General features: G+C 56.8%; 97 protein-coding genes and 1 riboswitch (2 of these 98 running past the window's edge). Of the genes, 63 read left to right on the top strand and 34 right to left on the bottom strand.

The annotated features are described in order from the left end of the window. Window positions 1–222: the beginning of a heparinase II/III domain-containing protein gene (locus tag RMR16_RS21985; protein ID WP_320197738.1), read on the bottom strand. The gene continues 1,566 nt to the left of window position 1, outside the view; the window shows 222 of its 1,788 coding nt (coding positions 1–222); it begins with the start codon at window positions 220–222; its stop codon lies off the left edge, out of view. Window positions 223–510: 288 nt separating this feature from the next. Here RMR16_RS21985 and RMR16_RS21980 point away from each other — a divergent pair, with 288 nt between their 5' ends. The 14 genes from RMR16_RS21980 (at window position 511) to RMR16_RS21915 (ending at window position 16,724) form a co-directional block, all read left to right on the top strand. After that, the gene (locus RMR16_RS21980; RefSeq protein ID WP_413785945.1) at window positions 511–1,395 is read left to right on the top strand and encodes a carbohydrate ABC transporter permease; all 885 of its coding nucleotides are present in this window, start codon (window positions 511–513) and stop codon (window positions 1,393–1,395) included. Window positions 1,396–1,398: 3 nt separating this feature from the next. Beyond that, window positions 1,399–2,235 carry a carbohydrate ABC transporter permease gene (locus tag RMR16_RS21975; protein WP_320197736.1) on the top strand — a complete coding sequence of 279 codons (837 nt, stop codon included), beginning with the start codon at window positions 1,399–1,401 and terminating at the stop codon, window positions 2,233–2,235. A gap of 4 nt (window positions 2,236–2,239) precedes the next feature. Then, window positions 2,240–3,412, top strand: coding sequence for a glycoside hydrolase family 88 protein (locus tag RMR16_RS21970; RefSeq protein ID WP_320197735.1), 1,173 nt, complete (start codon window positions 2,240–2,242; stop codon window positions 3,410–3,412). A 15-nt stretch (window positions 3,413–3,427) separates the two neighbouring features. Further along, window positions 3,428–4,537 carry an ABC transporter ATP-binding protein gene (locus tag RMR16_RS21965; protein WP_320197734.1) on the top strand — a complete coding sequence of 370 codons (1,110 nt, stop codon included), beginning with the start codon at window positions 3,428–3,430 and terminating at the stop codon, window positions 4,535–4,537. Window positions 4,538–4,554: 17 nt separating this feature from the next. Continuing rightward, window positions 4,555–5,262, top strand: a complete 708-nt coding sequence (locus tag RMR16_RS21960; RefSeq protein WP_413785944.1) for a DUF624 domain-containing protein — start codon at window positions 4,555–4,557, stop codon at window positions 5,260–5,262. A gap of 33 nt (window positions 5,263–5,295) precedes the next feature. Further along, window positions 5,296–6,576 (top strand): ABC transporter substrate-binding protein, encoded by a 1,281-nt coding sequence (locus RMR16_RS21955; RefSeq protein WP_320197732.1) that lies wholly within the window; start codon window positions 5,296–5,298, stop codon window positions 6,574–6,576. A gap of 67 nt (window positions 6,577–6,643) precedes the next feature. Further along, window positions 6,644–8,515 carry a DUF2264 domain-containing protein gene (locus RMR16_RS21950; RefSeq protein ID WP_320197731.1) on the top strand — a complete coding sequence of 624 codons (1,872 nt, stop codon included), beginning with the start codon at window positions 6,644–6,646 and terminating at the stop codon, window positions 8,513–8,515. Window positions 8,516–8,662: 147 nt separating this feature from the next. After that, window positions 8,663–9,436 carry an amino acid ABC transporter substrate-binding protein gene (locus tag RMR16_RS21945; protein ID WP_320197730.1) on the top strand — a complete coding sequence of 258 codons (774 nt, stop codon included), beginning with the start codon at window positions 8,663–8,665 and terminating at the stop codon, window positions 9,434–9,436. A 105-nt stretch (window positions 9,437–9,541) separates the two neighbouring features. Further along, entirely contained in the window at window positions 9,542–10,222 is a 681-nt protein-coding gene (locus RMR16_RS21940) for an amino acid ABC transporter permease (RefSeq protein WP_320198002.1), read from the top strand. After that, the gene (locus RMR16_RS21935; protein WP_320197729.1) at window positions 10,219–10,974 is read left to right on the top strand and encodes an amino acid ABC transporter ATP-binding protein; all 756 of its coding nucleotides are present in this window, start codon (window positions 10,219–10,221) and stop codon (window positions 10,972–10,974) included. Before RMR16_RS21940 ends, RMR16_RS21935 begins: the two co-directional genes overlap by 4 nt. A gap of 100 nt (window positions 10,975–11,074) precedes the next feature. Continuing rightward, a complete protein-coding gene (locus RMR16_RS21930; RefSeq protein WP_320197728.1) occupies window positions 11,075–12,607 on the top strand; it encodes an acyl-CoA carboxylase subunit beta in 1,533 nt (510 codons plus the stop codon). A 10-nt stretch (window positions 12,608–12,617) separates the two neighbouring features. Beyond that, window positions 12,618–14,618 carry an acetyl/propionyl/methylcrotonyl-CoA carboxylase subunit alpha gene (locus RMR16_RS21925; RefSeq protein WP_320197727.1) on the top strand — a complete coding sequence of 667 codons (2,001 nt, stop codon included), beginning with the start codon at window positions 12,618–12,620 and terminating at the stop codon, window positions 14,616–14,618. Window positions 14,619–14,780: 162 nt separating this feature from the next. Beyond that, the gene (locus RMR16_RS21920) at window positions 14,781–15,839 is read left to right on the top strand and encodes a P1 family peptidase (RefSeq protein ID WP_320197726.1); all 1,059 of its coding nucleotides are present in this window, start codon (window positions 14,781–14,783) and stop codon (window positions 15,837–15,839) included. 18 nt (window positions 15,840–15,857) lie between these two features. Continuing rightward, entirely contained in the window at window positions 15,858–16,724 is an 867-nt protein-coding gene (locus RMR16_RS21915) for a D-amino-acid transaminase (protein WP_320197725.1), read from the top strand. Between the two features lie 21 nt (window positions 16,725–16,745). Here RMR16_RS21915 and RMR16_RS21910 read toward each other — a convergent pair whose 3' ends face one another. Beyond that, window positions 16,746–18,257, bottom strand: coding sequence for a serine hydrolase domain-containing protein (locus RMR16_RS21910; protein WP_320197724.1), 1,512 nt, complete (start codon window positions 18,255–18,257; stop codon window positions 16,746–16,748). Between the two features lie 119 nt (window positions 18,258–18,376). Here RMR16_RS21910 and RMR16_RS21905 point away from each other — a divergent pair, with 119 nt between their 5' ends. From RMR16_RS21905 to thiD, 10 genes are all read left to right on the top strand, one after another. Then, window positions 18,377–19,414, top strand: coding sequence for a dipeptidase (locus tag RMR16_RS21905; RefSeq protein WP_320197723.1), 1,038 nt, complete (start codon window positions 18,377–18,379; stop codon window positions 19,412–19,414). Between the two features lie 225 nt (window positions 19,415–19,639). Further along, window positions 19,640–22,240: a bifunctional lysylphosphatidylglycerol flippase/synthetase MprF gene (mprF, locus tag RMR16_RS21900; protein ID WP_320197722.1), complete on the top strand. Its 2,601-nt coding sequence runs from the start codon at window positions 19,640–19,642 to the stop codon at window positions 22,238–22,240. Continuing rightward, entirely contained in the window at window positions 22,237–23,604 is a 1,368-nt protein-coding gene (locus tag RMR16_RS21895; RefSeq protein ID WP_320197721.1) for an AcvB/VirJ family lysyl-phosphatidylglycerol hydrolase, read from the top strand. Before mprF ends, RMR16_RS21895 begins: the two co-directional genes overlap by 4 nt. An 88-nt stretch (window positions 23,605–23,692) precedes the next feature. Further along, entirely contained in the window at window positions 23,693–24,835 is a 1,143-nt protein-coding gene (locus tag RMR16_RS21890) for a M24 family metallopeptidase (RefSeq protein ID WP_320197720.1), read from the top strand. Between the two features lie 82 nt (window positions 24,836–24,917). After that, window positions 24,918–26,255 carry a telomere resolvase gene (locus tag RMR16_RS21885; RefSeq protein ID WP_320197719.1) on the top strand — a complete coding sequence of 446 codons (1,338 nt, stop codon included), beginning with the start codon at window positions 24,918–24,920 and terminating at the stop codon, window positions 26,253–26,255. 369 nt (window positions 26,256–26,624) lie between these two features. Continuing rightward, entirely contained in the window at window positions 26,625–27,563 is a 939-nt protein-coding gene (locus RMR16_RS21880; protein ID WP_320197718.1) for a LysR family transcriptional regulator, read from the top strand. Between the two features lie 151 nt (window positions 27,564–27,714). Further along, on the top strand, window positions 27,715–28,707 hold the full coding sequence (iolG, locus tag RMR16_RS21875) for an inositol 2-dehydrogenase (RefSeq protein ID WP_320197717.1): 993 nt from the start codon (window positions 27,715–27,717) through the stop codon (window positions 28,705–28,707). An 81-nt stretch (window positions 28,708–28,788) separates the two neighbouring features. Beyond that, a riboswitch (TPP riboswitch) is annotated at window positions 28,789–28,891 on the top strand. 63 nt (window positions 28,892–28,954) lie between these two features. Beyond that, entirely contained in the window at window positions 28,955–29,692 is a 738-nt protein-coding gene (locus RMR16_RS21870) for a hydroxyethylthiazole kinase (RefSeq protein WP_320197716.1), read from the top strand. Next, window positions 29,682–30,338 carry a thiamine phosphate synthase gene (gene thiE, locus RMR16_RS21865; protein ID WP_320197715.1) on the top strand — a complete coding sequence of 219 codons (657 nt, stop codon included), beginning with the start codon at window positions 29,682–29,684 and terminating at the stop codon, window positions 30,336–30,338. The genes RMR16_RS21870 and thiE overlap by 11 nt, the downstream gene beginning before the upstream one ends. After that, the gene (gene thiD, locus RMR16_RS21860; RefSeq protein ID WP_320197714.1) at window positions 30,335–31,135 is read left to right on the top strand and encodes a bifunctional hydroxymethylpyrimidine kinase/phosphomethylpyrimidine kinase; all 801 of its coding nucleotides are present in this window, start codon (window positions 30,335–30,337) and stop codon (window positions 31,133–31,135) included. The genes thiE and thiD overlap by 4 nt, the downstream gene beginning before the upstream one ends. Window positions 31,136–31,138: 3 nt before the next feature. Here the strand turns inward: thiD and RMR16_RS21855 are convergent, their stop codons facing one another. Continuing rightward, the gene (locus RMR16_RS21855; protein ID WP_320197713.1) at window positions 31,139–31,600 is read right to left on the bottom strand and encodes an Lrp/AsnC family transcriptional regulator; all 462 of its coding nucleotides are present in this window, start codon (window positions 31,598–31,600) and stop codon (window positions 31,139–31,141) included. A 126-nt stretch (window positions 31,601–31,726) separates the two neighbouring features. On the opposite strand from RMR16_RS21855, the gene alr reads away from it, so the two are divergent. Continuing rightward, window positions 31,727–32,893, top strand: a complete 1,167-nt coding sequence (alr, locus tag RMR16_RS21850; RefSeq protein ID WP_320198001.1) for an alanine racemase — start codon at window positions 31,727–31,729, stop codon at window positions 32,891–32,893. Window positions 32,894–32,900: 7 nt separating this feature from the next. After that, window positions 32,901–34,157: a D-amino acid dehydrogenase gene (locus RMR16_RS21845; protein WP_320197712.1), complete on the top strand. Its 1,257-nt coding sequence runs from the start codon at window positions 32,901–32,903 to the stop codon at window positions 34,155–34,157. Window positions 34,158–34,214: 57 nt separating this feature from the next. Here RMR16_RS21845 and RMR16_RS21840 read toward each other — a convergent pair whose 3' ends face one another. Continuing rightward, entirely contained in the window at window positions 34,215–34,925 is a 711-nt protein-coding gene (locus RMR16_RS21840) for a GntR family transcriptional regulator (protein WP_320197711.1), read from the bottom strand. 262 nt (window positions 34,926–35,187) lie between these two features. Between RMR16_RS21840 and RMR16_RS21835 the strand changes: the two genes are divergently transcribed. The 6 genes from RMR16_RS21835 (at window position 35,188) to RMR16_RS21810 (ending at window position 40,768) form a co-directional block, all read left to right on the top strand. Next, window positions 35,188–36,273 carry an ABC transporter ATP-binding protein gene (locus tag RMR16_RS21835; protein ID WP_320197710.1) on the top strand — a complete coding sequence of 362 codons (1,086 nt, stop codon included), beginning with the start codon at window positions 35,188–35,190 and terminating at the stop codon, window positions 36,271–36,273. A 26-nt stretch (window positions 36,274–36,299) separates the two neighbouring features. Then, window positions 36,300–37,589 carry an ABC transporter substrate-binding protein gene (locus tag RMR16_RS21830; RefSeq protein WP_320197709.1) on the top strand — a complete coding sequence of 430 codons (1,290 nt, stop codon included), beginning with the start codon at window positions 36,300–36,302 and terminating at the stop codon, window positions 37,587–37,589. 79 nt (window positions 37,590–37,668) lie between these two features. Beyond that, on the top strand, window positions 37,669–38,580 hold the full coding sequence (locus RMR16_RS21825; protein WP_320197708.1) for an ABC transporter permease: 912 nt from the start codon (window positions 37,669–37,671) through the stop codon (window positions 38,578–38,580). A gap of 1 nt (window position 38,581) precedes the next feature. Beyond that, window positions 38,582–39,400, top strand: coding sequence for an ABC transporter permease (locus RMR16_RS21820; protein WP_320197707.1), 819 nt, complete (start codon window positions 38,582–38,584; stop codon window positions 39,398–39,400). A 10-nt stretch (window positions 39,401–39,410) separates the two neighbouring features. Continuing rightward, window positions 39,411–40,157: an aspartate/glutamate racemase family protein gene (locus RMR16_RS21815; protein ID WP_320197706.1), complete on the top strand. Its 747-nt coding sequence runs from the start codon at window positions 39,411–39,413 to the stop codon at window positions 40,155–40,157. A 134-nt stretch (window positions 40,158–40,291) separates the two neighbouring features. Then, window positions 40,292–40,768, top strand: coding sequence for a BA14K family protein (locus RMR16_RS21810; RefSeq protein ID WP_320197705.1), 477 nt, complete (start codon window positions 40,292–40,294; stop codon window positions 40,766–40,768). A gap of 67 nt (window positions 40,769–40,835) precedes the next feature. Here the strand turns inward: RMR16_RS21810 and RMR16_RS21805 are convergent, their stop codons facing one another. Continuing rightward, a complete protein-coding gene (locus tag RMR16_RS21805; protein ID WP_320197704.1) occupies window positions 40,836–42,197 on the bottom strand; it encodes a sigma-54-dependent transcriptional regulator in 1,362 nt (453 codons plus the stop codon). A gap of 1 nt (window position 42,198) precedes the next feature. After that, on the bottom strand, window positions 42,199–43,968 hold the full coding sequence (locus tag RMR16_RS21800; protein ID WP_413785943.1) for a sensor histidine kinase: 1,770 nt from the start codon (window positions 43,966–43,968) through the stop codon (window positions 42,199–42,201). A 309-nt stretch (window positions 43,969–44,277) separates the two neighbouring features. Here RMR16_RS21800 and RMR16_RS21795 point away from each other — a divergent pair, with 309 nt between their 5' ends. From RMR16_RS21795 to RMR16_RS21775, 5 genes are all read left to right on the top strand, one after another. After that, window positions 44,278–45,618: a dicarboxylate/amino acid:cation symporter gene (locus tag RMR16_RS21795; protein WP_320197702.1), complete on the top strand. Its 1,341-nt coding sequence runs from the start codon at window positions 44,278–44,280 to the stop codon at window positions 45,616–45,618. Between the two features lie 159 nt (window positions 45,619–45,777). Then, window positions 45,778–46,215, top strand: coding sequence for an EamA family transporter (locus tag RMR16_RS21790; RefSeq protein WP_320197701.1), 438 nt, complete (start codon window positions 45,778–45,780; stop codon window positions 46,213–46,215). Window positions 46,216–46,339: 124 nt separating this feature from the next. Beyond that, on the top strand, window positions 46,340–47,986 hold the full coding sequence (locus RMR16_RS21785; RefSeq protein WP_320197700.1) for a GNAT family N-acetyltransferase: 1,647 nt from the start codon (window positions 46,340–46,342) through the stop codon (window positions 47,984–47,986). 57 nt (window positions 47,987–48,043) lie between these two features. Then, on the top strand, window positions 48,044–49,210 hold the full coding sequence (locus tag RMR16_RS21780; RefSeq protein WP_320197699.1) for an amidohydrolase: 1,167 nt from the start codon (window positions 48,044–48,046) through the stop codon (window positions 49,208–49,210). A gap of 123 nt (window positions 49,211–49,333) precedes the next feature. After that, window positions 49,334–49,864 (top strand): flavin reductase family protein, encoded by a 531-nt coding sequence (locus RMR16_RS21775; RefSeq protein WP_320197698.1) that lies wholly within the window; start codon window positions 49,334–49,336, stop codon window positions 49,862–49,864. Window positions 49,865–49,895: 31 nt separating this feature from the next. Here RMR16_RS21775 and RMR16_RS21770 read toward each other — a convergent pair whose 3' ends face one another. The 6 genes from RMR16_RS21770 to bcsN form a co-directional block, all read right to left on the bottom strand. Then, on the bottom strand, window positions 49,896–50,339 hold the full coding sequence (locus RMR16_RS21770) for an RrF2 family transcriptional regulator (protein ID WP_320197697.1): 444 nt from the start codon (window positions 50,337–50,339) through the stop codon (window positions 49,896–49,898). Between the two features lie 189 nt (window positions 50,340–50,528). Further along, entirely contained in the window at window positions 50,529–52,796 is a 2,268-nt protein-coding gene (locus RMR16_RS21765) for a tetratricopeptide repeat protein (RefSeq protein ID WP_320197696.1), read from the bottom strand. Next, complete coding sequence (locus tag RMR16_RS21760; protein ID WP_413785926.1) at window positions 52,793–53,842, bottom strand: glycosyl hydrolase family 8; 1,050 nt, start codon at window positions 53,840–53,842, stop codon at window positions 52,793–52,795. The genes RMR16_RS21765 and RMR16_RS21760 overlap by 4 nt, the downstream gene beginning before the upstream one ends. Further along, window positions 53,839–56,265: a cellulose biosynthesis cyclic di-GMP-binding regulatory protein BcsB gene (locus RMR16_RS21755; protein ID WP_320197695.1), complete on the bottom strand. Its 2,427-nt coding sequence runs from the start codon at window positions 56,263–56,265 to the stop codon at window positions 53,839–53,841. Before RMR16_RS21755 ends, RMR16_RS21760 begins: the two co-directional genes overlap by 4 nt. Beyond that, on the bottom strand, window positions 56,262–58,457 hold the full coding sequence (bcsA, locus tag RMR16_RS21750; protein ID WP_320197694.1) for a UDP-forming cellulose synthase catalytic subunit: 2,196 nt from the start codon (window positions 58,455–58,457) through the stop codon (window positions 56,262–56,264). The genes RMR16_RS21755 and bcsA overlap by 4 nt, the downstream gene beginning before the upstream one ends. Before the next feature lie 114 nt (window positions 58,458–58,571). After that, a complete protein-coding gene (bcsN, locus tag RMR16_RS21745) occupies window positions 58,572–59,627 on the bottom strand; it encodes a cellulose biosynthesis protein BcsN (RefSeq protein WP_413785925.1) in 1,056 nt (351 codons plus the stop codon). Window positions 59,628–59,820: 193 nt separating this feature from the next. Here bcsN and RMR16_RS21740 point away from each other — a divergent pair, with 193 nt between their 5' ends. Continuing rightward, window positions 59,821–61,008, top strand: coding sequence for an AGE family epimerase/isomerase (locus RMR16_RS21740; RefSeq protein WP_320197693.1), 1,188 nt, complete (start codon window positions 59,821–59,823; stop codon window positions 61,006–61,008). Window positions 61,009–61,070: 62 nt separating this feature from the next. Here RMR16_RS21740 and RMR16_RS21735 read toward each other — a convergent pair whose 3' ends face one another. The 5 genes from RMR16_RS21735 to RMR16_RS21715 all read right to left on the bottom strand — a co-directional run bounded on the left by RMR16_RS21735 (window position 61,071) and on the right by RMR16_RS21715 (window position 67,256). After that, window positions 61,071–63,074, bottom strand: a complete 2,004-nt coding sequence (locus RMR16_RS21735) for an aldo/keto reductase (RefSeq protein WP_320197692.1) — start codon at window positions 63,072–63,074, stop codon at window positions 61,071–61,073. Window positions 63,075–63,108: 34 nt separating this feature from the next. Then, the gene (locus RMR16_RS21730; RefSeq protein WP_320197691.1) at window positions 63,109–64,194 is read right to left on the bottom strand and encodes an ABC transporter ATP-binding protein; all 1,086 of its coding nucleotides are present in this window, start codon (window positions 64,192–64,194) and stop codon (window positions 63,109–63,111) included. Between the two features lie 15 nt (window positions 64,195–64,209). After that, window positions 64,210–65,046: a carbohydrate ABC transporter permease gene (locus RMR16_RS21725; RefSeq protein WP_320197690.1), complete on the bottom strand. Its 837-nt coding sequence runs from the start codon at window positions 65,044–65,046 to the stop codon at window positions 64,210–64,212. Further along, window positions 65,043–65,903, bottom strand: coding sequence for a carbohydrate ABC transporter permease (locus RMR16_RS21720; RefSeq protein WP_320197689.1), 861 nt, complete (start codon window positions 65,901–65,903; stop codon window positions 65,043–65,045). The genes RMR16_RS21725 and RMR16_RS21720 overlap by 4 nt, the downstream gene beginning before the upstream one ends. Window positions 65,904–65,981: 78 nt before the next feature. Further along, window positions 65,982–67,256 carry an extracellular solute-binding protein gene (locus RMR16_RS21715; RefSeq protein WP_320197688.1) on the bottom strand — a complete coding sequence of 425 codons (1,275 nt, stop codon included), beginning with the start codon at window positions 67,254–67,256 and terminating at the stop codon, window positions 65,982–65,984. Window positions 67,257–67,346: 90 nt separating this feature from the next. On the opposite strand from RMR16_RS21715, the gene RMR16_RS21710 reads away from it, so the two are divergent. The 6 genes from RMR16_RS21710 to recX all read left to right on the top strand — a co-directional run bounded on the left by RMR16_RS21710 (window position 67,347) and on the right by recX (window position 73,757). After that, a complete protein-coding gene (locus tag RMR16_RS21710; protein WP_320197687.1) occupies window positions 67,347–68,237 on the top strand; it encodes a helix-turn-helix domain-containing protein in 891 nt (296 codons plus the stop codon). A gap of 165 nt (window positions 68,238–68,402) precedes the next feature. Continuing rightward, window positions 68,403–69,683 carry a 4-aminobutyrate--2-oxoglutarate transaminase gene (locus tag RMR16_RS21705; RefSeq protein ID WP_320197686.1) on the top strand — a complete coding sequence of 427 codons (1,281 nt, stop codon included), beginning with the start codon at window positions 68,403–68,405 and terminating at the stop codon, window positions 69,681–69,683. Between the two features lie 3 nt (window positions 69,684–69,686). Beyond that, window positions 69,687–71,165 carry an NAD-dependent succinate-semialdehyde dehydrogenase gene (locus RMR16_RS21700; protein ID WP_320197685.1) on the top strand — a complete coding sequence of 493 codons (1,479 nt, stop codon included), beginning with the start codon at window positions 69,687–69,689 and terminating at the stop codon, window positions 71,163–71,165. Window positions 71,166–71,449: 284 nt separating this feature from the next. Next, the gene (locus RMR16_RS21695) at window positions 71,450–71,680 is read left to right on the top strand and encodes a helix-turn-helix domain-containing protein (protein WP_320197684.1); all 231 of its coding nucleotides are present in this window, start codon (window positions 71,450–71,452) and stop codon (window positions 71,678–71,680) included. 192 nt (window positions 71,681–71,872) lie between these two features. Further along, on the top strand, window positions 71,873–73,099 hold the full coding sequence (locus tag RMR16_RS21690; RefSeq protein WP_320197683.1) for an adenylate/guanylate cyclase domain-containing protein: 1,227 nt from the start codon (window positions 71,873–71,875) through the stop codon (window positions 73,097–73,099). Window positions 73,100–73,202: 103 nt separating this feature from the next. Continuing rightward, a complete protein-coding gene (recX, locus tag RMR16_RS21685; protein WP_320197998.1) occupies window positions 73,203–73,757 on the top strand; it encodes a recombination regulator RecX in 555 nt (184 codons plus the stop codon). Between the two features lie 6 nt (window positions 73,758–73,763). Here recX and RMR16_RS21680 read toward each other — a convergent pair whose 3' ends face one another. Then, on the bottom strand, window positions 73,764–74,075 hold the full coding sequence (locus RMR16_RS21680; RefSeq protein WP_413785924.1) for a c-type cytochrome: 312 nt from the start codon (window positions 74,073–74,075) through the stop codon (window positions 73,764–73,766). Between the two features lie 185 nt (window positions 74,076–74,260). Further along, a complete protein-coding gene (locus RMR16_RS21675) occupies window positions 74,261–74,791 on the bottom strand; it encodes a DUF992 domain-containing protein (protein WP_320197681.1) in 531 nt (176 codons plus the stop codon). Window positions 74,792–75,189: 398 nt separating this feature from the next. Between RMR16_RS21675 and tauA the strand changes: the two genes are divergently transcribed. From tauA to RMR16_RS21660, 3 genes are read left to right on the top strand one after another with little or no spacing between them, the layout of a single operon-like run. Further along, window positions 75,190–76,200 (top strand): taurine ABC transporter substrate-binding protein, encoded by a 1,011-nt coding sequence (gene tauA / locus RMR16_RS21670; protein ID WP_320197680.1) that lies wholly within the window; start codon window positions 75,190–75,192, stop codon window positions 76,198–76,200. Between the two features lie 58 nt (window positions 76,201–76,258). Further along, window positions 76,259–77,071, top strand: a complete 813-nt coding sequence (locus tag RMR16_RS21665) for a taurine ABC transporter ATP-binding protein (protein ID WP_320197679.1) — start codon at window positions 76,259–76,261, stop codon at window positions 77,069–77,071. Further along, window positions 77,068–77,910: an ABC transporter permease subunit gene (locus tag RMR16_RS21660; protein WP_320197678.1), complete on the top strand. Its 843-nt coding sequence runs from the start codon at window positions 77,068–77,070 to the stop codon at window positions 77,908–77,910. The genes RMR16_RS21665 and RMR16_RS21660 overlap by 4 nt, the downstream gene beginning before the upstream one ends. Window positions 77,911–78,036: 126 nt before the next feature. Here the strand turns inward: RMR16_RS21660 and RMR16_RS21655 are convergent, their stop codons facing one another. Beyond that, window positions 78,037–79,200, bottom strand: a complete 1,164-nt coding sequence (locus RMR16_RS21655; RefSeq protein ID WP_320197677.1) for a M20 aminoacylase family protein — start codon at window positions 79,198–79,200, stop codon at window positions 78,037–78,039. Window positions 79,201–79,444: 244 nt separating this feature from the next. Between RMR16_RS21655 and RMR16_RS21650 the strand changes: the two genes are divergently transcribed. Beyond that, complete coding sequence (locus RMR16_RS21650) at window positions 79,445–80,473, top strand: D-alanyl-D-alanine carboxypeptidase family protein (protein WP_413785942.1); 1,029 nt, start codon at window positions 79,445–79,447, stop codon at window positions 80,471–80,473. Between the two features lie 127 nt (window positions 80,474–80,600). After that, window positions 80,601–81,746 carry a CobW family GTP-binding protein gene (locus tag RMR16_RS21645; RefSeq protein ID WP_320197676.1) on the top strand — a complete coding sequence of 382 codons (1,146 nt, stop codon included), beginning with the start codon at window positions 80,601–80,603 and terminating at the stop codon, window positions 81,744–81,746. A 95-nt stretch (window positions 81,747–81,841) separates the two neighbouring features. Here the strand turns inward: RMR16_RS21645 and RMR16_RS21640 are convergent, their stop codons facing one another. The 7 genes from RMR16_RS21640 to RMR16_RS21610 all read right to left on the bottom strand — a co-directional run bounded on the left by RMR16_RS21640 (window position 81,842) and on the right by RMR16_RS21610 (window position 92,198). Beyond that, window positions 81,842–82,822, bottom strand: a complete 981-nt coding sequence (locus RMR16_RS21640) for a mannonate dehydratase (protein ID WP_320197675.1) — start codon at window positions 82,820–82,822, stop codon at window positions 81,842–81,844. A 400-nt stretch (window positions 82,823–83,222) separates the two neighbouring features. Continuing rightward, entirely contained in the window at window positions 83,223–84,596 is a 1,374-nt protein-coding gene (locus tag RMR16_RS21635) for an alpha-glucosidase/alpha-galactosidase (protein ID WP_320197674.1), read from the bottom strand. A gap of 19 nt (window positions 84,597–84,615) precedes the next feature. Further along, the gene (locus tag RMR16_RS21630) at window positions 84,616–86,283 is read right to left on the bottom strand and encodes an ABC transporter ATP-binding protein (protein WP_320197673.1); all 1,668 of its coding nucleotides are present in this window, start codon (window positions 86,281–86,283) and stop codon (window positions 84,616–84,618) included. Between the two features lie 12 nt (window positions 86,284–86,295). Beyond that, the gene (locus tag RMR16_RS21625; RefSeq protein ID WP_320197672.1) at window positions 86,296–87,426 is read right to left on the bottom strand and encodes an ABC transporter permease; all 1,131 of its coding nucleotides are present in this window, start codon (window positions 87,424–87,426) and stop codon (window positions 86,296–86,298) included. 1 nt (window position 87,427) lies between these two features. After that, complete coding sequence (locus RMR16_RS21620; RefSeq protein WP_320197671.1) at window positions 87,428–88,435, bottom strand: ABC transporter permease; 1,008 nt, start codon at window positions 88,433–88,435, stop codon at window positions 87,428–87,430. Window positions 88,436–88,542: 107 nt separating this feature from the next. Then, window positions 88,543–90,630: an ABC transporter substrate-binding protein gene (locus RMR16_RS21615; RefSeq protein ID WP_320197670.1), complete on the bottom strand. Its 2,088-nt coding sequence runs from the start codon at window positions 90,628–90,630 to the stop codon at window positions 88,543–88,545. A 101-nt stretch (window positions 90,631–90,731) separates the two neighbouring features. After that, window positions 90,732–92,198 carry an alpha-glucosidase/alpha-galactosidase gene (locus tag RMR16_RS21610; RefSeq protein WP_320197669.1) on the bottom strand — a complete coding sequence of 489 codons (1,467 nt, stop codon included), beginning with the start codon at window positions 92,196–92,198 and terminating at the stop codon, window positions 90,732–90,734. A 187-nt stretch (window positions 92,199–92,385) separates the two neighbouring features. On the opposite strand from RMR16_RS21610, the gene RMR16_RS21605 reads away from it, so the two are divergent. Further along, complete coding sequence (locus RMR16_RS21605) at window positions 92,386–93,267, top strand: AraC family transcriptional regulator (protein WP_320197668.1); 882 nt, start codon at window positions 92,386–92,388, stop codon at window positions 93,265–93,267. Window positions 93,268–93,325: 58 nt separating this feature from the next. Here the strand turns inward: RMR16_RS21605 and RMR16_RS21600 are convergent, their stop codons facing one another. The 6 genes from RMR16_RS21600 to RMR16_RS21575 form a co-directional block, all read right to left on the bottom strand. After that, window positions 93,326–94,249, bottom strand: coding sequence for an ROK family protein (locus RMR16_RS21600; RefSeq protein WP_320197667.1), 924 nt, complete (start codon window positions 94,247–94,249; stop codon window positions 93,326–93,328). A gap of 107 nt (window positions 94,250–94,356) precedes the next feature. After that, entirely contained in the window at window positions 94,357–95,538 is a 1,182-nt protein-coding gene (locus RMR16_RS21595) for a M20 aminoacylase family protein (protein ID WP_320197666.1), read from the bottom strand. Between the two features lie 83 nt (window positions 95,539–95,621). Next, window positions 95,622–96,404 (bottom strand): amino acid ABC transporter ATP-binding protein, encoded by a 783-nt coding sequence (locus tag RMR16_RS21590; protein ID WP_320197665.1) that lies wholly within the window; start codon window positions 96,402–96,404, stop codon window positions 95,622–95,624. After that, window positions 96,401–97,324, bottom strand: coding sequence for an amino acid ABC transporter permease (locus tag RMR16_RS21585; protein WP_320197664.1), 924 nt, complete (start codon window positions 97,322–97,324; stop codon window positions 96,401–96,403). The genes RMR16_RS21590 and RMR16_RS21585 overlap by 4 nt, the downstream gene beginning before the upstream one ends. Then, window positions 97,321–98,211 carry an ABC transporter substrate-binding protein gene (locus tag RMR16_RS21580; protein WP_320197663.1) on the bottom strand — a complete coding sequence of 297 codons (891 nt, stop codon included), beginning with the start codon at window positions 98,209–98,211 and terminating at the stop codon, window positions 97,321–97,323. Before RMR16_RS21580 ends, RMR16_RS21585 begins: the two co-directional genes overlap by 4 nt. A gap of 49 nt (window positions 98,212–98,260) precedes the next feature. Next, window positions 98,261–99,223 carry a nitrate ABC transporter substrate-binding protein gene (locus RMR16_RS21575; protein WP_320197662.1) on the bottom strand — a complete coding sequence of 321 codons (963 nt, stop codon included), beginning with the start codon at window positions 99,221–99,223 and terminating at the stop codon, window positions 98,261–98,263. A 100-nt stretch (window positions 99,224–99,323) separates the two neighbouring features. Here RMR16_RS21575 and RMR16_RS21570 point away from each other — a divergent pair, with 100 nt between their 5' ends. Beyond that, complete coding sequence (locus RMR16_RS21570) at window positions 99,324–100,652, top strand: PLP-dependent aminotransferase family protein (RefSeq protein ID WP_320197661.1); 1,329 nt, start codon at window positions 99,324–99,326, stop codon at window positions 100,650–100,652. Window positions 100,653–100,740: 88 nt separating this feature from the next. Here RMR16_RS21570 and RMR16_RS21565 read toward each other — a convergent pair whose 3' ends face one another. Next, window positions 100,741–100,998, bottom strand: a complete 258-nt coding sequence (locus tag RMR16_RS21565) for a hypothetical protein (protein ID WP_320197660.1) — start codon at window positions 100,996–100,998, stop codon at window positions 100,741–100,743. Here RMR16_RS21565 and kdpA point away from each other — a divergent pair. The 12 genes from kdpA to RMR16_RS21505 all read left to right on the top strand — a co-directional run. After that, a complete protein-coding gene (kdpA, locus tag RMR16_RS21560) occupies window positions 100,975–102,684 on the top strand; it encodes a potassium-transporting ATPase subunit KdpA (protein ID WP_320197659.1) in 1,710 nt (569 codons plus the stop codon). The genes RMR16_RS21565 and kdpA overlap by 24 nt on opposite strands. 11 nt (window positions 102,685–102,695) lie before the next feature. After that, the gene (gene kdpB, locus RMR16_RS21555) at window positions 102,696–104,732 is read left to right on the top strand and encodes a potassium-transporting ATPase subunit KdpB (RefSeq protein ID WP_320197658.1); all 2,037 of its coding nucleotides are present in this window, start codon (window positions 102,696–102,698) and stop codon (window positions 104,730–104,732) included. A 2-nt stretch (window positions 104,733–104,734) separates the two neighbouring features. Next, a complete protein-coding gene (kdpC, locus tag RMR16_RS21550) occupies window positions 104,735–105,298 on the top strand; it encodes a potassium-transporting ATPase subunit KdpC (protein ID WP_320197657.1) in 564 nt (187 codons plus the stop codon). A 73-nt stretch (window positions 105,299–105,371) separates the two neighbouring features. After that, window positions 105,372–108,065: a sensor histidine kinase KdpD gene (locus RMR16_RS21545; RefSeq protein WP_320197656.1), complete on the top strand. Its 2,694-nt coding sequence runs from the start codon at window positions 105,372–105,374 to the stop codon at window positions 108,063–108,065. Further along, on the top strand, window positions 108,062–108,763 hold the full coding sequence (locus tag RMR16_RS21540) for a response regulator (RefSeq protein ID WP_320197655.1): 702 nt from the start codon (window positions 108,062–108,064) through the stop codon (window positions 108,761–108,763). The genes RMR16_RS21545 and RMR16_RS21540 overlap by 4 nt, the downstream gene beginning before the upstream one ends. 206 nt (window positions 108,764–108,969) lie before the next feature. After that, window positions 108,970–110,580 (top strand): ABC transporter substrate-binding protein, encoded by a 1,611-nt coding sequence (locus tag RMR16_RS21535; RefSeq protein WP_320197654.1) that lies wholly within the window; start codon window positions 108,970–108,972, stop codon window positions 110,578–110,580. Window positions 110,581–110,582: 2 nt separating this feature from the next. Continuing rightward, window positions 110,583–111,572 carry an ABC transporter permease gene (locus tag RMR16_RS21530; RefSeq protein WP_320197653.1) on the top strand — a complete coding sequence of 330 codons (990 nt, stop codon included), beginning with the start codon at window positions 110,583–110,585 and terminating at the stop codon, window positions 111,570–111,572. Then, window positions 111,569–112,399, top strand: a complete 831-nt coding sequence (locus RMR16_RS21525; protein WP_320197652.1) for an ABC transporter permease — start codon at window positions 111,569–111,571, stop codon at window positions 112,397–112,399. The genes RMR16_RS21530 and RMR16_RS21525 overlap by 4 nt, the downstream gene beginning before the upstream one ends. Then, on the top strand, window positions 112,396–113,178 hold the full coding sequence (locus RMR16_RS21520) for an ABC transporter ATP-binding protein (RefSeq protein WP_320197651.1): 783 nt from the start codon (window positions 112,396–112,398) through the stop codon (window positions 113,176–113,178). Before RMR16_RS21525 ends, RMR16_RS21520 begins: the two co-directional genes overlap by 4 nt. Then, window positions 113,178–113,975 carry an ABC transporter ATP-binding protein gene (locus RMR16_RS21515; RefSeq protein ID WP_413785923.1) on the top strand — a complete coding sequence of 266 codons (798 nt, stop codon included), beginning with the start codon at window positions 113,178–113,180 and terminating at the stop codon, window positions 113,973–113,975. The genes RMR16_RS21520 and RMR16_RS21515 overlap by 1 nt, the downstream gene beginning before the upstream one ends. Next, a complete protein-coding gene (locus RMR16_RS21510; protein ID WP_320197650.1) occupies window positions 113,962–115,071 on the top strand; it encodes a pyridoxal-phosphate-dependent aminotransferase family protein in 1,110 nt (369 codons plus the stop codon). The genes RMR16_RS21515 and RMR16_RS21510 overlap by 14 nt, the downstream gene beginning before the upstream one ends. A 174-nt stretch (window positions 115,072–115,245) precedes the next feature. After that, window positions 115,246–115,343, top strand: partial view of a hypothetical protein gene (locus RMR16_RS21505; protein WP_320197649.1) — the 5' portion only. 88 nt of this gene lie beyond the right edge of the window; the window shows 98 of its 186 coding nt (coding positions 1–98); it begins with the start codon at window positions 115,246–115,248; its stop codon lies off the right edge, out of view.

Genomic DNA, 115,343 nt, shown 5'->3' with positions numbered 1-115,343 from the left:
GAAATAAAGCTCTTCAAAACGGACACGGTTTCCGTTCACCGTATATTCACGGTAGTCGCTGGCCAGAATGACAGACCAAGGCTCACCTAAAACACGCTCCGCAGCCTCTACGAGTTCCGCTCTGGCATCATCCGATACAGATGACCGTATTTTTTGGGTGGTGATATCAGCGCCGAAATCGGCAAGCCGATCCGGCAAAAGCCGCATCATCTCTACAAACACGCCTTAGCCTCCCTGCGCGTTTCGAAATTCGATATAGCGGCTCCTATCATACGTATTTTAAAAACACTAGAAAATTTGTCTGACTTTATGCAAAGTTGTTTGACCAATATCGATATTGTGTTATCGAAAAGGCGGGAGGCGGCAGAACGAGTGTCTGGCCGCGATGGAAACAAAGCCGTTCAATGCCGGTAAAAGGTTGTGAACGGTCATGGGAGGTATGCTGTGGCAATCGCGACTGCGACTGCGTCTGACAAGCAGGCGGCTCCATATCGCAAAAAGAAAGTCCGCATCGTTTCCAAAGGACGGCGCAGGATAGAGAATGCGTTGATTGCCTATTCCTTTATCGCGCCGAACTTTCTCGGCTTCGCGATTTTCACGCTTGGCCCCATCCTCTTTGCCTTCGCGCTCGCCTTTATGCATTGGGACGGCTCGAATGCCATGCGCTTTGCGGGCCTCGATAATTTCTGGCGCCTGTTTGAAGACAAGGCGTTCATCTCGGCCTTCTGGAACACGATTGTCTATACCGTGGTCTCCGTGCCCGCCACGCTGGCCTGCGCGCTGGGGCTTGCGGTTCTGCTGAACCAAAAAATCCTCGGGCGTGATTTCTTCCGCACAGCGATGTTCTTTCCCTATGTCGCGTCGCTGGTGGCCGTCGCTGTCGTCTGGAACATGATTTTCAACCCGGAAATGGGGCCGGTCAACATGTTGCTCTATACGCTCGGTCTCGATCCGGCAGACATGCCGGGCTGGGCGGCTGACCGGCACTGGGCCATGGTTACGGTCATTCTCTTCGGCATCTGGAAGAGCATGGGTTACTACATGGTGATCTATCTGGCCGGACTTCAGGGCATCAATTCCGAACTCTATGAAGCCGCAGGTCTGGATGGCGCGAATGCCTGGCAGAAGTTCATTCACGTCACCCTGCCGCAATTAGCACCGACGACGTTTTTCGTCACCGTGATGCTGACGATCCAGTCCTTCAAGGTGTTCGATCAGGTTTACATGATCACGCAGGGTGGACCCGGCACCTCGACGCTTGTTCTGGTTTACCACATCTACAACGAAGCCTTCATTTCCTGGGATCTCGGTTATTCCAGCATGATTGCACTCGTACTGTTCTTCCTCGTCCTTGCCGTCACGATCATTCAGTTCAAGCGACAGCGGGAGGATTGATCAATGCGGATTATGGGCCGGAAAATCTCGATCGGAACGGTTGCCGTCTACGCGACCATCATTGCAATCACCATCATCATGCTGCTGCCGTTTGCGTGGATGCTGTCGGCATCCCTCAAACTCAGCCGGGACGTCTTCGTCTTTCCGATCGAATGGATTCCCTCGCAACCGCGATGGGAAAATTACACCGAAATCTGGACGAAAATTCCGCTGGCGCTGTTCATCTACAACACGTCCAAGCTGACGATCATCGTCACGGTCATGCAGCTTCTGACGTCCAGCTTCGCAGCCTATGCCTTTGCAAAGCTGAACTTTCCATACAAGAACACACTTTTTTTGGGATATATCGCCACCATCGCCATGCCCTGGCAGGTGTACATGGTGCCGCAATTCCTGCTGATGCGCGAGTTCGGCCTCAACAACACCCATCTGGCGCTGATTTTCCTTCAAGCCTTCACCGCTTTTGGCGTTTTCCTGATGCGTCAGTTTTATATGTCGATACCGAACGAACTGTGCGAAGCGGCCCGGATCGACGGCATGAACGAGTATCAGATCTGGGCGAAGATCATGCTGCCGCTGTCCAAGCCGGCCCTTTCAACGCTGACGATCTTTACCTTCGTCACAACGTGGAACGACTTCCTCGGACCGATGATCTATCTGACGAAAACCGAACTAAAGACCATCCAGATCGGTCTTCGCATGTTCATTTCGCAATATTCGGCGGAATACGGGTTGATCATGGCGGCATCCGTGGTTGCGCTGATCCCGGTTCTCATTGTGTTCCTCGCGCTGCAACGCTTCTTCGTCGAAGGCGTCGCATCTTCCGGCATAAAGGGCTGATTCCATGCTTGATCTCATCAACAAACAACCAAGCCCGATCAGCGATGCCGAAGTCGAAACGGCAATGGCTGTTGCCGTTGCTCAGGTGCGGCGCAACCTGCCGGAGTTTACCTACAAGGCGCAAAACCATTCGAGCGTCGGCAATGTCTACCCTGCTGTCGCCAACGATCAGTGGACCGCCGGTTTCTGGCCCGGCCAGATATGGCTTGCCTTCGAGCATACCGGCGACAAGATTTTTCAGTATGCGGCACAGATACAGGTGCAGAGCTTTTTGCATCGCATCGAAAACCGCATAGAGACCGACCACCACGATATGGGTTTTCTCTATTCACCTTCCTGTATCGCCGCTTGGAAACTGGTGGGTGATGAGGATGGCAAAAGTGCTGCCTTGATGGCAGCCGATCAATTGATGGAGCGGTTCCAGCCGGTTGGGCAGTTCATTCAGGCATGGGGCCGAAAAGGCAATCCAGACGAATATCGCTACATCATCGACTGCCTTCTCAACCTGCCACTGCTCTATTGGGCAGCGGAGGAAACGGGGCGGGAGGATTATCGCGATGTTGCCTTGGCCCATGCCCGCACAACGCTGGCCCATTCTGTTCGGCCCGACGATTCCACCTATCACACTTTTTACATGGACCCGGTCACCGGCGCGCCAGTGCGTGGCGTGACCAAGCAGGGATATAGCGACGAGAGCTATTGGGCGCGCGGGCAGGCATGGGGTATTGCCGGCATGGCGCTCTCTTATCGCTATGAGCGACTGCCCGCCTATCGCGATGCTTTCGAACGGCTTTTGGCATTCTATCTCAAGCGGTTGCCGGACGATCTCGTTCCCTATTGGGATCTGGTTTTCTCGCAGAAGGATAACGAGCCACGCGACAGTTCGGCAGCGGCCATCGTTGCCTGCGGCCTGCTGGAAATGGCCGACCTGGAAGAGCCGGAACAGGCTGAACACTACCGCGATCTTGCAAAACGCATGGTGAAGAGCCTTGTCGACACCTACGCCGTCAAAGACCCGGCGATCTCCAACGGGCAGCTTCTCCACGGCACTTACTCGAAGAAAACGCCGCACAACACCTGCCGCGGCGAAGGTGTCGATGAATGTGTGTCCTGGGGCGATTATTATTATCTGGAAGCACTGACGCGGCTTTCTCGAAACTGGTCTTCCTATTGGTGAGCGCGTGAGGAACACATGGCAAGCATTTCGCTGAAAAAACTCAACAAGACCTTTGGTGCGCTCAAGGTCGTCCACGATATCGATCTGGAAATTGAAGATAAGGAATTCATCATTCTCGTCGGCCCATCCGGCTGCGGCAAATCCACCACCTTGCGCATGATTGCGGGGCTGGAGGAGATTTCCGGCGGCGAGCTTCGGATCGGCAGCGATGTCATGAATGACGTGCCTTCCAAGGACCGCGACATTGCCATGGTTTTCCAGAATTATGCGCTTTATCCGCATATGACGGTTTACAAAAACATGGCCTTTGGCCTCGAGCTGAGAAAGGCGCCACGCGACGTCATCGACACCAAGGTCAAGGAAGCTGCGAATATTCTCGACATCACCCATCTGTTGAACCGAAAGCCGAAAGCGCTTTCCGGTGGCCAGCGACAACGTGTTGCGCTGGGTCGCGCGATGGTGCGCAACCCGGAAGTCTTTTTGCTCGATGAGCCGCTGTCCAACCTCGATGCCAAATTGCGCGGCACCATGCGCGCGGAAATCAGTAAGCTGCACAAGCGGCTGGATGCCACCTTCATTTACGTGACCCACGATCAGGTCGAAGCCATGACCATGGCAGACCGCATCGTGGTGATGAAGGATGGTCACATTCAGCAGGTGGACACGCCGCAAAACCTTTACGACCGACCGATCAACATGTTCGTCGCCGGTTTCATCGGCGCACCGCAAATGAACATGCTGCCGGTGACTTTGAAGCGCGATGGTGATCGTTTGGTGGCCGTGTTCAATGGCAATACCATGCCTTTGCCGAGCAGCATCGCCGCTGACCGTTTGCGCCCTTATGAAAACAAGGAACTCATTCTCGGCATTCGTCCGGAGAACTTTCACGAGTTTGTTCCTGCTGACATCGATGCGGCCAATACGGTGCCCTTCGATGCGACGCTGGAACTGGCAGAACCGATGGGATCGGAAGTGCATCTCAACCTTATCTCGGGTGGCAAGCCCATGATCGCAAGGGTTTCGCCGCGCTTCAAAGGAAAGATCGGCGACAACATTCCGCTTGTCGCAGACCTGACCAATGCCCAGTTTTTCGACCCTGAAACAGAACGCTCCATTCTTTACTAAGTGGTGGGAGACGCATGATGCAATGGCTTGAGGGACTATGGACAAGGGAGGGAGCGGGCATCGACAAGGATGCCCCGCGTCCCACCGGCCTTGCCCTGTTCTTTGATGTCTTGCGACGTGAATGGTGGGAGATGGTGAAACTCAACATTCTCTTCCTGCTGTTCAGCCTGCCGGTGGTGACGATGCCCGCCGCAACGCTCGCGATGGCGCGCGTTGCGCGCTCTTTCGCTGCGGATGAAAACACCTATCTGCTACGCGATTTTCTGGAGGCGTTTCACCGCTATGCATGGCGTGGCACGGTGTTGATTGTTCTTTGCGCCGTCATGACCGGCGCAAGTGGCTATGCAGCTGTCAGTTACGCACAAGCAGCACATCTTGACATCATCTACAGTTTCCCTCTGGCAATCAGTGTCATGGTCACGGCGTTTCTGTGCCTGATGTCCGCCTATGCCATTGTTATGGCTGTATCTTATGACCCGCCAATCTCGAAAATATTTCGGCAGGCCGCACTTTTGGCTTTGCTAAAGCCGCTCCCGATGTTGGCCGCGCTGGCTTTCGTGGGGGCGCTCTGGCTTGCCCATATCCTGTTTTACCCGATGTCCGTATTCATGCCCGCGACCATCAATTTTTCGCTCGGCATGTTCGCCATCTGCTTTGCAGCCAGAAACATCGAGGCGTTTGCACACCAACATGGTCAGCGCAATTCCGGAGATCAACCCGAATAAACCGAACGAAACTAGTCAGGGAGGAGACCTACTATGGAATTCAGAACAACAAGACGTGCATTCGCATTGGCCACAGCCGGCATCAGCATCGCCATGAGCATGGGTGGATCAGCATTTGCGCAAAGCGATGCGCCCGTAACGCTAAAATGGGCGCTGTGGGATCTGGACAAGGGTGCCTATTTCAAGCCGCTGATGGAAGCCTACCAGAGCAAACATCCCAACGTGAAATTCGAGGCCGTCGATCTCGGCTCGCAAGACTACACGCAGATGATTTCGACGCAGCTGACCGGCGGCTCTAAAGATATCGACATCGTCACCATCAAAGACGTTCCGGGTTATGCAAACCTCGTGCGGGCCGGCAACATTACCGATCTCACCAGCTTCATCAAAGACCAGAAGATCGATCCCGCATCCTATGGTGGGCTGATCGAGGAGTTGACGGTGGATGGCAAGGTTTATGCCCTGCCCTTCCGGTCGGACTTCTGGATTGTCTATTACAACAAGGACATTTTCGACAAGGCTGGCGTACCATATCCCACCAACGATACGACGTGGGCACAGTTTGACGAGATTGCGGGCAAGCTGAAAGGTGGCATGGGCGTGAACCGCACCTATGGGGCACTTCTCCATACATGGCGCTCAACCGTTCAATTGCCGGGTATCCAGGACGGCAAACAAACGCTGGTGGATGGCAAATACGAGTTTTTAAAGCCGTGGTACGAGCGGGCGCTTGCCTTGCAAAAAAGCGGAGCGATACCGTCCTACGCCTCGCTTAAAACCTCCAACACCCATTATTCCGCGCTGTTCTTCAATGGCACCATTGGCATGCTGCCGATGGGAACGTGGTTCATGGGAACGCAGATCGCAAAGGTAAAATCCGGCGAATCCAAAAGCGCCAACTGGGGCATCGTCAAGTTTCCGCATCCTGAAGGCGTCGTGGCTGGTACGACAGCGGCGCAAATTTCCGGGCTTTCAGTCAATAAAAACTCCGGTCACAAGGAAGCGGCGCTGGACTTCATCAAATTCGTGACTGGCCCTGAAGGCGCTGCGATCATCGCATCGACAGGCACATTCCCCGCTCTGCGGTCGGATGGCGTTGCACAGACCATCGCAGCACTTCCCGGCTTTCCGCAGGATCAGAACAGCAAGGATGCGCTCAAGGCGGGCAAAGCCTATCTCGAAATGGCCGTCAATCCGAATGCCGCCAAAATCGAGGTTGTTCTGAACCGTGTTCATGATGCGCTGATGACCGACAACATCTCCATCGATGATGGCATCAAGGACATGGATGAGGGCGTAAAAGCCATCAAGTAAATTATCAGACGGTCGCGGGCATTCTCGCGACCGTCATTCTCATGACCATCTTCCGGAAGATCACGCCGTGCATCACGATAACGCCAAGGCCAACCCACTGTTTGACAATCCCCTGTTGACGAGGGACGATCTCGCAAAAGCAGTGATGGATTTATTCAATCCGCTGCTGCCGTATTTCTCAGCCGGTGGCGCGCGCGTTCGTCTCAGTGCAACGGGTGCCATTTTCGATTATCCGGCAGCGGAACTGGAAGGTTTTGCGCGACCGCTGTGGGGCATCGTGCCGCTTGCGGCTGGTGGATATGACTTCCCGCATTGGGAGCTTTACCGGCGCGGACTGGCCAACGGCACCAACCCCGGCCACGCCGAATATTGGGGCGATGTCTCGGACCGAAACCAGAGGCTTGTGGAACTGGCGGCCATCGGGTTTGCGCTGGCGATGGTGCCGCAACACATCTGGGAACCGCTCAGTGAGACAGACAAAAAAAACGTCTCCGGCTATCTCCTTGACGCGCGCGAACGCGACTTCGTCGACAACAACTGGAAGTTCTTCCGTGTTCTGATCGATCTGGGTCTGGAGCGGGTCGGCATGACCTTCGACAAAACCAAGACGGAAACCTACCTTGACGAGCTGGAGGCTTTCGATATCGGCAACGGCTGGTATCGCGATGGGCCGGTGCGTCGGGTCGACCACTACATTCCGTTTGCCATGCATTTTTACGGGCTGATCTATACGGTGCTCGCAACGGGCAAAGAGGCACGAACGGCGCGTTTCCTTGAGCGGTCTAGAAAATTTGCCAGCGATATACGCCATTGGTTCGGACCAGATGGCGCATCACTCGCTTTTGGGCGCAGCCAGACCTATCGTTTTGCTGCTGGTGGTTTCTGGGGTGCACTCGCCTTTTCCGATCTGGAAGCGCTGCCGTGGTCGCAGGTCAAAGGCTACTATATGCGGCACATTCGCTGGTGGTCGAAGCTGCCGATTTGCGACCGCGATGGCGTTTTGTCCATCGGTTATGGGTACCCAAACCTGCTGATGAGCGAGAGCTACAATTCCCCCTGCTCGCCCTATTGGGCGTTGAAATTCTTCCTTCCGCTGGCTCTACCCAAAGAACATCCGTTCTGGATTGCGCAGGAGGCGCAGCCTGAAACGTTTCCCGAGCCGGTGCCTTTGCCAAAGCCAGGCATGGTCGCCTTTCACACTCCCGGCAATGTTGTCGCGCTGTCTTCCGGCCAGCAGCATGATAAAATGCGGGGCGCGCAGGAGAAATACTCGAAATTCGTCTATTCGACCCGGTACGCCTTTAATATCGAGGCCGACGACCGACATTTTGCCGCCGCGAGTTTTGACGGCATGTTGGGCCTGTCAGACGACGGCATTCATTTCCGCACACGCGAAACACTGGAGGAAGCATTGATCGCGAATGACTGCCTCTATTCGCGATGGAAACCATGGGCAGATGTTGTGGTGGAAACCTGGCTTGTTCCGCTCAATCCGTGGCATGTCAGGCTTCACCGCATCACGACACCCCGTGATTTGCAGACGTCCGAGGGTGGGTTTCCGATCGAGCGCGCGGACTTCAACGCCGATATTGCCGAGGCAGAAATGGGGCGTGCGGTTTGTCACGGCCAGCAGGACGTCAGTGCCATCGTTGATCTGTCGCCAGCCATACAACGCAGTGGCGTCGCGCATCAGGCTATTGCCAACACCAATCTCATCCATGGCCGCACGCTGGTTCCACAGCTACGCGGCACCGTCACTGCCGGTGAAACGATCTTCATCACAACGGCCATCGCACTGCCTGCTGGCGAACATGCGCAGTCGGCACTGTTCAAAATACCTCATGCTCCTGACCTCAAATCACTTGAAGACATGTTCAGGCAAAAAGGCCAACGGGTCGCGGCGTTTGCACTTGACGATGCTCCGACAGCGAACGGTTAACCCCACAGGCAGGGGTCAGAGGAGGTTTTGTTTATCAATGAGAAAAATATTCTCATCTGCCGCATTTTTTTGCATCTTTCCGCCATTTAAAAGTGCACGCTTTATGGGATGAGAGATCAACCATAAAACTCCTGAAAGGAATATTCGATGAGCTGGCTCAAGACACTCGCAACAGCAGCAGCGCTGAACGCTGTCATCATCGCTCCTACCTTCGCTGGCGAAAATCTTGACCAGATCAAGTCTGCGGGCGTCATCAAGATCGGCACGGAAGGCACTTATGCGCCGTTCACGTTCCACGATGCCAGCAACAAGCTCGTCGGCTTCGACGTGGAAATTGGCGAAGCGGTTGCGACCAAGCTCGGCGTCAAGGCCGAATTTGTTGAAGGCAAGTGGGATGGCCTGATCGCCGGTCTCGATTCCAAGCGTTATGACGCTGTCATCAATCAGGTTGGCATCACCGAAGCGCGCAAGCAAAAATATGCTTTCTCCGAGCCTTACATCGCTTCCAAGGCTGTTTTGATCGTCAGCGAGAAGAATGCCGACATTAAAGGCTTTGCAGACCTGAAGGGCAAGAAGTCGGCACAGTCGCTTACCAGCAACTTCGGCAAGCTGGCCACGGAAGCGGGCGCAGAGCTAGTTGGCACGGATGGTTTCGACCAGTCGATCCAGCTTGTTCTGACTGGCCGCGCGGATGCCACCATCAACGACAGCCTTTCCTTCCTTGATTTCAAGAAAAAGCAGCCACAGGCTCCTGTGAAAATCGTCGCGGAAAAGCCTGATGCGGATTACTCCGGCATCATCGTTCGCAAGGGCGACGCCGATCTGGTGGCGTCCATCAACAAGGCCCTGACCGACATCAAGGCTGATGGCACCTACAAGAAAATTTCCGACAAATATTTCGGTCAGGACGTTTCAAAGTAAGCCTGTACCCAGGTCTATTATCCTTCTTGAAAATAGGCCATTGTTGCGATGACATTTAAGGGTCCGGCGTTCGCGCCGGACTTCGTTTTTATTGAGAGGTCCACCGTGCCGCACTGGCTTCAATTGATGATGGATTCCCTGCCCACGCTGCTTTGGGCGGGCGTGAAATTCACCATTCCGCTGACATTGCTTTCCTTCCTGTTCGGCATTGTTCTGGGCCTCGCCACCGCCGTTGCGCGGCTTTTCGGACCAAAGCCGCTGACGCTGCTTGCCCGGTTTTACGTCTGGGTCATTCGCGGAACGCCCTTGCTGGTGCAGCTTTTTGTGATCTTTTACGGCCTGCCAAGCATCGGCATCCTGCTGGATGCGTTCCCCGCCGCTTTGATCGGCTTCACTCTCAATGTCGGCGCTTACACATCGGAAATCATCCGTGCTGCAATTTCATCCGTCCCCAAAGGCCAATGGGAAGCAGCATTTTCCACCGGCATGAGCTGGCGTCAGGCCATGCAGCGCACCATTCTGCCACAAGCCAGCCGCGTGGCGGTGCCGCCGCTGTCCAACACCTTCATTTCGCTGGTGAAGGATACATCGCTGGCCGCCGCCATCACCGTGCCGGAGCTTTTCCAGTCGGCGCAGCGCATTGTCGCCACGACCTATGAACCGCTGATCCTTTATATCGAGGCAGCGCTGATCTACCTCGCTTTGAGTTCCATATTGTCCAACTTGCAGGCGCGGCTGGAAGTGCGCTTTGCCCGTTATGGCGGCATGATGGAGAACAGCCGATGATCGAGCTTTCCAATATCGAAAAACGCTTCGGCGAAGCCGTAATTCTCAAGGACATTTCCCTGCGCTTCCCGGAAGGCAGCGTAACAGCGCTCGTTGGCCCATCGGGTGGTGGCAAAAGCACCCTGCTCCGCTGCATCAACCTATTGGAGCTGCCAACGGAAGGCGAAGTCCGGATTGGCAATGATTCCGTTGCTTTTACGTCCGGTCGGAAAACACCGTGGAAGTCCATTCAGAAAATCCGTAGCCAGACGGGCATGGTGTTTCAGAACTTCCAGCTTTTCCCGCACCGCACGGCCATCGAAAATGTGATGGAGGGCCTGCTGATCGTTCAGAAATGGTCGCGTGAAAAAGCCCATGCCCGCGCCATGGAACTGCTGACCAAAGTTGGTATGGCACACAAGGCAGATGCCTGGCCTGCCAATCTTTCCGGCGGGCAACAGCAGCGCGTCGCCATTGCCCGTGCGCTGGCGCCCTCTCCACAAGTGCTGCTGTGCGACGAACCGACTTCGGCGCTGGACCCGGAACTGTCCGCCGAGGTGGTGGAAGTTCTCGGCCAACTGGCCCGTGAGGGAACAACCATGGTGATGGCAACGCACGACCTGCGCCTTGCGTCTCGCATCGCCAATCTCGTGGTGTTTCTTGAAGCGGGCAAGGTGGTTGAAACCGGCACGTCCGAGGCCATTTTCCGTTCGCCTGAACAGGAACGCACGCGACGTTTCGTGTCCTCTATCAATGCGGCGCAATCACTTTAACCACCACCAAAATCCGCTGTCTCCTCCCTCATAAGCTGTTTCCAATCCGTCATTTCATGTCTAAGTCTATTGGATACTGGATTCGCATGATGGAGGAGCCATGCCCACCGTTCTCGAAGAGCTGGAAACACGCCGTGCGGAGGCACGGCTGGGTGGCGGGCAAAAACGCATCGATGCGCAGCACGCCAAAGGCAAGCTGACGGCGCGAGAGCGCATCGAAGTGCTTCTCGATGAAGGTTCCTTCGAAGAATACGACATGTACGTGACCCACCGCGCGGTGGATTTCGGCATGGCGGAGCAAAAGGTGGCGGGTGATGGCGTCGTCACCGGCTGGGGAACGATCAACGGCAGACAGGTTTACGTTTTCAGTCAGGATTTTACCGTTCTGGGCGGTTCATTGTCTGAAACCCATGCGCAGAAAATCTGCAAGGTCATGGATATGGCCGTGCGGGTCGGCGCACCTCTCATCGGCCTCAACGACAGCGGCGGTGCCCGTATTCAAGAAGGCGTGGCATCGCTTGCCGGTTACGCCGAAGTGTTTCGCCGCAACGCCGAAGTGTCCGGCGTTATTCCGCAAATATCCGTCATCATGGGACCATGCGCAGGCGGCGCGGTTTATTCGCCAGCCATGACAGACTTCATATTCATGGTGCGCGATACGTCCTACATGTTCGTCACGGGTCCAGATGTGGTGAAAACCGTCACCAATGAAATCGTCACGGCCGAAGAGCTTGGCGGCGCCTCCACCCACACGAAAAAATCCTCAGTGGCGGATGGCGCTTATGAAAACGACATCGAAGCGCTGGAAGCGGTGCGTGCACTGTTCGATTTCCTGCCCGCCAACAATCGCCAGAAACCACCGACACGCCCCTTTCACGATGACCCATTCCGGCTGGAATCCAGACTGGACACACTGATCCCGGACAGTTCCAACAAGCCTTATGACATGAAGGAACTCATCCGCGCGCTGGCCGATGAGGGTGATTTCTTCGAAATTCAGGAAGCCTTCGCCAAAAACATCATCACCGGCTTTATCCGTATCGAGGGTGAAACCGTGGGCGTGGTTGCCAACCAGCCGATGGTGCTGGCCGGTTGCCTTGATATCGACAGTTCACGCAAGGCCGCCCGTTTCGTGCGCTTCTGCGATGCGTTCAACATCCCTCTTCTGACGCTGGTGGATGTTCCCGGTTTCCTGCCCGGCGTGGCGCAGGAATATGGTGGCGTTATCAAGCACGGCGCAAAGCTGCTGTTTGCCTATGCCGAGGCGACCGTGCCGATGGTGACGCTGATTACCCGCAAGGCCTACGGCGGCGCGTATGATGTGATGGCCTCCAAACATATCGGCGCCGACGTCAACTATGCTTGGCCGACAGCGGAAATCGCCGTGATGGGTGCAAAGGGTGCGGCGGAAATCCTTTACCGCTCCGAGCTATCCGACCCGGCCAAGATTGCCGCACGGCAGAGCGAATATGAAGAGCGCTTCGCCAATCCTTTCGTGGCGGCAGAGCGTGGTTTTATTGATGAAGTCATCATGCCGCATTCATCTCGCCGCCGCATCGCCCGCGCTTTTGCATCGCTTCGCAACAAGCAGGTGACGACGCACTGGAAAAAACACGACACGATTCCGCTTTGAGGTAACAAGAATGATCTCCAAAATCCTCATCGCCAATCGTGGTGAAATTGCCTGTCGCGTCATTCGCACGGCAAAGAAAATGGGCATCAAAACCGTCGCCGTCTATTCGGATGCCGATGCCAATGCGCTGCATGTGCGCGAAGCGGACGAGGCGGTGAACATCGGCCCGGCACCCTCCAGCCAGTCCTATATCGTCATCGAGAAAATCCTGGACGCCATCAGAAAAACGGGGGCGGATGCGGTGCATCCCGGTTACGGTTTTCTGTCGGAAAACGCCGCCTTTGCGCAAGCGCTGGAAACTGCAGGCGTTACCTTCGTTGGCCCACCTGTCGGTGCCATCAAGGCGATGGGCGACAAGATCACCTCGAAAAAACTGGCGGCAGAAGCTGGCGTTTCCACCGTGCCCGGCCATATGGGCCTTATCGAAAATGCCGATGAGGCGGCCAAGATCGCGGCATCCGTCGGCTATCCGGTCATGATCAAGGCATCCGCCGGTGGTGGCGGCAAGGGTATGCGGATTGCGTGGAACGATGCGGAGGCACGCGAAGGTTTTCAGTCGTCCAAAAACGAGGCGAAATCCTCGTTTGGTGATGACCGTATTTTCATCGAAAAATTCGTAACCCAGCCGCGTCACATCGAAATTCAGGTGCTGGGAGACAAGCACGGCACCGTGCTTTATCTGGGTGAGCGCGAATGCTCCATCCAGCGCCGAAACCAGAAGGTCATAGAAGAAGCGCCCTCGCCTTTTCTGGATGAGGCAACGCGCAAGGCCATGGGTGAACAGGCCGTGACATTGGCCAAGGCGGTTGGATATTTTTCGGCTGGCACGGTGGAGTTCATCGTGGACGGTGAGCGCAATTTCTATTTTCTGGAAATGAACACGCGCCTTCAGGTCGAACACCCCGTCACCGAACTTGTGACTGGCATTGATCTCGTCGAGCAGATGATCCGCGTCGCCTCCGGCGAAAAACTCTCCTTGGCGCAGGATGATGTGAAGCTGAATGGCTGGGCCATTGAAAGCCGCCTTTATGCCGAAGACCCCTATCGCAACTTCCTGCCCTCCATCGGACGGCTGACGCGCTATCGCCCGCCAGTGGAAGGGCCGCAGAAAAACGGCACGATCATCCGCAACGATACCGGCGTCTTCGAGGGTGGCGAGATATCGATGTATTACGACCCGATGATTGCCAAGCTTTGCACATGGGCACCGGAGCGCATTGCGGCCATTGATGCGATGAGCGAGGCGCTGGACCGTTTCGAAGTCGAAGGTATCGGTCATAACCTTCCATTCCTGTCTGCGGTGATGCAGAACCAGCGTTTTCGCGAGGGGAATCTGACGACAGGTTTCATTGCGGAGGAATTTCCAGAAGGGTTCTCGGGCGTTGAGCCGGATACCGAGGATGCGCGAAAAATATCCGCCATCGCTGCCCTCATTCAACACCGCTTACAGACACGTGCCTCCCAGATCTCAGGCACGATAGGCAATCACCGTCGTGTGGTTGGCAAGGATTGGGTCGTGTCGTTTGCAGAAGGAGATCATAAACTCAATCTCCAGATTGTCGACGAGACTACGGCAATGTTCGAGGACGGAACCGCAATTCCGATCAAAACGGACTGGCTTCCCGGCCAGACATCGGCCCTCTTCACCGCGGGGGATGCTGTCATGGCGATCAAGGTTGATCTTTCTCCGTCCACCATCCGGCTTCGCTGGCGCGGCATGGATGTCATGGCCCGCGTGCGCAGTCCGCGCGTGGCGGAACTGGCGCGGTTGATGCCAAAAAAACTGCCGCCAGATACATCGAAAATGCTGCTATGCCCCATGCCAGGCGTCCTCACAACGATTGCCGTCAATGAAGGCGATAGGGTGGAAGCCGGTCAGGCTCTTGCGACCGTGGAGGCAATGAAGATGGAAAATATTCTGCGCGCGGAGCGCAGCGGACGGATCAGCAAAATTGCGGTAAAAACGGGAGACAGCCTTGCTGTTGACGAGGTGATTCTGGAATTCGAATAACGTCACCCTCGTTTTGCACAGCGTCGCGAACAGACACAATTTTTACGCTGCCGTTCTGCCACAAATCACGCTAACTTGTGCGCCAAGCAAGCCGATGAGTCTGGAGCACCAGACCTTGCAGCCCTTTCGCCTCTGGCTAAAAGCCAAAAGAGTACATGCCCGATGCCTGACGACACCCGAATGAGACTGCGCGATATCGGTTTTAATCCAGGTGTGTTTGAAACAGGCAGTCTAAACGCCATCACGGATGTCGCTGGCGTGCAAATTGGCCATTCGACCATTATCGAAGGCGATACCATCCGCACCGGGGCAACAGCGATTTTGCCCCATGGCGGCAATCTGTTTCAGGAGAAGGTTCCGGCAGCACTTGCGGTCTATAATGGTTTTGGAAAATTCGTCGGTGCAACGCAGATTGAAGAATTGGGTGAAATAGAAACACCCATCATTCTCACCAACACCCTAGCCACCGGCCGCGCTATCGAAGCGATCAATCGCTACACACTTGCGCAACCCGGCAACGAAAATGTTGTCTCGCTGAATGCCGTTGTCGGTGAAACCAACGATTCCCGACTGAACGATATTCGTGCCGGTCGCCCGACCGTGGACGAAATCGCCGCAGCTCTCGGCAATGCTGGTGAAGGTATCGTCGAAGAAGGTGCTGTGGGCGCAGGCGCAGGAACCGTCGCCTTCGGCATGAAGGGCGGCATCGGCACCAGTTCGCGCATCGTTTCCATTGCGGGCGAACGTTACACGCTGGGCGTCATCGTTCAGTCCAACTACGGCGGAAACCTGCTTGCGTGCGGAAAACCCTATGAAAGCCCGCAGAACTTGGATAAGGACGGCTCAATCGTCATCATCCTTGCCACCGACGCTCCGCTCTCGTCGCGCAATCTCAAACGGCTGGCGGCACGATCTTTCGGGGGACTGGCGCGCACGGGTGCTGCTTTGAGCAACGGCTCCGGCGACTATGCGCTGGCCTTTTCCACGGCAGACAGCGCTCGGCGCACGCCGGAGCGGCGCAAAGCGCTTCACGCTTACCCAGAGCTTTCCAACGATGTGATATCGCCCCTGTTCGAAGCTGCCATCGAAGCGACGGAGGAAGCCATTCTCAATTCTCTTTGCATGGCAACACCCACACAGGGGTTCAACGCCAGCACCGGCAAAGCCACCACAGTTTCCGCCATTTCCATCGAGTCGCTGAAAAAGCTGCTCCTCTCCTGACACTGTAAAGGAACCAACATGCCAACCCAAAACGACCGCATCGTTTATCTCAACGGTGCATTTCTGCCCGAATCCGAAGCCAAGCTATCTATCTTCGACCGTGGTTTTCTGTTTGGAGACGGTATTTATGAAGTGACCTCCGTTCTGGATGGCAAGCTGATCGACAGCGACCTTCACATGGCGCGGCTTCAGCGCAGTGTCGGCGAAATCGGCATTACCTTGCCGGTTACGACGCAGCAGATTGTTGAGGCGGAGCGCCGGCTGGTTGTGGACAACAATCTCACCGAAGGCATGATCTATCTGCAAATAACGCGTGGCGCGGAAGATCGGAACTTCCTGTTTTCCGCTGATTTGCAGCCAACGCTCGTCATGTTCACTCAGGCTAAAAAGCTTGTTGGCGGAGCCGTTGAAGCAGCCGGTCTGGCGGTGAAATCCGTTCCTGACCAGCGCTGGGAGCGTCGCGATATCAAGTCCGTCTGCCTGCTGCCGCAGGTGCTGGCAAAGCGTATCGCCAAAGAAGCGGGCTGCGACGAAGCATGGATGATCGAGGACGGTTTCGTGACCGAAGGCGCGTCTTCGACGGCCTACATTATCACGGCAGACAAAAAACTGGTGACACGCGGCAACAGCAACAAGACGTTGCCGGGTTGCACACGGCAAGCCGCTTTGCAGTTGGTCGCGGAAGCGGGTCTGACACTGGAGGAGCGGCCTTTCACGCTTGCGGAAGCCCTTGAGGCCCAGGAAGCAGCGCTTTCCAGCGCATCCAACTTCGTGATGTCCATCACCACAATCGACGGCAAGCCAGTGGGCACCGGCAAACCCGGCCCGCTGGTAACGCGCCTGCGGGAGCTTTATCTCGAAAACGCCCGCCGCACGGCGATTTGATCTTACATGGCGCTCAGCCCATCAGGTTGAGCGCCGGTACTCGATCATCCGCGCGCGGCTGGAAACAAGCTCCAGCCGGTCATGATCCAGCAGGTTCACGCAAACCCGTTTGGTCCATGGCCCATCATGCAGCGTGAAGAGGAAGCGACCGTTGCCTAGTGCTTTCAACGGCATGGTTTGACGCGTCGGGCCGACGCCCATGGAAAGCATACCACCGGCAACCACCAATTCGGCCCCTTCATCGGAGCGCCATTGGCCGGAAAGTGTCGTCGGAACAGCATGGTGTTTGACGGGGAGGAAACGACGCGGCGCGTGGCCCGCTTCCCCCACCAGCGCCTCACCTTCCAGATGCAGACGTATGGGAGAAGACGCGGAACGGGACGAAACCCAACCATCGCCATCATCATACAATGTATCTTCGCCATCAATGAACGTGCAGGCGCTGCCTTTGATTTCCAGCCACCACGGGCCGGCTTCGGTGACGTAAAGCCCGTCCGGCAGGATGGTGGAAGGTGTTGGCAGCGGCAAATGCGTCAGCGCTGCCATGCTTTCCAAGGCAATTTTAAAGCCGTTCGTGTCTTCACGGTTTGAAACCACAACGAAACCAGTCCCGTTTTCCGGGTCCAGCAGGAAGTAGGTTTTGTAACCGGGATGCGAACCGCCGTGGCCGACAAAACGCCGTTCGCCCAGATGCGTCCGGCGCAGGCCCAGCCCATAGTCGCTCAACCGACCATCCGCCAGCGGGCGCTTTGAGGACTGCCTTTCAAGGACACCCGCAAAACCGTTTTCGCCGTTCAGCAAAACCTGAAGCCAGCGCACAAGCGCCTCGGCGCTGCCCGCCAGACTGCCAGACGCAGAAATATGCAGACCGGCGGCGGAAAGCTGCCAACCATCTTTACCCTTCCAGTAACCGGGCGCGAGCCCGTCAACCGGATCGTTCCAGACATCTGGCGCTTTCAGGAAAACGCCGAGCGGGGCAGCGATCTTTTCCTGCACGAAGTCATTAAAGCGCAAACCATTGCGTTCGAGTGCTGCCTCCACCAAACGATATCCGGTGTTGGAATAGGAAACCTCACTGCCCGCCGGAAAATTAAGCCGGGTAAGACGTGAAAGATAGTCCAGCAACGGCGCAGCTTTGGTTTCGGTGTAAACCGAAAGTCCCAGAAGCGAGAGGCACTCGCGCACATCCGGCAGACCGCCACTCATATCCAGCGCTTGCCCCACAGTCACATCGCGCAGTGGCGCTTGTAGCCCGGTCATATGTTTGCCGAGAGGATCATCGAGCGCGACTAAATCGCTGTTTTCCAGCACCATGGCGCAGAAAACATGCTTGGTCACGGATGCATAACGCACCACACTCTGCGGCGTAAATGGCGCAAAGGTCGTCAGGCTTTCGACACCGCCAGAGTGAGCAAAACGGATGCCAGACAGATCAAAGCCGATCACCGAACCGCCGGGTTCTCGGCTCGTCCATTGCGAAACGAAATTCTCCGCGATTTTCGAGGCGGTGTTCCAATCGAGTTCAGTCGGCATGTAATTTTCCGTTCAAATGACGTCGTTGATGTGCGAAGCCCTGTTCGAAGACTGCATTTGCACCTATGTGACGATGACAGCAACGCCCCACCAGAAAATTATCCGAAAGCGACCGATATATGACCAGCCCAAATGCCGTACCAGTTTTCGATGGCCACAACGACGTGCTGTTGCGATTGAAACTGTCTGGCCATAACGCGCCTGAGAGACTGTTTCTGGACGGCGACACCGTGGGGCATATCGATCTTCCCCGCGCTCAGCAGGGCGGTTTGGCAGGCGGTCTTTGCGCAATCTATGTGCCCTCGCCGCGCGGCTTCGATGCAGAGGGTAATTTTCTGGCACCAGCCCAGCAGGACGCGCTCGCGTCGACACTTGGCATGGCAAACCTGCTCTTTCGCATCGAAGCCGGGTCCAAGGGCAAGGTCAAAGTGTGCCGCAGTGCCTCGGATATTCGCGATTCCATCACAAACGGCACTTTCGCTTCGGTTTTGCACATTGAGGGTGTTGAAGCCTTCGATGCCGACCTCAACGCGCTTTATGTGTTGCATCAGGCCGGGCTTCGCACATTGGGGCCGGTCTGGAGCCGTCCCAATATTTTTGCTTACGGCGTTCCCTTCCGCTTTCCATCGACGCCGGATATTGGTCCTGGCCTCTCGGACGCAGGCAAGCGCCTGGTCAAGACCTGCAACGAATTGAAGGTTCTGGTGGATCTTTCCCACATGAATGAGCAGGGTTTCTGGGATATTGCCCAAATTTCCGATGCGCCGCTGGTTGCTTCGCATTCCAATGCCCACACGCTGTGCAACCACAGCCGTAACCTCACAGATCGCCAGTTCGACGCCATACGGGACACTGGCGGACTTGCGGGAATCAACTTTGGCGTGTTATTTCTTCGCCAAGACGGCGTCAAAAATCCAGATACAGACCTCGGTGAGTTGGTTCGCCATGTCGATTACATGGTCGAGCGCATGGGCATCGACCATGTTGCGCTTGGGTCGGACTTTGACGGGACGACGATACCTGCCGCAATGAAAGATGCATCCGATCTCCAGTTGCTCGTCGATGCGCTCCGTCTGGCCGGTTACGATCAGCAATCGCTTGAGAAAATCTGCCACGGTAACTGGATACGGGTGCTGGAAAAGACTTGGGGAGCATAAGTTAGCGTGGCGAAAAATATTCATGACGCACAGCCACCAGACAGTTGCTTTAGTGCCAACAAAGGATCACAAACCGTCGCCGTATTACTGCATGCTACTTCGCTGCGCTGTCCGTTCGAAGATTTTTTGAAATAGAAGTCAAATCTTCGTATTTGTGAAACCACAACGAACTAGCGTCACAATCCTGTGGTTCGCCAGATGTGATCTGGTCTTGTGGAAAAGCATATGACAGAGAAGAATGACGTTGCGGAAATTGAAGAGGCCGAAGGTGGCCTGAGCGGTTTTTTCGAGCGGTATAGATCTCAACTCACATCCATCGCCGTGACGGTTGTTTTCGTCATGATGACGGTGACGATCTACAAGCTGACATCCGAAGTTCGTTACGATGACATTGTCGACGCGCTTGCCGATACAAGCTGGCGTTCCGTCGCGCTGGCAATCATTTTTACCGCGCTCAGCTTTGCCGCACTGATCTGTTATGATGCCAATGCCATCGAATATATCGGCAAAAAAGTGCCCGCGCCCTCGGTCATTGCCACGGCCTTCATAGCCTATGCGGTCGGCAACACGGCGGGCTTCGGCCCCTTGAGTGGCGGCGCCATCCGCTTTCGTGCCTATTCGCGGCTTGGGATGACGCCGAGCGACATTGCCCGCATCATTGCATTTGTAACCCTGTCTTTCGGCCTCGGCCTTCTTGCCGTCAGCGCCCTCTCCACACTCATCGTCGCACCCCGTGTCGCCAGCATCATCGGCATCGACGCAGGCTGGCTGAGAGGTGTAGCGCTCATCGTCATCTGCATCATGACAACGCTGATGTTTTTGGGAAGACACGGCAGGGTCATCCAGATCAAAAAACTGAAACTGCGCCTGCCCGACAGCCGTACATCATCGCGCCAGTTTCTGGTTTCCGCACTCGATATCGCAGCCTCGGCTTCCGTTCTTTACGTGTTGCTACCCGAAACGAATGTTGGCTGGCCCAGCTTCTTTGCCATTTATGCGACGGCCGTGGGCCTCGGCGTTCTCAGCCACGTCCCCGCAGGTCTCGGTGTTTTCGAAACGGTGATGGTCGCTGGCCTCGGCAACGCCATCAGCCTTGATCAGCTGCTTGGCGGGCTTGTGCTTTACCGCATGATTTATCATGTGCTGCCGCTCATCGTTGCCATCATCTTGATGCTCGCGACGGAAATGAAGCAGTTTGCGTCAAAGCCGGTCATGGCAGATATCGGCAATCTTGCCGCACGGCTCGCCCCTTCGCTGCTGTCCGCGTATGCGCTCATCCTCGGAACGATGTTGATTTTTTCAAGCGTGACACCGACGCCGGACAGCAATCTTGATTTCCTGTCTGGTTTCGTACCGCTGCCGATCATCGAAGCCGCACACTTTCTGTCCAGTATTCTGGGCCTCGTTCTGGTCGTTGCATCACGCGGACTGAGCCAACGTCTTGATGGCGCGTGGTGGGTCGCGCTGGTTGCTGCGGTTGGCGGCCTGTTCCTGTCTCTGATCAAGGCCATCGCAATTTTCGAAGCGATATTCCTTGGAATTTTTATCGTCGCCCTGTTTTTCAACGTGCGCAGCTTCACGCGCCACGCATCGCTTCTGCGCCAAGCGCTCGGGCCGACATGGCTTGCCGCCATGGCGGTTATCGTCGCGGGTGCGGCAACCATCCTGTTCTTCGTTTACCGCGATACCGACTACAGCCAGACCCTGTGGTGGCAGTTCGAGTTTTCGGAAGAAGCACCGCGCAGCCTTCGCGCCCTTCTCGGCCTCGTGCTGGCGTCATCGACCGTCGCGATTTTCAGCCTTTTGCGGCCGGTCATATACCGACCCGAAGAGATACACCCCGACGATATAGTACGTGCAACAGCAATCGTGGAGAAACAAAACGTTGCCGACGCCAATCTGGTGCGCATGGGCGACAAACACGTCATGCTGTCAGAAAGCGGCAATGCCTTCATCATGTATGGTATTCGTGGTCGATCATGGATTGCCATGGCCGATCCGGTGGGTGACGAAAAGGATTTTGCCGATCTGGTCTGGCAATTCGTTGAAACCGCACGCGCGTCGGGCGGACGAGCGGTGTTGTACCAGATTTCGCCATCCATCCTTCCGCACTGCGCCGATGCTGGCCTCCGGGCCTTCAAGCTGGGTGAGCTTGCCATGGTCGATCTTACCCGTTTCGAACTGAAGGGCGGCAAACTTGCCAACTTGCGGCAATCGCTGAGCCGTGGTGCACGGGATGGCCTGACGTTTTCTGTCATCGACACACCACAGGTTCCAGAGATTTATGACGACCTGAAACGGGTGTCGGATTCCTGGCTCGAGCATCACAACACCCGCGAAAAAACATTCTCCCTGGGGTCTTTCGAGAAGGACTACGTTCTGTCTCAGCCCATGGCTGTGTTGCACAAGGATGGGCAGATCACCGCATTTGCGAACCTTTTGGTGACCGAAACGAAAAGCGAAGTCACCGTTGATCTCATGCGTTTCTCGCCGGATGCGCCACGCGGTTCGATGGACTTTCTCTTTGTAAGCATTATTGAATATATGCGAGAACAGGGTTACTCCTATTTCAATCTGGGCATGGCGCCGCTGTCGGGCATGTCCAAACGTGAAGCGGCCCCCGTGTGGGACCGTATTGGTGGCACATTGTTCGAGCATGGAGAACGCTTCTACAACTTCAAAGGATTGAGAGCGTTCAAATCCAAGTTCCATCCGAAGTGGGAGCCGCGCTATGTCGCGGTCTCCAACGGAACGAGCGCGGCTTTGGCATTGATGGACACAACCGTGCTTATCAGCGGTGGCGTCAGAGGAGTGATCGGTAAATGACAGGTGCGAAATATCTCAAAGCCGCGTTACTGGCAGCCGCACTTCTTCTGCCGCTTCAAGCCCATTCGCAGGACGCCAAAGAACAATACCAGACGGGCATGATCCCGTCCGACCATATCATGCTGCCGGATGGCGACGTGACGGCCAACATATTCCTGATATCCGGCGAAAGCGGCTGGAGCGATGATGACCAGAAAGAAGCCGAAGCGCTGGTCGAAAAAGGTGCCGCCGTCGTTGGCATCGATTTTCCGAAATACATCGCAGCACTCAAAGCCAATGACGACGAATGCATCTACATGATTTCCGACATCGAAGAACTTGCGCAGGAAATACAGCGCAAGGCAGGCGTGTCGAGCTACCGCCCGCCCATCGTTGCCGGCATCGGCGGCGGCGGCACACTGGCACTTGCAATGATTGCCCAAAGCCCCGCAGCGACGATTGGCGAAGCTGTCGCCGTTGATCCGCTGGCTGGTATTCCGCTGGACAATATATTGTGCACGCCTGCGACGAAGGAAAAAGATAACGGACGCACGATTTACGGCCTCACCGATGGCCCGCTTCCTGCACCCGTTAGCGTGATTTTCACGCCCAAGGCCGATGAGAAGGGCCGTAAGCACGTTGACGATCTCGTCAAACTGCACGCCGATATCGACGTCAACGAGTCAACGGACGACGCAAAAATCTCGCTGGCCCAGACCCTGCAAGACCGCATCGATGCCGCCGGGAACACAGACAATCCGCTGGGATTGCCGCTGACCGTGCTGGAAGCCAAACCCACCATGGACACCATGGCGATCATCTATTCGGGTGATGGCGGATGGCGTGATCTGGACAAGGATGTTGGCAGTTTCCTTCAGCAAGATGGCGTGCCGACCATCGGCATTGATTCCCTTCGCTATTTCTGGTCCGAAAAGAAGCCGCAGGAAATCGCTGATGACCTGTCGCGCATTATCGACACCTACCGCAAGGAGTGGAAGGTCAAGAATGTCATGCTGATCGGTTACTCGTTCGGCGCAGACATTATTCCGGTGACTTTCAACGCCCTGTCCGACAAGGACAAAAGCCGCGTTGTGCAGATGAGCCTGCTGTCGCTGTCGCATGAGGTGTCCTACGAAATTTCCGTCGGTGGCTGGCTCGGCGTTTCAGGCTCGAGCGAGCAGGATCCGGTCAAAGACCTCGCCAAAATAAACCCCAAGATCGTTCAGTGTGTTTACGGCACAGAAGACGATGATGCGGCTTGCCCCGCATTGAAAGATAAGGGCGTCGAAATCGTCGGAATTGAAGGCGGGCATCATTTCGATGAGGATTATGAGGCACTGACAAAACGCATCGTCGCAGCGCTCAGGCAACGTCTGAAACAATAGGTCGGCACGCGAACTTTTCTGTCGACACATTGAATACAGAGTCAAGCCTTTGTATTGATCGATTATGAAATCAACAAAGGTCTGATCGATGAACCTTGTAAACAAACCTGCATCCATTGGCGATGCGGAACGCCTTGAGAGACTTGGACGCCTGCGCGGCAAGATGGAAGAACAGGGCATTGCTGCCCTACTGCTGGGTTCCAGCGAAAGCCTTCGCTATTTCACCGGTCTTGTCTGGCACCAGAGTGAGCGGCTGCTCGGCGCCCTGATCACGAAAACAGACCTGCATTACATTGTGCCCGGTTTCGAAAAGAGCCGTGTGGATACACTTCCCCATCTGAATGGCGACATTCATATCTGGCAGGAAGAAGAACGCCCGGCAGCACTGGTTGCTTCGCTCATCGAAGGCAAAGGCCGCGTTGCACTGGACGATGCCTTTCCGCTCTTCATCTATCACGCCCTTGCCAAAGAATTGGGACAGGATCGCCTGATCGATGGCGGCAGCTTGATCAGCAGCCTGCGAATTCGAAAGTCACCATCCGAAATCGCCATCATTCAATACGCCATGGATCTGACGCTGGAGGTGCAAAAGCGCGCCCACGGCATCATGAAACCAGGCATTCGCGCATCCCAAGTCGTTCGCTACATTGATGAACAGCATCTTGAGCTTGGCGGTGAAGGCGGCTCCTATTTCTGCATCGTCTCGTTTGGCACAGCCACATCGCTTCCGCACGGCGCGGATGGCGATCAGGTGCTACAACGTGGTGACGTTATTCTTGTCGATACCGGCACACGGATCGATGGCTACCATTCTGATCTGACGCGCACCTATGTTCTTGATGAACCGAGCGCAGATTTCGCACGCGCATGGTCCATCGAACGTGAAGCACAACAAGCCGTCTTCGATGCCGCGAAGCTCGGCGCTCCCTGCGGCAGCCTTGATGATGCCGCCCGTATTGTGATGACAAGACATGGCCTTGGGCCGGACTATGCACTGCCGGGCCTGCCGCATCGCGCCGGCCATGGTCTGGGGCTGGAAATTCACGAACAGCCCTACATCGTGCGGGGAAACTCTCTGCCATTGGCAGAAGGCATGTGTTTTTCCAATGAACCGATGCTGGTTTATCCAGACCGTTTCGGCATTCGGCTAGAGGACCATATTTATATGGATGGTCAGGGCGCAAAATGGTTTACCCAGCCAGCCAAGTCGCCAGCTGAACCATTTTCCTGACATGTATTTTCAGTCAAATTTGAGCGTTGTTATTGCACCGGAAATATATTTTATATAGTGAAGCATATTCATGGAGCCAACAATGTCCGCGACTGAAAAAAGAAAGACAAAGACTCCGATTCTCGTGGATCGGATCGCGGAATTTGTTGAAAAATTACAGCTGACGAAAAAGCAGGACGGCACGTTCGACACCAAGAAAATCGGTGCGCTTTGGAATGAAGAAGTCCGCTTTCATTTCGAGAATGGCAGAACCGAAAAGACCCTCGAACTTTATATTGTAAAATATAGATATGCGTTGAAAGACGCTTTTGGTCCAAAAACCACGCCTCTCGCAATCTGCAATATGAAAAAGCTGCGCGAGCGGCTGGATACCTATATTAAAACCGCAGATTATCCGTTGACGGGTGTTGCGAGTTCGATCGAGGAAAAGCTTGAGCGCGCAGAACACAATATGGCTGGGCGCAAGCCACGTTTTCTTCTGCGTGTGTCGGATTTTATTGCCGCAACGAACGGACTGACCACGAAACCCGAAATGCAGGCTTTGTGGGACGGCGAGATGCTGTCCATGGGCGACAAGGCGCAAGCCACCGTCATTTCCTACATCACCAAATACCGCAACGCCATTCGCGAGGCTTTCGGCGACGATCATCCCATGCTGCGCATCGCGGCGGGAACGCCACAGCTTTATGATGAAGCGCGTAAGATCAAAATGGCGAAGATCGCCACCAAACACGGATCGCTGATTACCTTTGAAAACTATGCCGAGGTGATGAAGCGGTGTCGGCGCTATCTGCTGTCTTCCGATCCGATGACCGTCGCCATCGGTTTGATGGGGACGACCGGACGGCGGCCCTATGAAGTTTTCACGCAGGCCGAATTGACGCCAGCGCCTTACGCAAAAGGCGTTTCGAAGTGGAGCGTGCTGTTTAACGGACAGGCAAAAACCAAGCAGGGTGAAGGTACCAAATTTGGCGTAACCTACGAAATCCCTGTGCTGGAGCAGTCGAAAATCGTGCTTGATGCCTATCACCGTCTGCGGGATAGCAGCGATGGGAAACTATGGCTTGGGCTGAATGTGGATGATTTTTCATCCGACGTTCGCTTGCCATTGCGGGATGAGGTCATCAGCAGGTTCGACGACATCTGGCCAAAGGAAGAGCCACCGAAACCCTATGGCCTGCGCCATCTTTACGCAGAAATTGCCTACCGCAATTTCGCGCCGTCAAACGTTTCCAAAAATAGTTATTTCGCGGCGATCCTTGGCCACAACAACAATGATCTCGAAACGTCACTGTCCTACATGACCTACACCTTCCCGGAGGATGAGGTTGCGTCCAAGGCCCGTGCCGAGCGTGTCGCCGACCGCACGATCCGCCAGATGATCAGCGTCAACCAGATGCCGGGCGCCGCAAGGAAATAGGCCCATACCTGTTCAAGCGCGATGAACAGGCACCTATCTTCAACGCCACATCAAATTGCCGATTCCCATCCAGGGCGGAATCTCATGGGGCGATATCTCAAGCCTTCCGTGGGATTGTTCGACGCGTGAAAACCGACATTTCCGGTCTCATGAAGCGAGTGAAAACATCCTAATTTAGTTATGTTTCAGCACCTTAGCGTCACCCATTGCGAGCAATCCCCTGCGCCAAGGTGTTTGGCTTGTCATTTTCCAGCTTATCCACATCGGAAAATACAATCCATGGTGGACGAGGATGGTCAGCGGTCGATTCACATGTCATAAACTGAGGTAGAAGCGAAAGATCGCAAGCAGACTTCCGAAGGCGATGCTATGATAGAGCAGTATCTCGATACACGACAACTCGAAGCATTCGTTGCGGTGATGTCGATAGGGAGCATGACGGGTGCTGCCAAAGCGCTTGGAAAATCGCAGCCCGTCATCAGCCGTCTCATTCAGGATCTTGAGCAGGAAATCGGCTTCGTCCTGCTTCATCGCAACGGCCCACGCATTGCCCCAACCGAACAAGGTGTGGCGTTTTTTACGCAGGCAGAACTGTTTCTGGGCGGGCTGCGCACGATCAGCGAAAGAGCGCGGCAGATTGAAAGCAGCGGGGCAAGACCAATCGAGATCGCATCGATCCCGGCTCTTGCAGCAAGCCTCGTGCCGCTCGCGCTCAAAGACATTGCGGAAGAGCACTTTCCCAAACACGTTCATCTCCAGAGCATCGCATCGGAAAATGTCGTTCAAGCGGTGGTCGCACGCACAGCCGATGTTGGCATTGCAAGCCTGCCGCTGGATAATCCGGGGCTGGATGTTCACTGGATCGGTGAAGTGCCCTGTGTCGCCATCGTGGCCGCTGGTGATGAACTGGCGCAAAAAACCATTGTCACACCGCAGGATTTGGCAGCGCGACGCATCATTGCTTCGGCCAATCCTTACCGTCTTCGCATGCGCATTGAAAAAGCATTCAAGGATCAGGGCATTGCCCTGAACGATGTCGTGGACAGCAACGCAACCTATGTTTCGCTTGCGCTGGCGCGAGCCGGCCTTGGAGTTGCCATCGTGGAGTCCGTCACGATCAGCGGTCTGCCCATCGACGGCGTCGCCGTTTTGCCACTCGCGTTTCACATCCCGTTTTACTGGGGCGTCATCACCGCTCTGGGGCGGCCATCTCCCGTGACGATTGAAAACTTTATTCACTCGTTGGAAGAGAATGCGAGGACTTTGCCGGGCTTCCGCAAGCACCAAAATCTTGCCAGTATTCCTTGAGAGAACGACCTCTCGTTCCCGTCTTGACACGAATGAAATGGCGCTCTAGCAAGATGGAACATATATTCCAAATGGGCTTGAGGTGTGCATTGGCGTTCCAAGAAGGGCGCTGAAGGCAGTCGAGACCCGCTAACCAGATCGGGAGGAAACGATGGTTACGAGATTGGCTTTGTTGGGTGCGGGTCGCATCGGAAAGGTCCATGCGAAGGCAATTGCCTCCGACAAACGTGCAAAACTGGTCGCTGTGGTCGATGCTTTTCAGGAAGCCGCACAGGCAATCGCAAATGAAACCGGCTGCAAGATCAGCACCATCGAAGCCGTGCTGGCCGATCCCGATATCGATGCCGTTATCGTTTGCACACCAACCAACACCCACGCGGACCTGATCGAACAGTTTGCACGCGCTGGCAAAGCTGTTTTTTGCGAAAAGCCGATTGATCTGGATGTTGCCCGCGCTGCGGCCTGCATTGAGGTCGTCAAGGAAACCGGCGCCAAGATCATGCTCGGCTTCAACCGCCGTTTCGATCCGCATTTCCGCGCCGTTCGCAAGGCCATCGATGACGGCCAGATCGGCAAAGTCGAAATGGTGACGATCACCAGCCGTGACCCCGGCGCCCCGCCGCCCGAATACATCAAAGTGTCCGGCGGTATTTTCCGCGACATGACCATCCATGATTTCGATATTGCCCGCTTCCTGCTGGGCGAAGACATCGTCAGCGTTTTCGCCACCGGCTCCGTTCTGGTCGATCCCAAGATCGGCGAACTGGGTGACTATGACAGCGCCAGCATCATTCTAACGACCGGCAGCGGACGTCAGGCGATCATTTCCAACTCGCGCCGCGCGACCTATGGTTATGACCAGCGCATCGAAGTGCACGGCTCGCTCGGCTCCGTTTCGGCAGAAAACCAGCGTCCGGTCTCCATCGAAGTCGCAACCAAAGATGGCTACACGCGCCCGCCTCTGCACGACTTCTTCATGACGCGCTACACGGAAGCCTATGCGGCGGAAATTACCGCTTTCATCGATTCCGTCGAAAACAACGTCGCACCGTCACCATCTGCTCAAGACGGCCTGATCGCGCTCAAGCTTGCCGATGCCGCATTGAAATCCGCACGCGAAAAGGTTCTCGTGCAGATCGTATAATCATCGACCATCAAAGGCGGTGGCATTAAGCCTCCGCCTTTTCTACACCATTGACAGCAGACTTAAAAAACGACAATTTCCAGACATTCCGAGGGGAGCATCGCACGATGCTGAGATGGCGCTGAGCCGGACCCTTGAACCTGATCCGGGTCATGCCGGCGTAGGAACGGAACGGTCGCCAAAGGCATACTTTTCTCTTCTTCGCTCACCCTGGGTCTCCGTGATTGTATATGGAGTGGAATAACCCATGGAGAGCTTTCCAACGGCACAAAAGGCGGCAGCGCTTCTGGCGCACGTGCGTGAACAAAGACCGCGTGTTCATTGCCTGATGAACACGGTCGTCCAGAAGTTTACGGCAGATGGCATCACCGCCGTGGGCGGCATTCCGTCGATGACATCATCTGAAGAGGAAATTGAAAGCTTCGTTTCCAAAGTCGGCGCTCTGACCATCAATCTCGGCACGCTGGACGCTGCGCGCCGCAAGGTCATCCGCATCGCGGTCAAGGTCGCAAACGCCCATGGCAAACCGTGGATCGTCGATCCGGTCCATTGTGACTACTCGCCCTCGCGACTGGATTTCGCCCACGAGCTGATCACTCTTCGCCCAACAATCGTGCGCGGCAATGCGGCTGAGATGGCGGTGATAGGCGATGTCGGCGGAGCCCTGCGCATTCAGACAGGGCCGGAAGATCTGCTTCAGGATGGAACGCGAGAAGCAAAAATCGTCAACGGTCATCCGTGGATGGCAAAGGTTACCGGCACCGGCTGCCTTTCCGGTGGCGTGATTGCTGCCTTCATGGCTGTGGAACCGGACCCGATGCTGGCAGCCGCAGCGGCGCTGACCGTCACCGGCGTCTCCGCCGAACTGGCGGCAAAACATGCACGCGGTCCCGGCACTTTCGAAGCGGCCTTCCTGGATGCGCTGGACAGTATCAATGGCCAGGACATTCTTTCCCTTGCGAGAATTGAACACGATGAAAATTGATTACCGTTTGAACGCCTTGGTGGATGCCTCTCTGGCCGATATCGCGCCGCTGCCGGAACTGGCAGCCGTTGCGGCACGACACGGCGCGACGATCATCCAATACCGTGACAAACACGCCTCCACTCGCCAGATGATCGAACAGGCTCTGCTGATCGTTGACGCTTTGAAGGGGACGGGCGTGCCTCTGGTCATCAATGATCGCGTCGATGTGGCGTTGGCGTCTGGCGCGGATGGTGTACATTTGGGGGCCGACGATATGGATGCCCATACTGCAAGGCGTCTTTTGGGGCGTGATGCCGTTATCGGCCTGACAGTTAAAAACAAGAAGGATGCAGAGCGTGCAGCAATCGCGCCTGTGGACTACGCCTGCATCGGCGGCGTTTTCGAGACGATTTCCAAGGTAAACCCGGATGCGCCGGTGGGGCTGGAAGGTCTTCAGCACTTGCGCCACCATCTGAAGCAAGCGCGTCCGGACATGCCCGTTGGCGCCATCGCGGGCATCACGCTGAAACGTGTTGCTCCCGTTATTGCCGCCGGTGCGGATGGTGTTGCCTTGATCTCGGCCCTGTTTCGGGCCGGGGACATCGCAGCGGCGACGCGCGATTTCCGCCGTGAGGTGGACCATGCACTGGAGGCACGCGGATGACCGCCATCGCCTTAACGATTGCCGGGTCCGACAGCGGTGGCGGTGCGGGTATACAGGCCGACTTGAAGACGTTTTCGGCACTCGGCGTTTATGGCGCCAGCGTCATCACCGCCATCACGGCGCAGAACACCAGAGGCGTAAGCGCCGTTGAGGATATTTCCGCTGCGATGATCGCTGCCCAAATGGATGCGGTTTTTTCCGATCTTGACGTCGGCGCGGTGAAAATCGGCATGGTTTCGCGCATTGAAACCATAGAGACGATTTCCGATCGACTGCATGATGCGGGCAGACAGGTGGTGCTGGACCCGGTGATGGTAGCGACATCCGGTGATCGTCTGTTGCAGGAAGATGCGATTGAGACGCTGCGGTCTAAGCTGTTGCCTTTGGCTTTGATCGCCACGCCCAATCTGCCGGAAGCAGCCCTTCTCAGCTGCCAACCGCTGGCGACAAACCGGCAAGAGGTGATCGTTCAGGCCGAGACGATCCTGAAGCTCGGTATTCAGGCCGTTCTCATCAAGGGTGGGCATGGCAGCGGGCCTGAGAGTGTCGATCTTTTGCTGGATGGCAATTCCGTACAGGAATTCTCCATGCCGCGTATTGAGACCCGCAACGACCATGGCACCGGCTGTACGCTGGCCGCGGCGATTACCGCAAATCTAGCGCTCGGCTATTCCTTGGCGGATGCGATTGGACTGGCGAAGGAGTTTTTGCAAGGGGCATTGGCTGCGGGTCGAGAGCTGCATGTCGGCCATGGCCATGGGCCTGTGCATCATTTTTATCGGTGGTGGAACGCCTAAATATCAACCTCGTGGCTTTGGGCTTGCCAGTGCATTGCGGATGGCGAAGCTGGAGTGAATGCGGGACACACCGGGCAGTTTTGAGAGGATGTCCTTGTGCACCCGCTCAAAATCGCCCGCACTTTCCACCTCAACCCGCAGGAAATAATCCGATCCGCCGGTCATCAGGTAACACTCGCGGATTTCAGGATATCGGCGCACGGCGCTTTCAAAGCGATTGAGAAAATCTTCGGTCTGACGGTCCAGCGTGATCTGGATGATGACGGAGATAACCTCGCCACCCGCAGTACTCCCCGTCAGCGCGGTATAACCGCGAATAACGCCGTCACGCTCCAGAATATCCACCCGCCGCAGGCAGGCGGAGGGCGACAAGCCGACCTCTGCCGCCAGCTTTGCGTTGCTGATGCGCGCATTCAGCCTCAGCAACCTGATGATGTGACGATCCGTAGCGTCCAAAGCAGACATAAAATCATTCCGTTTCATCGTCGAAAATTGCGTGATATCACAATTCTTCGAACTTTATGCACCTCAAACCGCGGAAATTCGATGATCGTTGCAATAGTCTTTTCCAATAAAAATAAGGGAACGACGATGGACATGACGATCAACCGCCAGAAAGCGACCGGCGGCGCCAGCGGATACCTGACCATAGACCTTGGCGCACTTCGCGACAATTACCTGACCCTGCGGGCAATGGCTCCCAATTCCATCACCAGCGCGGTCGTCAAAGCCAATGCTTACGGTCTTGGCGCCGATATGGTCGCGCCTGTGCTGTACAATGCCGGGTGCCGTCACTTCTTCGTCGCCCACATCGATGAGGCCATCGCGCTTCGTCTTCGCATTGCTGGCGATGCGGAAATTTTCGTTCTGAACGGGCTTCAGCCGGGCAATGAAACATCCTGTGCGGCAATGAACCTTACGCCTGTTATCAACTGCCTTGAGCAACTTGCGCAATGGTCGGCCTATGCCGCAAACCTCGGCAAGACCCTGCCCGCAGCGCTTCAGATCGACACCGGCATGTCGCGGCTCGGCATGTCGTCATCCGAACTTGAAACAGTAAAAACCTCACCTGACCTGTTGAACGGCATCGCGATCACCTTCGTCATGAGCCATCTGGCCTGCGCGGATGAACCGGAGCATATCGCCAACGGTGCGCAGCTTGCCGTGATGCGCAAGGCTGCGCTGATGTTTCCCGATGCGCCGGTATGCTTTGCCAATTCCGGCGGCATCTTTCTCGGTGCAGATTATCACAACGCCGTCATGCGTCCCGGCATCGCGCTTTATGGCGGCGCGCCATCGACGCTGCGCCCCAACCCGATGAAGCCGGTGGTGCGGCTGGATGTTGCCGTTGTCCAGACGCGCACTGTGCCAGCAGATACGTTCGTCGGTTACGGTGGCTCGCTGCGCACGACGGGCGAAACGCGATTGGCAACGATTGCGGCTGGCTATGCGGACGGTTTGCCGCGCGCGCTCAGCAGCAAGGGTGCTGCCTATTTTAACGGCGTGCGGCTGCCGATTGCCGGTCGTGTTTCGATGGATAGCATCAGCCTTGACATCACCGCCCTGCCCGAAGGAACCTTGAAACACGGCAGCCTCGTTCAACTCATCGGGCCGGACCAAACGCTTGAAGACATTGCCGAAGATGCAGGTACAATCGCCTATGAAATCCTGACCGGCCTCGGTCAACGTTACCGCCGCACCTACATTCAGCCGGAGCGCAATGCCGCCACCGGCGATGCAACAAACGCAGACGAGTGAGAGCAATATGAATATCACAATTCTTGGTGCCGGTGTCGTCGGCGTTACCTCGGCCTGGTATCTGGCGAAGGCCGGTCACTCCGTTACCGTCATAGATCGCCAACCTGGCGCTGCTCTCGAAACCAGCTTCGCCAATGCAGGCGAGGTTTCTCCCGGCTATTCGTCGCCTTGGGCGGCACCGGGCATTCCGATGAAGGCTGTAAAATGGCTGTTCATGGAACATTCTCCGCTGATTATCCGTCCAACGCTTGATCCCGCAGCCTTGCGCTGGATTGCCCAGATGCTGCGCAACTGCACGGCGGCCCGTTACAACACCAACAAAAGCCGGATGGTGCGCGTTGCCGAATATAGCCGCGATTGCCTGATGGCACTGCGGGAAGAAACCGGCATTCAGTACGATCAGCGCACGCAAGGCACGCTGGAAGTCTTTCGCACCCAAAAGCAGATCGATGGTATCGGCAAAGATGTCGCTGTTCTGCAAGCCGGTGGTGTAAAATATGAGGTTCTGGATCGCGATGGCTGCGTTGCCGCCGAGCCGGGGCTGTCGGCATCTCGCGAGAAGATCGTTGGTGGTTTGCGCCTGCCGGGAGATGAGACCGGCGATTGTTTCATGTTCACCACCGCGCTTGCCAAACTGGCCGAACAGGCGGGCGTGAAGTTCATTTATGACACCGGCATCATGCGCCCGATTACTGAAGGCAACCGCATCAAGGCGATCGAAACAACAAAGGGATTGGTGGAAGCCGATATCTTCATCGGCGCGCTGGGCAGCTACACGCCACAGCTCCTGAAGCACCTCAACATCGACCTGCCCGTCTACCCGGTCAAAGGTTATTCGATCACCGTTCCCATCGTTGATGCAGCCCGCGCCCCGGTGTCCACGGTCATGGACGAAGCGCACAAGATTGCCATCACCCGCCTTGGCGACCGCATTCGCGTGGGTGGCATGGCGGAGATTGCCGGTTTCAGCAAGGATCTGCCCGCCAAACGTCAGGCCACATTGACCCATTCCGTGGAAGATTTGTTTGGCGGTGCTGGAGATCAGTCACAGGCCAAGTTCTGGAGTGGACTGAGGCCGATGACGCCGGATGGCACGCCGGTCATCGGCGCGACACGCTACAGCAATCTGTATCTCAACACGGGCCACGGCACACTGGGCTGGACGATGGCTTGCGGTTCTGCGCGGGTGTTGTCGGACATCGTAAGTGGCAACAAGCCGGAGATCGAAACCGCAGACCTCGCCATCAGCCGCTACGCTGCGTAAATGACCAAGAAAACATCAGCCGCGCAAATAAGCGGCTGATGCCTTTCAAAACATCCGTTAAAGCGACAGCGCATCCTTCAAGGCCAAGCCTTCCTTGTTTCGCAAGTCGAGATCGGCTTCGATATGGTCGATGTGATGCAACATCAGGCTTTTTGCCTTGTCGGCATTGCCCGCTTCCAGTGCGTCGAGTATCGCAGCATGATCCCCGTGACCACAGCTTGAAACGCCTGAGCGTCCATACAGCGCGATCACCAGGGAAGAGCGGGCCACAAGCTCGGCCATGAATTTTTCAAGAATGGCATTTCCGGCAACCGATGCCAGCATCAGGTGAAAATCGCCGGATGCCTTGATTTCAGCCCGACGTGCAGTTGGGCCACGCTCGTGCTGGTGGCGCGTTTCCTCACTCAGATGCACACGCATTTCGGCAACTGCGGTTGGCGTCAGGCGCTCGATTGCCGCATCCACAATGCCGGGTTCGATGAGCCTGCGGGACGAGAAGACCTGTCTCGCCTCATCCGGTGTCGGATTGGAGACAAAAGCACCGCGATTTCGCTCGGTCTTTACCAACCCTTCAAATGCCAGCATCTGAAGCGCCGCCCGCACCACCGTGCGGCTGACATCGAACAATGTGCCGACCTCTGCCTCGGATAGTTTCGTGCCCGGCGCAAGCCGCCTGTCGACAATCGCATCGCGCAGCGTATCGCGAATGGCCTGCGCGCGATCTTCCTGGGTGGCGTCGGTCTCTGGGATAATATGGGCAATATTCATATCGATATCCGTATTTCATTCCCTTCTACTCTGAAGCAGCAACGCTGAAAACAGCAAACCTCTTCGATGGCCCGAAAGATTGAATACAATCCTTATGCATCATCGGAGACAATCGCATGTTTTTTGAGCATAGCGGATATGGCAACTTTCTTTCGACGTGACAGGAAAATCAAAAATCCCTTTCGTTTTATGCACTTACCCCTGAGCAATCGAAACTGGCACGGCTTATGCAGAGTACTGCGGGACGAGCAGGGGAAAATGCATGAGCAAAGCCGCCGAAATCGATATTGCCTCCGTTTCGAAAGTGTACGGCACCACAACTGCCGTCCATGCCATCAGCCTTAAAATCCCTGCGGGCAGTTATTGCTGCCTGCTCGGCCCATCCGGCTGCGGCAAGACATCGACGCTGCGCATGATTGCCGGGCACGAGAGCATCTCAAGTGGCGACGTCAGGCTTGGCAACACGGTGGTGACAGACTTTCCGCCCGCACAACGCGGCACGGCGATGATGTTCCAGTCCTATGCGCTTTTCCCGCATCTGGACCTCGTCGATAATGTCGCCTTCAGCCTGAAGATGAAGGGCACGGACAAGGAAACACGCCACGCCAAAGCCATGGATATGCTGAGGTTGATGCAGTTGGAGCCTTACGCCAACCGTCGTCCCGCCCAGCTTTCCGGCGGCCAGCAACAGCGCGTGGCGCTGGCCCGCGCCCTCATCACCGATCCCGAAGCCCTGCTTTTGGACGAGCCGCTTTCTGCTCTCGACCCGTTTCTCAAAATCCGCATGCGGGCAGAACTCAAGAAGTTGCAGACCGCACTTGGCATCACATTCGTGCATGTAACCCACAGTCAGGAAGAGGCGATGGCACTCGCCGATCTGGTCGTCATCATGAACGACGGGCGTATCGAACAGGCCGCAACTCCGCGTGAAGTCTTTGAGCGTCCCGCCACAGGTTTCGTCGCCCGTTTCATGGGCAACCACAACGTCATTTCCGGGCGCGTCAAGGAAAAGAACGGCGATCTGGTGACGATGGATGTCGTTGGTGGCGGCTCCTTCACCGCGGCAGGCCAGCCACCGGAAGATGGTGTGGTCGATATCGCAGTCAGAACAGACCGGGTGCGCGTGGGCGAACAGAACGCACCGGGTCTCGGCTTCACCGGCATCGTTTCGAATGTCGAATACCACGGCGCCAGTGTGAAGATCGTCGTGACCGGTGCTGGCATCGAGGATTTCAACGTCATCCTGAGCGATGTCGCGTTCTTCGACAACCCGATCAAGGTCGGGGACGCCATACCGCTCTCATGGAATGCGGCAGATGCCATCGTGCTCGGCCGGGTAGAGAAGTAAATAAAAACAACCAGAGGAGAAATGCAATGACCAATACAACCAACACCGAAAAGGGTTTGTCCAGACGCGGCCTCCTCAAAGCGGGCGCGGCGGCAACGGGTGCTGCCATCGGTTCCGGCCTTATCACCGGTTTCCCGACAATCTGGGCGCAAAACCCGATTACGATTCGCCAGTTCGGCACCGGCGTATCCAACCTCAACGCCATTGCTGAAAAGTGCAAAGCCGACCTTGGCATCACGCTGGAAATGACGGCAACGGATTCTGACGCCGCCGCACAGCGCGCCGTGACCCAGCCGAACTCCTACGATATTGCCGATATCGAATACTGGATTCTCAAGAAGGTCTATCCAGCCGGCGTGATCCAGCCGATGGAAATCAAGAGGCTGAAATATTACGACAAGATCGTTCCGCTGTTCAAAACCGGCAAGCTGACACCGGACAGCGTAATTGCGCAGGGCACAGCACCGCACACGGTCGGCTTCGTGGAAAAGCCCGGCGACAAGAAATTCGCCAAGGGTGAGACAGATTATTTCACCATGGTTCCAACGATCTACAATGCCGATACGCTCGGCATCCGCCCCGATCTCGTTGGCCGCGAAATCACCAGCTGGGCCGATATCATGGACCCCGCCTTCAAGGGCAAGGCTTCCATCCTCAACATTCCATCTATCGGCATCATGGATGCCGCCATGATTATGGAAGCGACCGGCACCCTGAAATATGCCGATAAGGGCAACATGACCAAGGAAGAGATCGACAAAACGATCGAATTCCTCATCAAAGCCAAGAAGGACGGCCAGTTCCGCGCTTTCTGGAAAAGCTTCGATGAAAGCGTCAACCTCATGGCATCCGGCGAAGTCGTCATCCAGTCCATGTGGTCGCCAGCCGTTGCCGCCGTGCGCTCCAAAGGCATTGCCTGCAAATACCAGCCTTTGAAGGAGGGTTATCGCTCTTGGGGCGGTGGTCTTGGCCTTGCCAAGCATCTGTCGGGTGCAAAGCTCGACGCAGCTTACGAATACCTCAACTGGTACACATCCGGCTGGGTCGGCGCATATCTCAACCGTCAGGGTTATTACTCTGCCGCCATGGATACGGCGAAGGAACACATGTCCGCTGATGAGTGGGGTTACTGGGTCGAGGGCAAGGCTGCTCAGGGCGATATCATCGCGCCCGATGGCAAGGTCATGGAAAAGGCCGGTGCGGTGCGCGATGGCGGCTCCTTCCAGGAGCGCATGGGCAAGGTTGCGTGCTGGAACTCCGTTATGGACGAGGACCGCTACATGGTTCGCCGCTGGAACGAGTTCATCGCAGCATAATCCTGCCGTTTGAAACAAGAAGGTGCGCGAGCTTTTGCCCGCGCACCCTACCCAACCGAGATTGAGCAGGAGGCGGCCCGTGGTAACAGTCAGATTGATCGGCGTCAGCGAGAAAACGGATAAGAAAAGCCGCAGCTTTACGCTGCCGCCAAAACTCGTGGCCTATCTTCAGGCTGCTCCGCTTGCCCTGATCCTCGGCTTTTTCCTGGCCCTGCCCATCCTGATGATCGCCATCGTCAGCTTCTGGGACTATGATTTTGCCCAGATGTACCCCGGTTTCGTGACCTTCAACTATGCCGAAACCTTGGGTTCGTGGGTCACATGGCAAACCTACATCAACACGCTGAAATTTGCGGCCATCGTCTGGGCGATCACGCTGTTTTGCGGGTTCTGGGTTGCCTATTTTCTGGCCTTCCACATTCGCACCACCACCATGCAGATGGTGCTGTTCCTGATCTGCACCGTGCCGTTTCTGACCTCCAACATCATCCGCATGATTTCGTGGATTCCCGTTCTCGGACGCAACGGGCTGGTCAATAGTGCGCTGGTGAATATGGGCATCGTGCCCGCCCCTATAGAATGGCTGCTGTACTCAGACTTTGCCGTTGTTCTGGCGATGGTGCATCTCTACACGCTGTTCATGGTCACGCCGATTTTCAACACATTGATGCGTATCGATAAATCTCTGGTCGAAGCAGCCCGCGATGCAGGTGCCACAAGCTGGCAAATCCTCTGGAACGTCATATTGCCCTTGGCAAAACCCGGAATGGCCATCGGCACCATTTTTGTGGTCACCCTTGTCATGGCGGATTTCTCCACGGTTCAGGTCATGTCCGGTGGGCAAAGCGCATCTGTGGCGCTGATGATGAAAAACCAGATGTCCCTGCTGCAATATCCGGCAGCGGCGGCCAATGCCGTGGTTCTGCTGGGGCTGGTTTTGCTGATGGTTGCGGGCATCTTGCGCGTCGTCGATATTCGTAAGGAGCTTTGACATGTATTCGGAAAAACGCGGTCGCGAGTTTTATGTTCTCTCCTTCTTTTTCGCCCTGTTCGTCCTGTTTCTCTACGGTCCGCTTTCGGCAATCCTCATCCTTGCCTTTCAGGGACCAAATGGCGGCCTGACCTTTCCGCTGAACGGCGTCTCTGTCCACTGGTTCGGCAATCTGTTCGAACAACAGGCGGTGGGTGATTTCGGTGGATCGTTCCGCCGCTCGTTCTTCCTCGGACTGATGGTGATGGTTGCCACCGTGCTGGTATCGCTCTTGGCCGGACTTGCTTTCCGGCGCAAATTTGTGGGTGCGACGCCGCTGTTTTATCTGTCGGTCGCCAGCCTTGTCGTTCCATCGATCATCATTTCACTTGGCATCGGCGTGCTGTTCCAGCAGCTCGGTCTGGAGCCATCATGGTACACATCCGCCTTCGGCGCGCATCTCACATGGACCTTGCCCTTCGGCGTGCTGATTATGCTCGCCGTCTTCAACCGCTTTTCACCGTCTTATGAAGAGGCGGCACGCGATCTGGGTGCAACGTCATGGCAAACATTCCGCGAGGTCGTGTTGCCGATGATCGCGCCAAGCCTGATCGGCATCGGCCTGTTCGGCTTCACACTATCCTATGACGAGTTCGCCCGCACGCTGATGACATCGGGCACCTACAACACCTTGCCGCTGGAAATATACGGCATGACCACCAACGTTACGACGCCGGTTCTATATGCGCTGGGTGCCGTTACCACGCTCTTCTCATTTCTGGTGATTGCCGCAACTCTCGGCCTCATCGCCTATATGAACCGTCGCCATTCAAAGGCTTGAACAACAGATCATGCGCATTCTCATCGTCAATCCCAACACCACCGCATCCATGACAGCAACGATTGCCGCCGCCGCAAAAAGCGTTGCCGGTCATGGCACGGAGATTACCGCCGTCACCTCTCTCATGGGACCAGTTTCCATCGAGGGTTATTACGATGAAGTCTTTGCCATTCCAGGCATGTTGGCAGAAATTGCAAAGGGTGAAAAAGCCGGCGCAGAGGCGGCCATCATCGCGTGCTTCGATGATACGGGGCTGGATGCAGCAAGGGCGCTCGCCAATATTCCCGTTCTCGGCATCTGCGAAGCGGCCGTGGCGACAACATCGTTCATCGCCCAGAAATTCACCGTCGTGACCACCATGGAACGGTCCCGCCTGCCGTTGGAACATTTGATCCATCGCTATGGCATGGGTGCCCGTGCCAAGGTGCGCGCCGCCGATATCCCCGTGCTTTCGCTGGAAGACCCAACCTCCAATGCACTTGCGCGGCTGCGCTCAGAAATTGATGCAGCCATTCGAGAGGACAGAGCGGAGGCGATCATATTGGGCTGCGCGGGCATGGCCGACCTTGCGGCACAACTCTCTGCCGAATTCGGCGTCCCCGTTGTCGATGGTGTGTCGGCAGCGGTCAAACAGGCAGAAGGGCTGATCACACTCGGGCTGAAAACTGCCAAACGCGGAGCCTATGCAACGCCGGTCGACAAACCCTACATCGGCATGTTGCAAGGTTTTGCACCGGGCGCGATGATCGATATTTGACGGTAAACTGGCGGGTTTCCCTGCCTTCATGACCGCCACAATTCATTCAGCCGGGGTTCAGCCAAGGAGCGTTAACTTCTTAATCATCAGATTTGCAACTGGCAGCGCCCCTGCCGTTTGGATGGATTAAGAACATGGCTTCGTTTGCAGCAAAAACACTTTTGGCTCTTGCAGTCTCTGCGGTCGTCATCGCTCCGTTGAACTCGGCATCGGCTGGCGACTGGCGCCACCGCAACCGTGATGCGGCCCTTATCGGCGGCGTTCTTGGTCTTGCCGCTGGCGTTGCCGTCGGCTCTGCGCTGTCGCAGCCCAGCTATTCAGACGAGCGGGTTTATGACGAACCGCCAGTCGGCCGTTACCCTGCCTATGAACAGAGATACACCTACAGCGAACCGGATTACAGATACGACCGTCCGGCGCCTCGCCCTGTATATCGCGCGCAGCCGGTTTACGACCGCCCAGCCTACCAGCCACGCCCTGTTTATCGCACCATCGAACCTTGGTCCGAAGCATGGTTTGACTATTGCTCGCAGCGTTACGGCAGCTTCAATGCACGGAACGGCACCTATATGGGCTATGACGGCCAGAGTCACTTCTGCGTTGCAGGCTAAGATATAGCCGCTAAGCCTATCTCTCCCTCACTCCTGTGCTTGTCACAGGGATGAGGGCAGTGGGAGACTATGATCCCTTCTGGACATAGTCCGTGCGGTTTATGTTGTGGCGTTGAAGCTTGTCATAAAACGTCTTGCGGGCGATGCCGAGCGTGCCAATCGTGCCCGCCACATCACCATCGCATTTCTCCAGCGCTTCTCGAATGATCTGGGCTTCCTGCCGGTCCATCCTCTCCGCGAGAGTGCCCGCACCATCCGCCTGATTGGCAGGCGATGTTTTGCTCGCCGCCGACCCATCCAGACCCAACACCACACGTTCGGCAAAGTGTCCCAGTTCGCGCACATTTCCCGGCCAGTCATGATCATTCAGATACCGCGAAACGCTCGACGTGATGGTGGGCACCTCTATACCAAACCGTGCAGATGCCTTTGTCACGAAGTGCGAAAACAATAATGGAATATCGGCCTTCCTCTCCCGCAGTGGCGGAATCGAAAGCGTCACCACGTTCAGCCGATAATAGAGGTCATCACGAAAATCGCCGCGCTGTTCGGGGTCGCCAAGATCGACTTTGGCCGCCGCAACTACACGAATATCGACCGACCGCTCTTCATTCGATCCGACAGGGGACACCGAGCGCATTTCCAGCACACGCAGCATTCGGACCTGAACGCCGGGCGGCATGCTTTCGATTTCATCCAGAAACAGCGTGCCGCCGCTGGAGTGTTCGATGCGGCCAATGCGCTTTTTCTGCGCGCCGGTAAAGGCACCGGCTTCGTGACCGAACAATTCGCTTTCGATCACCGTTTCCGGCAAGGCTCCGCAATTCAGCGCAACGAAATTGCCCTTGGCGCGGCGCTTGCTCCAGCGATGCAGTGCGGTTGCCACCACTTCCTTGCCGCTGCCGGTTTCTCCTGCCACCAGAACATCCACATCCGTATCGGCAATATGGCGCAGCGTGTTGCGCAGCCGTTCCATGGCGGCTGTCTGGCCAATCAACGGCAGGTCGTCTTCGGCCTCAATCGCCGCCCGTTTCAGCGCCCGATTTTCCATGACCAAGCGGCGTTTTTCGAGCGCGCGGCGCGCACTTTCGACCATGCGCTCCGCCGGAAATGGCTTGGAAATAAAGTCATAAGCCCCATTCTGCAATGCGGCGACTGCCATCGGCACATCGCCGTGGCCGGTGATGAGAATGACAGGAAGATCGGGATCGATCCGGCGCAGACGCTCGAAAAATTGCAGGCCGTCCATGTCAGGCATCCGCACATCGGTAATGACGATACCATCGAAATTCTCGGACAAATCCTCAAGTGCCTGTTCCGCTTTTGGATAAGGCAGCACCTTCATGCCTTCCAGTTCCAGCGTTTGACGCATGGCCTTGCGCAGCTGGGAGTCGTCATCGACGAGATAAACCGTTCCACTCATCGTCATTTTACGCCCGCTTCAAATAAACAGAAAAACACGTTCCATCCGTGCTTGTTTCGACATCGATACGCCCGCCATAATCCGAGGCAATGTCGCTGCAAATCACCAGACCAAGCCCCAGACCGCCCTCTTTCGAGGTATTGAAGGGCGAAAAAAGTGGTTTGTGAATGTCTGGCGAAATACCCGGCCCGTTATCGGACACGGTCAAAACGATCTCGTCGCCAGCCTCTTTGACACGCACTTCCACACGCCCATCCGGCTTTTGGTCCACAGCTTCCAGTGCGTTCTGCAAAAGGTTGATGACGATCTGCTCCAGCCGGATACGACTGCCCAGCACGGTCACTCGTTCTTCCGGCGCATGGATATCCAACGCATCCATGCGCCCTGCAAAACGGCTGCGCAACAGCACGACAGCCCCCTCTACGACAAGGCGAATGCTGACCGGTTCCGCCGCCGTTCTGCCTTTTCGCGCCAGGATTTTGAGGTCGCTGGTTATAACGCCAATGCGCTCGGTCAAAGATGCGATGTTTTCAAGATTCTCGTCCGCATCCTTTATTTGATCACGTTTTAGAAAAACGCGAGCATTGTCGGCAAAAGCGCGAATGGTCGCCACAGGCTGGTTGATTTCATGCGCCACGCCAGCCGCGATCTGACCGAGAATGGACAGGCGGTTGGCCTGCACCAGTTCGTGCTGCACACTTTGCAATTCCTCTCCGGTTTGTTCGTGCCGCAGAATTTCTGCCTGAAGGCGGTCCCTCGTCATCGTCAAGTCCAGTGTTCTTTCCAGCACGCGGCGTTCCAGTTCGGCACGGTCCCGCTCTGCCTCGGCCTGCGCCTGTTGCGCCTTTTGCCTGCGCCATAGCCAGATGCCTGAGAATGCCAGAAGCGGCATGAGACTGGCCGCCGCAATGGCGCGGCTCTCTCGCACCGCCGCGTTTACCGTCTCGGCCATCGGCTGGAGATAATGCAGTGACCACTCGGTGGCCGGCACCGGCAGTTCCAGACGTAAATAGTCACCCTTCAGCGACGGCGGGGAATTCACGTCGACAATTGCGACGTGCGGACCGGGCGCGGACAGTATCGCGACTGGCATGGGGGACAGCTTTTCATCGCCGAACTGAAGGCTTTCGGAAATCGTCTTTCGCCGCTCCTCGTCAATGGGCGCAACGGTCTTGAACCGCCATTCCGGAATGCTGGTCATCAGCACCACGCCATTGGAATCAACAATATAAACGGGACGACCGCCGATATTCCAGTCCGCCTCAAGACGATTGAACTCGACCTTGGCAATGACCACCCCCAGCGGATTGCCGTTTGGCCCGTCCACACGCCGTGAAATATAAAGCCCCGGCCTGCGACTGACATTGCCCAGCGCATAATGCTCCGCCCTGCCCGTTTCCAGCGCGCGCTTGAAATAGTCACGGAACGCATAGTTTGAGCCGACGAAGCTTTCCGGCGTCCGCCAGTTGCTGGAGGCAATGGTAACGCCATCCATATTTGCCAGATAGATAACCGATGCCTGCGTGCCTTCGATCAGACCCTCCAGCTTTTCATCCAAGCGCTCAATCGACGGTCCGCCATTTTCAAGCGCCTCAATCAGATCCCGGTCGCGCGACAGCACCAGCGGCAGAACCCGCGGACGCTCCAGCGCAACGTTCAAAAGTGCCGATTTGAGTTCCGCGTCCGTGCTGGCAGTGGCAAGAAGCGACTTCATGGCCTGAATGCGCCCGAGCTTGTCGGCCACCACAAAGGCGGCAACGGCAATCACCAGCCACATCGCAATGAATGCCACCCATCGAACGCGGAACGTATCGGGAATTTTTGCCATCTCAACTCTTCTCAATGATGGCTACATTGTGCGGATTTCCACACAAATGACAAGATGGATCGGGCGGGAATACGCACAAATCTATGTGTGCTATTTTGTCGCCAAACTTTTAATCGTTGAACTTCAATAGCTTATGATCTTCCCATCCACTTGGCACGCTACTTGCTAATTTAGCTCACGAGCGGTCACAGACCGTGAACGAAAACGGCAAACCCGGGAGGCCACTACAGGCAGGGTTGTGACCGAGGAGGAACGAACATGATTGATAGCACCGCCGTGGCCTCAAGCCACGTTAAACTGCCATTTTATCGGCACCTCTATTTCCAGGTTCTGGTTGCCATCGCTGCGGGCATCGCGCTTGGCCATTTTTATCCAGCACTGGGCGAACAGCTAAAGCCGTTGGGCGATGGCTTTATTCGCCTCGTCAAGATGATCATCGCACCGGTCATTTTCCTGACTGTCGCCACCGGCATTGCTGGTATGAACGACATGAAGAAAGTGGGGCGCGTTGCCGGCAAGGCAATGATCTACTTCCTGACCTTCTCCACGCTTGCGCTTGTCGTCGGCCTCATCGTCGCCAACGTCGTGCAGCCGGGTGCGGGCATGAACATCGACCCATCCACGTTGGATGGCAAGGCCGTTGCGACTTATGCTGCCAAGGCGCATGAACAGACCATCACCGGCTTCCTGATGAACATCATCCCGACAACCATCGTCGGCGCCTTTGCGGAAGGTGACATTCTTCAGGTTCTGTTCTTCTCGGTGCTGTTCGGCATTTCGCTGGGCGTCGTCGGAGAACGCGGCAAGCCTGTCGTGGACTTCATGCAAGCCCTGATGTACCCGATCTTCAAGCTGGTCGCGATCCTCATGAAAGCCGCTCCTATCGGCGCTTTCGGTGCGATGTCCTTCACCATCGGCAAATACGGCATCTCGTCCGTCACCAACCTCGCGATGCTGATCGGGACGTTCTATCTGACATCGTTTATCTTCATCGTTGTTATCCTCGGTGCAGTTTGCCGTTACAACGGCTTCTCGATCTTCGCGCTGATCCGCTATATCAAGGAAGAGCTTCTGCTCGTTCTCGGCACATCGTCGTCTGAAGCGGCACTTCCCGGCCTGATGAGCAAGATGGAAAAAGCCGGTTGCAAGCGCTCTGTCGTTGGCCTCGTCATTCCCACAGGTTACTCGTTCAACCTTGATGGCACCAACATCTACATGACGCTGGCCGCGCTCTTCATCGCGCAGGCCACAGGCATTCACCTGTCCTTCGGTGAACAGATCCTGCTGCTGCTCGTGGCGATGCTCAGCTCCAAAGGTGCCGCAGGCATCACCGGTGCAGGCTTCATCACGCTGGCTGCGACGCTCTCCGTCGTTCCTTCCGTGCCGGTTGCCGGCATGGCGCTGATCCTCGGCATCGACCGTTTCATGTCGGAATGCCGCGCCCTGACCAACTTCATCGGCAACGCAGTTGCAACCGTGGTCGTTGCCCGCTGGGAAGGCGAACTGGATGAAGAACAGCTCGCCCGTGTGCTAAAGGGTGAAGAGGTCGCCAGCATCGGCGAGATCCAGCCTTCGCCGGTGCCACAGCCTGCCGAATAAGCTCTGGCAACCAAGACACCAACGATGAGAGGCCCGCCCGGAAAACCGGCGCGGGCCTCATCGCGTTACCGACGATAGAAAACAACTTCCCAAATCAAAGCCAATGGCGATAAATAGCCGTCACGGCATCCCATCTCACGCCGCACAACGGTCATCATCATGAAAAACCTTCTGATTTCCTGGCAATTCTGGGCCTTGCTTTCGGCAGGTTTTGCCGCACTGACGGCAATCTTTGCCAAGATCGGCATCGAGAATGTCAATTCGGATTTCGCCACCTTCATCCGAACCATCGTTATTCTTTTCGCTGCCGGGTTCATGGTCTATGTCACCGGCAACTGGCAACAGCCCTCCACGATCACGGGGCGCACGTGGTTGTTTCTGGTACTGTCCGGGCTGGCCACCGGCGCATCATGGATCTGTTATTTCCGCGCCCTGAAAATTGGAGATGCCGCCCGCGTCGCACCCATCGACAAGTTGAGCGTGGTTTTCGTGGCCGTTTTTGCCGTGCTGTTTCTCGGGGAAAAACTGTCTCTGCCGAACTGGCTGGGTGTCGTGCTGATTGCCTGCGGTGCGGTCCTCGTTGCCTACAGGGGGTGAGGCACGGCGTTTAATAACCCCATTTGATGCCTCGAACTAATCCAAACGGAATATTTGAAGCCTGATATTTCCGCCTAGAATGCACTCTCCCAAGGGACACTGTAAATCGTATTGGGAGGGGACAATGCGCATTGACGTAATCGACACACTGCCGGGTTTTGATGCCCTGCGCGAAAGCTGGGACCGGGTCTTTATGGCCGATCCCCATGCGCAACATTTTCTGTCATGGGTCTGGCTGAGGGCCTATCTCAAACGGCGCGGACGCTGGCTCGTTTTGGCTCTCAGAGAAAAGCAGGAGGGGTCGCCCTACGTGGCTTTCTTCCCGTTACGCGTCGTGACCCAAAGGGACAAAAAGACCGGCCGTTTTTTCGATGAACTCATTATGGCTGGAAATTTTGCGGCTGATTACACCGGCTTCGTCACCCTGCCGGACTATGAAAATCACGCTGTTGCAGGTTTCTGCTCCTTCATCAAAGAACAGCGCTGGACAAATCTGAAGCTTGATTATCTTTCCGGTCCACCGTCCCGCCGTGACGCGATGATCAGAGCCCTTCAGGGTCCGCTCGTCATGTTCCGGGACAACACCCCCAAAAGCCGGAACAACATCAACAATTCCGTCTGCCCCGTAGTGGCGCTTCCGGCCACGTTCGACGAGTATCTTGAAACCAGCATGAGCAGCCAGACACGCCAGAAACTGCGGCGTTTTCTGCGCAGGATTGAAAACGACGACAGTTACCACATCACCCTCGCAACACCAGAGACCATCAAGCGGGACCTGAACATTCTGTTTGACCTGTGGCGCACCCGTTGGGCGCCGATCAAGGGCAAGGAGAAAACTGAAACGCTCATCTATGCCACGCGCGAAATGCTGATGGACAGCTTTGCGGATGGCAATCTGGATGTTCCAGTCTTGTGGCACGGCGAACAGCCGCTCGGTGCGCTGGCCAACATCGTGGATAGGCAAAAGGGCACAATACTGTTCTACATCACCGGGCGTGACGAGACCTGGACGACCCCTTCCCCCGGTCTCATTCTGCACGGATATTGCATCCGCCGCGCCATCGAGATGGGCTTCAAACATTACGATTTCCTGCGTGGCAACGAACCCTACAAATACATGTTCGGAGCGGAAGACCGACCCGTCACCTGCACCTTGTTCAGAACCCGTTCCGGCGACAATCTTCAGGGCAAGCTCCACCATTTCAGCGTTCGCTTTGTCTACGAACAGGCGCTGAAGATGTATAAGAAGGGCGACAAGGGCCAAGCCGAAATCGCTTTTCGTCAGGTACTGGACACCGCCCCAAACCATGGCGGTGCGGAATTTGGACTTGCCAACCTATCGTTCGAAAAAGGCGAGTTCCGCGAGGCTGAGCTTTCCTATCTCTCGATCAGCAGAAAGGTCGCAGACCCGATCCCCGCCTTGATGCGTCTGGGTGAAACGAGGCTTGCTCAACGGGATTATCTCGGTGCGGTGAAAGCATTTCAGGATGTCACCAAGCTCGCACCCTTCCATCATGAAGCACTCTATAAATCCGGCATCTCTCTCACCGCCGCCGGACGACGCACGGAAGCTGCGGCCATTTTCGAAAAACTGCAAAATTATCATTCCGATGACATGGTGAATTTGCAATATGCGGAAAAAGCCAAAGCTGCTCTCGCCCGCATCCGAACATCTGCACAGCCTGCCGAAACGCTGAGTGGATCGATGCTGATTGCAGGGAGCGAAGCCGAACAAAATCGACGCTGGACCCCGCCGAAGGTTTTGCATTAGCGCAGTGAATCTGTAGAAATGGCGTCGTTATTTCAGACGCCATTCTGACAGGTCATCATGTTTTTATCGAACCAAGACTTGGCTGAACTCGCGGACATCCGCCACGAGTTGCATCGTTACCCTGAAATCTCTGGTGAAGAACGGGAAACGGCGCGCCGCATCGTCGAGCGTCTAAGAGCAACACCGCCTGATCACCTTATGACCGGTCTTGGCGGTCACGGTGTTGCGGCCGTGTTTGCAAGCGACAAGGACGGACCGACGGTTCTCATTCGTTCCGAACTTGATGCCCTGCCCATCCACGAAAAAACGACCGTGCCTCACCGCTCCACCATCGAAGGGCGCGGGCATCTCTGTGGTCATGATGGGCATTCCACCATCCTGTTGGGCTTGGCCCGTGAACTGTCACGCAACCGCCCGGCCAAAGGGAAAGTCGTGTTGCTGTTTCAGCCCGCCGAAGAAAATGGCGCAGGGGCTGCTGCGGTGCTTGCCGATCCGCGTTTTGAGGCGATAAAACCGGATTACGCCTTCTCTCTCCACAACCTGCCCGGTCTTCCGCTCGGTCATGTTTCGCTGATCGCCGGGCCGGTCAATTGCGCCTCTCGCGGAATAAAGGTGAAGCTGGCGGGCAAAACGGCACATGCGTCGTCTCCCGAACAGGGCATTTCGCCCATGCGCGCTATTGCAAAACTGATGCCGGCGCTGGCTGATCTTGGACACGGTCATCCGCCGCAACCGGACTTCAAAATGGTGACGATCACCCACGCCATCATGGGTGAAGCGGCCTTTGGCATTTCCCCAGCCGATGCAGAAATCTGGGCAACACTGCGAACCTTGACGAATGATAGCATGGCGGAACTCTGCAAAGCTGCGGAAGACCTCGCCGCAGAATGTGCAACAGCGGATGGGCTGGCAATCGATATTCTCTACGATGATGTTTTTCAGCACTGTGAGAACGACGAGGATGCAGTCGCGCAGCTGCGGTCCGCACTGGATCAGGAACACATACTGCATGATGGACGCGGCTTGCCCATGCGTGCATCTGAGGATTTCGGGCGCTTCGGTGCGGTTTCCAAATCCGCAATGTTTTTTCTGGGCGCGGGGATCGACCATCCCAACCTCCACAATCCTGACTATGATTTCCCCGATGAGCTGATCGAGGTCGGCGCACGTATTTTCATGCGCACCATTAGAAATCTGACAGATGATAGACAAATACGCCTCTAAGGCCGTTCTGCCACAATAGATTTCTACAAAATCCATCAACAATGAAATGCTTTCGCTACTAGCGACGCTCCGGCGCTGATATCGTTAACGGATGGGGCGTTGACGCTTTTGGAGATGGACACGATGACGGCTACGGTAACTTACCTTCACGATGAACGTGAAAGAACGGCATTCGATTCCAACGAATTGAAAGCGGCAATGCGCAGCTTGGCGGGCGGTGTTTCCGTTATTACCGCGGGCGTCGGCTCAAGCCGTACGGGTGCGACCGTCACGTCAGCCACGGCGCTGTCGATGGAGCCTGCGACGATGATCGTCAACATCAACAGGTCGTCGTCAACCTGGCCGATTATATCTCGTTACAATCACTTCTGTGTAAACGTATTGTCTGCATTGCAGCAGGACGTCGCATCACGCTTTGCGGGCGTTGGTGGATTGAAGGGTGCAGATCGTTATAACGACGCGGAATGGTTTACGCTGGAAAGCGGAGCGTCAGCGCTGAGGGGCGCACTGGCTGCTATCGATTGCGCTGTCGAGGATGTTATCGAGCGCCATACGCACGCCATCATCATTGGCCGCGTTCTGTCGATTGAGCGCAGTGAAGGGGCACCGCTGCTTTACCACGGCGGACAATATGGAAATCTAAGCCCGATCTGATCACAGTTGTCGGCGGCACTCAGCGCACGGACTAAGCCGTGCGCTCCACAGGCTCATCTGCCGTGTTGGCAGCAAACTGTTCCAGCGTCATGTTGTCGAGAACCGCAGCCATGGCGTCGCGCACGTCGGTCATAGACCGGCGGACCTGACAGGTCTGCGGATCCGAACAGTCTTCGCAGGCTTCAAATGCGGAACGGCTGGCGCAGCGAATTGGTGCCAAAGGACCATCCAGAGCGCGAATCACCTGACCGATGTAAATATCGGACGCAGGCTTGGACAGCGCATAACCACCGCCCGGACCTTTTTTGGATCGAAGCATGCCTTCATTGCGCAGTTCCAGCAGAATTGCGTCCAGGAACTTCTTCGGAATATTGTTGCGAGATGCGATTTCACTGACGAAAGCGGTCCGCCCCTGCTCCAATCCGGCAAGGTCAATCAACGCTTTCAGTCCGTACTTTCCCTTTTTCGTAAGCATCAGCGTCTTTCAGGTATGAGTATCCTGAAAAAGCACATATAACTCGGCACATGAACTTTCAATGAATTCCATGAAATCTGTAAAAAAATATCGTGAAGCACTTCGAGAGCCTTGCAGGCTTCGATAAAATGCCCACCAAATCTGATGGAATCCACGCGCTAGAATACGTCGCTTTGACCCGTTAAATCTCTAACCGCCGCTTGGCCCCCTGCTGGGTCGTGCGTCACGCGCAGCGGCAAGTCCCTTGACGGCATCTCTATGGCCGGTTGAGGCCGGACCTTCGAACACTTGCACCGCTTCGGAATAGCGTTTCAGGTTGAGATAGGCATACCCCCGAATGACCATCAGATCGCTTCGTTCTGTCGCAAACCGCGCCCGCTGATCAAGCAGGATCAACGCTTTTTCATATTGACGATTTTGATAGGCCGCCAGCGCGCGGTCCGTCAAAATAGCAATCTGAAGTTCCGTCGCCTTGGTCTTGTCCATGCCGGATTTGGTGGCGGAAACGGCGGCGTTGTCGGTCAGGCCCATACGCAGATAGGCAAGGCTCTGCCCGTAAGCGGCATCGCTTCTGATTGTCGCCTGTTCGCCCTTCAAGGCCGCGCTAAAAGCCTTCAACGCTTCGGCTGGCCTGTTGGATTCCATCAGGCACCAACCTTGCTGCAAGGCCTGCTGCTGCGAAAGACGATCCGGGTTGTACACGCCCGCGCATCGCCCGCTTCCGCCTGCTGACGGGGTCTGGGCGACAACTCTTGGCCGTCTCGGCGCAGTGGTTTCGGAAACCTGCTGGTAGGCCACCGGCGCCTGCTGTGCGACAGCGGCTTGCGGCTGCAATCCGCTCCGAACGCGCTGCGCATCTGCCGTGACCTGTCCACCGCTTGCCGCTGGGCGACCAATATTGAGAATACGCTCAGACTGCGCACCCCATTGTTGCTGAAGTCGGCGGACCTCTGCAACATTGTTCAAATCCTGATAGCTCAGCGCCAGACCATAGGCCGACGCTTCATCATCGGCCTTCCAGCTCAAGGCGGTGGTGAACCATTGCAAGGCCATTTGCGGCTGCTGGAATGCTCGCGAATACCAGCCGAACTCCTGTGCGGTCGCGGCGTCCTTTTCGGCCACGGCTTCTGCCGCAACGCGCTGGAGAACATCCGGCTCCAGAGCGAGGGGAGGATCGAGCGCCAACAGGTTTGCAGCCGCTGCCAGATAGGTCTTGCGAGCGTCATCCGACGAGGTACGCCATTTATACATGATGTCTTCGGCTTCACGCGGCTCATCGCGGGCAATCAACGCCAGAGCCAGCCCTTGCGAAGCAGCGGCGGAATCATCTTCTTCCTTGGCGCGGCGGAACCATTTTTCCGCATCCACCATTTTTTCGCGGCGCACATTGTACCAGCCAAGCAACAGGGCATCGCTTGCCAGTTTGTCGCTTTCGGCCAGACGCTCAAGACGCATCAGATAGGTGGGCGGCACCGTGATGTCGGTATTCTCACCCGCATTGGCAACAAACTGCCGCGCCAGATCATCCTTGACCGGCTCGAACTCGAGTTTCCCATCGGCTCCTAGCTTTTCCTTCGAAAGAAGGTCATCCATCATCGCGATGGGAAGAAGGGAGGATGCCTTCTGAACCGTTGCCAGCCGTTCGCTCGGGCCATCGCAGTTGCTCAGCACATAATTGTAGGCATCACGCGCGCGTTCGGGCTTATCCGTGCGGGCGAAAGCCTCAGCCAAACGCCACAGCACATCCACCTCACCGCAGGTCAAAAGTCCGGGGTTCTGCGCCGACGTCTCGATGACTGCATTGTATTGCTTGAGATCGGAGGAGTTGACCAATCGCTGCCGCGCTTCGGCAAGGTTCAGCATATCTGTGAGGTTGGACGGCGGTTGCCAGGTCGGGTCCGCCACTTGCCGATCCGCAATGGCCTTTCGGATTTCCGCATAACGGCCATTGGCATACAGCTGCCACATGGTTTCCAATTGCGGATCACCCGTTTCGGGACCGGCGAGAGGATCAGACGGCGGGGTCCATTCAGGGTAAAGCGCTTTCAGCCGCGCAATTTCTGCCTGAAGCCGGGCAGTATCGCCCTGTGCTGCAAAATAACGAAGCGCACTTTCATCAACGACAGAGGGTTGCGATGGGGCAGAAGAAACGGGCTGCGGCGATGCCGGCGTTTGGTGCTGTGCCAAAACCGGGCTTGCTGTGTTACCGGCAGCCGGAACGGTGACAGGCGGCGAGGTTTCATTCTGCGCGACACGGCTGACCGCTGGCGAACGTTGCCCATTGTTCGTCAAAGGCGATTGGCCGTTGGACAAGCGACCGCCAACATCACCGGATAATATAGAGCCGGTGGTGTGAACACTGGATACCCTGCCGAGAAGCTCGTCGCGCCACTGAAAAGCAGCAACGCCACCAAGAGCTAAGATCGCAGCGGATATGTAAAGTGGCTTTCCGTTCATAAGCACTCCCGATGCGCCTGAGTCGCGAATGACAAAGCCAAGAGATGCAACGTAGATGGATAATAAAGTGTTGACGTGAAGTGTTTCAGTTCGTCCGGAATGGCAATTCCATCCGTAACACAGGCGGAAAGTGCCGGAATGATCCGATATCCTGCATCGGAGAGGATGTCTTTCGGAGCACCGGTCTGCAAATCGAACGTCGCCATATTGCTACCATCGATCACGATGCCGGTTCGAAATCTCTCCAGAAGCTTGGGCTTTCCCAATCCTGCGCGCGCCAGATAAAGCGGTATTCTGACGGAATTATACCCAAACTCCTGCGGGAAACCATCGGCCGGACGTGGCTTTGTTTTCACGGAAACCCAGTCTGCCGGAAGCTTTTTGGGACCGAATGCAAAGGAGGTGATTTGCGCCAGCCCGTCCTTCGCCAAGGCTTGCCAGAGCGGCGATGGCGCAAGCTCGTTCAAAACCGGAAAGGCCTCGAAAATAAAATAGGATGGATTAACGACCGGCCCGTCCGGCCTGTCACCCTCTCCGAAACCCGCTGTCGCGGGGAGTAAAATCGTTCGTCCGGCCCGTTGAACCACGGCTTTGGACAGAACCGTCTGGGCGATGGATTTGGCAGCGTCGGCATAGTCCGGCCTGTTCCACTGCTTGGCAGCAAGCGCCAGAGCATAGGCGATCAGAATATCGCCGTCTGTCGCGTTGTTGATGTCCGAGATATGCGGCTCTGTCTGTGGATCCCATTTCCACGCCGCCAAGCCATCATCGCGCACCAGAAGCTCGGTCTTCGTGAAAGACCAGATCAGCTCGAAATCCGCCAGATTATCGGCAAGAACGGCGAGCCACATGCCGTAACCCTGCCCCTCGCTGTGGCTGATATTTTTGTTGCCGGTATCGATGATGCGCCCGGCAGGATCCAGAAATGCGGTCTTGTAAGCGTTCCAGTCGGCTTCCGTGACCGAGGCCGCTGTCGCACTGACGGGAAAAAACATCATCGCCAGCATCACCAGGGTTTTGAGCGGAAAGCCGAAGACACGTTTCATTTGCCTCGCCCCATGCCGCGCAGCATCAGGAAGGTGACGCACCCGAGCAACGATAGAAACCCGATGAACACCAGCGAATAAGACAGCGTATTGGTGGACAGCCAGTTTGCCGCAATCAACCGCCAGTTCGAGAAGGAAAACGGCCGGGTTACGATGAAACTGGGCTGTTCGGCGGCCACGGTCTCGACTTTGTCGGCTGTCGCGTCGTAGGTCGCAACACGACCCGCCAGTTTGGTCCAGCGCTTATGTTCCGCCATGGCGGCCATGCCGGTGCGCAAATCTGCGGAGGTCGGCGCGGTTGCCATGGTCCACACACCTTCGCCACCCGGGCTCATGCCCTGCGCCAGCATGAAACTCACATTGCCCGGTGGCGTGTAAATTTGCTCTGCACCGGGTAGAAACCGCAGCGTATCCGAACTGATGTCGAAATTGCGCTTCATCCACTCTTCGAACGAAGAAACCTGCCCCTGCCAGACGCCCCCATCCACGCGCTGCCGCCAGTCATCAAACAGCTGGTCGGTCTGCGCGGGCGATACTGCCCCCTCGCCTTCCTTCCACGCCACCTGACTTGCGGGCGCGAGGTTGAACTGATTGACCAGCGTTTGCGGCATCTGCGACAGCGTGCCGACAAACAGCGCGTTTCGATCTCCAACAGCCGCAGTCGACGCAACGAGTTCGACCGGCACAGGATGCCCACCCGCAAGCGCCAGGCGACCCAAAAGTGTCGCGGCGGCAGACATTGTGTCAGCGTCGACCCGCTCCAGCCACACGGCGGCGGGCTGTTCGCTGGCACGATAGGGCTGGCCCACGCCATTGGTTGCGGCCAGATCCGGCGCACGACCGATCATCGCGTAATTCGGTACATGGAGTTCCGTGGTGTCGAACAGCGCAAAGCGCGGTGTCTGGCTGGCGGGCGCGCCGGGCAGACAGGCCTTGTCGGCTTCCGTGACCAACACTCCTTCTATCGCAATGGTGTTCACACCGGGGACGAAGTGGCGCAGCGTGACATTGATGGGAAGGTGGCGAAATATGCCGCCGCCGCGGTTTGAAATCGGCACGGTCGAGGCAATATTGCCGTTGACGTAGACGTCGATATGGCTACCCGGTAAAATCTCGTTCGAATAGGCCGCATCCAGCAGCAACGTCGCCTCACCATAAGCGGACGCATAGAAATCAGCAGGCGCGCCGATGGTAAATTCCGTGCGGAACCGTCTGCCGGAAAACTCGCTGCTCTTCACGCCAAATGAAGACAATGGAATGCGGCGATCAGACATGACAAGCGGCGCGTCCGGCGTGTGCCACGCCTTGGTGGACAATGCTGCCCGCACGCCGCCGGTTGGACGCTCCATCGATGCGGAAAGGGAATCAATGGCAAGCTGCATCGCCTGCGGGGTCGGGCCGCTGACAATCAACGCCGAGACGCCATTGATGATGTTGTTCTCGAACCCGGCATAGGAACCAGCCAGCGCCTCTGGCGGAACAGATTGGGTCGCCGCTGCGATCTCTCGCGACGTTCCGGCCAGAACGATCAACGTTCCCGGCTTGCGCTGGGACGGAAGCCTCGTGTTGAAACTGATGCGCTGGTTCGGCATCTGCGTGCGCAAGGCAAGCGCCTGCGCAAGCTTGAGCAGCGGCTGTGCGGACACGGGGTTCGCAAGACCCGGCGCGATGATTTCGATGGACGTCAAACCGACCACATCAGGCCCGGTCGCCTCAATATCGTCTATCGTGTCAAACCGGCTCGCCACATCGGCGTTAAAGCCGATATAGGTGCTGGCCGGAGTGATATCCGTCCACAGGTCATAGGTGGATTGCACCGTGCAGTCCGTGCGGTGCCGTTGCTGCACACCCAGTGAGAGCACGTTGGCACCGGCCTGAAGCGCACCGGGGGGTATCGCCATCGAGACGTTACCCTCGGAATCCGGCGACGAGACGCTTTTACGCTCCAGCGGCACGTTGTTGACCGTGACCTCGATATTGGAGCTTTCCGGCGCAACGACAATGGCGTTCTGGTAGCCGATGTTCAGCGAAACCGCCGCCTTGGCCTGCTCCGACGTCAAATACAGCGTCCATTGGCGCTGGTCCATTTCACCCGTCAGGCTGAGGTCTGAAAACGGCAGGATATATCGGCGCCGGTCATCACTGTTGCCGGACGGCGAAGGGGCCGCAACCTTTGTTGGCGTCACGGGCGGCGATGCCATGGTGGGGGCCGGCGCCGTAGCGGCGGGTGCAGCAGGCGCGACGATGGCTGGCCGCTGAACCTGTGGCACTGGAGGTGGCGGCGTTGGCGCAACAGGCACCGGACGTGGCGCTGGTGATGATGGTACCGGTTTTTCCGGCGACATATCGAAAGGAACAGACTGCGCGAAAACGAGCGTGGAAATGGATGTCAGAAAAGCAGTGAGAAGAGACAGCTTTTTCATGGCTTCACGGTCCCCACGACCGCCTTGCTCTGCTTTTCGGGCTTAAACGAACGGAAGAAATAATAGAGACCGCGCTGTGTCTGGAAAAACGCGATTGCGAGGAACGTCAGCGTTCCTTTTATAAGTCCCGGATTTTTTCTGCGAACGCGCTGGAATTCGCTCCATTGATCGGAGTTTGCAAAAATCAAATCCGCGATCAACCGATGCTCCACAGCCTCTTTCGGTGCGAATGTGCAACCGACCGACATGAACCCGTCCTGTTTGGTCGAACGGACGATGTCGATGCTCATGGTTGGCGGCACACCTTCGCTGTGTGGCTTGATACGGATCGTGGCGGTTGTTCCTTTGTCGACGGTTGCCAGACCCTGTTCGAAAATCGTGATGAGCATACCGTGCACCGACACATTTTCGACTGTCGCGGGCAACCACGTTTCGCTCTGCCCGATTTGCAACTCGCAACGGCGCTTGACGGTGATGCGGCGTGATGCCGATTTCTCGCCGCGCTCAGACACCACGCCGAGAGCGCAGCCTGCGAAAATGATGTTGAGGAGGTTCCAGCCTCCCACAACAAGCGTCACGTCGGCCTTATAAGGCTCGGCGTAAATACGGTAGATCGCAAAGATCATCGCAATGATCAGCACCGCGAAGATCACGAAAAATGGACGGCTGATTTCAGACAGACGCGCTTCACTGATGGACTCGTCTTTCGCCGTGACCTTGAAGGTCGGCTTGCTGGGGTTGAACAACACCGAAACCACCGCCGGAAGCAAATGTACGGTCTGCACATATTCATAAAGCTCGGAAATCCACGGCCAGCGGAAATGGCCATACAGAAAGTTCTGCATCATCAGGTTCACGAGCATGTATGCGGCCGTATAGGCCAGAAACTCTCCCCCAGAGGCGACAAAAATCTGGAGGTCGAAGAACAGATAAAACAGCGGCGCAAACAGGAAGATCGTGCGCGGAAACGGGAAAAGCCAGAACAGCGTCGACGACATGTAGCAAAGGCGCTGCGTGAACGACAGACCGCGGCGGAACAATGGCTGGCGGAAGATCAAAATCTGCATCATGCCCTGCGCCCAACGGCTGCGCTGGCCGATGAAGCTTGCGAATGTTGCAGGCTGAAGCCCGGCGATCAACGGTTTGTCGACATAAAGGCTGTTCCAGCCACGCGAGTGGAGAGCAAGCGCCGTTTCGCAATCTTCCGTAATGCTAACGCCGCTGAAACCATCGGTTTCTTTCAGCGCCGTGCGGCGCAGGACGGCGGCAGAACCACAGAAAAACGCGCCGTTCCATTTGTCCAAACCACGTTGGATGATGCCGTAGAACATCTCGTTCTCACTCGGCATCGTTTCAAACGTTCGCAGATTTCGCTCGATGGGGTCGGGATTGAGGAAGAAGTGCGGGGTCTGAACGAGGAAGAGCCGTTCATCCTCTTCAAAATACCCCACGGTTTCCAAAAGAAAATCACGTGCTGGTGCGTGGTCTGCATCAAAAACGGTAATGAGTTCGCCGGTCGAATGCTCAAGTCCGTTGTTGAGATTACCCGCCTTGGCGTGCACATTCCGCTCGCGGGTCAGATAGTTCACGCCGAGATCGTCACAGAGCTTTTTCAACTCATTGTGCCGCCGTGTGGCGGCCTGCGCCTCGGGTACGTTGGATGCGTTGCGCTTCTGCACCGTGCCGCCATCATCCAGCAGCCAAACTGTGAATTTATCTGCCGGGTAGTCGATGTTCTTTGCCGCCGACAGCGTGTTGGCCAGCAGCGTGGCATCTTCATTATAGGTCGGAACGAAAATATCGACGGTCGGCACGTATCCTGGAGATCCGGGCCGCGTTTTTCTCGATGGCAATGGCATCGACACGATGACGAGGCTGAGCGCCAGCATCAGCACGCTGTACATTTCGGCAAGATACAGCAGAAAGCCCGGAATGAAGTTTTCAAGCTGATTGATGGGCGGCAGCGTGCTTGTGGTGCGCCAATACACATAACGCAGCACGATGGCCGTGCCGAAGCCCAAACCAATCAGCCGCCATACGCCCCTGCCATTCAAGGACTTTATGGTGGCAAGCAGACCAAGCGAGATGGCCGTCGCAATGAGGTGTGTTTGCAAACTGACAGGCAGCGTCACAATCACCAAAACGCAGACCGAAACGAACATCCAGACGATGACAGAGATGGCCTTGCTCATCTGCAACCCTTGCTTTGAAGTCAGCCAGAGGCGAATTGCCTCGACATCGGTATTAAAGCTTCACGACCATAACAGTCTCGCGATGACTTATTGCTCAAGACACTTCCGAATTGGTTAATTGCATCTTTGCCCTCCGTCTCCGCCGGACGTACAAGCGGGGGACGGAATTGCAACCCGTTTCGTTTCAACACGGTTGGCAGGTGGAGGAACGTCCGCAGGACGCGCTCCACTGGTTGGTGTGACAGATGGTGATGGTATGACGACGCGGGACGGTGCCTGCCCGACGATAGGCGGTGGCGGCAACTGAGGTTGCGGCTGCACGACGGCCGCGCGAACCACTGGTCTGGTGGTGTGGGCGATCGGCTGGCGTTCTGGCGTTTGCGTGCCCGGCTGCATCGGGAATTGCGTTGCTGTCACCGGATAGATGGGGTTTCCAGAACGGCCCATGCCTTCCGGTGGGCTTTGCGCCGTCCCATAGGGGTTCCAGCCCTCTGAATCGTAGCTGCCTGTGATGGTATAGTTATACATCACCGTCAGAAGATCGCGCACCGTTACGCCAGATTGGCAAAGCCGGAGCGTGACATTGATGCGCCCAAGGTTCTTGAAACCCTGCCGCATATCTTCTGGGGAGCGAATGTGCTGCCACGCGTAAATGCAGGTATCGTCGCCAGACCCTTTGCCCGACGCATAGGAAAATGCGCCATAGGCATTCTGCAAATATTCAGCGGATGTCGCGACCTGCACGCCCGGAAAAGCGGAGCGGATTTCACGCGAAATGGAAGAGGCCCGCACACTGCCGCCGGAAAGTCCGTCTTTTCCGGTATCTTCGGCGCGCTGCGGCCCAAACATTTCCACTTTAATGTAGTTCTGGCCCGGCGTTCTCGCGTCGGACCGCAAGATGACATCTTGCTGAACAGCATTGGAGTACGTGCGGCTGATAACGCTGATCACTTCCGGCCCACCGGGCGGCGGAAAGATGATCGCTTCTTCTGGCGGCAGCATTTTCGGCGCGCCAGACGGTCTTATGCCACCGGGGTTGTTGCAAGCGGACAGCAGGACGGCAATGCCCGGCAATAGAACAAAGGCAGCGTTTTTAACTGCCACCACGCCTGCCGCATAACCAATGTCGGCAAGGTCGCGTGCATAACGAATCAGATGTGACCAGACCATTGCTATGAAATACGTGAGCATAACAATTAAGCAATATTAAATCTCGTTCACACGTTATGTTGCGGAGCATAACGACCTGAACGTCGGGACCACCATTCATCAAAAGCAATGGAACTTTGTGCGCGCAACCGGATTGGCATTGATGCAGTGTTAATGAACCGGCCATAAAACTCCGGTCAGAAAATGGATGGACATGGCAGATCAACCAATGAGCGCAACAAGCCAGCTTTCAGACGAAGTCAAAAGATTACGCCGTTGGCTGGACGACGATGCGTTGCCCATGTGGTGGGATATCGGCGCCGGTAAGCCAGATGGCGGTTTTTACGAGCGCATAGATCAGAACGCCAACCCGATGCTGGGAGACAATCGCCGCTCCCGCGTACAACCGCGTCAGGCCTATTGTTATGCGGCTGCGGGACAAAGAGGCTGGACCGGAGATTGGAAAAAAGCGGTCAATCACGGCCTGCACTGGTTCGAGAAAGTCTACAGGCTTGAAAACGGGCTTTACGGCAACCTGGCCAATGCGTCCGGCAAACTGATAGACCCGACATTCGATTTTTATAATCAGGCTTTCGCACTGTTCGCCGCCGCCCAGACCGCTATGGTTTTTCCAGAACGGAAAACTGAGATGCGAGAGCGGGCCGTTGAGATCCTAACCACATTGCAGCGCGAATATGCCCACCCCGTCGTTGGCTTCGAGGAAGCCAACCCGCCTGTGGAGCCGCTGTGCTCAAATCCGCACATGCACTTTTTTGAGGCCATGCTGGCATGGGAAAAGGTCGATCCTGAGGGGCCATGGTATCAACTGACGGACGACATCGCGGATTTGGCGATGTCGAAATTCATCGACGCCAAGACCGGTGGACTTCGGGAGTTTTTCGACCGCGACTGGAACCCGATGTCCGGTGAGAAAGGCCGCATCATGGAGCCCGGCCACCAGTTCGAATGGGCATGGTTGCTGACGCGGTGGGGCAAGCTGCGCAATAGCGCCGACGCCATTGCCAAAGCCAAGCGACTGTTCGACATCGGTGAGAAATACGGCATCTGCCCGCGCCGTAAGGTTGCGATCATGAGCCTTTATGATGATTTCACCGTCCATGATCCGCTCGCCCGCCTCTGGCCACAAACCGAATGGCTGAAGGCCGCGATGCAGCTTGCCGCCGCAACACAGGGCGAAGAACGCCATCGCTACCTGACATCGGCCTTGCGCGCGGTCGGCGCACTCCAGCCATTCTTCGACACACCCGTTTCAGGACTGTGGTTCGACAAATGGCCGGATGATGCGCCGATGATCGAGGAGCCAGCGCCCGCCAGCACGTTTTACCACATCGTCTGCGCCATTTATGAAGCGGAAGACGTGCTTAAGCGAGATTTGCAGTAGCACGAGACGTTCCAGTCTTAAAATGAGACCACCGCATGTCATGCGGTGGTCTCCTCTGATGGTCAGGCTTCCAGCCAACGCACCTGTTCGGGTGTCAGCTTTATATCCAGTGCCGAGAGACTGTCTTCCAGCTCCGCAATGGTGCGTGGCCCGATGAGCGGGATGACCGGAAACGGCTGCGCGATAACATAGGCCAGAGCGATGTGGATCGGGTTGCGTCCAAGCTCTTGCGCCAGTTGGATCGCCCTGTCGCGTCTCGCAAAATTGCGCTCCGAATACCAGACGCGGACGATTTCTTCATCATCGAGCTTGTCTCTCCCGGATCTCTCCGTGAAGAAGCCACGGCCTTGGCTGGACCATGCGAAATTCGGGATCTGGCGGTTGTTCAGCCACTCTTTCCAATCGTCGTTGGACGCCGCAACGCACCCGGCCCAGATGGGGTCCAGCATTTCCGCCAGCGAGAAATTGTTGGAAAGGGCGGCAGGTGCCGCTTTGCCGTTTTTCTGCGCATAGGCTGCGGCCTCATCCATACGCTCCCGCGTCCAGTTGGAGCCACCGAAGATTCCGCGAATGCGACCGCGCTTTACCTCCGCATCCATCGCATCCACAAACTCGCCAACCGGGACGGCAAGATTATCGCGGTGCATGAAATAGGCATCGACATAATCGGTTTTCAGCCGCTCAAGCGATTGATCCAGTTGCTTGGCAATCATGTCCGGGTAGCATAGCGGTGAATGTGCGCCCTTGCCGATCAGCACGATCTCGTCTCGCGGCACGTTGCGGCTGGTGTGCCAGTCTCCGAAAATCGCCTCGGTCTTGCCGGCACCGTAGACATAGGCCGTATCGAACAGGTTGCCACCCGCTTCATAAAAACTGTCGAGCGTGAGAGAGGCGGATGCGAAATTCGGGAAAAACTCGAAACCAAGCGCCACCACGGATGCGGGTTTGGAAAGACCGGGAATCTGTCTTTTCGGCACCGCGTTACCGGCAACGACCTTGCCGCCAGCAATGTTGAGAACGCGCTTGGCAGAGGTTTCCACGCCATATTCCAGCCCGACAGAGGCTCGCCACTGATCCATGACGCGCAGGTTTCCAAGGCTGTCTGCCCAACTCATGCCGGGATATGCGAACTGAGACTGACCACCACGGATGGCATCACCCGCCGCATCCACCTCAAAGGCATAAAGCCAGCCATCTTCGTGCACCTCGACAGTCTCGCGGTCCTTGCCCTTGATGATCTCGATTTTGCCGACACCGCCCTTGTGACCGGAGGCAAACCAGAAGTCTTCGACCTCGATGCGGCCTTCTGAACCGATGATCCGCAGCACATTGTCCTGCTGCGCCATGATGGAGCATGAGACTTCGGCAACGATTCCGTTCGGAAATTTCAGAACGGCTGAGGCCCACTCATCTACGCCGGATTGCCCCAGATGTGCGGCGCCGGAGACTTTTTCCGGCTCCAGAAACGGCTTGCCCGCCGCAGCTCCTGCAATCACCCGCGCAATCGAAACAGGGTATCCGCCGACATCCAGAATGCCGCCGCCAGCCGCATCATTGGCAAACAGGCGATGATCGGGCTGGAAACGACCCATGTTGAAACCAAAGCTGGTGCGAATAATCCTGACTTCGCCAATCGCACCGCTTTTCACAAGCTCGACGATCTTTGCCGTCTGCGGATGCAGGCGGTACATATAGGCCTCACCCGCAAAAACACCGGCCTTCTTCGCCTCATGAAAAATCGCGTCGGCATCATAGGCAGACAGCCCGATCGGCTTTTCGACCAGCACATGTTTACCGGCACGAACCGCCTTGATGGCCCATTCCGCATGGCCTGTATGCGGGGTTGCGATGTAAACCGCATCCACCTGCGGGTCGGCCAGCAGCGCCTCATATCCATGAACGATGCGCGCGCCGGCAAACCCATCGGCAAGGCCGGGCTTATCCGGGTTGCGTGTGCCGATTGCCACGAGTTTTCCGGTTTTTGAATGGGCAATACCATCCGCAAAGGTGCGGGCGATTGTTCCGGGGCCGATGATGCCCCAACGGATCGGTTGAACGTCAGTCATGCAAATCCTCATAGCATTGTCGTGAGAGTGTGTTTCAGCGCAGGCGGGCACCCGTGCTGTCGAAAAGGAAGGTCTTGTTGGCGAAAATCGCCACCGTCAGGCGTTGCTGGTGGGTGGAATGTCGTGATTCCGGGCGCTCGATGATAAGAGGCGTATCGCCCGCCATGCGCGCATAAACGTAGCTCGTATTGCCCAGATGCTCGGCCACATCGATGTCGACGCCAAGATCGGTATCGCCGGTGCCTGCCTCGCCAAAATGTTCAGGCCTTATACCAAGGGCAACCTCGCTGCCTTCCGCGACCGTCGATTTCAGCGGAAGAACGAATTGCACACCGGGATCGTCCACCAGACGAACCGTAACGCCGTCCGGCCCTTGGGCCACGACTTCGGCGGGCAAAAAATTCATCTTCGGTGAGCCGACGAAACCGGCGACAAAACGATTAGCGGGATCGTCATAAAGATCGAGTGGCGCGCCCACCTGCTCGATGTGCCCGGCTCTCAGCACCACGATCTTGTCAGCAAGCGTCATCGCTTCCGTCTGATCGTGGGTGACATAGATCATGGTGGTGCCAAGCTGCTTGTGAAGTCGCGAGATTTCCACACGCATCTGAACGCGCAGTTCGGCATCGAGGTTGGACAGCGGTTCATCGAACAGAAATACCTGCGGCTGGCGCACGATGGCGCGCCCGATGGCAACGCGCTGCCGTTGACCGCCCGAAAGCTGTTTGGGTCTGCGGTGCATCAACTCGTCAATCTGCAAGATATCGGCTGCGCGCCGAACACGCTGTTCCGTATCGGCCTTCGGGTTGCCATTCATACGCAGGCCGAAGGACAGATTTTCCTCAACCGTCATGTGCGGATAAAGTGCATAGGACTGAAACACCATGGCAATGCCACGGTCCGTCGGCTCGGCATCGTTGACCACCTTGCCGCCGATACTGATGTCGCCGCCGGAGATATCCTCCAGCCCGGCGATCACGCGCAGAAGTGTCGACTTGCCGCAGCCCGAGGGACCGACGAAGACAACGAATTCCCCATCGGCAATGTCCAGATTGGCGCCATGGATAACGTTGAGGGCACCATAACGTTTGACGACATTGTTAAGCGATAATTCCGCCATGCGGTTCCTCCCGGATTACTTGACGGCGCCGGCGGAAATGCCGGCGATGAAATGGCGCTGCAACAGCACGAAAATAACGAGAATGGGGGCGGTCAGGAGCATGGCCCCCGACATGATGCCGCCCCAGGAGACTTTGGTGAGGCCTATCAGCGTGCCCAATGCGACAGGAGCCGTCATCATGCCCGGTTTCGAGTTGATCAGCAGCGGCCAGAGATAGTTGTTCCATGACGCAAGGAAGAGAATAATCGACAATGCAGCCATGGTCGGCCTTGCCAGCGGCAAAGCGATACGCAGGAAGATTTGCCATTCCTTGACACCTTCGACGCGCGCTGCATCGAAAAGCTCGGTCGGCATCATGGAGAATGATTGCCGCATGAACAGAACGCCGAGTGAGTTGAACAGCGGCGGCACGATAAGCGCTACCCACGTGTTGGCGAGTTTGAACTCCCGCGCTACCATGATGAATTGCGGAATGACGACCACGGCATAGGGCAAGGTAATCGTGCCCAGAATGATGGCGACCACCACGGACCGCCCGGCAAAACGATAACGCGCCAGCGCCCAGCCCGCCATGGATGTCAGCATCACGGACAACACCGTATAGATGACCGCCACGCAGATGGAGATGAACAAAGCGCGCAGAAAGTCGGTGTCGGCCTGAAGGTTGCGGAAGTTTTCCAGAAAATGCGTCGATGGCAACAGCTCGATATTTGGGCTGAAAATGCCGTTGTCGGGCATGGTCGAGAATACGAACATCATCCAGATGGGAAACAGCCAGATGATGGCAAGCGGCGTCAATGCGGCGTGAAGCGCGATTTTCTGCCAGAGAATGGATTTGGACTTCGATCTCATTTCGCTTCCCTCCCGATCCATAGATTGAACAGTGAGATAACGACGGCAAGCGCCGCAACCGTGTAAGCGATGGCCGAGGCGTAACCGAAATTCAGCGCCGTAAAGCCTTGGCGATAAAGGAAAATGCCCAGCGTCTCCGTCGCCCCACCGGGACCGCCACGGTTGGTGATCAAAAACGGTTCGGTGAACAGCTGCATGGTGCCGATAACCGACAGCACGACGCAAAACATGATGATGGGTTTCAACAGTGGCAGCGTGATGTGGAAAAACTGCTGGCGTTTGCTGACATGGTCCAGCGTCGCCGCCTCGTACACATCGCCGGGAATAGATTGAAGGCCTGCCAGAATGATGATGGCATTGTAACCGGCCCAGCGCCACGTCACCGCAATGATGATCAGCGCCATGGCTGCCGTCGAATTATCGAACCAGGAGACGGCTGGCAGGCCCACAGATGTGATGAGCTTGTTGACGATGCCGAAATCGGTACTGAACATCAGCCGGAAAACGGCTGCATATGCCACTTCCCCAACAACCACGGGGGCAAAAAAGGCGAAGCGGAACAGGGGGCGCGCCTTTAAAAGTGGGGAATTCAATAGCACTGCCATGATCGTGGCGAGTGCGATCATGACCGGAACCTGCACGACCAGAATGATGAGCGTGTTCTGAAGCGCGTTATAAAATGCCGGGTCACCGACAAGTCGCCCCCAGTTCATGGACGGCGCAAACCGCCAGGGATTGATGCGCGTGTTCTGAAACGACAGCAGAAACGAATTTATGATCGGCCACAGCCAGAATGTGGCGAAGATCAACAGATATGGGGCAAGGAACGCATACGCGACCCTGGTGCGCAAAGGCATATCGACCTCACAAAGCCAGAGAGTGATGGGGGCCGGACGCCCTTAACACGAGCGCCCGGCAACGGTCGGCTTGGGAAGTTATTGCGCTATAGGAACCCCTGTTGCGGTTTCGATCTGCTTGGCGGCATTGTCCAGAGCCGTCTTGGCATCCGGAAAACCACCCGCGAGATATTTGGTCTGCGTGACGCGGTATATGCCTTCTGCATCCGACTGGAACGCCGTGCCACGGCTCGGCACGATCTTCGGCAGCGTGGCGAGAATGTCTGACCAGACGGCCTGACCACCCCAATAGGGCTGCGGTTCTTTTACGAATGGTTCTTTGTCAGCACTGAGGAGCGATGGCACCAGACCGAACGATTTCAGCATGGTGACCTGCCCCTCATTGGTCAAAAGGGCATAATCAACGAACTTCCACGCCGCTTCCTTGTGTTGTGAAGAAGAGCTTATGGCGAGCGACGAGCCACCGAGATTGGCAGCATGGGGACCATCTGCTGTCAGGCTCGGCATGGTATAGACGCCCCACTTACCGGCCAGATCGGGGGAGCCGGAACGCACCGATCCCTCAAACCAGCCGCCATACATCTGCGTGGCGACTTTGCCCGAGGTATTGGACTGGATTTTTTCGTCCCAGATCGCAGCCGTGATAATGCCTGCATCCTTCATCTGCTTGAGCTTCTCAAGCGTCGCAACACAGGCTGGCTGATTGATGGTTATGCTCTGGCCATCGGTCGAAAAGTAACCACATCCCTGCTCATTGGCAATCATGCGGAACCATTCGCTATCGCCGTTGAAATCCGCCTGCGTCATGACAGTGCCGGGATTGGCGTCCATGACCTTCTTGCCCGCTGCGATAAATTCGTCCCAGGTTTTGATCGTCGCCGGGTCGACGCCAGCCTTTTGGTAAAAGTCGCGACGGTAGAACATGGCGACCGGACCGGAGTCCCATGGCACGGCATAGGCAACGCCATCCACTTCCAGCTCCGTCCGCTTGAAGTCCGGGAAGAGCGCCTGCTTTTCAGGCGTATAACCCAGTTTCGTTGCGTCCGTGAAGCAATCGGGAAAACGGTTCCAGAAAACCTCGGCCTCAAAGTTTTCAACGGTCACAATGTCTGGCAGACCTTCTCCACCGGCAGCGCAGGCCGCAATCGCCTTGTCGTAAACCTGGTTGTTGCCCAGATCCTGAACATCCACCTTGATATCGGGATATTTCTTGTTGAAACCTTCAAGCGTGGATTTCAATGCGGATGCGGCAACATTCCAACTCCAGATCGTAATGGTGGTTGATTGTGCTGCGGCAGGTGTTGCTGCCAGAAGTGCCAGCGATACCGATGCACCGATAAATTTAAAATTCATTGAAAACCTCCCTTTTCAATTGCCGTCCTCCAACGACACATGCAGATTAGCGGCACGAGGAAATCTGTCTCGTAAAAAGGGAATGTGGATTTGTCGGATAGTAAGATAGGTGAAAGAGCGGTCTATCAGCCCGGTGCAAGCAGCATCGAAGGCTCCCCCACCAAGCTCCAGTTTTTTCGCGCGCACCCCTACATCATGTCCATGCCGCATTGGCACGCGCAGGTCGAAGTGAACTATGTGATTTCCGGCACTGTGCATTACCGCATGGGCGACCATTCACTGCGCCTCAACGCAGGGCAAATGTGCCTGTTCTGGGGTGGGCAGGCGCACCAGATGGATGAATCTTCGCCTGACTCATTTTACGCCGGAGCCCATCTGCCGCTCATCCATTTTTTCCGTATGCGGCTGCCTGTCGCGGTTTCCACAATGCTGGTGGGCGGTGCGACCATGCTGACATCCGTGACCGACCAATCGGACGATGAAAACTTTGCCCGCTGGTTTCGCTATGTCAATTCGGGCGATCCGCTCAAGGCTGAGAATGCCGTGGAAGAACTGCTGCTGCGCGTCGAACGCATGTTTCTGGAACCTTACACGGTCATATCTTCCTCCGCCTACGCTGGCGAAACAAACGATGCGGACGGCTCTCCATCTGTCAGCGTCGTGCGTATGTGCGATTTTATCGCTGCGAATTTTCTGGACGACATCGATGCGACGGACATCGCCCGTTCCGCAAGCCTGCATCCGAAATACGCCATGAACCTGTTTCGAAAGTCGACGGGCATGACCCTGATCAAATATCTGACATTGCTGCGACTTTCCCGCGCTCAAGCCATGCTGATCAAGGATAACGACAATATTCTGCATGTGGCCATGGAAAGTGGCTTTGGTTCCGTCAGCGCCTTCAACAAGGCGTTCCGGCAGGTCGCGGGAATGTCACCATCGGATTTTCGCCGCGACATGCGCTCCAACAGCGCCGTTTAGACCGTCTCTGGCATCCTCAACACCGGCATCCCCAGACCATAAATATGAAGCCTGACCAGGTTTTCATAACCATAAAAGGCATATTGCAAACCTACAGAAAAAATGTAGGTATTATTATTAAAAGGGTAAAACACCCATTACCGCGATGAGTTAGGGGATATCGTCATGCAGAATCTTGAAATTGCAGAACGCCGGTCAGCCGCGATCTCTCGCGGTGTGGGCGTAACAACGCAGATTTATGCGGAAAAAGCTCAGAATGCTGAAATCTGGGATGTCGAAGGCCGACGTTTTATCGATTTCGCGGCAGGCATTGCCGTCGTCAACACCGGCCACCGGCACCCGAAAGTCATTGCGGCCGTGAAGGATCAGCTGGATCACTTCACCCACACCTGCCATCAGGTTGTGCCCTATGAAAACTATGTTCGGCTGGCAGAACGCCTGAACAATCTGGTTCCGGGCGATTTCAAGAAGAAGACGATCTTCGTCACCACAGGCGCGGAAGCGGTGGAAAATGCGGTCAAGATTGCCCGCGCGGCCACCAACCGTTCCGCAGTCATCGCATTTACCGGCGGTTTCCATGGCCGCACCTTCATGGGCATGGCCCTGACCGGCAAGGTCGTACCGTATAAAAACGGCTTCGGCCCCATGATGCCGGATGTCTTCCATGTTCCTTTCCCGGTCGAGCTACACGGCCAAACGGCAGAGGACAGCTTTTCGGTTCTCGACAAGATGTTCAAGGCGGACGTCGATCCAAGCCGCGTCGCGGCCTTCATCGTCGAACCCGTTCAGGGCGAAGGCGGCTTTTATGAAGTGCCGCGTGCCTTCATGCAGAAGCTGCGCGAAATTGCCGACAAACACGGCATTCTGCTGATTGCCGACGAGGTGCAGACCGGCTTTGCCCGCACCGGCAAGCTGTTTGCCATGGAGCATCACGGCGTTGCCGCCGACCTGACAACCATGGCCAAAGGCCTGGGAGGCGGCTTCCCGATTGCCGCCGTCACGGGCCGCGCAGAGATTATGGACGCGCCCGGACCCGGCGGTCTCGGCGGCACCTATGGCGGCAATCCCATCGGCATAGCGGCGGGCAATGCCGTGCTGGATGTTATCGAGGAAGAAAATCTCAATGACCGAGCGATTTTGCTCGGCAACCGCCTGAAGCAGAAATTACAGTCGCTTCGCGACGCGGTGCCGCAGATCGCCGACATTCGCGGACCCGGCTTCATGAATGCCGTGGAATTCAACCTGCCCGGCACAAAGACACCCAATGCCGACTTCACAAACAAGGTGCGTGAACGCGCGCTGCAACAGGGCCTGATCCTGCTGACCTGCGGCATATATGGAAATGTGGTGCGCTTCCTTGCTCCCATCACAATTGAAGATGATGTTTTCAGCGAAGCGCTGGGAATTTTGGAAAACACATTGCGCGAATGCGCGGCGGAGGCTTGATCCATGACGATTTCGGACCTGTTATTATCGAAACTCAAGGATAAATCCCTTGCCACAGACAAGGCTCTGATTGCCGGAGAGTGGATTGCAGCAGGCGATGCAGGCAAGACCTTCGAGGTCACCAATCCATCCACCGGCGACGTGATCGCCACGCTTCCCGATATGGGTCGGACAGAGACCGCCCGCGCTATCGACGCGGCCTATAAGGCTCAAAAACTTTGGGCAGCAAAGACCGGTAAAGAGCGCGCAGCGGTGCTGCGCAAGCTCTATGACCTGTTGGTGGCCAATGCCGATGACCTTGCCACGATCCTGACCACCGAAATGGGCAAGCCGCTGGCAGAGGCCAAAGGCGAGGTGCTATACGGCGCATCCTATGTGGAATGGTTCGGTGAAGAAGCCAAGCGTGTCTATGGCGACACCATTCCCGGTCATCAGCAGGACAAACGCATCATCGTCATCAAACAGCCGGTCGGCGTTGTTGCATCCATCACGCCTTGGAATTTTCCCAATGCGATGCTGGCCCGCAAATTTGCCCCGGCCATCGCCGCCGGATGCGCGATGATCTCCAAACCGGCAGCAGAAACGCCGCTTTCGGCATCCGCCCTTGCGCTGCTTGCAGAACGCGCAGGCCTGCCCGCCGGTGTGTTCAATATCATTCTTTCCAAGGACTCGTCGTCGATAGGCAAGGAGTTCACGGAAAACGACAAGGTGCGCAAGCTGACCTTCACCGGCTCCACCAATGTCGGCAAAATTTTGATGCGGCAGGGTGCGGACCAGATCATGAAGCTTGGTCTGGAACTGGGCGGCAATGCGCCGTTTATCGTGTTCGATGACGCCGATCTGGAGGCTGCGGTGGATGGCGCAATGGTGTCCAAATACCGCAACAACGGCCAGACCTGCGTTTGCGCCAACCGTATTTATGTCCAGTCTGGTGTTTACGACGCCTTCGCCAAGAAGCTGACCGAAAAAGTTGCCGCCATGAAAGTGGGCGACGGCTTCGAGGCTGGCGTCAATGCCGGCCCATTGATTACGGATAAGGCGCTGGAAAAGGTCGAAGAACACATTGCCGATGCCGTTTCAAAAGGTGCAACCGTGGCGCTGGGTGGAAAGCCGGATGCACGCGGAGGCCTATTCTTCCAGCCAACAGTTCTCACCGGCGTCACCACCGACATGAAAGTTGCGCGCGAGGAAACCTTCGGTCCCGTCGCACCCCTCTTCAAGTTCGAGACGGAAGACGAGGTCATCGACATGGCCAACGATACCGAGTTCGGTCTTGCCTCCTATTTCTATTCGAAAGACATGTCGAAAATCTTCCGGGTGGCCGAGGCGCTGGAATACGGCATGGTCGGCATCAACACCGGCCTTATTTCCACGGAAGTCGCACCCTTTGGTGGCATCAAGCAATCCGGTCAGGGCCGTGAGGGTTCCAAATACGGAATCGAGGATTACCTTGAGATCAAATACCTCTGCCTCAGCATCTAAATCGGGTTAGAGGCGCGGAAACGGTGGGCTGATGTCCGGCCCACCGCATTGCCGAGAAAGCATTGATTTAAAAAGCCATAATGCCCGTTGTCAGGTGTCACAAACACCCGCGAAACTGGCCCTTTAAATTCCTTACTAAAATTTAACTATTGCTCGCGGGCCAAACATGGCTATTTTCTCTGCTGCGTTGCAGCATGCATTCTCCTTATGCAACGCGGTCGCATGAGATGCCGGTAATTCCAATGGACCCCGGTTCCATTAATGTCCATTCTAGGGAGATTATAATGACAATATCCATTTCTCAGCCATATTCCGGCGATCAGACCCACGCACCATTCGGACAGAAAATCGCAGCTGCCAGAACGAATTCCGGTTACACGGTTGAACAGTTGGCAGTGACGTGTGGACTGACCGCACAGGAAATTGCAGCGCTCGAAGACGGCTCGGATAACAATCCATCCCACATCAAACGTGTTTCTGCCGCTCTGCAAATTCCAACATCCAGCATCGTCTGATTAGCAGCACTGCCTACAGCTATTCAGGGTCTTTTCTCGCCCGTCGCTCCAGAGTTGAAACTCTGACCTCGACGGGCGAGAAAATTATTTGGCCATTGACGCTCCTTTTCGTGCTCCCCCTTAAAAACACCTCCCCCGCCCACCACATCACTAATATTCTAATAGACATGACTGAACTGCGGGGACACTCTCATGACAGAAGCAAATCTTGCTGGCCTGTCCAATCATTACGCACCCAAGGCCTTTTGGCCCTCACATCCCAACGACATATTGAACTGGCTTGTGCTGGAAACCAGCGATCAGCGTTTCATTGACAATATTTTCGTTGAACTTTGCCAACGGCTGAACGACAGCGGCGTTTCCGTGGCCAGAGCATCGATGAATTTCATGATCCAGCACCCGCAATGGCGCGGCGCACGCATGTTGTGGTTCAGAGGCCAGACCGAAGCGTCCTTCACCACCTATGCCTATGGCACGGAAACGACGCCGGAATATCTGAACAGTCCGTTGAATGCGATCCACAGTGGTGCTGCCGAAATCCGCCATCGCCTCGACGACCCGACAATCGACGTGCCGGACTATGATATTTACGCCGAGCTGCGCGCCGAAGGGCTGACGGAATATTGTGCGTGGCCGCTCAACCACACATTGGGCAAACGCCATGTCATCACATTCAGCAGCGATACGCCCGGTGGCTTTGCCGAGAGCGAGATAAACACGCTGAAAAGCCTTATTCCCGCCATCGCACTTGTCTCTGAAATTCGCCTGAAAAACCGCATGGCGCGGACACTTCTGGAAACCTATGTGGGGCCGCACGCCAGTCAGGCCATTCTGGATGGCGCGACGCGCCGCGGCAGTGGCATGACGGTGGGTGCCGCCATTCTGATTTGTGACCTGCGCAACTTCACCCAGATTTCCGACCTATGGCCGCGCGATGATGTGATTGAGCTTCTCAACGGATATTTCGATGCCATGTCGGAGCCGATCGAAAAATTCGGCGGGGAAATACTCAAATTTATGGGTGATGGCCTGCTGGCGATTTTTCCACTGAGCAATCCAGACGCCTCCACCAACCTCATCGCCGCCATTCGCGAAGCGCAAATCAATTTGCAGGCGTTGAATGCGGCAAATATGGAGCGCGGTCATGACCCGCTCGGTTACGGCATCGGCGTGCATGTTGGTGACGTGATGTATGGCAATATAGGCTCCAAAAGCAGGCTGGATTTCACCGTCATCGGTCCTGCCGTCAACATCGCATCACGGCTGGAAACTCTCACCAAACTCGCCGGGCGACCCGTGCTGTTGTCGGAAAAATTCGTTGAACTGGCGGGCCGCGCGGCAAATTTCGAAAGCATAGGCGCGCAGACACTGAGAGGTTTGGAACATCCCATCAATGTCTACGCTTTGATGGCGGAGTGAATTGATCCGGCAAGGCAATTTGGATTTCACAGTTGCCGTGTTTTGCCCTACACGAGCACGGTGAATGCTGAAGCTTGAGATGCGCGACAGGGAAACGGTTTCATTGAGTGACGAGACGGAAGCGCCGGTGACCCCGACGGCCAGAATGCTGACCTGGGTGCGCAACTCCACCATTTACCGGCTGGAACGGCGGATGATGACCGAGCGGCAATTGTTCGATGCCATAACCCGCAAGGCCAAGCAGAAATTCGAGGACATCACCCCCGAGCAAATCAAGGCTCTGGCAGAAGCCGCCGTGAAATTCGCCTATGATATCAAAGCGCTGGATGATGTCGCTTACGCCGAAAGCGCGACACGCTCCGCCATTCGCAGCGGAAGATCACGCCGGGCCATCGCACAGAAACTCAGCGTCAAAGGCATCAGCAAAGAGATTTCGGCGCAGGCTCTGAGCGAGACCGATGATCTTTCATCCGCCGTCATCATGGCGCGAAAGCGCCGTTTCGGACCATTCCGGCGTGAAGAAACCGATCAGAAAAGAATGGCAAAAGAGATTTCTGCTTTCGCACGTAACGGCTACAGTTTCGAGATCGCCAATCGAGTCTATGCGATGAGTTTGGAAGAGGCGGAGGCCATTCTGGATGGCGAAAGCCCGCATTAGGATCGATTACTGCGGAGCCGATACGGTTTTGAGGTAGGCGATCAGATTGTCGATTTCAGTTTCGCTCCACAGACCGAAAAAGCGCATGGATGTGCCGGGAACGACTTTCTTGGGACTGGACAGAAAAGCCCGCAGCTTGTCCTCATCCCAAATCAGGCCACTGGCCCCGGCATCTGTCATCGCCTGCGAATATTTATAATCCGGCACCGACCCGGCATGTCGCCCGACGACACCCATCAGATGCGGGCCGAGACGCGTGCGCGGGCTTTCGATGTTGTGGCAGGCGGAGCATTTGCTGAAAGATTGTTCTCCTTGCACAGCATCGCCCTGTGCCCACAACGAAGACGCAGAGAGGAGAAAACAGAGTCCTGTCAAAAATTTCATCATATCCGAGCGCACCGATTACAGGTGCCAGATAATACAACGCCCTCTCCGTCTATCACAACGAAAAGGGCGTCATAACCATGCGTCAGATTGACCGTCCTGAGACGGTCAGAAAAGACTTAGCCGTTGATAGGGTTGAGTGTCACAGACGTGCCGGTTGCAGCAAGGTTAAGACCAACCTGACCGGTTACACTGACTGTCTGGAGCTGGATGGAGCCGGACGTGCCGCCCACCAGAAGGTTTGCACCAACACCCAGACCGACTGTGGCTTCCGCTGTCGCGCCCTGATACAGACCGCCGAGCGAACCGCGGTGATAACCGGCTGTCGGTGCGAAGACGGCCCAGACCAGCTTGCCCTGTGTGGTGAAGCCGAGGTCTACGCCGAGCTTGCGAATGGCACCGCTATAATGGTCCGTGCGGCGTGCGCCAACCGTGGACTGGAACGTGCAATCCAGTTCCTTGGCAGAGCCAACAACATAACCAACGCCACCACCAACATCGCAGGTCAGATAACCGATTTTCACGCCGTTGCGATCGTCCTGATCCTGTTGAACTTCAGGATAGGTCGCAAGGTCAGCAGCGATTGCACTTGCAGCGCCGCCGAGGCCGAGTGTCATTGCAGCGAAGGTAACGGCAAAAGTCTTTTTCATTTTGTTTCTCCTGTTTCAACTCTCAACCCGCACGGCCCTTTTGGGCTCTTGGGATAATGAATGGCGCACCACTAACGTTTGTTCCCGCAAATCGATCCAATCAGGCAACACGTTATGCAAAGCGTGCGTGGCGGTTAAGAATACATGAACGAGCTAGAAGCGCATTGAGGCACAGTTAGGGCGTGCATATTCTAACCCTTCGCCACCATTTTTAAAAGCAACGCACATGTCCCGTCGGCGTGAAGAGGGGGAACAAGGGCATGACAGTGCTCAAACACCGCAGAAACACAGAAAACTAAGCGCCAAAACCCCTGCAAATGGGGGTGTCTTTCTCTCTACTCTTTCTACCGACTAAGGCATTTTATGTCTCAGGGTCCATGTCATAGGAGAGGAAAAAAATGTCTTTCACACGTCGCCGGTTTGCTGGCCTCACTGCATCTGCCGCACTTTTTGCACTCACCGCCTCGATGAGCGCTCACGCGAGCGATCTCACCATCAACATTGGCTATCAGCCCATCGTTGAACCATCCCGCGTACCGCAGGCCGATGGCACCTATGAAAAGGCCACCGGCGCCAAGATCAACTGGCAGAAGTTCGATGGCGGCGCAGACGTCATCGCGGCGATCGCATCCGGCTCGCTGGACATTGGTTATGTCGGCTCTTCGCCGCTTGCAGCCGCTGCCAGCCGGGAACTGCCCATTGAAACAATCGCACTGGTTGGCCTGATCAGCGAAGCGGAAGCATTGGCTGTTCGTGGTGTCACCAAGCCGGAAGAACTCGTCGGCAAGAAGATTGCAACACCGTTTGTTTCCACGGCGCATTACAGCCTTTTGACGGCTTTGAAGCACTGGAACATCGATCCGAAAACGGTCAACATTCTGAACCTGCGCCCGCCGGAAATCGCAGCCGCATGGCAGCGTGGCGATATTGATGGCGCCTATGTCTGGGATCCGGTGCTGGCCAGCATCAAGAAATCAGGCACCGTGCTTGCCACCTCTGCGGATGTTGCCAAGTGGGGCGGGCCGACATTTGACGCATGGATCGTCAGCAAGAAGTTCGCGGATGCCCACCCGGACGCAGTTGCGACCTTCGTGAAAGTCACCGGCAATGCCACGGCGGCCTATCGCGCCAACCCGGCAGCATGGGATGCGAAATCACCCGAGGCCGAAAAAATCGCCCGCCTGACCGGCGCCAAGCAGGATGAAGTGCCAGAACTGCTGAAGGGCTACATCTTCCCAACGCTTGAAGAACAGGCCGGGGCCGACCTTCTGGGCGGCGGCACGGTCAAGGCCGTTGCCGAGACCTCGGCCTTCCTGAAGGAGCAGGGCAAGCTCCCGTCCACGCTGGCTGATTACGGTCCATATGTGTCTCCACGCTGGGTCGAAAAGGCAACGAAACTCTCTTTCTAACGTGAAGTGCCAACACGCGGTGCAGCACTCTCCGCACCGCGTTTTTATGGAGATGACGATGACAGCCAAAAGCGTGCTGACGTTCAACAATGCGAGCCTGTCCTACCCGCCGCGCACGAAACGGGACAAGCCACAACTGGTTCTGGACAATATCCGCCTGTCGGTTGCCAGCGGTGAGTTCGTTGTTGTCATTGGCCGCTCCGGCTCCGGCAAAACAAGCCTGTTGAACCTTGCTGCTGGCTTCCATCAGCCTACAAGCGGTGCCGTGCTGCTGGACGGCAAGCCCATTACCGGTCCCGGTGCAGAGCGCGCCGTCGTGTTCCAGAATGATGCCTTGTACCCGTGGCTTTCCGCACGGGATAACATCGCATTTCCGCTGAAGATAAAGGGGCTTGGCAAATCCGAGCAAAACCGAAAAGCTGATGAGCTGCTTGCCGTGGTTGGGCTGCAAAATGCAGGTGACCGAAAAATCTGGGAGCTTTCCGGCGGTATGCGCCAACGGGTTGGCATTGCCAGAGCGCTTGCCGCAGAACCGCGCTTTCTTTTGCTGGACGAGCCACTCGGTGCGCTCGACTCCCTGACCCGCACCCGTATGCAGGGTTTTCTTCTGGATGTGTGGAGCAGGAGCAAGGCGGGCGCGATCCTCATCACCCACAGCATCGACGAAGCCTTGATGCTCGGCACCCGAATCGTCGTTCTCTCCCCCAACCCCGGACGGCTCGCGACCGATCTGGAGGTCGACTTTTCGAAAGAATTGCTCGGCGGCGCAAAGCCGGAGATCATCAGGAACTCACCGCTGTTCAAGCACACGGAAGAAGGGTTGACCAATCTCATCCACAGTCTTTCGCCGGAAGAAGAGGCCGCAGCATGACGCTCCTATCTGAACTGCCTGAAACCGGCGAAACGCTTCAGCCGCAAGCCGCAGACACAACAGTCCCGCGCCGTTCGTTGCCCGTGTGGGTCATTTCGGCAATTACGGTGGTCGGGATTTTGGGTGCATGGCAGATTGCCGCGCTGGCCTCGTTGCTGCCGCCGCTGTTTCTGCCCTCGCCGCTTGTGGTGGTCAAATCTCTCTATTCGCTGGTCGTGAACGGCTTTGTCGACTCGACGCTGGCGCAGCATACGCTCGCAAGCCTCGGGCGTGTGTCGGCAGCGCTGGTGGTTTCGGTTGCTATCGGCATTCCGGTGGGGCTTGCCATTGCAACCAGCCGCGTGGGACGGGGCGTTCTCGACCCCATCGTCGAGTTTCTGCGCCCCCTGCCGCCGCTTGCCTATCTGCCGCTCATCATCATCTGGATTGGAATAGGCGAAGCATCGAAGGTCACGGTCATTGCGCTGTCCATGCTGCCCTCCATCATCATTGCGACGGCAGCAGGTGTGCGGGCCACACCGGAAGATTACATCAACGCCGCCCGCTCGGTCGGCGCATCCCGCAAGCAGGTTTTGCTGAACGTCATTCTGCCATCCGCACTGCCATCGATCCTCACCGGCACACGCATTGCGCTCGGCACCGGCTGGTCGACGCTGGTGGCTGCGGAACTGGTTGCGGCATCGCGCGGACTAGGGTTCATGATCCAGTCCGCCGCGCAGTTTCTGGTGACGGACGTGGTCATCGCCGGGATTTTTGTTATCGCGACGATTGCCATTTTACTGGAAGTGCTGGCCAGATGGCTTGAGCGCTGGATAGCGCCGTGGGCGAATAAGCAATAGAGCATTGGCGCCTCTCTCCGAAACGCGAAAATGCTCTATTGTTTTTTTGACGCATTATCCGGACGCAAAACCGCTTCGCACTTTTGCTGGAAATGCTTTGGTTCGCCCAGGATTATCGCTTAAAATTCAGCTCCCCAATCGCGCCTCGGCAAGCTTGACCCAATAGGAAATACCATAGGCGATGGCTTCATCATTGAAGTCATAGCTTGCATTGTGCAGGCCAGCGCTATCGCCATTTCCCAGGAAAATAAACGCACCGGGCCGTTCGTTGAGCATGTAGGAGAAGTCTTCTCCCGCCATGGAAGGATCGACATCCGGGTCAACGTTCTTGTCGCCCACCACATCACGCGCAACGCGGATGGCATGTTCGGTTTCTTCAGCGTGATTGACGGTGACAGGGCAGTAGCGTTCATACACGGCTTCAACCTCGGCACCATTGGCAAGCGCGATGCCTTCCGCCACCTGTATAATGCGGGCCTCGGTCATATCGCGCACCTGCTCATCCAAAGTGCGCGCGGTGCCGGCAATCAGTGCCTCATTGGGAATGATGTTGTGGCTGGAACCAGCCTGAAAGCGGGTGACAGACACCACGACAGAGCGGATAGGGTCCGTGTTGCGTGACGCGATCAGCTGGAGATTAGTGACGATCTGTGCACCGATGGCGATGGGATCGATGGTCTTGTGCGGCTGCGCCGCATGGCCGCCACGCCCCTTGACGATGATCGAAAACTTATCCGGCGCTGCCATGATGCCGCCCTTGCGGATGGCGAATGACCCCAGCGGAATGCCCGGCATGTTGTGCATACCGTAAACCTCATCCACGCCAAATCGGGCCATCAACCCGTCTTCGACCATGGCAAGCGCGCCCGCGCCACCTTCTTCGGCGGGCTGGAAAATCAGCGCGACGGAACCATCGAAATTGCGTGTTTCGGCAAGATATTTTGCAGCACCCAGCAGCATGGCCATATGCCCATCGTGGCCGCAGGCGTGCATTTTGCCAGAAACCTTAGAGGACCATGGCTTTCCGGTTTCTTCGACCATCGGAAGTGCATCCATATCGGAGCGCAGTCCTATGGTGCGGCCTTCCTTCGTTCTGCCATGAATAATGCCAACGACGCCGGTGCGACCTATTCCCGTCACGATTTCGTCAACGCCGAAAGACTTCAGCTTCTGCGCCACAAATGCGGCGGTGTCTTCGACATCATAAAGAAGCTCAGGGTTTTCGTGCAGATAATGCCGCCACTCGCTGACCTCTGCCTGCAATTCGGCGGCTCTATTTAAAATTGGCATTCATTTATCCCTGACTTTTTTACTCTCAACACCATGAATCGCGCTCCTCCGCAACGGATATTGCGCCTCATGATTGACGCGATCAATGTACTTTGCCATTGCTTGGACATATATGGTGAATATTGCCAATCCCGAAACGACGACGGGAATTTGAGGATACGCCTTGCAGAACGAATGCAGACCCAACCGTGCCGCAGGGCGGCTCGTAAAAACCATTGCTGCCATCTCCGCCAGCATCATTGCGATGACATCTTTCGCCCATGCCAACCCCAAGATGGTGGTGGATGTGAGAACTGGCAAGGTGATTTCCCATCAGGAAGCATTTCGCAAGTGGTATCCGGCGTCGCTGACCAAACTCATGACGGCCTATATCGCCTTCAGCGCCATGAAATCAGGCAAGCTCAGCCCGAATACAGAAGTGGTCATGAGCAAGAAGGCCGCCGACCAGCCTGCCAGCAAGATGTATTTCAAACCCGGCTCCAAGCTGACACTGGATAGCGCGCTGAAGCTGCTGCTGATCAAGTCCGCCAATGACGTAGCCGTGGCCATCGCCGAAACCGTTGGTGGGACGACCGAAAACTTCGTCGATCAGATGAATGCGCAGGCCGCCCGCCTTGGCATGTCGTCCACCCACTACATCAACCCGAACGGTCTGCCGGGCAAGGGTCAATATACCACAGCGCGCGATCTGGCCGTGCTGGCGTTGATCCTCAAGCGTGAGTTTCCTGAATATGCAGGTTATTTCTCGCTGGAAGGTGTCAGCACCGGCAAGAAGAACTATGCCAATTATAACATGCTGGTCGGCCGCTTTAGCGGTGCAGACGGCATGAAAACCGGCTTTATCTGCGCCTCCGGCTTCAATCAGGTATCGTCAGCATCTCGCAACGGGCGTCAGGTCGTGACCGTCGTGTTGGGTGCCGACAGCCTTGCGGGGCGCACCGACCAGTCTGCCGACCTGTTGCAACTGGGCCTGACTGCACCATCCAGCCAGGGCGTGTCGCTTGCATCGCTTGCACCTTACGGTGAGACGGAATTTGTGAACGATATCAGTGCTGATATCTGCAATCCGAAGGCCGCCCAGGTGCGCAGCGAAAGCCGCGACGAAGCTGGCCGGATGATTATCAAGTCACCTTTCGTGCAGGAAATGACGCGCCCGCCGGTTTATTCCTATGCTGGCCTGATCCCCGGCAGCGAAACGACGGTGGCGGCCAACACGAAGAGCAAGGGCGATGTGGCCAATGTGCCAATCCCTATCCCACGCCCAACGTTCTGATGGGCCATAACGGCTCGTTCCATGAATGAGCCGTTGCATGATTTTGCAAATCCTTGCTTCCGCTTTTGGCTTTTATTGCTATAAAGCACCGCTTAGCATGTAATGTTCTAACGCTACAGGTCGCCTCATGGCACTCGATCGCATACCGGTTTCCATTATCACGGGTTTTCTCGGCGCGGGAAAATCCACGCTGCTCAACAGGCTGCTCAAAGATCCTGTCATGCAGGATGCCGCAATCATCATCAATGAATTCGGCGATGTCAGCATCGACCACCTGCTGGTGGAAAGCTCTGGCGACGGCATCATCGAGCTTGCCGAAGGGTGCTTGTGCTGCACCGTCCGCGGTGAGTTGGTGGACACGCTGGCCGAGTTGATGGATGGCATTCAGACAGGCCGCTTGAAGCCAGTCAAACGGGTGGTGATCGAAACCACCGGTCTTGCCGACCCTGCCCCGGTGATGCAGTCGATCATGGGGAACCCGGTGATCGCCCAGAATTTCGTGCTGAACGGCATGATCACCGTTGTGGATGCGGTCAACGGGTCTTCCACGCTGGAGAATCACGAAGAAGCAGTCAAGCAGGTGGCCGTTGCGGATCGATTGTTGCTGACGAAGCGCAAGCTTGCGGACGACGCTCAGGTTGAAGCGCTGATCGCAAAGTTGACCATGCTCAATCCACGCGCAGCCATCGAAGACGGCGACAGCGAAAGCTGGGATGCATCAACCCTTCTGGAAAACGGCCTTTATGACGCCTCCAACAAGGTTGGTGATGTCAGCCGCTGGCTGGGTGAGGAAGATGAAGACGCCGGCCACCACCATGATGACCACCACCATGATGACCACGAACATCACGGGCATGAAGGGCACCACCATCACCACCATGATGTGAACCGGCACAATGCATCCATCCGCTCTTTTTCAATTGTGCACGATCGGCCCATCGATCCTGTCGCAATCGAAATGTTTATCGATCTGCTGCGGTCTGCGCACGGCGAAAAGCTGTTGCGCATGAAGGCCATCGTGCAGCTTTCGGACAATCCTGACCGGCCTGTGGTGCTGCACGGCGTGCAGTCCATTTTCCATCCGCCGCAGCGCCTCGCCGCATGGCCGGATGCATCAGACAAGCGCACCCGCATGGTTCTGATTACCAAGGATTTGCCGGAAGTCTTCGTGAAAGACCTGTTCGGTGCTTTCACAGGTGCAGCGCGGATCGACACGCCAGACCGCCAGGCTGTGACGGACAACCCACTCGCCGTGCCCGGTATGCGATTTTAAATATTCAACATAGCTGGTCTCAATATAAGACCGGCGTTGGCAATCTCTTCCCGCACATGAACATGTGCGGGATTTCGCCTTAAAATCAAAGCCGTTTAAGCTCCGTAGACATCCAGCGCCTGAAGCAGCGCCGCGGTGTAACCGTAGCAATAGGCAAAAGCGACACCTTGCGGATCACGGCCAGAGATGGTCGGCACATGGTCCGGCATGATCATGTATTTGTAACCCACGTCCCTATAGACCTTGAGAGACCGGGCCATATCCATGTCGCCTTCGTCCGGGAAGGTTTCCATGAAGGACAGTTTCTTGCCGCGAATATTGCGGAAGTGAAGATTGAAAATCTTGTTGCGGCTGCCGAACCAGCGAATGACGTCGTCGATTTCCTCACGAGGATTATCGAGCATTTCGCCAACCGTTCCCTGGCAGAAATTCAGGCCGTGATAGGCGCTTTCATGCATCGTCACGAATTTCTTCAGCCCGTCCACCGTTCCCAGAACGCGGGTTACACCCTTATAGCCCGGCGGCGTGTAAGGGTCATGCGGATGGCAAGCAAGGCGAACGCGGCTGGCTTCCGCAACGGGCACAACCCGTTCAAGGAAATAGTCGATCCGTTCCCAGTTTTCCTCTTCCGACAGAACGCCAGCCTGACCCGGCGCTGCATTCTGATCGGTCTTATCCCAGCGGAAGGAGGCGTTCTTCGAACCGCCTCTTCCCAATTCGTCGGGGGTGCGCGGAATGCCGATGAGGTTGAGATTGTATTTGGCGGCGGGAATGCCGGCTTGACCAAGATTTTCAATGAGTTTGCAGATCGCGTCGATCTGGCGATCACGGTTGGGACCGGCCAGCAGGATGTCTGGATATGTGGCGGTTTCAATGGGGCTTGAAGGCAAGGGAAGCTGGATCATGTCCAGCGTCAGACCAAAACTTTCGACTTTTTCGCGCAAACGCTTGAGGTCATCGAGACCCCAGCTGTTCAAGGGGCCATCTGGATCAGCGCAGATGTTGTTGACCCCAAGCTGCGACCAAATCCGATAATCATCGTCGTCACGCGCAGCCAGTTGAGTTCCTACATACATGTCGTTTCTCCTCCGTTGACATATGACATAGTATGAATTTTTCACGCTGTCGAGATTGACAATCCAAGTCGGAAATACATCAAAAATGGCTGCTTAAAACCAGATATGGACAATAACTTATGGAGTTTCGTCACCGTCCGACATGTAAGTTCCTATAACACATCATATGATGAGGGTCTGTAGATCACGATACGGTGCGATGAACGGCGCAGCCAAAAGGCCGGTTCTCGGAGGCGAGAACAACTGCAATGCTTTGCTGCCGGACATCCGGCAGATGGTGGCGGGAATGCTCACCGACCCTTGATCGGGCCGATGAGCACTCTTGTTTCAATCATGGGCACGGTGATTTGGCCGTAAGGCCAAGACATTGCGCGTCAGCGATTTTCGGAAAAACGGACGTCTAAGCCGCCGTCACCCGCTTGACTGGCACTTGCGTCCACTCTGGCAGCCAGTCGCGATGGGCAACCAGCAGGTCATCGACCAGAGACCAGATCTGGTCGAGATCGAGTTCCGCTGCCGTATGCGGGTCCAGCATGGCGGCGTGGAAAATATGCTCCCTGTTTTCCGTCACCAGCGCTGCAACCGTCAGTTCCTGTACATTGATGTTGGTGCGCATCAGCGCCGTCAGTTGCGGCGGCAGTTCACCGACAAAGGTGGGCTGAATGCCATTGTGATCAACAAGGCACGGCACTTCTGCGGCACAATTGGCTGGCAGTGAGGTGATGCAGCCATTGTTGCGCAGGTTGCCGTAGATAACCGAAGGCTCACCGGTCCAGACGGAATTGATGATCGATGAGGCATATTCCTTGGACTGCTTGACCTCGATTTTCTCTGCCGAACGATAGGCCGTGGCCTGCCCTTTCCAGCGCTCGATCTGTTCGATGCAGCGCTTGGGATATTCATCCAGCGGAATGCCGAATTTCTCGATCAGGTCTTCGCGACCTTCCTTGATGAAATAGGGCGTGTATTCGGCAAAATGCTCCGAGCTTTCGGTCACGAAATAGCCGAGGCGGGTCAGCATCTCGTACCGCACCTTGTTGACGCATCGCGGGTTCCAGCCGGGTTTTGGCGCGCGGCCTTCATGATAGGCGCGCACAAGATCGGGGTAGAGGTTGCGATAGCTGCCGTCCGGCTGGCGATGTTCGAATTCCAGAAAGAACGCCATGTGGTTGATGCCGGCAGAACGGTAACGGATGTCCTCATAGGTAATATCAAGGTCTTCAGCCAGTTCCATCGCCGTGCCCTGTACGGAATGGCAAAGCCCAACCTGGCGGATCGTCGGGTATTTTTCGGCAATCGCCCAGGTGTTGATGGCCATCGGGTTTACATATTGCAGCATGATCGCATCAGGGCAGACGGCAAGCATGTCTTCGCAAATCTTCCACAAATGCGGAACGGTGCGAAGTCCGCGCATGATGCCGCCAACGCCCAATGTATCGGCGATGGTCTGGCGCAGGCCGTATTTCTTGGGCAGTTCAAAGTCCGTAACCGTGCACGGCTCGTATCCGCCAATCTGGAATGCGACCACGACAAAATCCGCGCCGCTCAGCGCCTTGCGCTGATCCGTGTGGGTTTCGACGGTCGCCTTGGCACCCAGCGTCGAAATCAGCTTGTTGACGACGATGGCGCTTTCTTCCAGCCGCTGCGGGTTGATGTCCATCAGTGCAATCTTGGCACCGGACAATGCGGGGCGTTGCAGCACATCGCCGATGATATTTTTCATGAACACCGTCGATCCGGCGCCGATGAAGGTGATCCGTGGATTTCTTGCCATATGTGTCTCCGATAGCAGGTCAGGCGATTTCAAATGCGGCTTTGACAAGCCGTTGGGTGTACGCGGTCTGTGGATTGGCCAGCACGTTTTCCACTGACCCCTCTTCCACGATGCGACCGTTTTGCATGACGATGACCCGGTGGCAGAGCGCGCGCACCACCTTCAGATCATGCGAAATGAACAGATAGCTCAGGCCTCTTTCGTCTTGCAGCTTGCGCAGCAGGGCGATGATCTGAGACTGGACTGAAAGGTCGAGTGCGGATGTCGGCTCATCCAGCAGAATGAACTCCGGTTCCAGCGCGATGGCACGGGCAATCGCGATGCGTTGCCGCTGGCCGCCGGAAAACTCATGCGGGAAACGCGACAGAATATTGGTCGGCATACCGGAGGCAGACAGCGCATCGCACACCCGCTCCAGCCGCTCCGCCTTGTTCGCGCCCAACCCGTTGACAATAAGCCCTTCCTCGATGATCTGGCCAATGGTCATGCGGGGGTTGAGCGACGAAAACGGATCTTGAAACACCACCTGCATCCGCGACCGCAAGGGCCGCATCTCAGTGCGGGACTTGCCATGGATCGGCTCGTTGTCGAACAGAATGCGACCACCCTGCGGCTCATTCAGCCGCAGCAGCGATTGCCCGAATGTTGTCTTCCCAGACCCGGATTCGCCCACAATGCCAAGCGTTTCGTGACGGCGTAACGTCAGTCCCAGACTATCGACCGCAATCAGCTCTTTCAGCTGCGGCTTGAACAGACCGCCATGCCGCAACATGAAGGACACCCGCACATCACTGGCTTCCAGCAGAATGGTGGAGCCGGACGGCAGCGGTTGAGCCTGCCCCTGCGGCTCGGAATCCAGAAGCTTTTTGGTATAGGGGTGGCGCGGGTTGGTGAAGATGTCTTCCGTCGTATTGTGCTCCCGCACCTCGCCATGCTGCATGACATAGACATAATCGGAAAATTTCCGAACGATGGTCAGATCATGGGTGATGAGAACGACGGCCATGCCACGGGCCTGCTGCAACTCGCGGATCAGGTTGAGGATTTGTGCCTGCACCGTCACGTCCAGCGCCGTTGTCGGCTCATCGGCAATCAGCACGTCCGGGTCGTTCGAGAGGGCCATGGCAATCATCACACGCTGACGCTGCCCGCCGGAAAGTTGGTGCGGATATTGTTTCAACCGGGCTTCCGGGTCTGGAATATGCACTTGTTTCAGCAGTTCCAGCGCCCGCGCCTCAGCCTGCTTGCGGCTCATCCTGTTATGAACGCGGATGGCTTCAACGATCTGGCTGCCGATGGTGTAGATCGGGTTCAGCGAACTCATCGGCTCCTGAAAAATCATCGCCAGGCGATTGCCGCGCATGGCGCGGCGCGCACGCTCCGGCAATTTCAGAATGTTCTTGCCCTCGTAGGATACGGAGGCGCCACTTGAAACAACGGCCCGTTTGGACAACAGCCCCATGACGGTGCGCGCCGTGACGGATTTGCCGGAACCGGATTCCCCGACAATGGCGATGGTTTCGCCGCGATACAGCTGGAACGACACACCTTTCACCGCATCGACGGTTCCATGTTCCACCTTGAAATTGACCGCAATGTTGCGGGCATCGATGATCGGCGCATCCTGGCGCGATGCGTGGTCGAAGCGAATATCGGGCGCAAATGATGCAAGCGAGGACGTCACCATTTCAGTCTCCTCTCAATAGGGATCGACAGCATCGCGCAGGCCATCGCCCAGCGCGTTGAAGGCAAAGACAGTGACCAGAACGAAACCGACCGGAGCCAGAATCCACGGATAGGAACCGATGACCGAATAGGTCGCCGTGTCCTGCAACATCAGCCCCCACGAAATCAGCGGGGGTTTGACCGCAAAGCCAAGGAAACCAAGGAAGGATTCCAGCAGCACGACACTTGGAATATGCAGCGTAACGGCAACGATGACGTGGCTCATCACATTGGGCAGAATGTGCTGGAAGATGATGCGCCGGTCCGTAGCGCCAATCGCCATGGCGGCCCGCACATAGTCGATACGCGCCAGCGCCAGCGTTTTACCGCGCACTTCACGCGACATCTGCGCCCAGCCCAGCGCCGACATGACGACCACGACGAAGGTGAGGAACACGTTGGTCGGAGCGGTAACGGGGATAAGCGATGTCAGTGCCAGATAGAGCGGCAATTGCGGGAAAGCGAGAACGATTTCCACAAACCGCTGCACCCACGCATCCACCGAGCCGCCAAAGTAACCCGATATCAAACCGACGCTGGTGCCGATCACGGTCACGATGAACACCACGCTCAGCGCGATGGCGAGAGAAATCCGTGAGCCGTGAATGGCACGCGACAACACATCGCGACCGAACTTGTCGGTTCCCAGAAAATGCACGGCTTCACCATCCACGGCGCCGAAAAAATGCCTTTGCATGGGAATGAGGCCGAAGAGGTCGTAAGGCGCACCTTTTACAAAAAAGCCGAGATAATGGGGATTATCGTAATTCGGTCCCACGATGGGCTGGAAGGTTACCGGGTCAAGCTCTTCCGTTTCCGCCATGGCATAAACGCGCGGCCAGATGCTGAGGCTGCCATCTTTTTCCGTAAGGCTGATGCCCTGCGGCGGGGTGAAGCTGGCCCCCGTTTCCTTTGGGTCCATAGGCGCGAAAAAATCGGCAAAAACAGCGATGAGGATGAGAAGTACGACGAGAACCAGCCCGACCATGCCGGTGAACGAGCGTCGCAACCGGCGCCAGACAAGCGCCATGTAACTTTCGTTTGCGCGCTGCTCGGCAATGCTGACGACCTGTTCCTGACCCGTGGAAGAATGAACGGCAACCATCTTACGCCCTCCCCAATTCGCGCACACGCGGGTCGAGCAAGGCAAGCAAGATGTCTGCGATGATGTTGCCGATAATCAGCGTTGCGGCCAGAACCATCATGAAGGTTGCGGTGACATAGACATCGCCAACCGCCATGGAGCCGACGATGGCGGGGCCGACGGTTGGCAGTGCGAAGATGATGGCGGTCTCGATCTCGCCGGTCAGCATATAGGGTAGGACGACGCCCTGATACATGACGAGCGGGTGCAGCGCATTCGGCACGGCATGGCGCATGATGACAGCGCCTTCCGAAAGCCCCTTGGCGCGGGCCGTCTCGACATATTGGGCGTTCAGCGTATCCAGCAGATTGCCGCGCATGACGCGCATATTGTAGGCCAGCCCGCCGAATGTGGCGATGGCAACGACCGGCCAGACATGGCTGACAAGATCGACAAATTTCGCCCAGGACCACGGCGCGCCGCCATATTGCGGAGAAAAGAAGCTGCCGATTTCGGCGACATTGAAATGGAACACCATCAGGTAGACCATGATCAGCGCCATCAGAAACCGCGGGATCGTCATGCCCAGAAAAGCGATGGCGGACAGGAGATTGTCGACCCACGAATATTGCCGTGTCGCGGCCCATATGCCGAACGTAATGCCGAGTATGGACGCGAAAAGATGGCAGACCAGCGCCAGAAGAAGGGTGCGCGGCAGGCGTTCTCCCACCACTTCGGCAACCGGCTTGTTATAATAAAAACTGTAACCAAAATCGCCGCGGGTCACGATACCGCCAATCCAGTTGAAATACTGCACCACCATCGGCTGATCGAGACCATGCTCGATACGGTAGGCCTGCGCCTGCGCTTCGGCCTGTTCGAACGATGCGCCACCCTGGTTCATCAGCTGTGAGCGAATATAGTCCGCGTAATCGCCGGGCGGTGCCTGAATGATGGCGAATGTGACGACACTGAGGATCAGCATCACCGGCACCGCGGAGCTGAGGCGAACGAAAAAGAACCTGAGCATAACGAAATATCTCCCTGCATTGCGGCCCGGCTTGTGATCGGTTCCGCTTTTCCTCCCCGTCCGGCCGCGCTTCACGCGCGACCGGTCATGGTATCTCCGGGAGGGAGCTAGTTTGTGGGGCCTTTGTCACCGGGCTTGCCGGGCAGTTGCTGCGGGAAGAGTTCGTATTTGCCCTGCTTATCGGCAGCGACCCAAACCCGTTCGCGCATGATCGAATCTTCCGCCCAGTTGAACATGAAGATCGGTGTTCCCTGCGGCACGTTGGAGAAGCGTTTGTTGATGATCAGCGCGCCGGGATATTCCGTCAGGCCGATGGTGTAGAGGTTCTGCGTGTAGACCTTCTGATACTGTTTCATCAGTTCGGCCCGTTCCGCATTGTCCTGCGAGGCGATGAAGCGGTTGACGAGATCGACCATTTCTTTTTCAAACGGCATCAGGTCCACCTGCTTGCCTTCCGGTGCGCGGTGGTTCCAACTGGTCCGAGGACCAACGGGTGCAAGCTGTTCTGTGTTCTGCACCACAGAGGCAAGCTCCGTCGTATTGCGGCGCACCAGCCAATCGAACCGGCCACCATAGTGGGCGGCATCGCGCTGGTTGCCGTCAAGCGAGTTCAGCACCACCCGCAGACCCAGCTTTGCCATCTGCCCGACCAGACCTTCGGCAAGGCTCTTGTCTGTCGTGTAGGTGTTGTTGACCAGCAGAACGATCTCGACGTTCTTGCCACCTGCCGTGCCCGCCGGGAAGTTCACAAAACCATCGCCGTCCGTGTCTTTCAGGCCTACCTTGGCCAGAGCAGCCTTTGCCCCTTCAAGATCATAGGGATAATACACAGTCGAGTTGCGGTCATAAAAACTTGTGCCGGAGGAAATACCGCCGGGATAGATTGCCGTAAACGGGCCTTTGACCAACGAGTCGCCAACAGCCTTGCGGTCAATTGCGGAGGTCACCGCCTCGCGAAAATCCTGATTGCGGTTCAGTTCACGAATGGCCTGTTCACGCTCATCCGGCGCACCCCAGCCATTGCCCGAGAAGTTCATTTGCAGGTTATAGCCAATCAGACGCGGGCCGAAGGCCAGACGGGCGGGTGCCTTTTCGTCCGCAGCGCGCTTGAGAGAGGCCACGAAGTTTTCCGGCTGTTCCAGATTGGAAAAATCGCCCGATCCGGCCACAGCCTGCACATCGCGGTCCGCCCAGGTGGACAGCTTGTAGTGAATTTCGTCGAGATAAGGCAACTGATGCCCCTTCTCGTCAACTTTCCAGTAATAGGGGTTGCGGCGCAGCACGATGAGGTCATCCGGGCGATATTCCACCGGCGCCCACGCGCCCATCACCGGCATGTTCATATATTCCGGCGGGAAGGCATTCTTGAACTGGTTATAGGTGTTTTTCGAATATTTCGGGTGTTGCGGTTTCAGAATATGCGCCGGGCCAGGGCAGAAGTTCGGATAGGCCATGGTGTAGAGATATTGCTTGGGAAACGCGCTCTTGAATGTCCATTCAACCGTGTAATCATCGATCTTGGTAAGGGTCGTGCCCTCCCCGAAGGCCTCCGGTGACGCGCCACCGCCAAGCGGCGAGACATTCGGATCGACCACACCATCTTCCCAATAGAACATGATGTCTTCAGACGTGAAAGGCACGCCATCCGACCATTTGGCACCTTTGACGAGGTGCATCGTCAGCTTGTGACCATCTTGAGACCACTCCCAGCTTTTGGCCAGATTGGGCAATGGCTCGGTATCTTTGGCATCCACCTGAAACAGCGGCGCGGTGCGTGTCAGGCATTCCGACAGTGCAATATCGATGCCGCCCCAGCCTTGTGTCTGGCCCGCCATATAATTCCAGCCTTCTGGCCGCCCGCCGATGACATGGCGCAAAGTGTCGCCATAAACGCCGATACCATCAGGCATATTCCCGGTCTTGTAGACCAGCGGCTCTTCCGGCAGGCGTTCTTTGAGCGGCGGCAATTTGCCGGTCTTTTCGAATTTTTCAGAAACCCAGTCGGGCTCGCTGTAATTTGGCAGCGCCTTGAATTCCAGAATGGAATCGCGCTCCACATATTTTATCTTGCCCTCGGCAGGAAACTTCGCTGGCTCAGGCGGTGCTGATGTTTGAAAAGCGTGGGCATTCATCGCGATCAGCGAAACACCGAAACCAAGGCATGCACTCAAGAAAATCTTGCGTTTATGTTGCATCGTCATGTCCTCCCAATGGCGCGACCAAGCACGCCCTCCCTGATGGTTCCCGGAAACTGGCGGCACCGACGCCTCCTCGCGCCGATGCTGCCGCAGATAAATCAAACCGCTTTTTTCAATGCCGCTTTTTCGGCCCGCAATTCTTCAATCGATCTGACATTGCGCCGTGCAGCACCTGCCCAATCGCGTGTTTTGACGGTGGATCTGGAAAGACGATCCTTCGCGGCTGGTACTGCGTGCGCATATTGTGGCAACCAGCGCGCCTGCGCGACCAGCATCTCATCGACCATCTGCCACACCTCTTCCGGTGTCGAAACAGCACCCACCAAGGGGTCATGCAGAACGGCGAGTTTCAGAAGATCGATATCGCCACTGACGGCCGCATGAACCGACATGCGCTGAACATTGATCGACGCCATGCAGGTTGCCGCACAGGCTTCTGGTATGGTGATGCCAGAGACCATATTGATGCCGAAGCGGTCTACGAAGCCGGGCGATTCAATGATCGCATCCTGCGGCAGATTGGCGATGACGCCATTGTTCTTGACGTTGAAGTGGCCGCGATAGACACGCCCCGTTTCCAGCGCTTCGAGAATATGGCTGGCATGTTCGTTCGAGCGTTTGGCCGGATCCACAGGCTTCGACGCCTGCTCCAGAAATTGCGGAAACTCCGTTTCAAACCAGTTGCGGGTTTCCGTCGAGTGCCGCAGATAACCGCCGGTTTCGCCGTGAATCCAGTCGGACATATCAATCCAGCGGGCAATTTCATCCGGGCGCTTGCGATACCACGGCAGATATTCCGACAGGTGACCGTTGCTTTCCGTGGAATAGACGCCAAAGCGTTTCAACACATCGATGCGCAGCTTTTCCTGTTGCGAAAAAACCGGATGGGCTTCAAACGCAGCAATCAGTTCATCCTTGCCGATCTTGCGGCCATTCAGCTTCAGATCGACAAACCATGTCTGGTGGTTGATGCCCGAGCAGATGTAATCCAGCTCAGAAACGGACTTGGCACCCAACACTTCCGCAATCTGTTCCGCGCCGTGCTGAACGCCATGGCAAAGACCGACCGTATCGACCTTCCCATATTCGATCGCCGCCCAGGTGTTCATGGCCATGGGGTTGGCATAGTTCAGGAACTTGGCACCCGGCGCTGCGACCTCGCGGATATCCTTGCAGAAATCCAGAATGACCGGAATGTTGCGCTGGCCGTAGAGAATGCCGCCCGCGCAAATCGTATCGCCCACACACTGGTCGATGCCATATTTCAGCGGAATGCGAATATCGTCCGCATAGGCTTCAAGGCCGCCAACCCGCACGCAACTGATGATGTATTTTGCGCCTTCCAGAGCGCGGCGGCGCTCCGTCGTGGCCGTGACCTTGACCGGAAAACCATTGGCTTCGACGATGCGATCAAGGATCGCTTTGATCATCTCGAGATTGTGTTGGCTGATATCCGTCAGCGCGACTTCCACATCGCGAAATTCCGGTACGCACAAGAGATCGGTGAACAGTTTTTTCGTAAAACCGACACTTCCTGCGCCAATGATAGCGATTTTGAAACTCATGTTGGCACCTTCGTTTGCGAAATGAATGCGAAAGACAGGCAGGCAACTCGATCATGAGGGAAAGAAGATAAAATCGGACAATAGCCGAATAATATGGATTCTCCTCCCATATCCTCCCCTTGATCGTCTCCTCGAAGCGGGATTATGCTGATAATAACCGCAAGGGCCAGAGAAGGATTATGCTTTTATGGGTAATTTTGTGCTGCAAGATTTGATCGATCAGGGACCGGCCATGCGGACCGTGTCTTTGCCGCGCGGCAGGCAAACCTTGCACACAATGCCCACCAGCAGCGGTTACGAAATCCGCCACGGCAGCGGTTATGACTGGGATGGACGAAGGCGCGGACAGACCCCTTTCACAGTTCTGCAACATTGCATCAGCGGTGAAGGAAACCTGCGATACGAGAACAACACGTACCGCGTCGGAGCTGGCGAAACCCTACTGCTGCTCATTCCCCATAACCACCGATACTGGCTGGAGGAGAACGGTCACTGGGAGTTTTTCTGGATTTCCATGAATGGCGAGGAAGCCCTGCGCATTCACCGCGATATTCAGGCCGTGACCGGCCCTGTCCTCAAGCTTCAGCCGGAGACCGTGGATCATCTCGCGCTTTGTTGCTCGCGCCTCGTCAATGGCGCGGAAACGCCGGGGGCAGCCTCTGCCGTCGCCTATGAAGCAGCAATGGTTCTGTACGACGATGTGTTCGGCTCTCACCCCTCATTCGGTGGCGAATACCGTACCATGCAGCAGGTGTTGAGCTACATCGACAGCCATCTGGACAAGAGCCTTTCGGTCAATGATCTGGCCGCCGTCGCCGGTCTCAGCCGCGCCCACTTTTCCCGCATCTTCGCTGCCAATGAAGGCTTACCGCCTGCCGAATTCGTTCTGCAAAAGCGATTGCGGCGCGCGGCCAAACTTCTGACTACGGCAGCCAATATGCCGATCAAGGAAGTGTCCGTGCGCTGCGGTTTTGAAGACCCGAATTATTTCTCCAAGGTCTTTCGGCGGCTCTACGGCATCAATCCCAGCGAATTTCGCAGCACCGGCATGTATGCGAGCGTGCGGTAACGAAATCGGCGCTGCTGGAGCGGAACAATCGCCAAATGTCGTGACTGGATTTCGCCTGTCACGACGCCTTTGATCGATCCACAAAATCAAGGCCGAGAACGGCTGCACCGACCAGACCGGGTTCTATGGTGCATTGGGCCTTCACCACCAAAGGCCGTGAGAACTTGCGCAAAATGCGTCCGCGCACAGCCACATCCAGCGCATCGATCAGCGGGGCGCAATTGGAAAGTCCGCCGCCAACCGGCACGATGGTCGCGCCGGTGACATTGATGACCAGGGCCAGCGGCCCCGACAGCATATCGATGTAGATGTCTATCGTGCGGGCAGCCTCTGCCTCGCCCGCCTGCCAATCGTCGAGAATGTCTTCGGCGGTCATGGTCTTTCCTGCCAGATGGCTATGCAGCCTTTCCATGCCGCGTGCGCTGCAAACGGGGTCGAGACATCCATCCAGTCCGCAGCCGCAGGAAAAGCGTGGCAGTTCCACCAACGGCTTTCCGGCGCGTGTTGCGGCCACGGGCGCGTGGCCCCATTCGCCAGCAAAACCGCCCCCGCTGTTGATCAGCTTGCCGTCGATAACCAGACCACCGCCGACGCCCGTGCCGAGTATCGCGCCAAACACGACACGATGCCCGCGACCGGCACCTGCACCATATTCTGCCAAGGCACAACAATCGGCATCATTGGCAATCAAAACCGGAAGACCAAGTGCCGCTTCCAGATCGGCCTTTAGCAGCCTGCCGTGAACGCTAGGAATATTGGCCATGATTGTCCGATCGGTATCGGCATCAATAATTCCCGCAATCGAGAACACCACACAGTCGGGCACGCTGCCAATCTCGGCAATCACCGATTTCAGCACTGCCACAAACGCATCGAAATCATGGATCGGCGTCTGGCGTCGCGGCACCGGCCGCACGTCATCCACGGACCACGCCGCAGCACCTTTGATGGCAGTGCCGCCAATGTCGAAACAGACGATCACGCAACAGCTCCTTGCAGGACGCGTCATGATAGACGCAAGTGCCGCTAACAAAGGCGGCACCCAGCGTCAAGTCATCTTGGCGAAGACAGGCGAAGGGCTCGCTGCCCTTACGCCAGATACCGTTCCGTCAGTCTTGCCCACATGGCAGCACCCACCGTCAGGCTGGCATCGGCGAAATCATATTTCGAGCTGTGCAGAATGGCGGAATTCATGCCGTTTCCAAGACGCAAGAAGCTACCCGGTTTCTGTTCGAGGAAATAGGCAAAGTCCTCGCTGCCGGGAATAAGATGGCAGGTCGAGACATTTTCCGTGCCGATCAGCTCTTCCGCCACGGTGCGGGCAAAAGCGGTTTCCGCCTCGGCATTCACGACAACCGGATAACCGTGCTCATAGTTCAGCTCCACCGAAGCGCCGAAACCTTCGACCACGGAATTCGTCAGCTTGGTGATACGTTCCTGCAAGAGATCGCGGATACGCGGTTCAAAGCAGCGGACGCTCAGCGCGAGCTTGGCCGATTCGGGAATGACATTGACCGCTTCACCCGCATGGATCGTTCCAACCGTCACAACAGCCGTCTGGGTCGGATCGATATTGCGCGAAACGACCGTCTGCAACGCGACGACCAGATGGCAGGCCACCACAATCGGATCGATCGTGAGGTGAGGACGCGAGGCATGGCCGCCCTTGCCTTTGATGGTGATGCTGACTGTGTCCGATGATGCCATCATTGGGCCGGAACGCAGCAAAAGTGCGCCTTCCGGTGCGCCGGGGTGGTTGTGCAGACCAAAAATCGCATCGAATGGAAACCGCTCGAACAGTCCGTCGGCAATCATCTTCTGCGCGCCGCTCGGTTTGCCCGCCTCTTCCGCCGGCTGGAAGATGAGCGTGACCGTGCCGTTGAAACGGCGGGTTTTCGCCAGATATTGCGCGGCACCCAAAAGCACGGTGGTATGTCCATCATGGCCGCAGGCGTGCATCTTGCCCGGCACCTTGCTGGCATAAGGCGCGCCGGTGTCTTCCAGAATAGGCAGCGCATCCATATCGGCGCGGATGGCGATGCCCTTCTTGCTGTCGCCCACCGTCAGCCGCGCGACGACACCATGGCCGCCCACATTGCGCGTGACTTCATATCCCCAGCCTTCCAGCTTCTCCGCCACGTAACGGGCGGTTTCCGCCTCTTCGAAGGACAGTTCGGGGTTGGCGTGAAGATGCTGGCGCGTCTGCGTCAGTTCGGCTTTGACGTCATCGAAATCGGAAACGCGGGCATAGGCATTGTCGAGCACGGTCATGGGAACTCCAGTCCAGAAGCAGCAAAATAATACAAAAACGGACACTGCCCCGGCACGATCAGCCGGGGCAGTGCTTCATTCACTTAGAGAAAACGCGACAGGAAGGCTTTTGTGCGTGGCTGCTGCGGATTGCCGATCACCTCTTCGGGCGTGCCCATCTCAACGATATGGCCGCCATCCATGAACACAACCCGGTCTGCGGCTTCCTTGGCAAAGCCGATTTCGTGGGTCACGACGATCATCGTCAGGCCCTGCTTTGCAAGATCGCGCATGGTGGCCAGCACTTCGCCCACCAGTTCCGGGTCGAGTGCTGATGTCGGTTCATCGAACAACATCAGTTTCGGCTTGATGGCCAGCGCGCGGGCAATGGCTACACGCTGTTGCTGCCCGCCGGAAAGCTGACGCGGATAATTATCCGCCTTGTCAGACAGTCCAACCTTCTGCAGAAGCTCCCGCGCATAGGCCGTGGCTTTCGCCTTGCTCTCGCCATGCACGCCGACAGGTGCTTCGATCACGTTCTGCAACGCCGTCATGTGCGGATAAAGGTTGAACTGCTGAAACACCATGCCAATGTGTTGCCGTTGCGCAGCAATGGCATTGCCTGACAGTTTTTCCAGCTTGTTATTGCGGAAACGATATCCGATCTGCTCTCCGGCAACCTCGATCGAACCGCGGTTGATGGATTCCAGATGGTTGATGCAGCGCAGGAAGGTGGATTTTCCCGAGCCGGAAGGCCCAAGAACGACCACGACTTCACCTGGAAAAACATCCAGATCGATGCCCTTGAGAACCTCCAGCTGGTCGAAGGACTTGTGGACGTTGCGGGCGCGAACCAGCGGCTCCCTTGTGGTATTTGCAGTGGTCAATGGGTTGCCTCCTGCTGCTCGGTGGGCTTTGGTGCCATGGCAGTGCGACGGTCGCCTCTACCGTAATAACGCTCGATATAACCCTGACCGATGTTGAGAACAGAGGTGATCAACAGATACCAGATGACCGCAACCATCAGCATCGGAACGATTTCAAAGGTGCGGTTATAGATCGACTGCACGGAATACAGCAGATCGGCCATGGCGATGACGCTGACGAGCGATGTTGCCTTGATCATGCTGATCAGCTGGTTGCCGGTTGGCGGAACGATGGAACGCATGGCCTGCGGAATGATGATGCGCCAGAGCGCCCGCGCCTTCGTCATGCCAAAGGCTTCTGCCGTTTCCGACTGTCCTCTATCGACCGACAGAAGGCCACCGCGAATGATTTCCGCCATATAGGCCGCTTCGTTGAGCGCCAGTCCCACGATAGCTGCCGTCATCGGCGTAATCACGGAATTCGTTTCCCAGCTTATGAGCGTAGGACCGAAGGGAATGGCAATCGAAATTTCTGGAAACAGCGTGGAGAGATTGTACCAGAAAATAAGCTGCACCAGCAGCGGCGTGCCCCGGAAGAACCAGACGAAAAGCCCGGACAGCGAGCTTGCCAGAACGTCCTGCGACATGCGCGCAACCGCCAGAAGAAGGCCAAGCACCACGCCGATCAGCATCGCCACAACGGTCAGTCCCAGGCTGACGGAAAGGCCCTGCATGACGGTTTTGTCAAAGAAATATTGCGCAACGACCGGCCAGCCGAAGTTTTCGTTGTTCGCCACGATCCAGGCGAAGTTGGCCGCGATGACGATGGTGAGCAGCCATAGCGTCACACGCCCCGTTTGAAAGGGGCGGTGCGCATTGGCGACATCACGAGGGTCCGCACCGCCCGGAGGCGATGCGATGTGAGCCTGAGCCGTGCTCATTTCTTTTCAACTCCGACGAGGTTGATGCCGGGGGTTTTGATCATGTTGTTCTCAAGACCCCATTTTTTCATGATGATGCCATAGGTGCCATTATCGATGAGGACTTTAACGGAATCACGCAGGAGTTCACCAAGCGGTGATCCCTTTGGCACAACCGCGCCCTGAAACAGATCGTCAAAACCGTTTTTCTCGCCAATGCCGGTCAATTCCAGCTGGCCATTGGCCTGTGAAACGAAATAGGTGAGTGGTGCCTGCGATGAGAAGAATGCATCGGCGCGCTTGGAGCGAACAGACAGGATCGAGCTTGGCTGGTCCGTGTAGGACTGCACTTCAACCGCTGGCTTGCCATCCGCAACGCATTTTTCAGCCTGCGCCTTGATGACCTTTTCAGCCGAACCGCCCGCCATCACCGCAATTCGGGTTCCGCATGCCGTGTCGAGCGAAACGACGCCCTTCGGGTTGCCCTTCTGCACGGCGAATACCACGAATTCCTGCACCCAATCCACGAAGTCATTGGCTTCCTGACGGGTCTTGAAATCGCCCACAGGGCCGAATGCAAACTGGTAGCGGCCGGAATTGACGCCGGACAGCAGAGCCGGAAGGCCGCCAACCGTGGCATGTTCAATCTTGACGCCCAGCAGTTGCCCAATCGCGTCGGTCAGATCGGCGCTGGCCCCGGTCAGTTCCGTGCCGGTGACGATTTCATAGGGAGGGAAAGAGCCGTTGTTGACGGAAATCATCTTTCCTTCGGTGCGGACCTTCTCTGGAAGGCGTGCATTCAGTTCCTTATTGACGGTCTGCTGCGGAATGGCGACATCCTGCGCAAGCACAGGGCCAGCCAACAGCAGGCCGAGAAAAGCAACGGAAGTGGTCAGTTTCGAGTACATTTGGTATTCCCCTTTTTTGGTTTTGCTCGAATAATGTGTCGTCGTCGTATCAGCGCCCCTTGGCGTGCAAGGGAAACAAATCTGCGGGCGAAAGAAGACGCGGCAGGATTTTCTGCTCGTGAAGTTCCACGGCGAAATCGGAGATCATCGTCTCGTTCACGTCAAAGCCGTTGACGTTCCACGAGGGCGAAAGATCGGCGGCGCAACGGCGCAGCTCATCGATCATCCACGGTGTCGTGTCTGCGTATTTTTCGCGCTTTTCCAGCCACATGGCCTGCGAAGCGTCGATGAGTTCGCTCAACTCATCCATGATCCACGGATGTTCCTTGACGATTTCAGCCTTGAAGCCGATCAGGTGCATGCCCGGAACATAACCAACATCCTGAAAATACTGGACTTCAGCGGAGCGATAATCATCCAGAACCTGCCGCAAAGCCGAATCCTTATCGAAGAAACCTTTCGGCATGAACGGCGTGAAAACAGCATCCAGCCCGCCATCCAGAAGCAGGTCCACCATCGGGCGTTCGCCGGGTGCAGCTTCGATACGGCCCGGACGGCCAAAACCGTCGAGACGGTCGGTAATCGGATGCGCTTCGGTCAGACGTCCAGCGTACCACATCGCGTCTTCGACGCCGACACCTTCGCGGCGCACGGCGGCGCGTGTCCATGTGTTGCCGCTATCGCGCCAGCCGGTAACGCCAATCTTCTTGCCTGCGAGATCGGACAATTGACGAATGGAACTGGTCTTGGTGGTGATGATGCAGCGATGGCGGAAACCGCGCATGATGAAGTTGGGCATACCGACAACGCTCTCATCACCATCGTGACGCATCTGCGCATATCGGCTGAATGACGTTTCAGCGGCATCATAGGCGGGGTCTGTCGCAACGTTGGAAACCAGCGTGCCGACCCGGTCCACTTTGATATCGAGCCGAGGCGAGGAAATATCTCCAAGGATCAGGGGCGTCATATAGTCCCAATCACGGAGTGCGAGGCGAAGCGTCACTGTCATGCGAAAAACTCACAAAAATTCCCGATGAGCCGAAGATAAATGTTCAAAATACAAACGGCAAATGTTATTACGTTATTGAACATTTAAAGGTGATAAAATATTGGGCGATATCTACACCGCAAAATGGCTTGCTGAAAAAATAGCCGATCGCAGTATTCGAGGGATAGCACTCGAAACCGGCGCGCTGATAAGGGCAGGTGTTTTGCCGGTTGGCACACGTCTGCCCGCCATCCGCGATCTTGCTTATGAACTCGGCGTCAGCCCTGCCACGCTGTCCGAGGCATGGTCGGATTTGCGCCGCCACAAGATCATCACCGGGCGCGGCAGAAACGGAACATGGGTCAGCGAAGACCGCTTCATTGCAAAGCCGGAGCGATTCACAAGTGCCGGCCACTACGCTTTAGATGTCCTTGATCTGACATTGGCTGTCCCTGACACATCCCTGCTGCCGCCGCTCGCAGAAGCGCTGGCCCATGCCGCAACCGTGGAAAAGCTCAATGATTATGAGCGCAGCCGTATCATTCCTGAGCTTAGAGACGTGGCATTGGAGCGCTGGCCGTACCAACCAGAGGCGATGCTGGCGACGAATGGCGGTTACAACGCGTTTTACACGGCGTTTCGTGCCCTTGTCTCACCCGGCTCTGCCGTGGCGATAGAAAACCCAACCGCCATGCGACTTCTGGACATTCTCGAAGATTTTGGCGTCACCATCATACCCGTCACCTGTGACGATCACGGGCCGACACCAGCATCGCTACGTGCCGCACTTCAGCAGCGTCCCGCCGCTTTTGTGTTCCAACCGCGCCTGCATTCCGTCACCGGCCAAACCGTCAGCCCGGAAAGACTGACCGAACTGGGTGATCTGCTGCAAGGCAGCGACACCTTGATTATCGAGGACGATGGCATCGGCGATATTTCACCCTTGCCATCACAGTCGCTCGGGGGGCGTTTTCCAGACCGGACCGTGCATATCCTGTCCTATTCCAAAACATTGGGGCCGGATTTGCGCCTCGCGGTTGTCTCAAGCTCAGCCGCCATTGTCGAGCAAATCCAGTCCTACCGCGCCTTCAGCGCCGGCTGGACAAGCCGGGTCTTGCAGGGCGCTACCGCATGGCTGTTGCGCAATCCGCAAAGCTGGGAAACGGTGGCAAAAGCCCGCGCCGTCTATCAATACCGGCGGGACGGATTGGCAAACGCACTTCGCGTGCGCGGCGTGCACATCAGCCCCGGCAGCGGCCTGTGTCTCTGGTTGCCTGTCGCGTCGGAACCCTTCGCAATGGTGACACTTGCGGCCCGCAACATAGCCATCAATGCAGGCCGAAAGTTCTCGCTGCTGCCGGGAGATCACGTCCGCATCGCCACCTCCACGCTGGATGACGACAAGTGGGACAGCGTCGCGGACGCCATCGTTCTGGCCAGTTCGCCCTAACGAAACGATCGGCATCTTTATGCCGATCTTGATCTTTTCTTTATGTCGGACCGGCGCATTGCCAATCGAAACCTGACGCGGTGCGGGTCTAGAATTTCTCTTGTCTCAACAGGAGAATAAAAAATTGTTCGACATCCTCTTCATATCCATCGGCGCTGGCACGTTGATTTTGCTTGCCGTGTACGCACGCGCCCTCAACCGGCTTTGAGGGGAAAAGACCATGCTTGAACCCCTCATTGGTCTGGCCGTCGCTCTTGCGGTTGGCATCTATCTTATCGTGACGCTCCTGCGTCCCGAACGCTTCTGATCCGGGAGAACCATCATGACAATTCTCGGATGGCTGCAAATCAGCCTCCTCTTCATCGCCGTGCTGCTCGTCATCAAACCTCTTGGCCTTTACATGGCAAAGATATTTGCCGGTGAGCGCACATGGCTATCGCCGGTTTTTTCACCCGTCGAGCGCGGTCTTTATGCTGCTGCCGGGGTCGATCCCAAAAAAGAGCAAAGCTGGCTTGGCTATACGCTTGCCATGCTGACATTCTCCCTCGCCGGTTTTCTGGCCCTTTACGCAATCTTGCGCCTTCAGGCTTTCCTGCCGCTCAATCCGCAGGGGTTTGCCAATGTGCCGCCGGATCTGGCGTTCAACACGGCTGTCAGCTTCGTCACCAACACCAACTGGCAGAACTACGCCGGTGAAGCGACGATGAGCCATTTCAGCCAGATGGCTGGTCTGACCGTTCAAAACTTCCTGTCTGCCGCCGTCGGCATGGCGCTTGCCATTGCCATCACGCGCGCGTTTGTGCGCTCCAGTGCAACCACGCTGGGCAACTTCTGGGTCGATATGACCCGCGCCACGCTTTATGTGCTGCTGCCGCTTGCCATCATCGTCGCACTTGCCTTCGTCGCCATGGGCCTGCCGCAAACATTGGATGCCAGCGTCACCGCAATGTCCATGGAAGGCAGCCAGCAGGTCATTTCGCTCGGACCTGTCGCAACGCAGGAAGCCATCAAGCAGCTTGGCACGAATGGCGGTGGCTTCTTTAATGCCAATGCCGCCCATCCGTTTGAAAACCCCACGGCTTTTGCCAATTATCTCAACATCTTCGCCATGCTCGCCATCGCCGCAGCCATGGTCTACACATTCGGCCATATGGTCGGAAACCGTCGCCAGGGCTGGGTTCTTCTGTCCGCCATGTCCATTCTTCTGATCGCCGGTGTGGCGGTCATTTACTGGGCTGAAACCGCAGGCAATCCCATCCTGACATCATTGGGTGTCGATGCTGCCCAAGGCAATATGGAGGGCAAGGAAGTCCGTTTCGGACAGGCCATGAGCGCCCTTTATGCCGCCGTCACCACTGGTCTTTCCAATGGTGGCGTCAACGGTATGCATGGCTCCTTCACCGGGCTTGGCGGTCTGGTGCCGATGTTCCTGATCCAGTTGGGTGAAGTTCTGCCCGGCGGTGTCGGCTCCGGCCTTTACGGCATGTTGGTCTTCGCGCTGCTGTCCGTCTTCGTGGCTGGCCTGATGGTTGGTCGCACACCGGAATTCCTCGGCAAGAAGATCGAAGGCCGCGAGATGAAATACGCCATGCTGGCCGTGCTGATCCTCCCCATGGTCATCCTTGGTTTCACGGCCATCTCCGCCATGCTGCCCGTTGCCGTTGCCAGCATTGGCACTGCCGGTCCGCACGGATTGTCGGAAATTCTCTACGCCTTCACCTCGTCTGCCGGTAACAATGGCTCGGCGTTCGGTGGGCTTTCCGGCAATACGCCGTGGTACAACACCACGCTTGGCATCTCCATGCTGCTTGGCCGCTTCGCCTATGCCATTCCGGTCATGGCCATTGCAGGTTCGCTCGCCGCCAAGGTTCGCGTTCCAGCATCCAACGGCACATTCCCTACGGATGGACCCCTCTTTGTCGGCCTTCTTGTCGGCATCATCCTCATCCTCGGCGGATTGCAATTCTTCCCGGCCCTTGCCCTTGGCCCCATCGTCGAACATTTCGCGATGCTTGCTGGCCAGACTTTTTAAGAGGCGAAACCATGTCCAACACACCCAAAAAACCAGCGCTTTTCGATCCGGCAATCATCGTCCCCGCCATTGGAAACGCGTTTATCAAGCTCGATCCGCGCCTGCTGATGCGCAATCCGGTTATCTTCGTTACCGAAGTCGTGGCGGCCCTTGTCACGGTGCTCTTTATCCGTGATCTCTTTGCCGCCAACGGCACTGCCACATTCTCCGGCCAGATTGCCGCGTGGCTGTGGTTCACCGTGCTGTTTGCAACCTTTGCAGAAGCCGTGGCCGAAGGGCGTGGCCGCGCTCAGGCCGATAGCTTGAAGCGCAGCCGCTCCGATCTCGTTGCCCGCCGTCTGGTTTCGGATGGTAAAGAAGAAACAGTCGCCGCAACCTTGCTCAAGGTTGGCGATGTCGTGGTGGTCGATGCGGGCGAGCTTATTCCCGGCGATGGTGAAGTCATCGACGGTGTCGCCTCGGTCAACGAAAGCGCCATCACCGGCGAATCCGCCCCTGTCATCCGCGAATCCGGCGGCGATCGCTCTGCCGTCACCGGCGGTACGCAAGTGCTTTCCGACCGCCTGAAAATTCGCATCAGCACACCACCGGGCGCAAGCTTCGTGGACCGCATGATCGCGCTGATCGAAGGGGCAGAACGCCAGAAGACACCGAACGAAATTGCCCTTTCGATCCTTCTGTCCGGCCTCACCCTCATCTTCCTCATCGTCGTCGTCACCGTCTGGGGTTTGGCCGGTTATTCCGGCACGCTCATCTCCGTCACCGTGCTCGCCGCCTTGCTGGTTACCCTCATTCCCACCACCATCGGTGGCCTTCTGTCAGCCATCGGCATTGCCGGCATGGATCGTCTCGTGCGCTTCAACGTCATCGCAACATCGGGCCGCGCCGTGGAAGCGGCAGGCGATGTGGATACTCTGCTGCTGGATAAGACCGGCACGATCACCTTCGGCAACCGCATGGCCGCAGACTTCATCCCTGTTCCGGGGGTCACAGCCAACCAGGTGGCAGAGGCGGCTTTGCTGGCCAGCATGTCGGATGAGACACCCGAAGGACGCTCCATCGCGGCTCTCGCCACGGGCGAATTCGGTCTCAAGACGCCTCAGGTCAAGATTGATGCCGTTGTGCCTTTCTCTGCACAGACACGCCTCTCCGGCGTGGATATCGGCACCAAATCGCTGCGCAAGGGTGCCATCGATGCGATTTTGAAGTTCACAGGCAATTCTGAAACCAACGCTCCCGCCGAATTTCATCAGGCCGTCGACCGAATTGCGCGCACTGGCGGCACGCCACTGGGCGTCGCAGATGGCAACCGCCTGCTGGGCGTCATCCACCTGAAGGACGTGGTAAAACCCGGCATCAAGGACCGTTTTGCAGCACTGCGCGCCATGGGCATTCGCACGGTCATGGTCACGGGCGACAATCCGGTCACGGCTGCGGCCATCGCTTCCGAGGCAGGCGTGGATGATTTTCTCGCCCAGGCAACGCCGGAGGACAAGCTTGAATATATTCGCCGCGAACAAAAGGGCGGCAGGCTGATCGCCATGTGCGGAGATGGCACCAATGATGCGCCGGCACTTGCGCAAGCCGACGTGGGCGTTGCGATGCAGACCGGCACACAAGCCGCCCGCGAAGCTGCGAACATGGTGGATCTGGATTCCAGCCCCACCAAGCTCATCGAAATCGTCGAGATCGGCAAACAATTGCTGATGACACGCGGCTCGCTGACCACCTTCTCCATCGCCAATGACGTTGCCAAATATTTCGCGATCATCCCGGCCTTGTTCGTGGCGACCTATCCGGCGCTTGGCGGTCTCAACATCATGGCGCTTGCCTCTCCGCAATCGGCCATTCTGTCGGCGGTCATCTTCAATGCGCTCATCATCGTTGCGCTCATTCCGCTGGCCTTGAAGGGTGTTTCCTACCGGCCATCGGGTGCTGCTGCCCTGCTGCGGCGCAACCTGTTCATCTACGGTCTCGGCGGCCTGCTGCTGCCCTTTGCCGGGATCAAAATCATCGACATTGCGGTTTCCGCACTTCATCTGGTGTAATCATGTTGAACCAAATTCGCGCCGCTCTCGTCATCCTCGGTTTCTTTATCCTACTGACCGGGCTTGGCTATCCACTCGCCGTCACAGGCATCGCACAAGCGGTCATGCCGCAACAGGCAAACGGGTCGCTGATCCGCAATGGTGACACCGTCATCGGCTCCTCGCTGATCGGCCAGAACTTCACCTCGGATCGCTATTTCTGGCCCCGCCCCTCGGCCACGGGTCCGGATGCCTATAACGCATCCGCATCCTCTGGCTCCAACCTCGGCACCACCTCGGCAAAGCTGAAAGACAGAGTGACCGCCGACGTCGAGAAGTTGAAAGGCACCGGCATGACGACACCCGTTCCCGCCGATGCGGTCACCACATCCGGCTCCGGTCTTGATCCGCATATCTCGCCGGAATATGCGCAGGCGCAGGTTCTGCGCATCGCGCAGGCCCGCAATCTTCCGCCACAAAATGTTAGGGCTTTGCTGGAGACAAAAACAGCGGGACCAGCGCTTGGCATATTCGGCGAACCGCGTGTGAATGTGCTAGAGCTTAACATCGCGCTGGATGCGCTATAGCGTTTGTTTGTCGCATTTCCGGACGGAAAACCGGGTCCACTTTTCCTGGAAATGCTATAGAGAGCTGAGACGAATGGCATCTTACGAACGTGACGGGAAAAACAGGCCCGACCCTGACGCATTGCTTGCCCTGGCGGAGAAAGACCGCCGGGGCAAGCTGACTGTTTTTCTGGGTGCTGCACCCGGCGTCGGCAAAACCTACGCGATGCTTGCCCGCGCCCGCCGCTTGAAACAGGACGGGGTCGATATCGTGATCGGCCTTGTCGAAACGCATGAGCGCGCCGAAACCTCGGCACTGCTGGACCGCCTGGACATTCTGCCACGGCTGAACATCGAATATCGCGGCAAGATGCTGTGTGAATTCGATCTCGATGCCGCTCTTGCCCGCAAGCCGCGCGTTATCGTCGTGGACGAGCTTGCGCATTCCAATCCGGATGGCTTCCGACATCCGAAACGCTATCAGGACATCGAAGAACTGATTGCGGCTGGCATGGATGTCTGGACCGCGATGAACATCCAGCACCTTGAAAGCCTGTCCGATCTCGTCACCCAGATCACCGGCGCCACCATTCGCGAACGTGTGCCCGACACGGTCCTTAAACGGGCCGATGAGGTCATTCTCGTTGACCTGCCGCCTGCCGAACTGATCGAGCGGTTGAAGGAAGGCAAAGTCTATCTGCCGGAAAGCGCCACCCGCGCCGTCGATCGTTTCTTCCGCCTTGGAAACCTCACGGCGTTGCGAGAACTCGCGCTTCGCCGCACCGCCGACCGCGTTGACGACCAAATGGTCGATTATCTAAGGCAAAACGCAATCGAAGGACCATGGGCAACAGCCGAGCGGCTGCTTGTCTGCATCGGCGCAGATCAGCTATCCGACAAGGTTGTGCGTGTGGCAAGCAGGCTGGCATCCGGCCTCAACGCGCCGTGGACGGTTGCCAGCATCGCCCGGTCCGATCAGGAAACGATGGATGAGGAAAGCCTTCGCCGCATCGAAGAGACATTCCGCTTTGCCGAAAAGCTGGGGGCGGAAACACAACACGTCACAGGCAGTGATTTCGTCACCGAAATTCTAAAACTGGCCCGGCGCGAACATGCAACGCAGATCGTCATCGGCTCGCACCGACGCAAGTGGTTCCAAAACCCGTTGCGTGCCAGTCTTGCGGATGCCTTGGCGCGGGAAGCAGGCGGCATTGGCCTGCATCTGGTCACGGCTGACGTGCCGGCTCAACCGCGCAAGCTCAAACGACCGCGCCTGCCCAATCTGCCCGCATTTGCGCGCTCGTTCGCTGCTGCATTCATCTCTGTCGCTGTCATGACGATCATCGGGCTGGTGATTTCTCTTGCGACACGATTGCCCAACATATCGCTGCTGTTCCTGCTTGCGGTGCTGGCTGCCGCCAGCGCCGCCGGCTTTGTCGCGGCGCTGCTGGCCGCACTTCTCTCGGCGATGGCCTATAATTTCTTCTTCATAGCCCCAGTTGAAACCTTCACCATCGCCTCCCCGCATGAAGTCTTTGCGCTGGCTGTGTTCGTCGTCGCGGCCATCATCGCGGGCAGCCTTGCCTCGCGTATTCGCGAACAGGCGCAAGCCGCCCGGCAGCGGGCGTCCGACATGCAGGCGCTTTACAATTTCTCCCGCAAGCTGGCGGGAACAGCCAAGCCGGAAGAGGTGCTTTGGACCTCCGTGACGCAATTGCAAAGCAGCATTCGCCGCCACATCGTCATGCTGCTTCCGCAGGGTGACGAGTTGGAAATGGTGGCGGCATGGCCGCCGGACACGGACCTCGGCGTCTCTGAAATCGCCGCCGCACGCTGGGCGAAAGACCGCAATGAGTTTGCGGGTGCCGGCACCGGCACGCTTCCCAATTGCCGCTTCCAGTTCCGCCCGCTCACCAGCCCGCACGGCGTGGTGGGCGTGTGCGGTTTCGAGCCCGGCGATGAGGGGCTGGACCCCAATTCGGAGCGCAAACTGTCCGCCATTCTCGATCAGGCGGCCACCGCCATCGACCGCGCCCGCCTGTCCGCAGAAAGTGCAGCACAGGCCACCCGCCTTGAGGGCGAACGTTACCGCGAGGCCTTGCTGTCCTCCATTTCGCATGATCTTCGCACCCCGCTTGCGACGATTACCGGCGCCGTCACCAGTCTGCGGGAACTGGGCGAACGCATGTCGCCGGAAAGCCGCGATGATCTGCTGCAATCCATCGAAGAGGAAGGCGCACGCCTCAGCCGGTTCGTGGCCAACCTTCTGGATATGAGCCGCATCACTGCCGGAACGCTGCGTGCCAAGCTTGATTGGGTGGACGTTGCCGATGTGGTGCGCTCTGCCGTGGAACGGGCCCGCAAATATTTTCCCGCCCAGCCTTTTGAAACCGGCATTGCGCGTGACCTGCCAGTCATCCGCGCCGATAGTGTTTTGCTCGGGCAAGTCCTGTTCAATCTTCTCGACAACGCCGCAAAATACGGCGGCGGCGAACCCGTCAACATCTATGCCCGCCATGATGGCAGCGATATCGTCGTGTCGGTGACTGATCTCGGCAAGGGAATTCCGGCGGATGATCTCGACCGAATCTTTGAAAAATTCTATCGTCGTTCCAAGTCGGATGGGCGTGCGCCGGGAACCGGGCTTGGCCTTTCCATCGCGCGTGGTTTTGTGGAGGCCATGGGCGGCACCATTCACGCCGAAAGCCCGGCGGTTAAAAAACGAGGCACACGCATCGTCATGCGTTTTCCGGCAAGCGAAAAGACCGAAGGCAAACAGAAACCATGACGGCAGGCAGAATTCTGATAGTTGATGACGAACCGCAGATCCGCCGCTTTTTGCGTCCGGCACTGGCTGCCGCAGGCTATGATGTCGTGGAAGCGGAAAACGGCGCGGATGCCATGAAGGCGGTTGCGACGGCTGCGCCTGATGTCATCATCCTCGACCTCGGCCTACCGGATATGGACGGGAAAGATGTCATCGCCAACCTGCGCGGCTGGTCCACCATTCCCATCATCATCCTCTCTGCCCGCGACCGCGAAAGCGAAAAAATCGCCGCTCTTGATCTGGGAGCCGACGACTATATCGAAAAACCCTTCAGCATCGGCGAGCTGACGGCGCGCATCCGCACTGCCATGCGCCACCGGGGAACGGCGGATACATCCTCGGCAACCATCGGCTCCAACGGGTTGGTGATTGATATGGTGCAACGAACAGTTCGGCGCGAGGGCACCGATATTCACCTGACGCCCAAGGAATATGACCTTCTCACGCTGCTTGCCCGCCACGCGGGGCTGGTGGTCACGCATCGCACCTTGCTCAAATCCGTCTGGGGTCCGGCCCATGGCGATGATCTGCATTATCTGCGGGTTTTCATAGGCCAACTGCGCCAGAAAATCGAACGAGATCCAACCCAACCCGCCATCGTGCGAACCGAACCGGGTGTCGGTTATCGTTTTATGGTGGATGCCGCAGAGAAACGATAATGGCCGCACTTGGCTTCAATCCATTGTCTGGCGGGTAAAGATTTCCCCGTGCCGTTTGCGGCCCGCAATAATCATTTTACCCAGGTTGCGCTTGCGTAAAATCATTGCTGTCAACGCACTGATTTCCAATGGACACTGCGATGGCCGAGGCTTTAGACTACGCCTGACGGCACCCCCGCCAAGCCGTTCCATGTCTGGAGTTACCCATGCTGTTTGCCCCGCTCTCCCGCCGCTCGCTTTTTAAAACCGCTGCATTGCTGGCGGCGTCCACAACGCTTGTGCGTTCGGATTTCGCGTGGGCGGCAGGCAGCAGCGGACGGCTGGTGGTCGCAGCGGATTCCGAGCCGAAAAACCTCAACCCGGCCATCGTTGCCTCCAACGGCGTGTTTTACATTTCCAGCAAGATCGTCGAGCCTCTGGCCGAAGCCTCCTTCAAGGGCGAAGATGGGCTGGAACCGCGCCTTGCCACCGAATGGAAGGGGTCCGACGATGGCCTCAGCGCCACCTTCAAACTGCGTGAAGGCGTGACATGGCACGATGGCAAGCCGTTTACTTCGGCAGACGTTGCCTTCTCGGCGCTTTCCGTGTGGAAGCCGCTCCAGAACCTTGGCCGCCTCGTTTTCGCCAACCTCGCTTCGGTCGATACGCCGGATGATCACACCGCGATCTTCCGCTTCTCCAAGCCAACGCCGTTTCAATTGATCCGCAACGCCCTGCCGGTCGTGACCAGCGTTGTTCCAAAACACCTTTATGAAGGCACGGATATCGCCACCAACCCGGCCAACACCAAGCCAGTCGGCACCGGACCTTTCGTTTTTGCCGAATACAAACCGGGCGAATATTACCGCCTGACGCGCAACGAGAAATATTGGGCGAAGGACGCACCACAGCTCAACGAAATCATCTACCGCATCTTGCCGGATCGCGCCGGTGCGGCCTCTGCGCTGGAAGCGGAAGAGATCCAGCTTGCGGCCTTCTCCGCCGTTCCGCTGTCCGATCTGGCGCGCCTCGCCAAAGAACCCGGCATCAAGGTCATTGCCGATGGTTATGAGGCGCTGACCTATCAGCTCGTTGTAGAAATCAACCACCGCCGCAAGGAACTGGCAGACCTCAAGGTACGCCAAGCCATTGCCCACGCCATCAACAAAAAACTGGTGATCGATACCGTTTTCCTCGGCTACGCCACGGCCTCCACAGGTCCGGTGCCGAAAAACGCGCCGCAATTCTACACGTCCAACGTGGAAACCTATGATTTCGACGTGGAGAAGGCCAATGCCCTGCTGGATGAGGCTGGTTACAAGCGCGGTGCGAACGGGACGCGCTTCTCGCTGAAGCTGCTGCCCGCGCCATACTTCAACGAAACCAAACAGTTCGGCGCTTATCTGCGTCAGGCCTTGGCGGAAATCGGCATCGAAGCAGAACTCGTCAACAATGATTCCGCCGCGCACCAGAAGGCCGTCTACACCGACCATGCCTTCGATCTGGCCGTGGCACCACCGGTTTTCCGTGGCGATCCGGCCATCTCCACCACCATCCTCGTCAAGTCAGGCACGCCAGCGGGCGTCGGCTTCTCCAATCAGGGTGGTTACGAAAACAAGGAACTGGACGCGCTGATGGACAAGGCCGCGCAGACCATCGATGAAAAAGCCCGCACCGAACTTTACAAAGACTTCCAGAAAAAGGTGGCGGCAGACCTGCCCCTCATCAATGTTGCGGAATGGGGCTTTATCACCGTTGCGCGGGATAGTGTGAAAAACGTCGCCAGCAATCCGCGTTGGGCCGTGTCGAACTGGGCGGATACCGCCGTGCAGGAATAGTGGTGAACCGAGCAGCCCGCATTGTCAGCCGACGAATTTTCAGCGCCATTCCGGTGCTGGTCATCGTGCTTCTGCTGACATTCCTGCTGCTCGAAAACGCCTCTGGTGATGCCGTCGATGCCTATCTCGTGTCCATCGGCGGCGGCGATGCGATGTTGCGGGAAGGTCTGCGCACGCAATACGGGCTAGACCAATCCATGCTCGCACGGCTCTGGTTTTATGTCTCTTCCGTCGCAAAGCTTGATCTCGGCTGGTCCACCGCCTTTGACCGCCCGGTCCTGTCACTCATCCTTGAGCGCCTGCCCAACACGCTGTTGTTGATGGGCTTGGCAACGGCCCTCTCCTTCGCGCTCGGTTCAGCCCTCGGCATCGTGGCCGGAGCCAAACCCGGCAGCTTTCAGGACCGCACTTTGTCCACCCTGTCACTGGCGCTTTACGCCATGCCCGGTTTCTGGCTCGGTCTGGTGCTGGTCATCGCCTTTGCGGTGAAATTGCGCTGGCTGCCCACGTCAGGCATCGAAACCATCGCATCTGGCAAACAAGGCTTGGACCGCGCTCTGGATATCGCCCGGCACCTCGTCCTTCCCGTCGCCAGTCTCGGTTTCATTTATCTGGCGCTGTTTCTGCGCGTCATGCGTACCGCCATGGCGGATATCTGGCGGCTGGATTTTGTCGCCTTCGCGCAATCAAAAGGACTTTCGAAAAGCCGCATCGTGCTGCGCCATGTCGCCCGCAATGCGGCCTTGTCTCTGGTCACCGTACTGGGTCTTCAATCCGCAGCCATGCTGGGTGGCAGCGTCGTCATCGAAAGCGTCTTTGCCGTTCCCGGCTTCGGCAGGCTGGCGCAGGAAGCCGTCAGCGGGCGTGATACGCCACTGTTGATGGGCATCATTCTGACCAGCGCCGTGTTCGTCATCCTCGTCAATCTCATTGTCGATGTGTTCTATGCCGTCCTCGATCCGCGCATCGGCGCGCAGGAGGGCAGTGCATGAGGTTGCTTCGGCAAATTCCGCGCAGCCCGGAAGGCTTTCTCGGCCTGCTGATTCTCGTCACCATCGCTGCCGCTGGCATCGCCGCGCCGTTTCTGTTTCCCAAAGACCCGCTATCGATTGTCGGCGCACCGCTCATTCCACCTTTTATCGACTCGGCGCTGCCTTTCGGCACCGACAGCCTTGGCCGCGATGTCCTCGCCGGTCTTTTCCATGGCGCACGCATTTCGCTGGCCGTCGGCATCAGCGCTGCTGCGGCGGCAATCTTCATCGGCACGGTCATGGGCACGCTCGCCGGTTTTGCAGGTGGCCTCATCGATGAAGCCTTGATGCGTGTGACCGATGCGTTCCAGATCGTGCCCAGCTTCCTTTTGGCGCTCGCCTTCGTCAGCACGATAGGCGCATCCACACCCATCGTCGTTCTGGCCATCGCACTGGGTGCATGGGCAGACCCGGCGCGGTTGACGCGGGCGCAGGTTTTGTCCATCCGCGAGCGCGATTACGTGGCCTCCGCCCGCACCATCGGCATGCACCCTTTGGAAATCGCCTTCCGGCAAATCCTGCCCAATGCTTTGCCGCCCGTCATGGCGCTGGCGGCCATCATCGTTGCCGGAGCCATCCTCACCGAAGCCGCCTTGTCCTTTCTCGGTCTGGGTGATCCCAATGTCGTCACATGGGGTTCGATGATTGCCGAAGGCCGCAATGTCCTGCGCTCCGCCGCCTACCTCTCCATCATTCCCGGCCTCGGCCTTCTGGTCACGGTGCTCGGCGTTTATCTGTTGGGAGAAGGCATCAACAAGGCACTGGCAGCAAGGGTGGAAAACCCATGAGCCTCCTGCCGCTTTGCACCATCGAAAAGCTGACCGTCAGTTATCATCGCGCCACCCAGCCCGCGCTGAACGGCATTTCCCTCTCCCTCTTCGCCAATCGCCGTCTGGCCATCATCGGCGAAAGCGGCTCCGGCAAAAGCACGCTGGCCCGCAGGCTGGCCGGATTGCTGCCGCGCGATGCCATATCGTCTGGCCGTATCGACTGGAACTCGGCACCCCCACGTCAAGGCCGCGATATCGGTTACGTTTTCCAAGACCCCGGCGCCAGCCTCAACCCGGTTTTGACCATTGGCGAGCAGGTGGCGGAAGGGGCTGTGCGTCATCTCGGCCTGTCATGGAAACAGGGGCTGGCCCATGCCCGCGATCTGCTGGAGCAGGTCCATCTGCCGCATCCATCCTTGTTGCTGAAGGCCTATCCCCACCAGCTTTCCGGCGGCCAACGCCAGCGCGTGGCCATCGCCGCGGCCATTTCTGCCAGCCCGAAAATCCTGATTGCGGATGAAGCCACAAGTGCGCTCGACACCATCACCCAAGCCGCCATCGCAAGCCTTCTCGACAGTCTGGTGCGTGAAAACGGCATGACGCTGATTTTCATCACTCACGATATCGCCCTTGCATCTTCGCTGGCAGACGATATCGCCGTGCTGAAATCCGGGCGGCTGGTGGAATGGGGAGAGGCGTCCACTCTCCTGTCAGACCCCACCCACAGCTATACCAAAACCTTGATTGCGGCGCATCTGGACCTGTCCACACCACCCTTGATCGAAGGTGCGCGCTGATGGCTCCATTGCTTGTCGTTGAAGGGCTGTCCAAAACCTATCGCTCCCAAGGGCGAAACACGCCCGCTGTTTGCGATGTTTCGTTCACCCTCAACCGAGGCGAAACGCTCGGCCTCGCCGGGCCGTCCGGCTGTGGAAAATCCACACTTGCCCGCCTCATCATGCGGCTGGTTGAACCTGATGAGGGCAGCATTCGTTTTGAGGATGAGGATTGGCTGAGCCTCTCGGGTCAGGACCTTCGCCAGAACCGCCAACACATGCAGATGGTGTTTCAAGACACCCATGCCGCCTTCAATCCCCGCGCCACAGTCGAAACCGCCATCGGTGAACCGCTCCGCATCCACAACATCGTCCCATCCAGACATCGCACCGCCGAAATCGCAAGACTTCTGGAGCGCGTCGGCCTGCCCGCAAATTTTGCCAAGCGCCCCGTGCTTGAACTGTCCGGCGGGCAAAGGCAGCGTGTGGCAATCGCCCGCGCACTCAGCACGCGCCCATCCCTGCTTGTCATGGATGAGGCCGTTTCGGCGCTGGATGTGTCGGTGCGGGCGCAGATCTTGCAACTGCTCGTGTCCGTGCAACGGGAAACCGGCCTTGCCTGCCTTTTCGTTTCGCATGATATCGCCGTCATCCGCGCCGTCTGCCACCGCGTCGCCATCATGGATGCCGGAACCATCGCGGAACATGGGGAAACCCGGCACATTATTTCCGCCCCGCAATCGCAAACCGCACGGCGTTTGATCGCCGCCGTTCCCCGGCTTCAGACCCATAAGGACCATGACAATGCCCAACCGTGACTGGAGCCACCTGCTCGACATTCCCGCCTTTCCAGCAGGACATTATGCCCTTCTCGCAGACCGGCTGGCAGCGCTTCTGGGCACGAACAACGACGTTTTGCTGATACAGGCAGAGGCGGTTCTGGCACTGGAAGCCGTGGCAACCAGCCTTGCGCATCCGGGCTTGCGCGCCCTCAACATCGTCACCAGCCCCTATGGCACATGGTTCGGCAACTGGCTGGAGCGCGGCGGCGCTGATGTCTTCAATCTGGTGGCAGAGCCGGCCCACCCAATCGCTTTGGAAGCGGTCGCAGCGCATCTCGATGCCCACCCGGAGATCGACATCCTCTCCCTCGTCCATGCCGAATCGGCCAGCGGCATTCTCAACCCGCTGGAAGACATTGTTGCATTGGCAAAGGCGCGTGGCATCGTCACCATCGTCGATGCGGTGGCCTCCATCGGCGGCCATGCGCTTGATATCGATGACCTCGGCATCGATATCGCTGTCATCGGCCCGCAAAAATCCCTTGGCGGACCGGCGGGATTGTCTGCTTTATCCGTTAGCCCAACAGCATGGCGCCTGTTGCAGCACGATAAGGCACCGCGCATTTCAATGCTGTCCTTGCTCGACCAGAAAGAACAATGGCTCGACACCGGCCGTCACGCCCTGCCCGGCACGCCATCGCCCGTAGAATTTTTCGCCCTGCAAGCAGCCCTTAACAGGATCGAAGCGGAGGGCATAGAGAACGTGCAGAAGCGCCACATCGTCGCCAAAGAGGCAACGCGGGCCGGACTTGTGGCACTGGGTGTAACATTGTGGGCGCAGGACCATTCCGCCTCCGCCCTCGTCACCACTGCCGTCTTGCCAGCCGATGTCAAAAGGGAAAGCTTTCTGTCACGCCGCAACATTGCCGGTGCGGATTTAACCGTCGGCGTTGGTCCCGGCACGGAACGGCTCGTTCGCCTCAATCACACCGGACAGCGCGCCACCGAAGAGGCCGTTGTGGCAAATCTCACCGCTTTTTCACAGGCGCTTGATGCCCATGGACACGGTAACACTCTCACCAAAGCGCTCGAAACCATCACGGAAATTTATCGCTCTAATCACATTCTCTAATGTACGCGATTTCGACAGCGTGGAATGAAGCTCCGCAGATTCGTCAATTTTCGAAATAAATCTCTCAAATTTATCCACAACCGTAACAGACTAATTCCCTAGACAATCTTGACGAAATCGTGGCAACGCGCAAAACTTTACACGTTGTTAAACAATGTGACAGAGGGAACGAAAATGGTAGCTGGCTTCAATATGCTTTCATTCGACCTATTCGGACTTGGTCGCAAGGCGCAGGAAGATAATCTCAAACGCGAGAGCGGCGTCAAATCGGA

The sequence above is a fragment of the Agrobacterium sp. rho-13.3 genome (assembly GCF_033957765.2).
Lineage (GTDB): Bacteria > Pseudomonadota > Alphaproteobacteria > Rhizobiales > Rhizobiaceae > Agrobacterium.
This window is presented reverse-complemented; position numbering and strand designations above follow the sequence as displayed.

Bases quoted from the DNA above. Each gene is read 5' to 3' on its own strand.
- RMR16_RS21975 (WP_320197736.1), top strand. From the start codon at position 1,399: ATGCGGATTATGGGCCGGAAAATCTCGATCGGAACGGTTGCCGTCTAC.
- RMR16_RS21970 (WP_320197735.1), top strand. From the start codon at position 2,240: ATGCTTGATCTCATCAACAAACAACCAAGCCCGATCAGCGATGCCGAA.
- RMR16_RS21965 (WP_320197734.1), top strand. From the start codon at position 3,428: ATGGCAAGCATTTCGCTGAAAAAACTCAACAAGACCTTTGGTGCGCTC.
- RMR16_RS21960 (WP_413785944.1), top strand. From the start codon at position 4,555: ATGCAATGGCTTGAGGGACTATGGACAAGGGAGGGAGCGGGCATCGAC.
- RMR16_RS21955 (WP_320197732.1), top strand. From the start codon at position 5,296: ATGGAATTCAGAACAACAAGACGTGCATTCGCATTGGCCACAGCCGGC.
- RMR16_RS21945 (WP_320197730.1), top strand. From the start codon at position 8,663: ATGAGCTGGCTCAAGACACTCGCAACAGCAGCAGCGCTGAACGCTGTC.
- RMR16_RS21935 (WP_320197729.1), top strand. From the start codon at position 10,219: ATGATCGAGCTTTCCAATATCGAAAAACGCTTCGGCGAAGCCGTAATT.
- RMR16_RS21930 (WP_320197728.1), top strand. From the start codon at position 11,075: ATGCCCACCGTTCTCGAAGAGCTGGAAACACGCCGTGCGGAGGCACGG.
- RMR16_RS21925 (WP_320197727.1), top strand. From the start codon at position 12,618: ATGATCTCCAAAATCCTCATCGCCAATCGTGGTGAAATTGCCTGTCGC.
- RMR16_RS21920 (WP_320197726.1), top strand. From the start codon at position 14,781: ATGCCTGACGACACCCGAATGAGACTGCGCGATATCGGTTTTAATCCA.
- RMR16_RS21915 (WP_320197725.1), top strand. From the start codon at position 15,858: ATGCCAACCCAAAACGACCGCATCGTTTATCTCAACGGTGCATTTCTG.
- RMR16_RS21910 (WP_320197724.1), bottom strand. From the start codon at position 18,257: ATGCCGACTGAACTCGATTGGAACACCGCCTCGAAAATCGCGGAGAAT.
- RMR16_RS21905 (WP_320197723.1), top strand. From the start codon at position 18,377: ATGACCAGCCCAAATGCCGTACCAGTTTTCGATGGCCACAACGACGTG.
- mprF (WP_320197722.1), top strand. From the start codon at position 19,640: ATGACAGAGAAGAATGACGTTGCGGAAATTGAAGAGGCCGAAGGTGGC.
- RMR16_RS21895 (WP_320197721.1), top strand. From the start codon at position 22,237: ATGACAGGTGCGAAATATCTCAAAGCCGCGTTACTGGCAGCCGCACTT.
- RMR16_RS21890 (WP_320197720.1), top strand. From the start codon at position 23,693: ATGAACCTTGTAAACAAACCTGCATCCATTGGCGATGCGGAACGCCTT.
- RMR16_RS21885 (WP_320197719.1), top strand. From the start codon at position 24,918: ATGTCCGCGACTGAAAAAAGAAAGACAAAGACTCCGATTCTCGTGGAT.
- RMR16_RS21880 (WP_320197718.1), top strand. From the start codon at position 26,625: ATGATAGAGCAGTATCTCGATACACGACAACTCGAAGCATTCGTTGCG.
- iolG (WP_320197717.1), top strand. From the start codon at position 27,715: ATGGTTACGAGATTGGCTTTGTTGGGTGCGGGTCGCATCGGAAAGGTC.
- RMR16_RS21870 (WP_320197716.1), top strand. From the start codon at position 28,955: ATGGAGAGCTTTCCAACGGCACAAAAGGCGGCAGCGCTTCTGGCGCAC.
- thiE (WP_320197715.1), top strand. From the start codon at position 29,682: ATGAAAATTGATTACCGTTTGAACGCCTTGGTGGATGCCTCTCTGGCC.
- thiD (WP_320197714.1), top strand. From the start codon at position 30,335: ATGACCGCCATCGCCTTAACGATTGCCGGGTCCGACAGCGGTGGCGGT.
- RMR16_RS21855 (WP_320197713.1), bottom strand. From the start codon at position 31,600: ATGTCTGCTTTGGACGCTACGGATCGTCACATCATCAGGTTGCTGAGG.
- alr (WP_320198001.1), top strand. From the start codon at position 31,727: ATGGACATGACGATCAACCGCCAGAAAGCGACCGGCGGCGCCAGCGGA.
- RMR16_RS21845 (WP_320197712.1), top strand. From the start codon at position 32,901: ATGAATATCACAATTCTTGGTGCCGGTGTCGTCGGCGTTACCTCGGCC.
- RMR16_RS21840 (WP_320197711.1), bottom strand. From the start codon at position 34,925: ATGAATATTGCCCATATTATCCCAGAGACCGACGCCACCCAGGAAGAT.
- RMR16_RS21835 (WP_320197710.1), top strand. From the start codon at position 35,188: ATGAGCAAAGCCGCCGAAATCGATATTGCCTCCGTTTCGAAAGTGTAC.
- RMR16_RS21830 (WP_320197709.1), top strand. From the start codon at position 36,300: ATGACCAATACAACCAACACCGAAAAGGGTTTGTCCAGACGCGGCCTC.
- RMR16_RS21820 (WP_320197707.1), top strand. From the start codon at position 38,582: ATGTATTCGGAAAAACGCGGTCGCGAGTTTTATGTTCTCTCCTTCTTT.
- RMR16_RS21815 (WP_320197706.1), top strand. From the start codon at position 39,411: ATGCGCATTCTCATCGTCAATCCCAACACCACCGCATCCATGACAGCA.
- RMR16_RS21810 (WP_320197705.1), top strand. From the start codon at position 40,292: ATGGCTTCGTTTGCAGCAAAAACACTTTTGGCTCTTGCAGTCTCTGCG.
- RMR16_RS21805 (WP_320197704.1), bottom strand. From the start codon at position 42,197: ATGACGATGAGTGGAACGGTTTATCTCGTCGATGACGACTCCCAGCTG.
- RMR16_RS21800 (WP_413785943.1), bottom strand. From the start codon at position 43,968: ATGTGGCTGGTGATTGCCGTTGCCGCCTTTGTGGTGGCCGACAAGCTC.
- RMR16_RS21795 (WP_320197702.1), top strand. From the start codon at position 44,278: ATGATTGATAGCACCGCCGTGGCCTCAAGCCACGTTAAACTGCCATTT.
- RMR16_RS21790 (WP_320197701.1), top strand. From the start codon at position 45,778: ATGAAAAACCTTCTGATTTCCTGGCAATTCTGGGCCTTGCTTTCGGCA.
- RMR16_RS21785 (WP_320197700.1), top strand. From the start codon at position 46,340: ATGCGCATTGACGTAATCGACACACTGCCGGGTTTTGATGCCCTGCGC.
- RMR16_RS21780 (WP_320197699.1), top strand. From the start codon at position 48,044: ATGTTTTTATCGAACCAAGACTTGGCTGAACTCGCGGACATCCGCCAC.
- RMR16_RS21775 (WP_320197698.1), top strand. From the start codon at position 49,334: ATGACGGCTACGGTAACTTACCTTCACGATGAACGTGAAAGAACGGCA.
- RMR16_RS21770 (WP_320197697.1), bottom strand. From the start codon at position 50,339: ATGCTTACGAAAAAGGGAAAGTACGGACTGAAAGCGTTGATTGACCTT.
- RMR16_RS21765 (WP_320197696.1), bottom strand. From the start codon at position 52,796: ATGAACGGAAAGCCACTTTACATATCCGCTGCGATCTTAGCTCTTGGT.
- RMR16_RS21760 (WP_413785926.1), bottom strand. From the start codon at position 53,842: ATGAAACGTGTCTTCGGCTTTCCGCTCAAAACCCTGGTGATGCTGGCG.
- RMR16_RS21755 (WP_320197695.1), bottom strand. From the start codon at position 56,265: ATGAAAAAGCTGTCTCTTCTCACTGCTTTTCTGACATCCATTTCCACG.
- bcsA (WP_320197694.1), bottom strand. From the start codon at position 58,457: ATGAGCAAGGCCATCTCTGTCATCGTCTGGATGTTCGTTTCGGTCTGC.
- bcsN (WP_413785925.1), bottom strand. From the start codon at position 59,627: ATGGTCTGGTCACATCTGATTCGTTATGCACGCGACCTTGCCGACATT.
- RMR16_RS21740 (WP_320197693.1), top strand. From the start codon at position 59,821: ATGGCAGATCAACCAATGAGCGCAACAAGCCAGCTTTCAGACGAAGTC.
- RMR16_RS21735 (WP_320197692.1), bottom strand. From the start codon at position 63,074: ATGACTGACGTTCAACCGATCCGTTGGGGCATCATCGGCCCCGGAACA.
- RMR16_RS21730 (WP_320197691.1), bottom strand. From the start codon at position 64,194: ATGGCGGAATTATCGCTTAACAATGTCGTCAAACGTTATGGTGCCCTC.
- RMR16_RS21725 (WP_320197690.1), bottom strand. From the start codon at position 65,046: ATGAGATCGAAGTCCAAATCCATTCTCTGGCAGAAAATCGCGCTTCAC.
- RMR16_RS21720 (WP_320197689.1), bottom strand. From the start codon at position 65,903: ATGCCTTTGCGCACCAGGGTCGCGTATGCGTTCCTTGCCCCATATCTG.
- RMR16_RS21715 (WP_320197688.1), bottom strand. From the start codon at position 67,256: ATGAATTTTAAATTTATCGGTGCATCGGTATCGCTGGCACTTCTGGCA.
- RMR16_RS21705 (WP_320197686.1), top strand. From the start codon at position 68,403: ATGCAGAATCTTGAAATTGCAGAACGCCGGTCAGCCGCGATCTCTCGC.
- RMR16_RS21700 (WP_320197685.1), top strand. From the start codon at position 69,687: ATGACGATTTCGGACCTGTTATTATCGAAACTCAAGGATAAATCCCTT.
- RMR16_RS21695 (WP_320197684.1), top strand. From the start codon at position 71,450: ATGACAATATCCATTTCTCAGCCATATTCCGGCGATCAGACCCACGCA.
- RMR16_RS21690 (WP_320197683.1), top strand. From the start codon at position 71,873: ATGACAGAAGCAAATCTTGCTGGCCTGTCCAATCATTACGCACCCAAG.
- RMR16_RS21675 (WP_320197681.1), bottom strand. From the start codon at position 74,791: ATGAAAAAGACTTTTGCCGTTACCTTCGCTGCAATGACACTCGGCCTC.
- tauA (WP_320197680.1), top strand. From the start codon at position 75,190: ATGTCTTTCACACGTCGCCGGTTTGCTGGCCTCACTGCATCTGCCGCA.
- RMR16_RS21665 (WP_320197679.1), top strand. From the start codon at position 76,259: ATGACAGCCAAAAGCGTGCTGACGTTCAACAATGCGAGCCTGTCCTAC.
- RMR16_RS21660 (WP_320197678.1), top strand. From the start codon at position 77,068: ATGACGCTCCTATCTGAACTGCCTGAAACCGGCGAAACGCTTCAGCCG.
- RMR16_RS21655 (WP_320197677.1), bottom strand. From the start codon at position 79,200: ATGCCAATTTTAAATAGAGCCGCCGAATTGCAGGCAGAGGTCAGCGAG.
- RMR16_RS21650 (WP_413785942.1), top strand. From the start codon at position 79,445: ATGACATCTTTCGCCCATGCCAACCCCAAGATGGTGGTGGATGTGAGA.
- RMR16_RS21645 (WP_320197676.1), top strand. From the start codon at position 80,601: ATGGCACTCGATCGCATACCGGTTTCCATTATCACGGGTTTTCTCGGC.
- RMR16_RS21640 (WP_320197675.1), bottom strand. From the start codon at position 82,822: ATGTATGTAGGAACTCAACTGGCTGCGCGTGACGACGATGATTATCGG.
- RMR16_RS21635 (WP_320197674.1), bottom strand. From the start codon at position 84,596: ATGGCAAGAAATCCACGGATCACCTTCATCGGCGCCGGATCGACGGTG.
- RMR16_RS21630 (WP_320197673.1), bottom strand. From the start codon at position 86,283: ATGGTGACGTCCTCGCTTGCATCATTTGCGCCCGATATTCGCTTCGAC.
- RMR16_RS21625 (WP_320197672.1), bottom strand. From the start codon at position 87,426: ATGGTTGCCGTTCATTCTTCCACGGGTCAGGAACAGGTCGTCAGCATT.
- RMR16_RS21620 (WP_320197671.1), bottom strand. From the start codon at position 88,435: ATGCTCAGGTTCTTTTTCGTTCGCCTCAGCTCCGCGGTGCCGGTGATG.
- RMR16_RS21615 (WP_320197670.1), bottom strand. From the start codon at position 90,630: ATGCAACATAAACGCAAGATTTTCTTGAGTGCATGCCTTGGTTTCGGT.
- RMR16_RS21610 (WP_320197669.1), bottom strand. From the start codon at position 92,198: ATGAGTTTCAAAATCGCTATCATTGGCGCAGGAAGTGTCGGTTTTACG.
- RMR16_RS21605 (WP_320197668.1), top strand. From the start codon at position 92,386: ATGGGTAATTTTGTGCTGCAAGATTTGATCGATCAGGGACCGGCCATG.
- RMR16_RS21595 (WP_320197666.1), bottom strand. From the start codon at position 95,538: ATGACCGTGCTCGACAATGCCTATGCCCGCGTTTCCGATTTCGATGAC.
- RMR16_RS21585 (WP_320197664.1), bottom strand. From the start codon at position 97,324: ATGAGCACGGCTCAGGCTCACATCGCATCGCCTCCGGGCGGTGCGGAC.
- RMR16_RS21580 (WP_320197663.1), bottom strand. From the start codon at position 98,211: ATGTACTCGAAACTGACCACTTCCGTTGCTTTTCTCGGCCTGCTGTTG.
- RMR16_RS21575 (WP_320197662.1), bottom strand. From the start codon at position 99,223: ATGACAGTGACGCTTCGCCTCGCACTCCGTGATTGGGACTATATGACG.
- kdpA (WP_320197659.1), top strand. From the start codon at position 100,975: ATGACAATTCTCGGATGGCTGCAAATCAGCCTCCTCTTCATCGCCGTG.
- kdpB (WP_320197658.1), top strand. From the start codon at position 102,696: ATGTCCAACACACCCAAAAAACCAGCGCTTTTCGATCCGGCAATCATC.
- kdpC (WP_320197657.1), top strand. From the start codon at position 104,735: ATGTTGAACCAAATTCGCGCCGCTCTCGTCATCCTCGGTTTCTTTATC.
- RMR16_RS21545 (WP_320197656.1), top strand. From the start codon at position 105,372: ATGGCATCTTACGAACGTGACGGGAAAAACAGGCCCGACCCTGACGCA.
- RMR16_RS21540 (WP_320197655.1), top strand. From the start codon at position 108,062: ATGACGGCAGGCAGAATTCTGATAGTTGATGACGAACCGCAGATCCGC.
- RMR16_RS21535 (WP_320197654.1), top strand. From the start codon at position 108,970: ATGCTGTTTGCCCCGCTCTCCCGCCGCTCGCTTTTTAAAACCGCTGCA.
- RMR16_RS21525 (WP_320197652.1), top strand. From the start codon at position 111,569: ATGAGGTTGCTTCGGCAAATTCCGCGCAGCCCGGAAGGCTTTCTCGGC.
- RMR16_RS21520 (WP_320197651.1), top strand. From the start codon at position 112,396: ATGAGCCTCCTGCCGCTTTGCACCATCGAAAAGCTGACCGTCAGTTAT.
- RMR16_RS21515 (WP_413785923.1), top strand. From the start codon at position 113,178: ATGGCTCCATTGCTTGTCGTTGAAGGGCTGTCCAAAACCTATCGCTCC.
- RMR16_RS21510 (WP_320197650.1), top strand. From the start codon at position 113,962: ATGCCCAACCGTGACTGGAGCCACCTGCTCGACATTCCCGCCTTTCCA.